This window comes from Erythrobacter ramosus, from assembly GCF_009828055.1.
In the GTDB taxonomy this organism is placed as follows: Bacteria; Pseudomonadota; Alphaproteobacteria; order Sphingomonadales; family Sphingomonadaceae; genus Erythrobacter; species Erythrobacter ramosus.
Map to the genome: position 1 here is coordinate 1,182,283 of NZ_WTYB01000002.1, position 112,750 is coordinate 1,295,032.

At 64.2% G+C, this 112,750-nt stretch carries 108 protein-coding genes, 1 other RNA gene and 2 pseudogenes (2 of these 111 running past the window's edge); 47 read left to right on the top strand and 64 right to left on the bottom strand.

The annotated features are described in order from the left end of the window. On the top strand, nt 1-552 hold the 3' portion of the coding sequence (locus GRI59_RS12320; protein WP_160761437.1) for an N-succinylarginine dihydrolase. The gene continues 699 nt to the left of window position 1, outside the view; 552 of the gene's 1,251 nt are visible here — the last part of the coding sequence; the start codon falls outside the window, past its left edge; the stop codon is at nt 550-552. Between the two features lie 92 nt (nt 553-644). Then, entirely contained in the window at nt 645-896 is a 252-nt protein-coding gene (locus GRI59_RS12325; RefSeq protein ID WP_160761438.1) for a hypothetical protein, read from the top strand. A 133-nt stretch (nt 897-1,029) separates the two neighbouring features. On the opposite strand, the gene ssrA is transcribed toward GRI59_RS12325, so the two are convergent. Next, nucleotides 1,030-1,384: a transfer-messenger RNA gene (gene ssrA / locus GRI59_RS12330) on the bottom strand. 136 nt (nt 1,385-1,520) lie between these two features. Beyond that, the gene (mscL, locus tag GRI59_RS12335; protein WP_160761439.1) at nt 1,521-1,943 is read right to left on the bottom strand and encodes a large conductance mechanosensitive channel protein MscL; all 423 of its coding nucleotides are present in this window, start codon (nt 1,941-1,943) and stop codon (nt 1,521-1,523) included. A 168-nt stretch (nt 1,944-2,111) separates the two neighbouring features. Between mscL and GRI59_RS12340 the strand changes: the two genes are divergently transcribed. From GRI59_RS12340 to GRI59_RS12360, 5 genes are all read left to right on the top strand, one after another. Next, nucleotides 2,112-2,714, top strand: coding sequence for a LemA family protein (locus tag GRI59_RS12340; protein WP_160761440.1), 603 nt, complete (start codon nt 2,112-2,114; stop codon nt 2,712-2,714). 5 nt (nt 2,715-2,719) lie between these two features. Beyond that, nucleotides 2,720-3,559, top strand: a complete 840-nt coding sequence (locus GRI59_RS12345) for a TPM domain-containing protein (RefSeq protein WP_419866802.1) — start codon at nt 2,720-2,722, stop codon at nt 3,557-3,559. A gap of 3 nt (nt 3,560-3,562) precedes the next feature. Beyond that, a complete protein-coding gene (locus tag GRI59_RS12350) occupies nt 3,563-4,237 on the top strand; it encodes a TPM domain-containing protein (RefSeq protein ID WP_160761441.1) in 675 nt (224 codons plus the stop codon). 152 nt (nt 4,238-4,389) lie between these two features. Continuing rightward, nucleotides 4,390-4,926: an NUDIX hydrolase gene (locus GRI59_RS12355; RefSeq protein ID WP_160761442.1), complete on the top strand. Its 537-nt coding sequence runs from the start codon at nt 4,390-4,392 to the stop codon at nt 4,924-4,926. 3 nt (nt 4,927-4,929) lie between these two features. Further along, nucleotides 4,930-5,712, top strand: a complete 783-nt coding sequence (locus GRI59_RS12360; protein WP_160761443.1) for an SDR family oxidoreductase — start codon at nt 4,930-4,932, stop codon at nt 5,710-5,712. 147 nt (nt 5,713-5,859) lie between these two features. Here the strand turns inward: GRI59_RS12360 and GRI59_RS12365 are convergent, their stop codons facing one another. From GRI59_RS12365 to GRI59_RS15650, 3 genes are read right to left on the bottom strand one after another with little or no spacing between them, the layout of a single operon-like run. Further along, nucleotides 5,860-6,075, bottom strand: coding sequence for a PspC domain-containing protein (locus GRI59_RS12365; protein WP_160761444.1), 216 nt, complete (start codon nt 6,073-6,075; stop codon nt 5,860-5,862). A gap of 33 nt (nt 6,076-6,108) precedes the next feature. Continuing rightward, nucleotides 6,109-6,222 (bottom strand): enoyl-CoA hydratase, encoded by a 114-nt coding sequence (locus tag GRI59_RS15645; RefSeq protein WP_202390956.1) that lies wholly within the window; start codon nt 6,220-6,222, stop codon nt 6,109-6,111. A gap of 40 nt (nt 6,223-6,262) precedes the next feature. Beyond that, on the bottom strand, nt 6,263-6,376 hold the full coding sequence (locus GRI59_RS15650; protein WP_202390957.1) for an enoyl-CoA hydratase: 114 nt from the start codon (nt 6,374-6,376) through the stop codon (nt 6,263-6,265). Nucleotides 6,377-6,616: 240 nt separating this feature from the next. Between GRI59_RS15650 and recF the strand changes: the two genes are divergently transcribed. Then, a complete protein-coding gene (recF, locus tag GRI59_RS12370) occupies nt 6,617-7,714 on the top strand; it encodes a DNA replication/repair protein RecF (RefSeq protein WP_160761445.1) in 1,098 nt (365 codons plus the stop codon). A 223-nt stretch (nt 7,715-7,937) separates the two neighbouring features. On the opposite strand, the gene GRI59_RS12375 is transcribed toward recF, so the two are convergent. After that, nucleotides 7,938-8,654, bottom strand: a complete 717-nt coding sequence (locus GRI59_RS12375) for an arylesterase (RefSeq protein ID WP_160761446.1) — start codon at nt 8,652-8,654, stop codon at nt 7,938-7,940. 59 nt (nt 8,655-8,713) lie between these two features. Between GRI59_RS12375 and GRI59_RS12380 the strand changes: the two genes are divergently transcribed. Then, on the top strand, nt 8,714-9,412 hold the full coding sequence (locus GRI59_RS12380; protein WP_160761447.1) for an ATP-binding cassette domain-containing protein: 699 nt from the start codon (nt 8,714-8,716) through the stop codon (nt 9,410-9,412). Continuing rightward, nucleotides 9,409-11,934, top strand: coding sequence for an ABC transporter permease (locus GRI59_RS12385; RefSeq protein WP_160761448.1), 2,526 nt, complete (start codon nt 9,409-9,411; stop codon nt 11,932-11,934). The genes GRI59_RS12380 and GRI59_RS12385 overlap by 4 nt, the downstream gene beginning before the upstream one ends. An 11-nt stretch (nt 11,935-11,945) precedes the next feature. Here the strand turns inward: GRI59_RS12385 and GRI59_RS12390 are convergent, their stop codons facing one another. From GRI59_RS12390 to GRI59_RS12400, 3 genes are all read right to left on the bottom strand, one after another. After that, complete coding sequence (locus tag GRI59_RS12390; protein ID WP_160761449.1) at nt 11,946-12,815, bottom strand: hypothetical protein; 870 nt, start codon at nt 12,813-12,815, stop codon at nt 11,946-11,948. A 105-nt stretch (nt 12,816-12,920) separates the two neighbouring features. Beyond that, a complete protein-coding gene (locus GRI59_RS12395) occupies nt 12,921-13,250 on the bottom strand; it encodes a DUF805 domain-containing protein (RefSeq protein ID WP_419866803.1) in 330 nt (109 codons plus the stop codon). A 192-nt stretch (nt 13,251-13,442) separates the two neighbouring features. Continuing rightward, nucleotides 13,443-16,166, bottom strand: a complete 2,724-nt coding sequence (locus tag GRI59_RS12400) for a TonB-dependent receptor (protein WP_160761450.1) — start codon at nt 16,164-16,166, stop codon at nt 13,443-13,445. A gap of 418 nt (nt 16,167-16,584) precedes the next feature. On the opposite strand from GRI59_RS12400, the gene typA reads away from it, so the two are divergent. Continuing rightward, nucleotides 16,585-18,420: a translational GTPase TypA gene (gene typA / locus GRI59_RS12405; RefSeq protein ID WP_160761451.1), complete on the top strand. Its 1,836-nt coding sequence runs from the start codon at nt 16,585-16,587 to the stop codon at nt 18,418-18,420. 98 nt (nt 18,421-18,518) lie between these two features. Here the strand turns inward: typA and GRI59_RS12410 are convergent, their stop codons facing one another. Beyond that, nucleotides 18,519-19,361, bottom strand: coding sequence for an outer membrane protein (locus GRI59_RS12410; protein WP_160761452.1), 843 nt, complete (start codon nt 19,359-19,361; stop codon nt 18,519-18,521). 266 nt (nt 19,362-19,627) lie between these two features. Between GRI59_RS12410 and putP the strand changes: the two genes are divergently transcribed. The 3 genes from putP to GRI59_RS12425 all read left to right on the top strand — a co-directional run bounded on the left by putP (nt 19,628) and on the right by GRI59_RS12425 (nt 22,313). Continuing rightward, nucleotides 19,628-21,097: a sodium/proline symporter PutP gene (gene putP, locus GRI59_RS12415; protein ID WP_160761453.1), complete on the top strand. Its 1,470-nt coding sequence runs from the start codon at nt 19,628-19,630 to the stop codon at nt 21,095-21,097. Then, nucleotides 21,094-21,480, top strand: a complete 387-nt coding sequence (locus GRI59_RS12420) for a VOC family protein (protein ID WP_160761454.1) — start codon at nt 21,094-21,096, stop codon at nt 21,478-21,480. The genes putP and GRI59_RS12420 overlap by 4 nt, the downstream gene beginning before the upstream one ends. A 104-nt stretch (nt 21,481-21,584) precedes the next feature. Further along, nucleotides 21,585-22,313, top strand: coding sequence for an extensin-like domain-containing protein (locus GRI59_RS12425; protein ID WP_160761455.1), 729 nt, complete (start codon nt 21,585-21,587; stop codon nt 22,311-22,313). Between the two features lie 140 nt (nt 22,314-22,453). On the opposite strand, the gene GRI59_RS12430 is transcribed toward GRI59_RS12425, so the two are convergent. From GRI59_RS12430 to GRI59_RS12460, 7 genes are all read right to left on the bottom strand, one after another. Then, nucleotides 22,454-23,074 carry a response regulator transcription factor gene (locus GRI59_RS12430; RefSeq protein WP_160761456.1) on the bottom strand — a complete coding sequence of 207 codons (621 nt, stop codon included), beginning with the start codon at nt 23,072-23,074 and terminating at the stop codon, nt 22,454-22,456. Between the two features lie 143 nt (nt 23,075-23,217). After that, nucleotides 23,218-23,964, bottom strand: a complete 747-nt coding sequence (locus GRI59_RS12435) for a proteasome-type protease (protein ID WP_160761457.1) — start codon at nt 23,962-23,964, stop codon at nt 23,218-23,220. A 102-nt stretch (nt 23,965-24,066) separates the two neighbouring features. Then, nucleotides 24,067-24,951, bottom strand: coding sequence for a transglutaminase family protein (locus GRI59_RS12440; protein WP_160761458.1), 885 nt, complete (start codon nt 24,949-24,951; stop codon nt 24,067-24,069). Beyond that, nucleotides 24,948-25,892, bottom strand: coding sequence for an alpha-E domain-containing protein (locus GRI59_RS12445; RefSeq protein ID WP_160761459.1), 945 nt, complete (start codon nt 25,890-25,892; stop codon nt 24,948-24,950). Before GRI59_RS12445 ends, GRI59_RS12440 begins: the two co-directional genes overlap by 4 nt. Nucleotides 25,893-25,908: 16 nt before the next feature. Then, nucleotides 25,909-27,339 carry a circularly permuted type 2 ATP-grasp protein gene (locus GRI59_RS12450; RefSeq protein WP_160761460.1) on the bottom strand — a complete coding sequence of 477 codons (1,431 nt, stop codon included), beginning with the start codon at nt 27,337-27,339 and terminating at the stop codon, nt 25,909-25,911. Nucleotides 27,340-27,454: 115 nt separating this feature from the next. After that, nucleotides 27,455-28,291: an esterase/lipase family protein gene (locus tag GRI59_RS12455; protein WP_160761461.1), complete on the bottom strand. Its 837-nt coding sequence runs from the start codon at nt 28,289-28,291 to the stop codon at nt 27,455-27,457. 71 nt (nt 28,292-28,362) lie between these two features. Next, entirely contained in the window at nt 28,363-28,896 is a 534-nt protein-coding gene (locus tag GRI59_RS12460) for a DUF3617 domain-containing protein (protein WP_160761462.1), read from the bottom strand. A gap of 122 nt (nt 28,897-29,018) precedes the next feature. Here GRI59_RS12460 and uvrB point away from each other — a divergent pair, with 122 nt between their 5' ends. From uvrB to GRI59_RS12485, 5 genes are all read left to right on the top strand, one after another. Then, nucleotides 29,019-31,214 carry an excinuclease ABC subunit UvrB gene (gene uvrB / locus GRI59_RS12465; RefSeq protein WP_160761463.1) on the top strand — a complete coding sequence of 732 codons (2,196 nt, stop codon included), beginning with the start codon at nt 29,019-29,021 and terminating at the stop codon, nt 31,212-31,214. Between the two features lie 157 nt (nt 31,215-31,371). Beyond that, nucleotides 31,372-31,653 carry a type II toxin-antitoxin system RelE/ParE family toxin gene (locus GRI59_RS12470; RefSeq protein ID WP_160761464.1) on the top strand — a complete coding sequence of 94 codons (282 nt, stop codon included), beginning with the start codon at nt 31,372-31,374 and terminating at the stop codon, nt 31,651-31,653. Further along, entirely contained in the window at nt 31,628-31,948 is a 321-nt protein-coding gene (locus GRI59_RS12475; protein WP_160761465.1) for a HigA family addiction module antitoxin, read from the top strand. Before GRI59_RS12470 ends, GRI59_RS12475 begins: the two co-directional genes overlap by 26 nt. 76 nt (nt 31,949-32,024) lie before the next feature. Then, nucleotides 32,025-33,530, top strand: coding sequence for a S10 family peptidase (locus tag GRI59_RS12480; RefSeq protein ID WP_160761466.1), 1,506 nt, complete (start codon nt 32,025-32,027; stop codon nt 33,528-33,530). Then, nucleotides 33,527-34,093, top strand: coding sequence for a hypothetical protein (locus GRI59_RS12485; protein ID WP_160761467.1), 567 nt, complete (start codon nt 33,527-33,529; stop codon nt 34,091-34,093). The genes GRI59_RS12480 and GRI59_RS12485 overlap by 4 nt, the downstream gene beginning before the upstream one ends. Here GRI59_RS12485 and GRI59_RS12490 read toward each other — a convergent pair. Continuing rightward, nucleotides 34,038-36,137, bottom strand: coding sequence for a thioredoxin family protein (locus GRI59_RS12490; RefSeq protein WP_160761468.1), 2,100 nt, complete (start codon nt 36,135-36,137; stop codon nt 34,038-34,040). The genes GRI59_RS12485 and GRI59_RS12490 overlap by 56 nt on opposite strands. 59 nt (nt 36,138-36,196) lie before the next feature. On the opposite strand from GRI59_RS12490, the gene GRI59_RS12495 reads away from it, so the two are divergent. Continuing rightward, a complete protein-coding gene (locus tag GRI59_RS12495) occupies nt 36,197-37,414 on the top strand; it encodes a UbiH/UbiF/VisC/COQ6 family ubiquinone biosynthesis hydroxylase (RefSeq protein ID WP_160761469.1) in 1,218 nt (405 codons plus the stop codon). 52 nt (nt 37,415-37,466) lie between these two features. Here the strand turns inward: GRI59_RS12495 and GRI59_RS12500 are convergent, their stop codons facing one another. From GRI59_RS12500 to hemC, 3 genes are read right to left on the bottom strand one after another with little or no spacing between them, the layout of a single operon-like run. Further along, on the bottom strand, nt 37,467-38,375 hold the full coding sequence (locus tag GRI59_RS12500) for a hypothetical protein (RefSeq protein ID WP_237440786.1): 909 nt from the start codon (nt 38,373-38,375) through the stop codon (nt 37,467-37,469). Between the two features lie 49 nt (nt 38,376-38,424). Next, nucleotides 38,425-39,141 carry a uroporphyrinogen-III synthase gene (locus GRI59_RS12505; RefSeq protein WP_160761470.1) on the bottom strand — a complete coding sequence of 239 codons (717 nt, stop codon included), beginning with the start codon at nt 39,139-39,141 and terminating at the stop codon, nt 38,425-38,427. Continuing rightward, a complete protein-coding gene (gene hemC / locus GRI59_RS12510; protein ID WP_160761471.1) occupies nt 39,138-40,079 on the bottom strand; it encodes a hydroxymethylbilane synthase in 942 nt (313 codons plus the stop codon). Before hemC ends, GRI59_RS12505 begins: the two co-directional genes overlap by 4 nt. A gap of 44 nt (nt 40,080-40,123) precedes the next feature. On the opposite strand from hemC, the gene tsaD reads away from it, so the two are divergent. The 10 genes from tsaD to GRI59_RS12560 all read left to right on the top strand — a co-directional run bounded on the left by tsaD (nt 40,124) and on the right by GRI59_RS12560 (nt 51,133). After that, nucleotides 40,124-41,221, top strand: coding sequence for a tRNA (adenosine(37)-N6)-threonylcarbamoyltransferase complex transferase subunit TsaD (gene tsaD, locus GRI59_RS12515; protein ID WP_160761472.1), 1,098 nt, complete (start codon nt 40,124-40,126; stop codon nt 41,219-41,221). Further along, nucleotides 41,218-42,219, top strand: a complete 1,002-nt coding sequence (locus GRI59_RS12520; protein WP_160761473.1) for an NAD(P)H-dependent glycerol-3-phosphate dehydrogenase — start codon at nt 41,218-41,220, stop codon at nt 42,217-42,219. The genes tsaD and GRI59_RS12520 overlap by 4 nt, the downstream gene beginning before the upstream one ends. After that, nucleotides 42,201-43,733 carry a lipopolysaccharide biosynthesis protein gene (locus tag GRI59_RS12525; RefSeq protein WP_160761474.1) on the top strand — a complete coding sequence of 511 codons (1,533 nt, stop codon included), beginning with the start codon at nt 42,201-42,203 and terminating at the stop codon, nt 43,731-43,733. The genes GRI59_RS12520 and GRI59_RS12525 overlap by 19 nt, the downstream gene beginning before the upstream one ends. Before the next feature lie 87 nt (nt 43,734-43,820). After that, entirely contained in the window at nt 43,821-45,494 is a 1,674-nt protein-coding gene (locus GRI59_RS12530) for a vWA domain-containing protein (RefSeq protein ID WP_160761657.1), read from the top strand. 82 nt (nt 45,495-45,576) lie between these two features. Beyond that, nucleotides 45,577-46,149, top strand: a complete 573-nt coding sequence (locus GRI59_RS12535) for a hypothetical protein (protein ID WP_160761475.1) — start codon at nt 45,577-45,579, stop codon at nt 46,147-46,149. 72 nt (nt 46,150-46,221) lie between these two features. Continuing rightward, complete coding sequence (locus tag GRI59_RS12540; RefSeq protein WP_183363593.1) at nt 46,222-46,578, top strand: response regulator; 357 nt, start codon at nt 46,222-46,224, stop codon at nt 46,576-46,578. A gap of 135 nt (nt 46,579-46,713) precedes the next feature. After that, nucleotides 46,714-47,889 carry an acyl-CoA dehydrogenase gene (locus tag GRI59_RS12545; protein ID WP_160761659.1) on the top strand — a complete coding sequence of 392 codons (1,176 nt, stop codon included), beginning with the start codon at nt 46,714-46,716 and terminating at the stop codon, nt 47,887-47,889. Then, nucleotides 47,889-48,536 (top strand): maleylacetoacetate isomerase, encoded by a 648-nt coding sequence (maiA, locus tag GRI59_RS12550; RefSeq protein WP_160761476.1) that lies wholly within the window; start codon nt 47,889-47,891, stop codon nt 48,534-48,536. The genes GRI59_RS12545 and maiA overlap by 1 nt, the downstream gene beginning before the upstream one ends. A 27-nt stretch (nt 48,537-48,563) precedes the next feature. Next, nucleotides 48,564-49,574 (top strand): fumarylacetoacetate hydrolase family protein, encoded by a 1,011-nt coding sequence (locus tag GRI59_RS12555; RefSeq protein WP_160761477.1) that lies wholly within the window; start codon nt 48,564-48,566, stop codon nt 49,572-49,574. Between the two features lie 107 nt (nt 49,575-49,681). Beyond that, the gene (locus GRI59_RS12560; protein ID WP_160761478.1) at nt 49,682-51,133 is read left to right on the top strand and encodes an NAD-dependent succinate-semialdehyde dehydrogenase; all 1,452 of its coding nucleotides are present in this window, start codon (nt 49,682-49,684) and stop codon (nt 51,131-51,133) included. 332 nt (nt 51,134-51,465) lie between these two features. On the opposite strand, the gene GRI59_RS12565 is transcribed toward GRI59_RS12560, so the two are convergent. The 11 genes from GRI59_RS12565 to GRI59_RS12605 all read right to left on the bottom strand — a co-directional run bounded on the left by GRI59_RS12565 (nt 51,466) and on the right by GRI59_RS12605 (nt 61,013). Beyond that, a complete protein-coding gene (locus GRI59_RS12565; RefSeq protein ID WP_160761479.1) occupies nt 51,466-52,632 on the bottom strand; it encodes an alpha-hydroxy-acid oxidizing protein in 1,167 nt (388 codons plus the stop codon). A 69-nt stretch (nt 52,633-52,701) separates the two neighbouring features. Further along, complete coding sequence (locus tag GRI59_RS12570; RefSeq protein WP_237440788.1) at nt 52,702-53,052, bottom strand: thiol-disulfide oxidoreductase DCC family protein; 351 nt, start codon at nt 53,050-53,052, stop codon at nt 52,702-52,704. After that, entirely contained in the window at nt 53,049-53,183 is a 135-nt protein-coding gene (locus tag GRI59_RS15835) for a DUF2474 domain-containing protein (protein ID WP_234031976.1), read from the bottom strand. Before GRI59_RS15835 ends, GRI59_RS12570 begins: the two co-directional genes overlap by 4 nt. Continuing rightward, complete coding sequence (gene cydB / locus GRI59_RS12575) at nt 53,183-54,178, bottom strand: cytochrome d ubiquinol oxidase subunit II (protein ID WP_160761481.1); 996 nt, start codon at nt 54,176-54,178, stop codon at nt 53,183-53,185. The genes GRI59_RS15835 and cydB overlap by 1 nt, the downstream gene beginning before the upstream one ends. Next, entirely contained in the window at nt 54,178-55,632 is a 1,455-nt protein-coding gene (locus GRI59_RS12580; protein ID WP_160761482.1) for a cytochrome ubiquinol oxidase subunit I, read from the bottom strand. The genes cydB and GRI59_RS12580 overlap by 1 nt, the downstream gene beginning before the upstream one ends. Before the next feature lie 137 nt (nt 55,633-55,769). Continuing rightward, entirely contained in the window at nt 55,770-57,527 is a 1,758-nt protein-coding gene (locus tag GRI59_RS12585) for a SulP family inorganic anion transporter (protein WP_160761483.1), read from the bottom strand. A gap of 4 nt (nt 57,528-57,531) precedes the next feature. Continuing rightward, the gene (locus GRI59_RS12590) at nt 57,532-58,758 is read right to left on the bottom strand and encodes an NAD(P)/FAD-dependent oxidoreductase (protein WP_183363591.1); all 1,227 of its coding nucleotides are present in this window, start codon (nt 58,756-58,758) and stop codon (nt 57,532-57,534) included. A gap of 26 nt (nt 58,759-58,784) precedes the next feature. Further along, entirely contained in the window at nt 58,785-59,204 is a 420-nt protein-coding gene (locus GRI59_RS15655) for a protein tyrosine phosphatase family protein (protein WP_183363590.1), read from the bottom strand. Further along, nucleotides 59,204-59,623, bottom strand: a complete 420-nt coding sequence (locus GRI59_RS12595) for a DUF6691 family protein (RefSeq protein WP_160761484.1) — start codon at nt 59,621-59,623, stop codon at nt 59,204-59,206. The genes GRI59_RS15655 and GRI59_RS12595 overlap by 1 nt, the downstream gene beginning before the upstream one ends. Beyond that, nucleotides 59,620-60,084, bottom strand: coding sequence for a YeeE/YedE family protein (locus tag GRI59_RS12600; RefSeq protein WP_160761485.1), 465 nt, complete (start codon nt 60,082-60,084; stop codon nt 59,620-59,622). The genes GRI59_RS12595 and GRI59_RS12600 overlap by 4 nt, the downstream gene beginning before the upstream one ends. Then, on the bottom strand, nt 60,081-61,013 hold the full coding sequence (locus GRI59_RS12605; RefSeq protein WP_160761486.1) for an MBL fold metallo-hydrolase: 933 nt from the start codon (nt 61,011-61,013) through the stop codon (nt 60,081-60,083). The genes GRI59_RS12600 and GRI59_RS12605 overlap by 4 nt, the downstream gene beginning before the upstream one ends. Before the next feature lie 74 nt (nt 61,014-61,087). Between GRI59_RS12605 and GRI59_RS12610 the strand changes: the two genes are divergently transcribed. Further along, on the top strand, nt 61,088-61,738 hold the full coding sequence (locus GRI59_RS12610; RefSeq protein WP_160761487.1) for a peroxiredoxin: 651 nt from the start codon (nt 61,088-61,090) through the stop codon (nt 61,736-61,738). Further along, entirely contained in the window at nt 61,738-62,085 is a 348-nt protein-coding gene (locus GRI59_RS12615) for an ArsR/SmtB family transcription factor (protein ID WP_160761488.1), read from the top strand. Before GRI59_RS12610 ends, GRI59_RS12615 begins: the two co-directional genes overlap by 1 nt. On the opposite strand, the gene GRI59_RS12620 is transcribed toward GRI59_RS12615, so the two are convergent. The 12 genes from GRI59_RS12620 to GRI59_RS12675 form a co-directional block, all read right to left on the bottom strand. After that, complete coding sequence (locus tag GRI59_RS12620) at nt 62,082-62,711, bottom strand: hypothetical protein (RefSeq protein ID WP_237440789.1); 630 nt, start codon at nt 62,709-62,711, stop codon at nt 62,082-62,084. The genes GRI59_RS12615 and GRI59_RS12620 overlap by 4 nt on opposite strands. Nucleotides 62,712-62,794: 83 nt before the next feature. Further along, on the bottom strand, nt 62,795-63,811 hold the full coding sequence (locus tag GRI59_RS12625; protein WP_160761489.1) for a sterol desaturase family protein: 1,017 nt from the start codon (nt 63,809-63,811) through the stop codon (nt 62,795-62,797). A gap of 130 nt (nt 63,812-63,941) precedes the next feature. After that, complete coding sequence (locus tag GRI59_RS12630) at nt 63,942-64,853, bottom strand: response regulator transcription factor (protein WP_160761490.1); 912 nt, start codon at nt 64,851-64,853, stop codon at nt 63,942-63,944. Continuing rightward, a complete protein-coding gene (locus GRI59_RS12635) occupies nt 64,843-66,339 on the bottom strand; it encodes an ATP-binding response regulator (protein WP_160761491.1) in 1,497 nt (498 codons plus the stop codon). The genes GRI59_RS12630 and GRI59_RS12635 overlap by 11 nt, the downstream gene beginning before the upstream one ends. Continuing rightward, nucleotides 66,326-68,092: an allophanate hydrolase gene (gene atzF, locus GRI59_RS12640; protein ID WP_160761492.1), complete on the bottom strand. Its 1,767-nt coding sequence runs from the start codon at nt 68,090-68,092 to the stop codon at nt 66,326-66,328. Before atzF ends, GRI59_RS12635 begins: the two co-directional genes overlap by 14 nt. Beyond that, nucleotides 68,089-71,673, bottom strand: a complete 3,585-nt coding sequence (gene uca / locus GRI59_RS12645; protein ID WP_160761493.1) for an urea carboxylase — start codon at nt 71,671-71,673, stop codon at nt 68,089-68,091. Before uca ends, atzF begins: the two co-directional genes overlap by 4 nt. After that, nucleotides 71,670-72,305, bottom strand: coding sequence for an urea amidolyase associated protein UAAP2 (locus GRI59_RS12650; RefSeq protein ID WP_160761494.1), 636 nt, complete (start codon nt 72,303-72,305; stop codon nt 71,670-71,672). The genes uca and GRI59_RS12650 overlap by 4 nt, the downstream gene beginning before the upstream one ends. Before the next feature lie 24 nt (nt 72,306-72,329). Further along, complete coding sequence (locus GRI59_RS12655) at nt 72,330-73,151, bottom strand: urea amidolyase associated protein UAAP1 (protein WP_160761495.1); 822 nt, start codon at nt 73,149-73,151, stop codon at nt 72,330-72,332. Beyond that, the gene (locus GRI59_RS12660; RefSeq protein WP_234031977.1) at nt 73,148-73,627 is read right to left on the bottom strand and encodes a CopG family ribbon-helix-helix protein; all 480 of its coding nucleotides are present in this window, start codon (nt 73,625-73,627) and stop codon (nt 73,148-73,150) included. The genes GRI59_RS12655 and GRI59_RS12660 overlap by 4 nt, the downstream gene beginning before the upstream one ends. A 12-nt stretch (nt 73,628-73,639) precedes the next feature. Continuing rightward, nucleotides 73,640-74,446 (bottom strand): ABC transporter ATP-binding protein, encoded by an 807-nt coding sequence (locus tag GRI59_RS12665; protein WP_160761662.1) that lies wholly within the window; start codon nt 74,444-74,446, stop codon nt 73,640-73,642. Further along, the gene (locus tag GRI59_RS12670; protein WP_160761496.1) at nt 74,443-75,258 is read right to left on the bottom strand and encodes an ABC transporter permease; all 816 of its coding nucleotides are present in this window, start codon (nt 75,256-75,258) and stop codon (nt 74,443-74,445) included. Before GRI59_RS12670 ends, GRI59_RS12665 begins: the two co-directional genes overlap by 4 nt. Before the next feature lie 4 nt (nt 75,259-75,262). Continuing rightward, nucleotides 75,263-76,348: a putative urea ABC transporter substrate-binding protein gene (locus tag GRI59_RS12675; protein ID WP_160761497.1), complete on the bottom strand. Its 1,086-nt coding sequence runs from the start codon at nt 76,346-76,348 to the stop codon at nt 75,263-75,265. Nucleotides 76,349-76,535: 187 nt separating this feature from the next. Between GRI59_RS12675 and GRI59_RS12680 the strand changes: the two genes are divergently transcribed. After that, nucleotides 76,536-77,519: a Vgb family protein gene (locus GRI59_RS12680; RefSeq protein ID WP_160761663.1), complete on the top strand. Its 984-nt coding sequence runs from the start codon at nt 76,536-76,538 to the stop codon at nt 77,517-77,519. 90 nt (nt 77,520-77,609) lie between these two features. Here the strand turns inward: GRI59_RS12680 and GRI59_RS12685 are convergent, their stop codons facing one another. Genes GRI59_RS12685 through GRI59_RS12700 form a run of 4 tightly spaced genes read right to left on the bottom strand, consistent with a single transcriptional unit; the run spans nt 77,610 to nt 81,767 of the window. After that, nucleotides 77,610-80,144, bottom strand: a complete 2,535-nt coding sequence (locus tag GRI59_RS12685; protein ID WP_160761498.1) for a TonB-dependent receptor — start codon at nt 80,142-80,144, stop codon at nt 77,610-77,612. Between the two features lie 38 nt (nt 80,145-80,182). Beyond that, complete coding sequence (locus tag GRI59_RS12690; protein WP_160761499.1) at nt 80,183-80,593, bottom strand: nuclear transport factor 2 family protein; 411 nt, start codon at nt 80,591-80,593, stop codon at nt 80,183-80,185. Continuing rightward, on the bottom strand, nt 80,593-81,024 hold the full coding sequence (locus tag GRI59_RS12695; RefSeq protein WP_160761500.1) for a nuclear transport factor 2 family protein: 432 nt from the start codon (nt 81,022-81,024) through the stop codon (nt 80,593-80,595). Before GRI59_RS12695 ends, GRI59_RS12690 begins: the two co-directional genes overlap by 1 nt. Next, the gene (locus GRI59_RS12700) at nt 81,024-81,767 is read right to left on the bottom strand and encodes an aspartate/glutamate racemase family protein (protein WP_160761501.1); all 744 of its coding nucleotides are present in this window, start codon (nt 81,765-81,767) and stop codon (nt 81,024-81,026) included. The genes GRI59_RS12695 and GRI59_RS12700 overlap by 1 nt, the downstream gene beginning before the upstream one ends. 197 nt (nt 81,768-81,964) lie before the next feature. Between GRI59_RS12700 and GRI59_RS12705 the strand changes: the two genes are divergently transcribed. The 8 genes from GRI59_RS12705 (at nt 81,965) to GRI59_RS12740 (ending at nt 92,117) form a co-directional block, all read left to right on the top strand. After that, entirely contained in the window at nt 81,965-82,648 is a 684-nt protein-coding gene (locus GRI59_RS12705) for an FCD domain-containing protein (protein WP_160761502.1), read from the top strand. A gap of 120 nt (nt 82,649-82,768) precedes the next feature. Then, nucleotides 82,769-83,677 carry a hydroxymethylglutaryl-CoA lyase gene (locus tag GRI59_RS12710; protein WP_160761503.1) on the top strand — a complete coding sequence of 303 codons (909 nt, stop codon included), beginning with the start codon at nt 82,769-82,771 and terminating at the stop codon, nt 83,675-83,677. Between the two features lie 16 nt (nt 83,678-83,693). Next, nucleotides 83,694-85,751, top strand: coding sequence for a hydantoinase/oxoprolinase family protein (locus GRI59_RS12715; protein WP_160761504.1), 2,058 nt, complete (start codon nt 83,694-83,696; stop codon nt 85,749-85,751). 4 nt (nt 85,752-85,755) lie between these two features. Then, nucleotides 85,756-87,654 (top strand): hydantoinase B/oxoprolinase family protein, encoded by a 1,899-nt coding sequence (locus tag GRI59_RS12720; protein ID WP_160761505.1) that lies wholly within the window; start codon nt 85,756-85,758, stop codon nt 87,652-87,654. After that, nucleotides 87,651-88,832 carry a CaiB/BaiF CoA transferase family protein gene (locus GRI59_RS12725; RefSeq protein ID WP_160761506.1) on the top strand — a complete coding sequence of 394 codons (1,182 nt, stop codon included), beginning with the start codon at nt 87,651-87,653 and terminating at the stop codon, nt 88,830-88,832. Before GRI59_RS12720 ends, GRI59_RS12725 begins: the two co-directional genes overlap by 4 nt. Then, nucleotides 88,832-89,467, top strand: coding sequence for an isochorismatase family protein (locus tag GRI59_RS12730; protein ID WP_160761507.1), 636 nt, complete (start codon nt 88,832-88,834; stop codon nt 89,465-89,467). Before GRI59_RS12725 ends, GRI59_RS12730 begins: the two co-directional genes overlap by 1 nt. A 101-nt stretch (nt 89,468-89,568) precedes the next feature. Beyond that, nucleotides 89,569-90,885, top strand: coding sequence for an amidohydrolase family protein (locus tag GRI59_RS12735; protein WP_202390958.1), 1,317 nt, complete (start codon nt 89,569-89,571; stop codon nt 90,883-90,885). Continuing rightward, nucleotides 90,885-92,117, top strand: coding sequence for an amidohydrolase family protein (locus GRI59_RS12740; protein ID WP_160761508.1), 1,233 nt, complete (start codon nt 90,885-90,887; stop codon nt 92,115-92,117). The genes GRI59_RS12735 and GRI59_RS12740 overlap by 1 nt, the downstream gene beginning before the upstream one ends. Nucleotides 92,118-92,135: 18 nt before the next feature. Here GRI59_RS12740 and GRI59_RS12745 read toward each other — a convergent pair whose 3' ends face one another. The 7 genes from GRI59_RS12745 to GRI59_RS12770 all read right to left on the bottom strand — a co-directional run bounded on the left by GRI59_RS12745 (nt 92,136) and on the right by GRI59_RS12770 (nt 97,411). Further along, complete coding sequence (locus GRI59_RS12745; RefSeq protein ID WP_160761509.1) at nt 92,136-92,591, bottom strand: (2Fe-2S)-binding protein; 456 nt, start codon at nt 92,589-92,591, stop codon at nt 92,136-92,138. 15 nt (nt 92,592-92,606) lie between these two features. After that, nucleotides 92,607-94,988, bottom strand: a complete 2,382-nt coding sequence (locus GRI59_RS12750) for a xanthine dehydrogenase family protein molybdopterin-binding subunit (protein ID WP_237440791.1) — start codon at nt 94,986-94,988, stop codon at nt 92,607-92,609. Nucleotides 94,989-95,001: 13 nt separating this feature from the next. Further along, on the bottom strand, nt 95,002-95,136 hold the full coding sequence (locus GRI59_RS15945; protein ID WP_272917021.1) for a hypothetical protein: 135 nt from the start codon (nt 95,134-95,136) through the stop codon (nt 95,002-95,004). Between the two features lie 28 nt (nt 95,137-95,164). After that, nucleotides 95,165-95,821 (bottom strand): SCO family protein, encoded by a 657-nt coding sequence (locus tag GRI59_RS12755; protein ID WP_237440792.1) that lies wholly within the window; start codon nt 95,819-95,821, stop codon nt 95,165-95,167. Beyond that, on the bottom strand, nt 95,814-96,335 hold the full coding sequence (locus tag GRI59_RS12760; protein ID WP_160761510.1) for a copper chaperone PCu(A)C: 522 nt from the start codon (nt 96,333-96,335) through the stop codon (nt 95,814-95,816). The genes GRI59_RS12755 and GRI59_RS12760 overlap by 8 nt, the downstream gene beginning before the upstream one ends. Before the next feature lie 191 nt (nt 96,336-96,526). Continuing rightward, on the bottom strand, nt 96,527-96,940 hold the full coding sequence (locus GRI59_RS12765) for a DUF2946 family protein (RefSeq protein ID WP_160761511.1): 414 nt from the start codon (nt 96,938-96,940) through the stop codon (nt 96,527-96,529). A 78-nt stretch (nt 96,941-97,018) separates the two neighbouring features. Then, nucleotides 97,019-97,411, bottom strand: a complete 393-nt coding sequence (locus tag GRI59_RS12770) for a MerC domain-containing protein (RefSeq protein WP_160761512.1) — start codon at nt 97,409-97,411, stop codon at nt 97,019-97,021. An 82-nt stretch (nt 97,412-97,493) separates the two neighbouring features. Between GRI59_RS12770 and GRI59_RS12775 the strand changes: the two are divergent. Then, nucleotides 97,494-98,747: pseudogene (locus GRI59_RS12775) on the top strand (GTP-binding protein). A 144-nt stretch (nt 98,748-98,891) separates the two neighbouring features. Then, nucleotides 98,892-99,578: a hypothetical protein gene (locus tag GRI59_RS12780; RefSeq protein ID WP_237440793.1), complete on the top strand. Its 687-nt coding sequence runs from the start codon at nt 98,892-98,894 to the stop codon at nt 99,576-99,578. A 225-nt stretch (nt 99,579-99,803) separates the two neighbouring features. Here the strand turns inward: GRI59_RS12780 and GRI59_RS12785 are convergent. Further along, nucleotides 99,804-100,690 (bottom strand): annotated as a pseudogene (locus GRI59_RS12785) (IS3 family transposase); the annotation flags it as partial. A 232-nt stretch (nt 100,691-100,922) separates the two neighbouring features. On the opposite strand from GRI59_RS12785, the gene GRI59_RS12790 reads away from it, so the two are divergent. Beyond that, nucleotides 100,923-101,222 (top strand): hypothetical protein, encoded by a 300-nt coding sequence (locus tag GRI59_RS12790; protein ID WP_237440794.1) that lies wholly within the window; start codon nt 100,923-100,925, stop codon nt 101,220-101,222. On the opposite strand, the gene GRI59_RS12795 is transcribed toward GRI59_RS12790, so the two are convergent. Then, entirely contained in the window at nt 101,219-101,707 is a 489-nt protein-coding gene (locus tag GRI59_RS12795) for an isoprenylcysteine carboxyl methyltransferase family protein (RefSeq protein ID WP_160761513.1), read from the bottom strand. The two genes, GRI59_RS12790 and GRI59_RS12795, sit on opposite strands and share 4 nt — an antisense overlap. Beyond that, a complete protein-coding gene (locus GRI59_RS12800) occupies nt 101,704-102,753 on the bottom strand; it encodes a type III polyketide synthase (RefSeq protein WP_183363634.1) in 1,050 nt (349 codons plus the stop codon). Before GRI59_RS12800 ends, GRI59_RS12795 begins: the two co-directional genes overlap by 4 nt. A gap of 219 nt (nt 102,754-102,972) precedes the next feature. On the opposite strand from GRI59_RS12800, the gene GRI59_RS12805 reads away from it, so the two are divergent. Next, nucleotides 102,973-104,487, top strand: coding sequence for a DHA2 family efflux MFS transporter permease subunit (locus GRI59_RS12805; RefSeq protein ID WP_244958078.1), 1,515 nt, complete (start codon nt 102,973-102,975; stop codon nt 104,485-104,487). Between the two features lie 267 nt (nt 104,488-104,754). Here GRI59_RS12805 and GRI59_RS12810 read toward each other — a convergent pair whose 3' ends face one another. Continuing rightward, entirely contained in the window at nt 104,755-105,066 is a 312-nt protein-coding gene (locus tag GRI59_RS12810) for a UrcA family protein (protein WP_160761516.1), read from the bottom strand. A gap of 200 nt (nt 105,067-105,266) precedes the next feature. Between GRI59_RS12810 and GRI59_RS12815 the strand changes: the two genes are divergently transcribed. After that, nucleotides 105,267-106,313 carry a helix-turn-helix domain-containing protein gene (locus GRI59_RS12815; RefSeq protein WP_160761517.1) on the top strand — a complete coding sequence of 349 codons (1,047 nt, stop codon included), beginning with the start codon at nt 105,267-105,269 and terminating at the stop codon, nt 106,311-106,313. Nucleotides 106,314-106,405: 92 nt separating this feature from the next. After that, entirely contained in the window at nt 106,406-107,224 is an 819-nt protein-coding gene (locus tag GRI59_RS12820; protein WP_160761518.1) for a sterol desaturase family protein, read from the top strand. A gap of 353 nt (nt 107,225-107,577) precedes the next feature. Here the strand turns inward: GRI59_RS12820 and GRI59_RS12825 are convergent, their stop codons facing one another. From GRI59_RS12825 to GRI59_RS12845, 5 genes are all read right to left on the bottom strand, one after another. Beyond that, nucleotides 107,578-109,494: a sensor histidine kinase gene (locus tag GRI59_RS12825; RefSeq protein ID WP_160761519.1), complete on the bottom strand. Its 1,917-nt coding sequence runs from the start codon at nt 109,492-109,494 to the stop codon at nt 107,578-107,580. 66 nt (nt 109,495-109,560) lie between these two features. Further along, complete coding sequence (locus GRI59_RS12830) at nt 109,561-110,679, bottom strand: DUF1176 domain-containing protein (protein WP_160761520.1); 1,119 nt, start codon at nt 110,677-110,679, stop codon at nt 109,561-109,563. Then, nucleotides 110,672-111,247, bottom strand: a complete 576-nt coding sequence (locus tag GRI59_RS12835; RefSeq protein ID WP_160761521.1) for a DUF3592 domain-containing protein — start codon at nt 111,245-111,247, stop codon at nt 110,672-110,674. The genes GRI59_RS12830 and GRI59_RS12835 overlap by 8 nt, the downstream gene beginning before the upstream one ends. Beyond that, nucleotides 111,244-111,855, bottom strand: coding sequence for a hypothetical protein (locus tag GRI59_RS12840; RefSeq protein ID WP_160761522.1), 612 nt, complete (start codon nt 111,853-111,855; stop codon nt 111,244-111,246). Before GRI59_RS12840 ends, GRI59_RS12835 begins: the two co-directional genes overlap by 4 nt. 26 nt (nt 111,856-111,881) lie before the next feature. Continuing rightward, nucleotides 111,882-112,750, bottom strand: partial view of a hypothetical protein gene (locus tag GRI59_RS12845; RefSeq protein ID WP_160761523.1) — the 3' portion only. The gene runs 181 nt beyond the window's last position; only the last 869 of its 1,050 coding nucleotides appear in the window; the start codon falls outside the window, past its right edge; its stop codon occupies nt 111,882-111,884.

Sequence of the window (112,750 nt, forward strand, 5' to 3'; positions counted from 1 at the left end):
GTCGCGGTTGCCAATAGCCGCGTGCTGTTCACCCATGACGAGGCCTTCGCCGACCAGCAAGGCGCATATGACGCGATCCGCGCCGCGTTCCCGGCGCTCGAAGTGGTCGAGGTGCCTACCAGCGCCGTCACCTTGCAGGAGGCGATCCGCACCTATCTGTTCAACGCTCAGCTGCTTACCCTGCCTGACGGCAGCATGGCGCTGATCGTGCCCGAGGAATGCCGCGAGAGCCCGAGCGTGTGGGGATGGGTCGAAACCATGCTCACCGGAAACGGCCCGATCCGCCACGTCATCCCCGTCGATGTGCGACAATCAATGGCGAACGGTGGCGGTCCGGCGTGCCTGCGCCTGCGCGTGGTGTGCGATCCGGCAACGGTCGATCCGCGCTTCCTGCTCGATGAAGCCAAGGCCGACTTGATCGAAAGCGTCATCGCCCGCACCTGGCCCGAACAGATCGACCCGTCCGATCTTGGGTCAGACAATCTGGCGGCCAGCGTGATTGCCGCACGGCTGGCCTTGCTGGATGCGCTCGATCTGGCACAGCTTGGTTAACGCATTTGGTGGGAAGGCGCTCCGAGCGTAAGGTTATCCCAACGTTAAAGCGACTCAGGCGCAGCCCGGTCGCAGAACAATCGGGAGACGCCATGCTGCGCAAGCTCGGAAGGCTGTTTGTGATCAAGAATCGCTTTGAGGCGTTTCTGATCATCTACGCGCTTGCGCTGGGCTCGAGCGCGCGGGGCATGGTCTATCTCCATGAATATCCCGGCTTTGGCGGCAAACTGCTGTTTCTGGCAACCACCGGCGCGGTGTTCCTCGCCGGCGCGAAGATCCTCGACTGCATCAAGCTGGAAAAGGAAGTGGCCGCGCTGCGCGGCGAGATCGCGCGCCCGGATTGAGGTGCGCCTTCAGGCTGGCTGTGCCCTTTCCTCCGCCTGATCACAAGCGAATGGCCGCTAAGCGAGAGCGGCGGCAGATTGGGTCTAAAGGATAAAGGTGGGGGTTTCTGTTGCTACGTACCCCCGGACGCCCGGTATCCGATTCTGTTGCCCGGTTCGGTCCAACCGCGCTTTTTAGCCTAGTAAAAGAAGGGCGTTAGCCCATCAATTACGCAGCGATTGCGAGTGCTTCGTTATCGTTGGCACTTATGGTTTTTGAGCCTTATGCGGGTTACTCAGCCCGGGCAAAAACTACGCTTTTCAACACACGTCGATCCTGGTTCGGCCCCATCAGGAGTTGTGGTCAGTCATTTCTGACCGCCGCTTCTGGTGGAGCCGCCGGGTACTGCCCCCGGGTCCGTTGCATCTATTGTACGCAGCCATTTATCGCCATATCCGGTCGAAACCGGCACGGCCGATATAGCGCGGCAATCCTGAATGTGAAGTGGATGAGCTTTTGTTTGTGCGCGCCCCTCCGGGCGCGCGTATCCTCGCTCACACGGCCTGAAGGCCGCGTCGCTGCGGGCGGGCGGTCGCCCTTGCGGCCCTCCAGGCCGACCGGAGACTGACCGACCGCCCCCGTTTTTACTTCCTTAGCGCGTCCCGAATCTCGGCCAGCAGCTCGATCTCAGTCGGGCCGGCGGGTGCGGCTTCCTCTTCCTTCTTCGCGAATTGCGCCGTCACTTTGCTCACGTAACGCACCATCAGGAAAATAATGAAGGCGAGGATCAGGAAGTTGATGATCACCGATACAAACGCGCCCAGCCCCAGCACATTTGCCCCGGCCTCGCGCGCCGCTGCGAGCGGCGTGCCCGGTGCAACCTCGCCCGACAGGACAAGGTAACGGTCGGAAAAGTCGATGTTACCAAAAATCGCGCCTACGATCGGCATGATGATTTCGTCGGTCAGCGACTTGACGATGGCCCCGAACGCCGCGCCAATGATGACCCCGACGGCGAGGTCGATGACATTGCCCTTGGCGATGAATGCCTTGAATTCCGACAGCATGGTGATCCCCTTTATGCTTGGCCTTTACCATGTTCTGGCACTCACATCTGCGCCTGCCAAGCCGCGCGCGCTGCCCGTCCACCGCTTGAACCAGCCAAGTGGTGTGCTATATCCACAATACAGGAACACGCTGCCGGGTCCGCCCGTGCGTTGAGGAGGGATCGACCTATGCAAATTTCCACCATGCTGCGCGGCGCTTTTGCAGCCGTGGCGGCGCTGAGCCTTGCCGCTTGCGGGATCAACTCAGTGCCGACCGCCGAGGAAGAGGCGAAGGCCAAGTGGGCCGATGTCGAAGCGCAGTTCCAGCGCCGCGCCAACCTCATCCCCAACCTTGCCGAAGTGACCAAGGGTGCGGGCGAGAACGAGCGCACGATCCTGACGCAGGTGACCGAAGCCCGCGCCAAGGCGACCAGCGTCAATATCACCGGCGATGATCTCAATGATCCCGCCAAGATGGAACAGTTCGCCGCCGCGCAAAGCCAGCTCGGCGCCGGGATCGGCCGCCTGCTTGCCAGCGTCGAGGCCTACCCGACCATCCAGTCGAACCAGAACTACCTTGCGCTGCAAAGCCAGCTTGAAGGCACCGAGAACCGCATCGCTGTCGCCATCCGCGACTATAACGAGGCGGTGCGCAAGTATAACACCACGATCCGCACCTTCCCGGATTCGATCGGCGCGAACATCATCCACGGCGCCGAACCGATGGTGCCTTACAAGGCCGTGACGGCGGGCGCTGAAGCCGCACCGCAGCTCGATATGACGAGTAACTGAGCGGCGTGATCCGGCTGCTTCTCATTCTGCTCGCGCTGGCGGGGACGCTGTTCGCGTCTCCGATTGCGGCGCAGCCGAAGCTTCCCGAACTCTCGGGCCGCGTGGTCGACAATGCCGACATTCTCAGCCCCGAAGTCGAAGCGCGGCTGACCGCCAAGCTTGAGGCGCTGGAAACGCAATCGCAGCGGCAGTTGGTTGTAACCACGATCCCTGATCTGCAAGGCTACGACATCTCCGACTACGGCTACCAGTTGGGCCGCGCCTGGGGCCTTGGCGACAAGGAGCGTAATGATGGCGCGCTGCTGATCGTCGCGCCGAATGATCGCAAGGTGCGGATCGAGGTCGGTTATGGCCTCGAAGGCTATCTCACCGACGCGTTGTCCTCGCTGATCATCCAGAACCAGATATTGCCCGCCTTTCGCGACGGCGATTTTCCCGGCGGGATCGAAGCGGGCACCGATGCGATCATCGCTCAGCTGCAATTGCCACCAGAGGAGGCCGCCAAGGTCGCCTCAGATGCCAGCACCGCGCGTGAAAGCGATGGCGGCTTTCCGATCGGCGTGCTGATCTGGCTCGCTTTCATGTTCTTCTTCTTCGTCCTCCCGATCCTCGCCGGGCGCGGGCGGCGGCGTAAGTACCGCTCCAAGGGTGACGGCCCGTGGGGCAGTCGCGGTCTCGGAGACACAGCGCGCGACGTTATCCTGTGGGAAGTCGGCAGTGCGATTGCGCGCGGCATGATCTCGGGTGGCGGCGGTCGTGGCGGCGGTGGCGGATTTGGTGGCGGCGGCGGTTTTTCAGGTGGCGGCGGCTCGTTCGGGGGCGGCGGCGCCTCGGGAGGATGGTAAGCTATGGCATATCTCGATGATGCCGGACGCCAGCTGGTCAGCGAAGCAGTCACGGCCGCCGAAAGCGCGACCTCGGGCGAAATCGTAACTGTGCTGGCCGATCGTTCGGACGGCTACACCGATGTCGCGCTGCTGTGGGCGGCAGGCGCGGCGTTCACGGCGATGAGCGTGTTCGCGGCCTTCCCCTTGCCCTTCCTGAATGCGTGGGATGCGGCCTTTGGCGGCTGGGGCCATGAATGGACCACCGGCGAACTCGCCAGCATGGTGATCGCGCTCGGCCTCATCAAATTCGTCGCGGTGATGCTGGTGCAGCAATGGGAGCCGCTGAAGTTTGTCCTGATCCCCGGCCCGCTCAAGACGATCCGGGTCCACAATCAGGCCGTGCGCCAGTTCAAGGTCGGGGCGGAACGTCGCACCACCGGGCGCACGGGGGTGATGATATACCTTTCGATGCGCGAACACCGCGCGGAAATCGTCGCGGATGAAACCATCGCGGCCAAGGTGCCCGCCGAAGTGTGGGGCGAAGCGATGGGCGATATGCTCGTCCACATCCGCAAAGGCCGCGTGGCCGAGGGGTTGGCCGTCGGCATCAGCGATGTCGGCCATGTCCTGGCCGAACATTTCCCGCGCGGCCATGACGACGAAAACGAGCTGCCGGACCGGCTGATCGAGGTTTGACCCAACCTGCCGCAATTCGCCCTTGACCCGCTCGCCCTGAGCCTGTCGAAGGGCCGCTCTTTCTTTCCGATCCAGCGCTGAAGAAGAACGATCCTTCGACAGGCTCAGGATGAACGGGGTTTTGCATTTTGGAAAAAGACCGCGACGCCGATATGCCTGAAGAGGTGATGTGGGAAGGGCGCTTCATCACCACCAAGAAGCGGGGCCGCTGGGAATATGTCGGGCGCGCGCGCGGCATCCGCGCCGCTGCGATCATCGCGCTGGACGAGGACGCCGATGGCACCCGCCACGTGATCCTTGTCAGTCAGTACCGCGTACCGCTCTCGCGCTTCAGCCTCGAAGTCCCCGCAGGCCTCGTCGGCGATGATGCGGGCGGCAAGGACGAAAGCGCCCTCACCGCTGCCGCGCGCGAGTTGGAAGAAGAAACCGGCTACCGCGCCGCCAACCTTGAGGTGCTGGGTGAGTTCTACTCCTCGCCCGGCATGGTCTCGGAATGCTTCACGCTGCTGAAAGCGACCGGCCTTGAACGCGTTGGCGAAGGGGGCGGTACCGAGGGCGAGAATATCACCGTCCACCGGGTTGCGCTGCGCGAGCTTTCGCGATTCGTGGCCGAGTGGCGGCGCGCAGGGCACGCGGTCGACGTGCGCATCGCGATGTTACTGACACCGGGATACTTGGGAGAGGATTGAGTTATGGTAGGCAGAGTTGCGGGCAAGATGGCCCTCGTCACGGGCGGCGCGCAGGGCCTAGGCCGCGCGCATTGCATCCGCTTGGCGCAGGAAGGCGCGCGGGTCCTGGCGACCGACATCAACGGCGCAGGCGCGCAGGAAACCGCCGCGATCATCAATGCCGAGATGGGCGAAGGCACTGCCTTCGGGATCGCGCACGACGTAACCGACCCCGCTCAATGGGAAGCCGCAGTCGATGCCGCGCGCGAACATCTCGGCGGGCTCAACGTGCTGGTCAACAACGCCGGGATCGGGGTGCCGGGCAATATCGAGGCCTGCGATTTCGGCGATTGGCAGCGCTGCTTCGACATCAACGTGAACTCGATCTTCCACGGCTGCCAGAAGGCCCTGCCGCTGATGCGCGAGCACGCACCTGGGTCGATCATCAACATCTCCTCGATCGCAGGGCTCATCGCGAGCGACACCATGCCTGCATACAACGCTTCGAAAGCGGCGGTGTGGATGCTGTCGAAGTCGATTGCGCTCCACTGCGCCAAGAAGGGCATGAATATCCGCTGCAATTCGGTCCACCCGACCTTTGTCGACACGCCAATCCTCGATGGCACCGCGAAGGCGGCATCACTCGACAAGGATGTGCTGCTGGAAAAGCTGGCGCGGCAGATCCCGCTGAAGTTCGTGGGCGAGCCCAATGATATCGCCAACGCAGTGCTCTATCTGGCGAGTGACGAAAGCCGCTTCATGACGGGGGCCGAGCTCAAACTGGATGGCGGCATCAGCGCGATGTAGCTGTTTGTTGTTTGCATGGTCGAACCGGAAAACCGGTTCCCACTTTTCCTGACCATGCAAAGAAGAAGGGGCCCAAAAGGCCCCTTCCCGGTTATTCCAATCAGGTGCAGCGGCCCGAAAACCGGGATCCGCTTTTCGTCGCTGCACTCAATCCGCGATCAGCGCGATCGCCAGGTAGATCAGGATGAAGCTGCCGAAGCCGAGCAGCGCGCCGGCAACGAAGCCGATCCGCACCAGCATGGTGTCAATCCCGAAGTAGTCAGCAATCCCGGCGCAGACGCCGAAGACCTTGGCGTTGGACTTGTCGAGGCGGAAGTTCGCGCGGGGCGGCTTGCCGCCGGAATTGCCCGTGATGTTGTTCATGTCAGTCAGTCTCCGTGAGAAAATGTTGCCGGCTCAGGCGATCATGCCGGGGCTAGCAGGAACGATAGCATAGGCGAAGCTGGCAACGGTCAGAACGACAGCGAAGGCAGCGGAAGCGAGGCGGGCGAGATTTTCAGAGCCGAACATGGTCTTGGGTCCTTTGGGTCGAGAGGTTGTGAGGCGAAGGTCAGGCGATCAGGGTCGGGCTGGCCGGAACGATGGCGTAGGCGAAGAACGCGGCCGACATGACGATCGAGAAAGCGGCGGCGAACAGGCGGTTCGAGGTTTCGGTGGCGAACATGTGAAGTCTCCTTTTGGTGTTTTCAGTGCTTTCCGGGACCATCCCGGGGATGCAAACAACACTGCATGGGGCGTGCCAAACTCGAAAAATGGCGGAATTCTGGGGTTTCGATGCTTACGCCCCGCAAACAGTTCGTTCAGCCAAGCGAAAGATTGGGAAAATCCACCAAGGGTTGGGATTGCCGATTTCAAGACGGCTGCTCTGGCCAAATCTGGCCCCTGTGCTAACCGCGAGTGCGCCATGGGCCTCAGCCGGATCACCCTCGAAAACTTCCGCAATCACGCCGCGACGACGCTTGGCGAGACGGCGCATTTCAATCTGCTCGTGGGTGAGAACGGCGCGGGGAAAACGAACCTGCTGGAGGCGCTATCGCTGCTCGGGCCGGGGCGCGGGCTGCGGCGTGCGAACCTTGGTGATCTGGCGCGGCGGGCGGTTCCGGGCGATCCTCCCCTCCCCTTTGCCATCGGAGCGAGCCTGACCGAGGCCGGCACAGTGTCGGCGCGGATCGGCACCTATACGGAAGACGGCCAACCCGGGCGGCGGATGGTGCGGGTCAACAGCGCGCCCGCCAGCGCGGCGAGCCTCGCCGAATGGCTGGCGATGAGCTGGCTCACTCCTGCAATGGACGGCCTCTTCACCGACAGCGCAGGCGCGCGGCGGCGGTTCATGGACCGCATGGCACTGGCCATCGCGCCCGATCATGCGCGGCGGGTCAATGCGCTCGAAACGGCACTGCGGGAACGCGGCAAGTTGCTGGAAGCGGGCGGTGATCCGCGCTGGATGGATGCGATCGAGGCGCAGGCGGCGGATCACGGCGCGGCGGTCGCGCGCACTCGGGCCGACCTTGTCTTGCGGTTGGCGGATGAACTTTCCGCCCTGCCCCCTGAACCTTTCGCCCGGCCCGCCCTCACTTACCTCCCCGGCGGCCCGCTGGACGAAACCGCTTTGCGCGCCGAACTCGCCCGCGCGCGCCCGCGTGATCGGGCGGCCGGGCGCGCGCTCACAGGGCCGCAGCGCGATGAATTGCAGGTCAAAATGGCCTCAACCAGTCAGCCTGCCGCCGCCTGTTCGACCGGCGAGCAGAAGGCCATGCTGATCGCCATTACGCTGGCCCACGGCATCCTCGCCGCCGCTGGCCGCCCCAGCGTGCTGCTGCTGGACGAGGTCGCCGCGCATCTCGATCCGGTGCGCCGGACCGAACTGTTCCGGAGGCTGCGGGAAGGCAAGGCGCAGGTCTGGATGACCGGCACCGAACTCGCCCCCTTCGATGCGATCCGCAAGGAAGCTGCGATCTGGAGGGTGTCTGGCGGGGGTGTGGAGCGCATCGTCCAAAGCTGACAAAGTTGACACCCTGTCAAGCACCAGATTTCATAAAAATCTCTTTAATATTAGTTATTTGCGCCGAGAAATCGAAGTTGACACTTTGCGCGGTGCGGGGGGGGCAGCCTCCCATTTCGGATGGGCGCATTCGACAATGGGAAAGAACGCCCCTGCGATAACGCGGCTGTGGCGAGTAGGAAAATGGCGACGCGCAAAGGGCTGCTTTGCTCCGCGCGCTACACTACTCCCCGCGAGGCAACGCGCCTTCCACCTCGTCGAGCGTCGAGGCCACCAGCCGCTCGATTCCATCGGCGGTCGGGTGAATCTTGTCGGCCTGGAACAGCGCAGGCTCGCGATAAATGTCCTCAAGCCAGAACGGGATCAGCGCCGCGCCATATTCCTTGGCGAGATCGCGGTAGATCGCATCGAACTGCGCCTGAAACTCCGGCCCGTAATTCGGCGGTGCCCGCATCCCCATGATCAGCACCGGCACCTTCTGCTCGCGCAGGATCGTCAGCATCTTGCCAAGGTTTGCCTTGGTCTCTTCCGGCGAGAGCCCGCGCAGTAGGTCATTCCCGCCCAGCTCCAGAATTAACAGCGCGGGCGGCGTCTCCTGCGCAGCCAGCGTAAACTCCAGCCGCTGCAACCCCGCTGCCGAGGTATCGCCTGAGACCCCCGCATTGATCACATCGGCGTCCATTCCCTTGGCCCGCAGCGCGTTCTCCAGCTTCTCGGGATAGGAATCGCGCGGGTCGAGGTTGTAGCCGGCAAACAGGCTGTCACCGAAGGCGATGATCTTCCGCTCCGGCCCCATCACCGGGATCGCCGGGAGCGCGGGCTGGCCGTCTTCGGCGATCTCGGCCGCAGGCGCGGCGTCCTCGGCCGCGTCCCCGCAGCCAGCGAGCGCAAGCGCCAAGGCACCAACGACGCTTATATTCGACCAACCGCGCTTGTGCATCCGCACACCATCCTTAGCTGTAGCTTGTTGCTATCCCCCACCTATGCCATCGGAACCGTGTGACAAGTCCCTCTCTCGCAATCAGCGCCCGCAATCTTACCCTCACCCTCGGCAGCAATGCTGCGCCGGTCACGATCCTGCGGGGTATAGACCTCGACATTGAACAGGGTCAGGTCGTGGCGCTGTTGGGGCCATCAGGTTCGGGCAAAAGCTCGCTGATGGCCGTGCTGTCCGGCCTCGAGCGCGCAAGCGGCGGCGCACTGACTGTGGCGGGTGCGGATTTCACCAATCTGACCGAGGATGGCCTTGCCGCGGCGCGCCGGGGCCGGATCGGAATTGTGCTGCAAGCCTTCCACCTGCTGCCGACCATGACCGCGGCCGAGAACGTCGCCACTCCGATGGAGCTGGCCGCCATGCCGGACGCCAGCCCGCGCGCGCTGGCGGAGCTGGAAGCGGTCGGCCTCGGCCACCGCACCGGGCATTACCCCACCCAGCTTTCGGGCGGCGAGCAACAGCGCGTGGCCATCGCCCGCGCTACCGCGCCCCGCCCCGATCTGATCTTCGCCGATGAACCGACCGGCAACCTCGACGCCGCGACGGGCGAGGAGATCATCAACCTCCTGTTCGCCCGCCGCGCCGAGACCGGAGCGACGCTGCTCATCATCACCCACGATGCCAGCCTTGCTGCGCGCTGCGAGCGGGTGCTGACCATGGCGGACGGCATGATCGTCTCGGATACGGCAGGCAGCAAGGCATGAGCCTGCCCATTGGCACGGCGTGGCGCATCGCACGCCGCGATCTCAATGCGCGCTTCAAGGGGCTGCGGCTGCTGCTGGTGTGCATCTTTCTCGGCACTGCTGCGCTGGCGGCAATCGGCACGCTGACCAATGCGATCGAGCGCGAGCTGGAGTCCAGCGGGCAAGAATTGCTCGGCGGCGACTTGGAAGTCGAGGTATGGCAGCGCGACCTGAGGCCCGATGAACGCACGGCGCTGGCGCAATATGGCACCATCTCCAGCGGCTACCGGATGCAGGCGATGGCCAGCACGCCCGACGCGGCGGCTCCGATTGAGCTGAAGGCAGTCGACGCCAAGTGGCCGATGTTCGGCACATTGCTTCTGACCGATGGCCGCACCGTCGGCGCGCCCAGTGGCACGGATGCGTGGATTGCGCAGACCGCGTTGGAACGGCTCGGGATCGCGGTGGGTGACAGTTTCAAGGTCGGCACCGTGAACTTGCGGGTCGCGGGTATCATTCAAGACGAGCCCGATCGCCTGTCCGAAGGCTTCCAGCTCGGTCCGACGATCATTGTGGCGCAGGATGTGCCCGCCAAGGCCGGACTGCTGCAGCCCGGTTCGCTCTACCAGAGCAAGCACCGGATCGCCTTTGCCAATGCCGCGCAGGGTCCGGATGTGGTCGAAGAGGCGCTGACCAAGCGCTTTCCCACCGCCGGGTTCGATATTCGCACCCGTGACCGCGCCTCGCCCGGCGCGGATCGGTTCGTACGGCAGATGAGTGATTTCCTGACGCTGGTGGGCCTTGCTGCGCTGGTGATCGCAGGCATCGGGATTGCGGGCGGCGTGTCATCCTATCTCGATCAGCGCCGCACCAGCATCGCGACGCTGAAGGTGCTGGGGGCGACCTCGGGCGATATCGTGCGCATCTATGCGATGCAGATCGGCGTGGCGGCACTGGCGGGGAGTATCGCGGGACTCGCGGCGGGCGTGCTGGTCACGCCGCTTCTGGCGGGCGCCTTGCAAGGGCTGCTGCCGGTCGAGAGCGGCTTCATCATCGCGCCGGGCGCACTGGCGCTGGCGGCGAGTTACGGGCTGCTGGTGGCCTTCGCCTTTGCGGCGGCACCCCTGCTGCGCGCGCGTACCTTCCCGGCGATGGCGCTGATGCGGTCGGGCATCGTGCCGCTGTCGCGGGACAAGCGCGCGCTTTTGGCGACCGCGCTGGGACTTGCCGCGATCTGCGCGCTGGCGCTGCTCACCACCGATCAGCCGATGCTGTCGGGCGGATTCCTGCTCGGCGCTGGCGGCGCTCTGGTGCTGTTGGCGGGGCTGGGCTGGGGCATCCAGACCCTGGCGCGCCACCTGCCGCGCCCGGCCAATCCGCTGCTCAGGAGCGCGCTCGCCAACATTCACCGCCCCGGCGCGCCGACGGGGGCGCTGGTGACGGCATTGGGCTTTGGCCTTGCGGCTTTCGTGCTGCTCGCCGCCGTGCAGAGCGCGATCGACGGCAATATCCAGCAGCGCGTTCCGCAAGCCGCGCCGGATTACTTCGTGCTCGACGTGCCGCCCGCCAAGGAGCCGCGCTTCTTCGAACTGATCCAGCAGGACTTCCCCAAGGCCGCGATCCGCACCGTGCCGACGATGCGCGGCGCGGTGCTGGCCTATGGGCCTAAGGCGACAATGATCCGCGTGGCCGACCTCAAAGAGATCCCCGAGGGCGCCTGGGCGCTGCGGGGTGAGCGCGGGTTGACCTATGCCGACACCCTGCCCGAGGGCAACCGCGTGATCGAAGGCCAATGGTGGAGCCCGTTCCACAAGGGTGAGCCGCTGGTCTCGGTCGATGCCGATTTCGCGAAGGCCGTGGACCTCAAGGTCGGCGATTACCTCACCATCGGCATCCTCGGCGTGGAGCGCACCGCACGGGTCGCCAATATCCGCGAGATCGACTGGGAGAGCATGGGCTTCAACTTCGCGCTGGTGTTCAGCCGCAACGCGATTTCGGATGCGCCGCATAATCTGTCGGCGACCATCGACTTGCCCGAAGGCGCGGAGACCGCGGCTCGTGGCAAGCTGCTGCGGGCGCTGGTGAAGGAGATGCCGTCAAGCTCGGTAATCGAGGTGGGCGGCATTCTGGTCGAGGCGCGCAAGCTGCTCGAACAGGTCAGCCTCGCGACGCTGGCGGCGGCAGCTGTCACGGTGCTGGCAGGTCTCGCCGTGCTGATGGGTGCGATTGCCGCAGCGCGGGCGGCGCGAACCTATGACACGGTGATGCTGCGCGTGCTGGGCGCGAGCCGGCGGCAGATCCTGTTGTTGCAGCTGGCCGAATATGGCCTGCTTGCCGGCGTGCTGGCGCTCGTGGCGTTGGCGCTCGGCGGCGGATTGGCGTGGGTGGTCATCACCCAGCTATTCGAGTTTGACTGGCTGCCCGATTGGGGCGAAGTGCTCGGCGTGCTCGGCCTCGGCGTGGCGCTGGTGCTCGGCTTCGCGCTTGCGGGATCACTACCGCTATTGCGGGCGAAACCGGCGCGGGCGCTAAGGGAATTGTAAGCGAGGGAGCTTTAGGCGAACACCTCTTCCAGCCGGTCCGATCCGCCGCCCGTTACTTCGGAATGGAGCGAGGCGGTGAAGGCCGAGGCGAACAGGGTGTAGGCGATCATCAGCGGAATGATCAGCAGCCCGCCGATGATCGCCAGCACAGTCCCCGCGCCGGAGCCGCCCTCGGCCGCGTCGGTAGCGGCAAACAGCAGCGCCACGGGAAGGCCCAAAGCCACCAGCGACACCACGACAAAGGCGATCAGCGCGAGCAGGATCGCAAGCACCTTGCCGCGCGTCACCGACCAGCTGCGCCGCAGCGCGGTGATCGGGTTGAACACCTGATCCACCGCAACCACCGGGATCAGCACGGCAAACCGGCACGCCAGATAGATGATCACGGGAAGGAACAGCACCGGCAGGAGCGCCGCTAGCACTCCGCCGCCCGAGCCACCTGCGGCGGCTGACCCTCCCACCAGCGCCAGTACTCCCAGCGCGAGGCCGAAGTATCCCAGCAGCATCAGCACCGCGAGCGCGAAGAAGGGCAGCGCGCTTCGGAAGCCACGCACCATTGCCCCGCCGAACGACGGCTCTTCCAGTGGCGAAGCGATCGTCACCATCGCCGCCTGCTGGGCGAGCAGGATCACGATATAGGCGGCGTAAAACACCACGATCACCGCGATCATCCCGATCCCGAGGCCGGTTAACGCAGCCGGATCATCCAAGCCCGCCGCAAACCCCGCCGCCCCGGCGAGCCCCATCACCATCACGCCCACAAACAGCGCGATGGCGGCGGCGAACTGGATGACCAGAAACACCAGCCACATCCCCAGCAGCAGCCAGAAGCGCTGCCGGAACATGGCAAAGCTGATCGAAAAAACGCGGCCGATGTCCATGATGCAAAGCCCCCTAGCGGGCTTGCTTGCGCCGCAGGGATAAACTGCAACGCTCAAGCGCTTGGAGCAAGGGCCAAAATCGACCCCGCTCCATCACGCCGTGGATCACTCGAACACATTCTCGCCATACGGGTCCTTCGGATCGGCCCCGAACCGGTTGTGCCCGCGCGTGCCTTCAAGGCACATGAAAATGAACAGGATAAGCCCGCCCAGATAGGGGATCAGGCCCAGCAGGATAAACCAGCCCGACTTGTCCTGATCGTGGAAGCGCCGCACCTGCACGGCAAGGCTGGGGATGAAGAAGACGAGTCCGAAAGCCCCGACCAGCAGCAGGAAGAGGATACTGCCACCCTCGCCGCCATCCGAAAGGTCACCCAGGACAAAGCCGACCGCCATCAGAGGAAACAACACGAGGAGCTGGAACAGCACGAACATCCAGTATTCCTTACGCCGTTAGCGGCCCGAAAAATCGGCATACCGCTTGAGCGGCATAAGCATCCATTCCATCTGTGATCCCCCTGTTGCTTGTGAAGCCCTTGCAAAGCATCACATTTGACTTCGGCATGCAAACGAAAAGGGCCCCGCACCAATGGTGCGAGGCCCATATTCACGCCGATGGCGTTTCGCTTAGAAGCGGAAGCGCACAAGGCCGCCGTAGGTGCGCGGCTGGCTCGGGTAGCCCGAAACCGTACCGGCCTGCGCCACGCCGTCGAACACCGTGATGATGTACTGATCGTCGAGCAGGTTGCGCGCCCATGCGCCGATTTCCAGCCCGTTTTCGAGCTTGAAGGTCATCGACGCGTTCACGAGGTTCGTTTCACGCTGGAAAATCCGGGTGTTGCGCAGAGCAGCGTTGAAGGTCGGCAGGCCGTTGTTGATCGCGACGTTGCTTTCGTGGGCGTAGTCGAGACGGGTGACCAGCGAATTGCCGCTGTCGCCGAACTCGAGCGTGTAGGTCGCCGAGGTGGCGATGCTCCACGCCGGAATACCGCCCGGACGCGCGCCCGTCAGATTGCCGACCGGGCTTTCATCGAAGCTGTTGAACTTCGGATCAAGGTGGGTCGCCGCGAAGGTGAACACCAGACCGTCGGTCGGGTTGATCGTGGCATCGACTTCAAAGCCCCGAACCGATTGTTCACCCGCATTGTTCAGCTGGAAGCCGGTGCCGGTGAACAGGAAGCTCTGGAAACCCTTGATGGTCTGGTCGAACAGCGCGAGGTTGAAGCCGAAGCCGTCCCACTGCGCCTTCATGCCGATTTCGTAGACTTGCGCCTTTTCCGGCCCGGCAAAGCGCGAACCGGTGCCGAGGTTGGCAACGCCCAGCCCGCCATTGGTGATCGGCGAGGCCGGAGCGGCAAAGCTCGAGCGGCCCGGACCGGGGATGTAGTCCCCAAACGCCGGACGGCTATCACGCGACAGGTTGATCGAGCTCGCCTTAAAGCCGGTGGCGTAGCTGGCGTAGAGGTTGACCTCGTTCGAGACCTCATAGGCAGCGCGCAGCAGGTAAGTGAACTGGTCATCCTGCGTGCGGCCGGGCTCGACCGCGTTGGGCAGGTTAAGGAACGGCGGCTGGAACTGGAACGGCGTCAGGCCGAGCAGCGGGTTGGTCGCCGGGTTGGTGGCCGCAGCGAGCAGCTGCTGCTGGACCGCACCGGGCAGAGCCTGGAACTGCGCGCGAGTGAAGACGTCGGGCAGGTTCGGGTTCGCGCGGGTCGCACCGGTGATGAAGGCATCGACCAGATTGATGTTCGCCAACTCGTCGAACGATTGCTGGGCGAGCGCGAAGTCCTTCTTGTCGTCGGTGTAGTTGAAGCCGGCGGTGAAGACGAGGCCGTCAGCCGGCTCGAAATCGACGGTGCCGAACACCGACCACGACTTGTTGTCCATCGCAAACTGCTCGGCGGTCAGCGGACCGGGCGAGAAGATCGAGTTCTGCGGGAGGCCAAGGCCCTGTTCCACACCGTTGAACACCAGCGGGTTGCCAGCCAGCAGGCTGAAGAACGCGCGGGTATCGGCGCCCGTGGTCAGACGGCTGTCCTGCGAGATCGATTCGTCGAAGTAGAACCCGCCGAGGAGGAAGTTGATCGGGCCATCGAAGTCCGATGCGATCCGCAATTCCTGCGTGAAGGTGTCAACCTTCTGATCGCGCGTTTCGGTGACCACGTCGGCGCTGGTGAAGTCGACATCCTGATCGAGGAAGTAGAACCCGCCGAGGAGGAAGTTGATCGGGCCATCGAAGTCCGATGCGATCCGCAATTCCTGCGTGAAGGTGTCAACCTTCTGATCGCGCGTTTCGGTGACCACGTCGGCGCTGGTGAAGTCGACATCCTGATCGAGGAAGTTCTTCAATTCGCGATAGGCGGTGATCGAGGTCACGGTCAGGTTGCCGACGTTCCAGTCAGCCTGGATCGAGCCGCCGTAGTTATCGACGGTGTTGCGCGGAACCTGGCTGAGGAAGGTGTTGTAGCTGAAGAAGTTGGTATCGAGCGCGCCGCCCACAGCGAACACCGCAGGGGCGCTGGGGCCGGCCACGAGGGTCGAGACCTGACAGCACACTTCGTCAATCCGGCCGTAGTCACCGATGATGCGGATCTTGAAATCCGTGCTCGGCTCGATCAGCAGCTGGCCGCGGGCCGACCAGCGGTTGCGATCCGAAAGCTCCTCATCGAGGTTGACGATCCGGGCATAGCCGTCACGCTTGTTGTAGCTACCGTCGAGCGAGAAGGCGATGTTATCGGTGATCGGGCCGGTCACTTCGCCGCGCACAACCATTGCGTTGTAGTTGCCATAGCTGGCTTCGACGACGCCGCCGAATTCGTACTCGGGCTCCTTGGTGACGACCGAGATCACGCCGGCCGACGCGTTCTTGCCGAACAGCGTCGATTGCGGACCGTTCAGCACTTCGATGCGGCTGACCATGTTAAGGTCGGACAGCGCGGCGGCCGAACGCGAACGGAACACGCCGTCGATGAAGACGCCGACCGAAGGCTCGATCCCGAAGTTGTTATCGCCGTTGCCGAAGCCGCGGATGATGAAGGTGGTGGCCGAAGCGCTCTGCAACTGGCTGACGCGCAGCGAAGGCGTGACGGTTTGCAGATCGAGCACGTCGCGAATTTGCGCATTCTCGAGCGTTTCGCCGCTGGTCACCGACACCGAGATCGGGGTTTCCTGCAGGGTCTGTTCGCGCTTGGACGCGGTAACGATGATGACGTTACTGCTCTCGGGCGCCTCGACTTCAGGGTCCTGCTCCTGAGCGAATGCCGTTCCCGGCATGGCCAGGGCAAAGGTGGCAGCGCCTGCAAGCAGGGTGAATCGATATGCGCCGGCAATGCCGGTGATGGTCGAACGCATGGAAGCTCCTCTCCAAAATATCCCGCGACCCCGGCGCCTCTGAAGGCACGCACGTTATTCGTGCGCTCTCTCCCGTGATCGTGTGACGGCAATGATAAGCCAGTGTTGCGTCAGCGACAAGCGGCCCACCCGCGCTTTTCCCTGCCAATCCGGGTTATTGTTGCGCCAGAGTCACACTGGAATCCCCTGTGCAACCACCTCAAATGCGCCCCGCGCTTGCCCCGAACGCATCCTTGCGCTAGGCGCCGCGGCGATGTTGCAACGCAGCACATGGATGCAACGGCGACGCTTGCCGTAGCGTCCAGAGCTGTCGCTAACCCGCCACAAACACTGCCTAACGCAGCGCCCCCGATCCGCGTTGCCCGTTTACCCTGCCCCGGATGCCTCGCATTCGGCCTTCACCGGAAGTTTTTTGCGCATGTCGTCCGCCCTTAGAAATATCGCGATTATCGCCCACGTTGACCACGGAAAGACCACCTTGGTTGACCAATTGTTCCGCCAGTCGGGCACCTTCCGCGAGAACCAGCGCGTTGAAGAACGCGCCATGGATTCGGGCGATCTCGAAAAGGAACGCGGGATCACCATTCTCGCCAAGTGCACCAGTGTCGAATGGCACGGCGCCAACGGCGACACCACCCGCATCAATATCGTCGACACCCCCGGCCACGCCGACTTCGGCGCCGAGGTGGAGCGCATCCTCTCGATGGTCGACGGCGTGATCCTGCTGGTCGACAGCGCGGAAGGCGCGATGCCGCAGACCAAGTTCGTGACCGGCAAGGCGCTCGCGCTCGGCCTGCGTCCGATCGTCGTCGTCAACAAGATCGACCGCCCCGATGGCCGCCCGCAGGAAGTGCTCGACGAAGTGTTCGATCTGTTCGTCAGCCTCGATGCCGCCGACGATCAGCTCGAATTCCCGGTGCTCTACGCCTCGGGCCGCGATGGCTATGCCAGCGAAGATCAGGATCGCCGCGAAGGCAGCCTGGCTCCGCTGTTCGAGAAGATCATCGAGCACGTCCGCGCGCCCGGCCTTGATCCCGACGCCAAATTCAGCTTTCTTGCAACGCTGCTCGACCGCGACAACTTCATGGGCCGCGTCATCACCGGCCGCGTCCAGTCGGGCACGATCCGCGTCAACGATCCGATCCACGCCATCGACATGGATGGCAAGGTCGTCGAAGTCGGCCGCGCCACCAAGCTGATGAGCTTTGACGGGCTTGAGCGCGTCCCCGTGGAATCGGCGCAAGCAGGCGACATCATCGCGCTCGCCGGTCTGGAAAAGGCGACCGTTGCCAACACAATTTGCGATCCCTCGGTGTCCGAACCGATCGCCGCCCAGCCGATCGACCCGCCGACGCTGGCGATGCGCTTCTCGGTCAATGATTCCCCCCTCGCCGGGCGTGAGGGCAGCAAGGTCACCACCCGCATTATCCGCGACCGCCTGCTGCGCGAGGCGGAGACCAACGTCGCCATCCGCGTCACCGAAAGCGAAGACAAGGACGCCTACGAAGTTGCCGGGCGCGGCGAATTGCAGCTGGGCGTGCTGATTGAAACGATGCGCCGCGAAGGGTTTGAGCTCGGCATCAGCCGCCCGCGCGTGCTGTTCCGCGAAGAAGGCGGCAAGCGCATGGAGCCTTACGAAACCGTCGTCATCGACGTGGATGACGAACACTCGGGCACGGTTGTCGAGAAGATGCAGCGCCGCAAGGCCGATCTCACCGAAATGCGCCCCTCGGGCCTCGGCAAGACCCGCATCACCTTCTCCGCCCCGTCGCGCGGGTTGATCGGCTACCACGGCGAATTCCTGTCCGACACGCGCGGCACCGGGATCATGAACCGCCTGTTCGAAAAGTACGACGCCTACAAGGGTCCGATCGAAGGCCGCATCAACGGCGTGTTGATCTCCAACGGCGATGGCGAGGCCAATGCCTATGCGCTCAACATGCTCGAAGAGCGCGGCGAACTGTTCGTGGGCCCGCAGATGAAAGTCTATCAGGGCATGATCATCGGCGAGAATGCCAAGCCGGACGATCTCGAAGTCAACCCGATGAAGGCCAAGCAACTGTCAAACGTCCGATCCAGCGGCAAGGATGAAGCGATCCGCCTCACCCCGCCGCGCCGGATGACGCTGGAACAGTCGATTGCCTATATCGATGATGATGAAATGGTCGAAGTGACCCCGCAGTCGATCCGCCTGCGCAAGGCCGAGCTTGACCCGAACGAGCGCAAGAAGATGCGCCGCAAGAAGGAAAGCTGAGGTCCGGCGGCCCTAGCCACCAAACCCAAACGCAAATGACCCCGCACGAGGATGGCCTCGCGCGGGGTCATTTTTTTCAGCCTAAGCCGAAGCGGCGACTAGAACCGCAGGTTCACCGTCGCGCGCAGAGCGTGGTAATCGAACTTGTCGTTCGACAGACGCATATCGGTGCCGCCCGATTCCAGCAGGAACGGGTTGGTCGCAGGCGCGGTGCCCGGGCCAACGGCGACGACATAATCGTCATCGTTGAAGCGCGAGTAGAGGTACTCGATCCCTAGCCCAAGGTTGCGCGTCAGCATCACTTCAGCGCCGCCGCCAGCCTGCCAGCCGAACTGCCAGTCACGCTCGTTGTCGGGCGTGAAAGAATTGGCGCCATTGCTGGTGCTGAACGAATGGTCGATGCGCGCATAACCCGCGCCGCCGGTGGCATAGAACAGGGCGCGCCCTTCGCCCGGCGCAATGCCGAGACGTGCACGCGCGGTGACGGCCCAATCCATCTCGCGCCCGAAGGTGTAGGATGCCGGGGTGGTGCTGAAGCCGGTGGTGAATTCCTCCACGCCCGGACGCGCGCCTTCTACCAGAATGCCTGCGACAAACGGACCGTCGCCGAGGTGGCGGTCATAGCCGAGGCGAACCGCATAGCCTTCGTTCTGGCGATTGCCGCGGCAGCCCGCAGCCGCCGCGCTCACCGGCGTACCGGCGCAGAAGCCGGGCGAGAAGGCGTTGGCACCCGCCGCCGTATTGACGTTGTCGTTGAAGGCACCGTCCTGATCAGTATCAAACACGACCGTATCGCTGCGACCATCTTCAACAGATTCAAGACCAATAGATCCGGAAATGTATGGGCCGTTAAAGTAGCGTTCGTCTTCCTGCGCAAAGGCAGAAGACGAAAGCATCAGTGCAGTTATACCAACTGCCGGGGTGAAGTAACGTAGCGACATTATTGAAAACTCCGAATTCGGAAATGAACTTTTTGCAACCTATTTCAATTGCCGGTGCTCTCTGTCGCAATTCCGATATTGTTTCTAACTCATGAGTTAGTTTTCGCACGATCCGGCTTACGGCCACGTCAGTTGGCCTGAGAGGTGTGCGTAAATTGCGATGAAATGGGCCGCCGGTCTTCGCGCCTGCTCGAAGACTGTCTCCAATGGGGAAACTTGGCCGGATGGGTGGCCATTGGCGGCGGTGCTTGTTAGGCCTGCGCGCCATGAACGCATTGACACTCGGCTCGCTCGCTGTCTATTTCGTCCTGATGCTCGGCATCGGGGTTTATGCCTGGCGCAAGACGGCCAAGGACAGTTCGGGCTATCTGCTTGCCGGGCGCAGCCTCACGCCCTCGGTCGCCGCCTTGAGCGCAGGGGCATCCGATATGTCTGGCTGGCTGCTGCTCGGCCTGCCGGGCGCGCTATTTGCAAGCGGGCTGGTGGAGGCGTGGATCGCCATCGGGCTAACGGTCGGCGCGGCCCTCAACTGGATCATTGTCGCCCCCCGCCTGCGCGAACAGACCGAGCGGCTGGGCGACGCGCTCACCATCCCGCAATTCCTCGCCAACCGCTTCCCTGACAGCGGGACCTTGCTGCGCGTCATCTCGGCGGTGATCATCGTCGGCTTCTTCACCGTCTACACTGCGAGCGGGATGGTCGGCGGAGGCAAGCTGTTCGCGACCGCGTTTGCCGGAGTGCTGCCGGATACGGGCCTCAGCGATTACATGCTCGGCATCTTCATCACCGCCGGGATCGTGCTGGTCTACACCATGATTGGCGGGTTCCTCGCCGTCAGCCTCACCGACTTCGTGCAAGGCATGATCATGATGGTGGCGCTGGTGGTGATGCCGCTGGTAATATTCTTCGGCACCGAAACCGCCGTGCAACTCTCCGCAGTGCCGCAAGAAGGGTTTCTCAGCCTCACCCAAGGCGCGACGGCCATCGGCATAATCAGCGCGGTCACCTGGGGCCTCGGTTATTTCGGACAGCCGCATATCATCGTGCGCTTCATGGCAATCGACAAGGTTGAGAACGTGCCGATTGCCGGATGGATTTGCATGATCTGGATGGTGATCTCGCTGGCGGGAGCCGTTGTTGTCGGGCTTTCTGGGCGCGCCTATGCTCAAGCCAACGGACTGGTGGTCGAGGATCCCGAAACGATCTTCATCGTCCTCGCTAACCTGCTGTTCCACCCTGCGGTGACCGGCTTCCTCTATGCCGCGCTGCTGGCCGCGATCATGAGCACGATTTCATCGCAGCTACTGGTGTCGTCCTCCTCACTGACCGAGGATTTCTACCGCCTGTTCCTGCGCCGCAATGCCTCCGAGGCTGAAGCGGTGAATATCGGGCGGCTGAGCGTGGCCCTAGTGGCGTCGGCCGGAATTGTGATTGCCGCCGATCCGGAGAGCCAAGTGCTCGGCCTCGTCTCCAACGCATGGGCGGGCTTTGGCGCCGCGTTCGGCCCGCTGATCTTGCTGGCGCTGACCTGGAACCGCATGACCGGCGCGGGCGCAGTCGCCGGGTTGGTGACGGGCGCAGGTGTGGTTGCGGCATGGATCGCGCTCGGCTGGAACAAGGCATTTCTCGGCGGCCCCGGCCTCTACGAAATCGTCCCGGGCTTTGCCGCGTCGCTGCTGGCGATCGTGGTGGTGAGCGGGATGACGCGCACCGGGCGCGAAGAAGTGAAAGCATGAGCGAAATGTCGCCCCGTGTCACCGGGCTCGGCGGGGTGTTCTATGTGGTGCGCAATCCGGAAGCTTCGCGCACATGGTATCGCGAGATGCTTGGGATCGACGGTCCCTACGGCCCGCAACTCGCCTGGGCGGGCGAGCCGAGGGTGAACCCCTATTCGCTCATCAGCCACTTCACCGACGACGCCTATATCAAGCCCGGCACCGGCGGCTTCATGATCAACCTGCGGGTCGATGATCTGGATGGGTTCATCGCGATGTTGCGCGCCAAGGGGGCAGACATCCTCGGCGAGGCGGACGAGGGCTATGGCAAGTTTGCCTGGCTGCTTGATCCCGACGGGGTGAAGATCGAATTGTGGGAGCAGGTCGAAGACACCTTGCCCTGACCCCGGGCGGCGGCCTGCGTCAAAGCCCATAGCCCGGTGCCAACCATCGCTTACCCGAGCCCGTTTCCGGCCTGTTAACCATTTCTGCGAGATAATCCTTAGCCATGAGAGCCAAGGGCAAGATTCGTGGATGGACGCTGGCGGCAGCCGCACTCGCACTGGCGGGGTGCGGCTCGCTGATCCCGGGTGGCAGCAGCGGCGCTGCACCGGGGAACGCCAGCCAGAGCGCACGCGCACCGGCCCGTCCGGCAGTCCCCGTCGCGTCCGCCCCGCAAAGCTATGCACCGCGCGCTGAGGATGCGAGCTGCCTCGCCGATCTCGGCGCGAGCGGGGCGCGGTTCGATCCTCTCCCCGATACCTATGCCGCACCGGGCTGCAACAAGCTCGGCACGGTGCAGCTGATGGCGCTGGCGGGAGACCGCGCGCCGCTCACCCTCAGCAACATGGGGCCGGTGCGGTGCAGCGTCGCCAAGGCGTTCGGCGATTGGGCCCGCTTCGGCGTGGACCGTGCCGCGCGCCAGCTGCTCGGCAGTCCGGTGGCAAAAATCGAGACGATGGGCAGCTACGCCTGCCGCAATGTCGCCGGGAGCGAGCGCCGCTCGGCCCATGCCCGCGCCGAGGCGATCGACGTCTCGGCCTTTGTGCTGGCAGACGGGCGCCGGATCGTGCTGAAGCGCGACTGGGACGGCGGCGATGCGGCCACACGCGAGTTCCTGCGGGTGGTGCACAAGAGCGCGTGCAAGCGCTTCGGCACGGTGCTCGGACCGGAGTATAATGCCGCGCACGAGGATCACTTCCACCTTGAGGGCGCCGGCGCGAAGTTCTGCCGCTGATGCACAAAAGTCTGGCGGCCCCGGCCTGCTGAACGATCAGCGCCGAGGCCGCTTTGGGAGAATCCTGCAATTGACCGCTGATACTTGCGGCATTCACTCTGCGAGCGGGCGAGGCAGAGCAATAGCCACCTGCCTTAGCCCTAGGCCCGCAGCTTCGGTTCCAGCCTCGCCTCCAATTTCAACCGCACCGCTTCAGCCGCATGGCGTGCGCCGAGTTTCATCATCATGTTCGCCCGGTGGATTTCGACCGTCCGCGGGCTGATGTCGAGTTCGCGGGCGATCACTTTGTTGCTGCTGCCTTCCGCCAGCCAATCGAGCACTTCGCGTTCCCGCGCCGAGAGGGTCGAGATCCGGTCACGCGCTTCGATCATGCGGCGGCGGGCGACGCCGAACTGTTCGGCCTCCTTCTCGATCCGCACCAGACAGCGGGTGAAGCGTTCGGGATCGAGCGGCAGGGCGAGGTAATCCAGCGCTCCGGCCTTAATCGCTTCGACGATCCGTCCGGGGCGCGGCTGGGCATCGACCGCGATCAGCGGCAACCAGATGCCGAGCCGACCCAACCGGTCGAGAGTGATGCCCACCCCGCCTTCTTCAGCCGTATCGCGGGCGATGATGATCCCTTCGCGCGGCGGGTGCACGGCGAGTTCGGACAGGTCGCCGTACACCTCGCAATGGTGGCCCAGCGCAAAGCCCACCCGGGCCAGTTCTGCGCGTTGGCGGCTGCAAGAATCGACGAAGTGGAGGGATGCTTTGCGTGTCATGCAATGATGTCTGCGCCAATCCCTTGCAGGATACACGCAGTAGCGCCGCCAATGCGGAGTCTTCAGCACGCAACTTAACTATTAATACTATGAATTATAACGGTTATTTATATCCGTATCGGAGGCAAATCAGGCAAAAGTGCCTAAGCATCATCGCTGAAGCGATAGGATGGGAGCGAGTGGAAGGCTGATCGCAGAGCATTTCCCCAACCTGAGGAAATTGTGTCGAAATATTCATCCTCGGCCGTCACGCGGTGTTCGTGGCTGGCGACAAAGCCGTCCTTCGCGATCACCAGCAGATCCAGCGGCAAGCCCACTGAAAGGTTCGCCTTAAGCGTCGAATCGAAGCTCACCATCAGCAGCTTGACCGCGTCTTCAAAGCTCATGCCCCGGTCATAGCCGCGGATCAGGATCGGGCGGCCATACTTGGTCTCGCCAATCTGGAAGAACGGCGTGTCCCAACTGGCTTCGATGAAATTGCCCTCGGGATAGATCATGAACAGGCGCGGCTGCATCCCGGCGATCTGGCCGGCAACGATCATGGTGGCGGTAAAGCGTCCCTTGCCGCTTTCGCCGTTGACCGCCTGCGCGCTTTCGATGGTGGTGCGCAGCAACCGGCCGATCTCGGTCGCGACTTGGAACATGGTCGGCCCTTTGAGCAGGGCATTGTCGCGCTCGGACGGGGCCTTGGTGCGTTCCTCAAGCTGGCTGATCACCGCCTGCGTGGTCGCAAGATTGCCCGCAGTCATCACCGCGATCATACGTTCGCCCGGCACGCTCCAATGGAACAGCTTGCGAAAGGTCGAGATGTTGTCGACGCCCGAATTGGTACGGGTGTCGCTCATCAGCACGAGGCCTTTCTCAAGCACCATGCCAACGCAATAGGTCATGCCGTCATTCTCCCCTGCCCCAGCCCTTTGGCCTGAGCCTTCTTGCTCCGCGCCCTAGCGCGTGGCACGCTTCTGCGCAAAGCCTGCGCCCCGGCTTTTCGGTTATTGCGTGGACTGACCTTGGCTCTGGCTTTGGCCTTGCCCTTGGCTTTGGGATTGCCCGGCCGAAGGTTTCGCCTCGACCGCCACGCCCACAGTCAGCACTTCATCGGCCGCCCCGCCAAAGCTGATGCCGGTGACAGGCGCGGCATCGCGGTAGTCGCTTCCCGTCGCCACGCGGACATAGCGCGGATCGGGCGAGATCCCGTTCGACACATCGAAGCCGACCCAGCCGAGCCCTTCGACATGGGCTTCGGCCCAGGCGTGGGTGGCTTCTTGCTGGATACGGTCGTCCATCATCAGGTAGCCGCTGACATAGCGCGCCGGGATGCCGTTCGCGCGGGCCGCGCCGATAAAGATATGCGCATGGTCCTGACACACGCCAAAACCATGGATCACCGCTTCTTCAGCAGTGGTGCCGGAATGCGTGCGCCCGGCTTCGTAGGTGATCCGGTCCCGGATCAGATCGGACAGGGAATGGAGAAATTCGAGCGGCGCCTTGTCCGCTGGCCCCTGCACCTCCCGCAGCAAGCCCCGCAGTTTGGCGCCCGCACGCGTCAACGGGGTCTGGCGCAGGAAGCTCCACAAGGGCAAGTGACCCGAATGGCGGCCGATCACCCCGGCATTATCCTCGGTCTCGACCACGCCTTCGCAAGTCACCGTCACCTCATGCGCGCCCGGCTCCAGCCCGATCAGGGTGACGTGGTTGAAATGCTGATCGTCATATTGCAGCTCAGCATGAGCGTTGTCGAAGGTCATGCGCCAGTCGATAATGCGCTGGCCCTGCGTTTCCTTGGGCGTCAGCCGCAGCCGTTGGAGCGCATGAACCACCGGCTGCGTGAAGGCATAATGGGTGGTGTGCCGGATCGAGAGAGTGAGCTTGCTCATGCGTGGAACCGGTAATCCTCAGCGATGGCCTGGCTGATGCTGGCGTTGCGGGACAGGAAATCGACGAGAAATTCGTGCAGCCCTTGCTCGAAAATCTGATCGACGCACAGGTGGCTGATGCGGGTGTCAGAATCCCGCATCAGAGCAACGGCGCGCCCCTCGACCCCGTGCATCCGCGCCAGCGCGCCGAGGCAATCGCGCAAGGCGTTGCGGCAGAAGGCAAGGCTGCGCGGGAAGCGATCATCCAGCACCACGAATTCAACGATCCCGCGCGCTTCGATCTGTCCGGCATTGAGCCAGCTATAGACCCGCGCCCCCGCGACCGAGCGCAGCACCTGTTCCCACTGCCCGGTATCCAGGCTCGACCCGACATAAGATAGCGAGGGCAGGAGCAGGAAGTACTTCATGTCGAGAATGCGCGCGGTCGAATCCGAGCGTTCGATGAAAGTGCCCGCGCGGCTGAAGTGATAGCCTTCGTCCCGCAGCATCGAACCGTCAAACGCGCCGTGAACCTGCGTGCCGGCGCGGCGGATCGCGGCCAGCACCTCGCCCACGCCTGCCTGCCCCACCGGGCGGGCGAGCAGCGCGTCAAGCTTCATCCAGTTCTCGTTGACCGCTTCCCACACGTCCGACGAGATATTGGTCCGCGCTGTCCGGGCGTTCGACCGGACCGCGCCGAACATCAGCCGGACATTGCCGGGGTTGGACGGCCCGCGCAGGACAAAGTTCCAGACCTGCATCCCGTCATAGCTTTCATGCAACGCCTCATAGGCCTTGCTCAGCCCGAGCGTCGCGATCACAGAACGCCATTCTGCTTCGGCCGTAGCCAGATCGCGGGTCAGCGCCATGCGCAGCGCCGCTTCGAGCAGGCGTGCGGTGTTTTCGGCCCGCTCAAGATAGCGGAACATCCAGAACAACCCGTTGGCGGTGCGGCCTAGCATGATGCGTCCCCCACCATCAGTCCTTCAACACCCAGGTGTCCTTGGTGCCCCCGCCTTGCGAGGAATTCACCACCAGCGAACCCTTCTTCAGCGCCACCCGCGTCAGCCCGCCGGGCGTGATGTCGATCCCCTCAGGCGAGACCAGCACGAAGGGCCTGAGATCGAGGTGCCGGGGTGCCAGACCCTTGGCGGTGTAGATCGGGCAGGTCGACAGCGCGAGCGTGGGCTGGGCGATGTAATTCTCCGGCCGGGCAACCAGCTTGGCGCGGAAAGCCTCGATCTCGCGCTTGGACGAGGTCGGCCCGATCAGCATCCCGTAGCCGCCCGATCCGTGCACTTCTTTGACCACCAGTTCGGCCAGATTGTCGAGCACGTAGCCAAGTGCGTCCTTGTCTGCGCAGCGCCAGGTCTGGACGTTCGGCAGCAAGGGCTTTTCGCCGGTGTAGAACTCCACGATTTCCGGCATGAAGCTGTAGATCGCCTTGTCATCGGCCACCCCGGTTCCGGGCGCATTGGCGATGGTGATTCCGCCCGCGCGGTACACATCCATGATCCCCGGCACGCCAAGCGCAGAATCGGGGTTGAAGGTCAGCGGATCCAGATACTCGTCATCGACCCGGCGATAGAGCACATCGATCGGCTGGTAGCCGCGCGTGGTGCGCATCTGCACCCGGCCGCCCACCACGCGCAGATCGCTGCCTTCGACCAGTTCGGCGCCCATCTGGTCGGCGAGGAAGGCGTGCTCGAAATAGGCGGAATTGTAGATCCCCGGCGTCAGCACCGCGACCGTCGGCTTGCCACCAGTGAACGCGGGCGGGACGCAGGCGGCCAAGCTGCGGGCGAGGCGGCGCGGGTAGTTCGACACGCTCTCCACTGCCACGCGGCTGAACAGATCGGGGAACATCCCCATCATCGTCTCGCGGTTTTCGAGCATGTAGGAGACGCCCGAAGGCGTGCGCGCATTGTCCTCCAGCACAAAGAACTCGTCTGGACCGGTGCGCACAAGGTCGATGCCAACAATGTGGGTATAGATGCCGCCCGGAGGGGTGAAGCCGACCATGTTGGCCAACCACGCGTCATTCGATCGCAGCAGGCGTTCGGGCAGGCGGCCCGCGCGGACGATTTCCTGCCGGTGGTACAGATCATAGAGGAACGAATTGAGCGCCCGCACCCGCTGTTCGATCCCGCGCGATAGCTTGCGCCACTCGCTCGCAGTGATGATCCGCGGCACCATGTCGAACGGGATCAGGCGTTCTTCCGCCGCATCCTCGCCATAGACGTTGAAGGTGATGCCAGTGCGGCGAAAGCTATCATCCGCCTCGCGGTTCTTGCGGCGCAGGAATTCGGGCGGCTGCTCGTTATACCAGCGACAATATTCGGCATAGGCTGGCCGGGTCCGGCCATCGCTATCGAACATCTCGTCGAAATTGCTGCTACTCGCGTCCATTGACCCCCGCACGCTTTCTCAGAGCTTTCTGCCCTTAGGTGCAGCGCACAATCTAACCAGCCTTTCACAAAAGGAAAGCGGCCATGTCAGTTTGCGCAAGATCGCTGAAAAAGCGTCAGATGCGGGTGGTTTCGAGCTCGCTGAGCAGTGTGGCGATCACTTGGGCATCATAGGTGAAACCCATGTGCGTGCAGCGCAGCGGGATCGCGCGGTCACGCTCTCCCGGACGGCCAGCCGCGCAGCGCGGGGCGATCACGCCGTCATTGGCGCTCCACAGCGCCACCGTTTCAACCGGCGGCTTGACCGCCAGCATGGCTTCGACCGGCGGGGCATCGACCGAATGGCCGGTGATGAACTGGTAGGCGCGCCACACATTATTGGCGCGCGGGCTTCCCGAAAAGGGCGAGCCCATCGTGACGACCTTGGCGACCGCCTGTGGTTGACGCTTGGCAATCTCACGCGCGTACAGGCCGCCAAGGCTCCAGCCGATCAGCACGACCGGGCGCCCGTGCCGTTCGTGCAGTTCAACCAAGCGCGCCTCGATCTGGTCGAAGCGGACGGGATCGGGACCCCAGTTGCGGCCTTGCCCCCAGCGCTTGACCACATGGCCCGCACTTTCGAGCTGCCGCGCCAGATAGCGCATCCGCAACGGACTGGCGCCAAAGCCGGGGATGATCATCGCCACCTGCGGATTGGCAGTGGCGACGGCAACAGGCTTACGCTTGGCACGGCGCAGCGGTTCGAGCAGCACATCAGCCTCGCCCAGCAAGCGCATCAGGCGCGGCTTGCCCGCTTCGAATTCCTCAGGACAGGCTTCCCGCGCGAGCGCGACCCGCCGGGCCATCGCCGACGCGGCATAGGCCTGCTTCGCCTGCGCGCCAGCAGCCGTCGCCGCTGCAACCAGCGGGGACGGCAGGCGGGAAAGCTCAGGGACGAAGCGCTGCGGTGTCATGTGACAGTTTAAAGAGCGAAACCGATTAATGTTCCCTGAAGTGTAACAATGGAAACGCGCATTAAGGCCCTTTATTTCGCGGGGCAGTCACCGATCCGCTCGTGCTTGACCTTAAAGCTCATCGTTCCCTCACCCATCCCTTCGAAGTTCATCTTGGTGCTGGCGTTGAATTCGGATGAGGTCGGGGTGGTGGTGCCGGTCATGGACATGCGCGCTTCGCCTTCAGGGGTCTTGCATACCATCACCGCGTCCAGCTTCCCACCGTCGAGGTTGAAGCTTTCGTAGGCGCACTCGCCATTCTGGCCCTTCTTGACCAATTCCTCGAAACCCTTGTCGACGTCTTCGGCCGTCAGGCAATCTTCGCTGGTGGTGGTCGCACCGGCACCATGACCTTTCATTTCGGCAGGCATTCCCGGAACGTCGATACCGGTCATGGTTATGGTCGCCTTGTAGAGCCCGGGCTGCGGCTTGATTCCTTCAGCCTCTGCCTTGTTCGCGACTTCCTTGGCGCTGATTTCGCCATCTCCGTCAGCGTCCGTCTTGCCGCCGGAACAACCGACAAGCAGAGCCGCACCGGCTGCGGCGAAAATGGTGATGCGCTTCATATTGTCGTCTCCTCCTGCGTTTCGCGTTGATAACCGATCTAGCAGCAAATCGCGGCACGAAAAGCGCGCCGGTGCCTGGAAGCCGCCTTGCACGTCCCTGCTTTGTTCCCCATAACGATAGCATGGCCCAACTCGTGATCCGCCGCGGACTGGACGAGCCCGAAACGGGCGCGGACTTTACCCCGCACCGCCCCCAACGTCCCGACAAGTCGATGGGCGGCATCCCGTTCAAGCTGGTGTCGGAGTACGAACCGGCGGGCGATCAGCCGACCGCAATTGCCGAACTCACCGAAAGCGCGCTGGCGGGCGAGAAGACGCAGGTGCTGCTCGGCGTCACCGGCAGCGGCAAGACCTTTACGATGGCTAAGGTGATCGAAACCTTGCAGCGCCCCGCGCTGATCCTTGCCCCCAACAAGATCCTCGCCGCGCAGCTCTATGGCGAATTCAAAAGCTTCTTCCCCGAGAACGCGGTCGAGTATTTCGTCTCCTACTACGACTACTACCAGCCCGAAGCTTACGTCCCGCGGTCCGACACCTACATCGAGAAGGAAAGCTCGGTGAACGAGGCAATCGACCGGATGCGCCACTCGGCGACCCGCGCGCTGCTGGAGCGCGACGACGTGATCATCGTCGCCTCAGTCTCGTGCCTCTACGGGATCGGCTCGGTCGAAACCTATTCGGCGATGATTTTCGACATCAAGCTGGGTGAGACGGTCGACCAGCGCGAATTGATCCGCAAGCTGGTTGCCCTGCAATACAAGCGCAACGATGCCAGCTTCACCCGCGGCAATTTCCGGGTGCGCGGCGACAGCCTTGAGATCTTCCCCTCGCACTACGAGGACATGGCCTGGCGTATCAGCTTCTTCGGTGACGAGATTGAGGAGATCGCCGAATTCGATCCCCTCACCGGCACCAAGGGCGCGAAGCTGGAAAAGGTGCGGGTCTATGCCAATTCGCACTACGTGACGCCCGGTCCGACGATGAAGCAGGCGGCGGCTGCGATCAAGTTCGAGCTGGAGGAACGCCTCAAAGAACTTGAAATCGAAGGCAAGCTGCTCGAACGCCAGCGGCTGGAACAGCGCACGCATTTTGACCTCGAAATGATCGCGGCAACGGGCAGCTGCGCGGGGATCGAGAACTATTCGCGCTTCCTCACCGGCCGCCTGCCGGGCGAACCGCCGCCGACCTTGTTCGAGTATCTGCCCGAAAACGCGCTGCTGTTCGTCGATGAAAGCCACCAGACCGTGCCGCAGATCGGCGCGATGGCGAAGGGGGACCACCGCCGCAAAGTGACGCTCGCCGAATATGGCTTCCGCTTGCCGAGTTGCATCGACAACCGCCCCTTGCGCTTCAACGAATGGGACGCAATGCGCCCGCAGACCTTCGCGGTCAGCGCCACGCCCGGTCATTGGGAAATGGACCAGACCGGCGGGGTCTTCGCCGAACAGGTGATCCGCCCCACCGGGTTGATCGATCCGCCGGTGGAAATCCGCCCGGTCGAAGATCAGGTGCAGGATTGCATCGTCGAATGCAAAGCCACCGCCGCCAAGGGCTACCGCACCTTGGTGACGACGCTGACCAAGCGGATGGCGGAAGACCTCACCGAATTCATGCATGAAGCGGGGGTGCGGGTGCGCTATATGCACTCGGACGTCGAGACGCTGGAGCGGATCGAACTGATCCGCGATTTGCGTTTGGGCGTCTATGACGTGCTGATCGGGATCAACCTGCTGCGCGAAGGCCTCGACATTCCCGAATGCGGGCTGGTGGCGATTTTGGACGCCGACAAGGAAGGCTTCCTTCGCAGCGAAACCTCGCTGATCCAGACGATCGGCCGCGCGGCGCGCAACGTTGATGGCCGCGTGATCCTCTATGCCGATCGCGTCACCGGCAGCATGGAGCGCGCGCTGGCGGAGACGGATCGCCGCCGATCAAGGCAGGAAGCCTTCAACGCGGAACATGGCATCACGCCGCAGACGATCAAGCGCAACATCCACGACATAGTCGCCCATTCGGCAGCGCAGGATAGCGTGTTGGTGGATACCGGCGATGCGGAGCGCAACAACCTCGTCGGCCACAACCTGCGAAGCTACATTGAGGATTTGGAGAAGCGGATGCGCAATGCGGCGGCCAACCTCGAATTCGAGGAAGCAGGCCGGTTGCGCGACGAGATCCGGCGGCTGGAAGCGGACGAGCTCGGTATTCCCGACAAGGACAAGCGCGCGCCGATCGTTGGGCGGAGCAATGAGGGTAAGCCCGGGACGCGGAAGACGCGCTATGGGAAGGTGCGTGCGAAGCGGATGGGTGGGAAGCCGTAGTTCTCCACAAGAGTTATACGTAGCCAGTAAATTGTACCGCGAGGCATGCTGCGGGTTAGAAGGCAGTCAACAGGAAGATTTCATTTTTTTAAAATCAAACTGTTGCACGAAAGAAATTTGCCTGATTACTGATTGGCTGCACTTAACCGAGGCAGCCATGATCCAGTCTTTTTCCTGCATTGAGACCGAACGCCTCTGGTCAGGCAGCCTTAGCCGCAAGCTGCCTGCGGACATTCAGCAGCGCGCGCTGGCGAAGCTCAACATGATCGACGCCGCCGACACTCTCGACGACCTAAAACTTCCGCCCAGCAACCGCTTGCACGAACTTAAAGGCGACCGCGCCGGTCAGCATTCCATTTCAATTAACATGAAATGGCGTATATGTTTCCGCTGGAGCAACGGAAACGCATACGATGTCGAAATCGTCGACTACCACTGACACATCGGACTGGCTGCACATCCCGCACGCGGGCGAAATGCTGGTTTCGGAGTTTATGGAGCCATTGAAGCTCGATACGCCTGCGTTGGCCCAAGCCATCGCGGTTGATCCCGTGCGCTTGCAAGCGATGATCGACGGCAAAACTCGCATAGACGGCGAACTCGACCTGCGCCTCTCGCGCTACTTCCGGATGTCAGAGGGGTTTTTCCTCAGGCTTCAGACAAGCGCTGAACTCCGCACTGCCAAGCGCGCGCTCAATGGAGAGTTGGAGCGTATCCAACCTCGCGCTGCCTGACATACGGAATTAAGTTTGGTGGCAAGGCTTGAGGGATGCTTGAACCCCGCTCGCAACCCTGCCAACCCCCACCCCCATGAACGCCCGATTCCTCGCCGCGCTGGCCGCTGCCAGCACCCTCGCCCTTACCGTCCCCACCGCTGCGCAGGACGCGCCCAAGCCCGACGCCGCCGCCAAGCCCGCGCCCGCTGCGCAGGTGCGCACGCGCGATCTTGCCGGCACCTTTGGCGGCCAACGCATCGCCTATCGTGCGACCATTGCCGACACGATTCTGTCGGACGAAGCGGGCAAGGCCGAGGCGGTGATTGTCACCACCTCCTATGTGAAAACCCCGGCTGATCCGACGCGCCCGGTGTTCTTCATCTACAATGGCGGGCCCGGCTCAGGCTCGGTGTGGTTGCAGATGGGTGCCTTCGGGCCGAAGCGCGTTGCGATCCCTTCAGACGCCAAAGACGATGGCGCGCCGCCTTATCCGCTGGTCGATAACCCGGAAAGCCTGCTCGATGTCGCCGATCTCGTGTTCATCGACCCGCCGGGCACGGGCTTCAGCCATCTGACGCAAGGGACCGATCCCAAGAAATACTACGGCCTGCGTCAGGATGGCCGCGCCGTTGCCACGGTGATCCGGCGCTGGATCAACGATAATGGCCGCTGGAACAGCCCCAAGTTCCTCGGCGGCGAAAGCTACGGCACCACCCGCACCGCGATGGTCGCAGACGAGCTGGAAGGCAGCACCTATAATGACGTCGGTCTCAACGGGTTGATCCTCGTTTCGACCATCCTCGATTTTGGGGCAGAAGACACGACGCCCGGCAACGAGATGGCCTATGTCGTCACCCTGCCCAACATGGCGACCACGGCCTTTTATCACGGTAAGGTCGAAGGCACTTCGGCTGCGGCGGTGGCTGAGGAAGCGCGCCGCTTTGCGATCGGGCCGTTTGCGACTGCGCTGCTCAAGGGGCAGGACCTGCCTGCCGAAGAACGCGCGAGCGTACGCAAAGAATTGTCGCGCCTCACCGGCCTGTCGGAGGAATATCTCGACCAAGCCAACCTGCGCGTTACTGACCAGCGCTTCTACAAGGAGCTGCTACGTGATCGCGGGCTGACCGTCGGCCGGCTCGATTCGCGCTACACGGGCCGCGATTACGACAATGCGGGCGAGACGCCGGACAATGATCCGAGCTTCTACGGGATCGATGCTGGCTACACCGCCGCGATCAACAGCTGGGCGCGCGAGACGCTGGGCTATCAGACTGACCGCGAATATCAGGCAATCGGTCGCGAACCGGGGCGCAACTGGGACTGGAGCCTCGACGGTTCGGGCCGTGCGGCCTATCTGAACGTCGCGCCGCTGATCGGGCAGGCGCTGCGGCAGAATTCGCAGCTGCGCCTGTTCAACGCGCAAGGGTTTTATGACTTCGCCACGCCGTTCTTCGGAGCGGAATATTCGCTGAAGCGCTACGGGATCCCGCAGGACCGCATCACGTGGAAATACTACGACGCCGGGCACATGATGTATATTCGCGACGAAGACCGCGCAAAGCTTTCGGCCGATATCCGCGCTTTCATCCGCGCGCGATGATCCGCAAGCTGGCTTTGTGCGCTGCGCTGGCGGGCGCAGGCGGATTGGCGGGTTGCAAGCCGCCGCCGACCGATTCTGCCGTGGCGCGCGTGTCCTTGTTGGCGCCGACTGCCGGGCCGTCCGCCCCGATGCCTTCGCCCGATACGACCGCTGCGGTCTGGGCAAGCACCGACAAGCCGCTGCGGCTGGTTTATGGCGTTCCCGGTCAGCCAGTGCTGCTCGCGCTCGAATGCCTCGACCCCGCCAAGCCCGAAGCGCGCCTCAGGATCACCCGCCATGCGCCAGCGGACGAGGGCGCCGCCGCGCTGCTGGCGCTGATCGGCAATGGCTGGATCGGCCGCTTCCCGGTCGATGCGACCACAATCGGTGGGCGCGTGCTTTGGCAGGGCGAGGTTCCCGCGCTGACCCGCGAATGGGATGCGCTGAAGCCGGAACGCGAGGCGACCGTCACGGTGCCGGGAGCGGGGTTGGTGCGGCTCAACCCCAGCCCGCTGCCGATGGCACTGGTCAGCGGATGCCGAGGGAAAACTGAGACGCCTGCTGCTCAAGCAATTCCGGGGTAAGCACCTGCGGTAACTGATCCGGGCCGGAGGCGCCCGGCGCGTACCACAGGTAAAGCGGCACGCCTGCTGCGCCTTGCTCGGTCAGGAATTGCGTGATCGCCTCGTCGCGCACCGTCCAGTCGCCCACCATCGGCACAACACCCGCTTTGACGAAGGCCTCGCGCACGCTCTCGCGCTCGATCGAGCTGGCTTCGTTGACCTTGCAGGTCACGCACCAGTCGGCGGTGAACCACAGGAACACTGGCTTGCCCGACGCGCGCGCCTTGGCCAGCGCATCGCGGCTGAAGGTCTGCGGGTTGTGGATGCTGGCCTTCGGCGCGCTCGCCTTGCTCTCATAGACCGAAGGCAGCGCGATCAGAGCAAAGGCGAGGAACGGCGCAGCGACGAGACCGAAGGCGGGCCAGGCCAGCTTGCCGCCGCGTTGCAGCTTGCCGGTCACGAACAGCCCGAGGAGCACGCCCACCACCAGCACCAGCGCGATGAGGCCAAAGGGCCGCCCACCCAGCTGCACCGTCAGCCACAGCAGCGCGAGGCCGGTCAGTCCCATCGGGATCGCCATGATCCGCCGAAACCGCTCCATCCACGCGCCGGGCTTGGGCAGCATCCGGCGAAGGGGTGGCACGAAGCCGAGCAGCAGGAACGGCAGCGCCAGCCCCAGCCCCAGCAGCGCGAACAACAGCAAGGCTTGCGGCACCGGCAGCAACAGCGCCGCTCCCAAAGCTGCCGCCATGAAGGGGCCGGTGCAGGGTGTCGCCACGAAAGCGGCGAGCAGACCGGTGGCGAACGCCCCCGCAGGCTCGCCGCCCAGACGCATCGACACCGAGGGCAGTTCGAACAGTCCGGCAAAGTTCGCCGTGATCGCCGCCGCCAGCACCAGCAAGGCGACGACCACGCCCGGCTCCTGCAACTGGAATGCCCAGCCGACCTGTTCGCCCGCCGCGCGCAAGGCCAGCAGCAGCGCGCCCAGCGCGACGCAGGCCAGCACCACGCCAGCGGTATAGGCGAGCCCCTCGGCCCGCGCCTTGGCCTCGCTCTCACCGGCACGGGCGAGCGCGATCGCCTTCAGGCTCAGGATCGGGAAGACGCAGGGCATGATGTTGAGCAGCAAACCACCCACCAGCGCGCCGAGAATCAGCGTCCACAGCGGCGGAACGGGTGCATTCTGCGCGCCGGCGATGACCTCACCGCCTACCGGTACGGTGCCGAGATCGGCTTCGAAGCGCACGCCGCTGCCCTCGCCAAAGGCAAGGATCCCCGCCAGCGCATCGGCCTTGCCGGTCCCGTATTCGTCGAGCGGGATTTCGGCGACCAGCACATCACCCACCCGGCGGAAGGTCTGCGGCGAAGAATAGGCTACCAGCCGGTCGTTGGCGATGAACACATGCGGATCGGTCAGGCCGACACTGGCGGGCAAGGGGATCGCGATGCGCAGGGTCTTGCCGGTGATCGCGAACTGCGCCTTGGCGTCGATCAGCGGGGCGACCGACGCACGCCACCGGGCAAAATCGCCCCCTGCTTGCACCGCCAACGCAGCCGCCTGCGGCACGCAGATTTCGTCGGTGCAGGCAAGATATTCGATTTCGCCTTCGACCTGTGTCCCGGCAAAGCTCTTCACGCTCGGCCCCGGCACCACCGGCACAAGCACGGTGTAGGGGCCTTCGTAGATATGGTTCATCAGCCCGCTGATCAGCAGCCGCTTGGGCACCGGATAGCGCGCCTCGCCCACTTCCCAGTCGGGCGGCAAGTTCAGCGACAGGCGCATCCCCTGCCCTGCATCGCCGGGGTTGGACCAATAGCCGTGCCATTCGCTCGCACTCGGCGTGAAGCGCAGCGCCAGCGTCCATTCCTTGCCCTCGGTCGGAGCGCCATCAGCGTAAAGCGCGACCGCGATTTTGTCGGACCCGATAATCGGCCCGCCGCGCGCGGGCTGCGGCGATGCTTCTTGCGCAAAGCCCGGCCCCGCCAGCATCAGACTTGCGGCCAGCGCAAGCACCCATGCAGCGAATTGTCGGATGATGGACGGGAAGAATCTTGCGTGCGGCACGGGCTACCCTCTAGGCTTCACCACCATACTTCGCAATCGGAGCGCGAGACGTGACAGCAATGACAGACAATACGCGCGATCTGGTGATCCTGGGCGGCGGGCTCGTCGGCATGACGCTGGCGCTGGCGGCGGCGAAGAAGGGGATGTCGAGCCACGTGATCGACCGCGCCGATCCCGCCGAACTGACCGCCGAAGGCTTCGATGACCGCGCCACCGCGATCTCGACCGCGAGCTGGCACCTGTTCGAGAATATCGGGATTGCCGAAGGGCTCGATCAATTCGCCTGCGATATTGCCGCGATTGCGGTGACCGATCAGAACAAGCCCGGACGGCTCGACTTTGTCCCCGGCGAAGGCGGCGGCACGCTGGGGCGGATGTTCCCCAATCGCCGCCTGCGCCTCGCGCTGTTTGAAGCCGCTGCCAAGGAACCGCTGATCAACTGGGTCGCCAAGGCCAATGTGACCGAGCGTCAGCGCAGCGAATATGGCGTCGCCGCCGTGCTGGCAGACGGGCAGAAGCTCAAAGGCCGGTTGATGATCGCTGCGGAGGGTCGCCAGTCGCCCACGCGCGATCAGGCGGGAATCTCCATCGCCAAGTGGGATTACAAGCACCGTGCGATCATCGCCGGGCTGACGCACGAGAAGCCGCACGGCAATGTGGCGTGGGAAATCTTCTACCCCGCTGGCCCGTTTGCGCTGCTGCCGCTCAATGACGATGCGGACGGCACGCACCGCTCCTCGCTGGTGTGGACCGTGTCCGAGGCGGACGGCGCTGGCGTGATGAAGCTGGGCGACCGGGCGTTCCTCGCCGAGGTCGAAAAACGGATGGGCGGCGTGCTGGGCAAGGTTAAGACCGTCGGCCACCGGTCAAGCTGGCCGCTGGGCTTCCATCACACCGCCAAGATCACCTCCGAACGCCTCGCCCTGATCGGCGATTCGGCGCATGGCATCCACCCGATTGCGGGTCAGGGGCTGAACCTCGGCCTGCGCGATGTCGGCGCGCTGGTCGAAGTGCTGGCCGATGGCGCGCGGCTGGGCCTCGATCCGGGCGATCCCGAACTGCTCAAGCGGTACGAGACATGGCGCGGGCTCGACAGTTTCATGGTGGCACTGGCGACCGATGGGTTGACGCGGTTGTTCGGCGTTCGGGGCAAGACCGCGTCTGCCGTGCGGCGCTTGGGGATGGCCGCGGTGCAGCGCACGCCGATGCTCAAGAGCTTCTTCATGGATGAAGCGCGCGGGGTTTCGGGGGATTTGCCGGAGATTCTCAGGGCGTAGTTTGTTTTGCGGCCACCTGCCGGTGGCGCAGCCCACCCGCGCGATCAAAGAATTAAGGCCTGATCAGCGGGCTCAGCTGCCGGACCGGATTGCCCGCCCCGTCGCGCAGACCACGCTGGTCGAGCACGGCGGCGGTTTCGATCACTTCCATCGCTTCCATCGCCTTGCGGTAGCGTTCGGCATCCGCGATCCATGCGTCGGCCTTGCTGGCGCCCGGCATTCCCTTCACTTCGTCAATCGCGGCGCGGTAGCGGCCTTGTTCCAAGGCCCAGCGCGCCCGATCCAACCGGCGCTGCGGCTGCGGCGAGGGTGTGCTTTCGCGGCGGAACACGAATAGTTGGCCGACCTCGCGCTGGAACGCGGCCCATGACGGCCCTTCGCTGCTATCGCGCAGCTGCGGCCCCAGCCCTTCAAGCCGCGCGACCAGACTGTCGAGCCGGATCGGATTGCGCGAGAATTCGATGATGGTGCTGACCGCATTGGGCCACTGGTCGCCGAACCGCAGGCGGAGCTGGTCGGAGAGGTAGCCAAGCTCCGCCCCACGTTCGACCGCGCGGCGGGCGGCGAAGGCGATCAGCAGGCTTTCGGCGCGGGCCGCATTGCCTGCGGCAGCTTGCGCTTGCAGATCGAGCTGGGTGAGGCGCTGTTCGGCGGCGGCGAGGCGTTGATCGAGCCCGCCCTGCTGTTCGGCCACCCGCTCGACCGCCTTTTCGGTTGCGGCCATCGGCGTCGGCTTGGCGGTAAGCGGCGTCTGGGCCGCAGGCCCGGCGCCTGCCCCCGCTTCGGCCACCAGGTCAGGACGCGGCGCTCCGGGGCGGCCGGGCTGGAGATTATACCACATCACCCAGCCCACCAGCGCTCCGCCCGCGATGAACGCGGCAAAGGCGGCAAGCATCAGCGCCCGGCCCGATGTGGGCTTGGGCGGAATGTCTAATGGCGATGATCCGGGCTCAGTTGCCATCGTGATCCGTTCTTTTGCGACCGTCAATTCCCACTCGCCAGCGTCGCTGTTACGACTGTCCCGCCGAGACGGGCGGAATGAAGCGCGGCTGGCCGCACAAGTCAAATGCCAATTGCAACACAGCGGCTTCATCCGGCTGCGGTGCGATGTGGACGGCGGCCCATCCCGCGCCAGCCGCAGTAGCGATCCGCGGGCCAAGCGCGGCAAGCGTAATGCGCGCGCGCGGCACGGCGAGCCGGTCGCATTCCTCGGCAAAATGGCGCGCCGTGGCGGCGGAATGGAGCAGCACCAGCGCGTTGCCCTCCGCCAGCAATGGCGTGACCGGATCAAGCGGCAGGGGGACGCTGCGATAGGCAATGACCTCGGCAAAGGTGACGCCTTCAGGCGGAGTGAGCGGCACGTGCTCCTCGCCCGCGATGCGCAGCAGGTGGCAGGGCGGAGCGATGGCATCGAGCACGCCTTGCAGCCCCCCGCTCCCGGTCATGGCGACCGTAAACTCGGCTGCGCGCGCGGCAGCGGCGGTGGCCTCACCCACGGCATAGACCGGCTTAGCGGTGAGGCGGGCGAGGTTCTCCCCGCCGTGCAGAATGGCATTGGCGCTGCCGATCAGCAGACCGTCAATGCCAGCCGGATCAGGGCAATCCCATGCGACGGCGCGGATTTCGGACAGCGCCAGGCCGGTGATCGCGAGACCAATGGCGCGGGCCTTGTCCAGCGTCCCGTCAAGCCCCGGCTGCGGGCGCAGCGCGAGCAGGTGGAAGCTCATCCGGCCTTGCGGAAATGCGCGGCAATCGCCGGCGTGGCGCGGGCGAGCAAGTCGGCAGCGAGCGCCTTGACCCCCGCGTGGTCACCGGGCGCAAAGCTGGCCGTGCCCTCGATCCGCTCGGCCCCGTCCGGGCTGAACAGCGCCGCGCGCATCACAAGCGCGCCATCGGCAGGCGCGCACAGGACCGCGACCGGCGAATGGCAGGTACCGCCGAGTTCGGCGAGCAAAGCGCGCTCTGCTTCGAGTTCGACGCGGGTCGCTGCATGGTCGATAGCGGCCAGTAGCGCAGTCGTTGTCGCATCATCGGCGCGGCATTCGATCGCGATCACCCCTTGGGCGGCGGCCGGAATCCATTCATCCTGTTCGAGCGGCACGCCGACCGCGCTCTGGCCCAGACGCTCCAATCCGGCGGCCGCAAGGAAGGTCACATCAGCTTCACCCGCCTGCAATTTCGCAAGCCGGGTTGCGACATTGCCGCGGAAGGTTACGACCTTGCAATCGGGGCGCAGGTTGAGCAGTTGCGCCGCGCGCCGGGGGGCGCTGGTGCCGACCACCGCGCCTTCGGGGATCGCCGCAATGCTCGCCGCGCCCACCAGGCAATCGCGCCGGTCCGCGCGCGGCAGGAAGGCGGGGAAATGGAACGCGTCGGGCCTGATCGTCTCGACATCCTTGGCTGAGTGGACCGAAAGGTCGATCCGGCCTTCGCCCAGCCACTGGTCCAATTCCTTGGTCCACAGCGCCTTGCCGCCGATTTCCGACAGGGGCCGGTCGAGCACCTTGTCGCCGCTGGCGAGCACAGGGACGAGTTCGACCGCGTCCTCGCTCCAGCCGTGGGCGGCACACAAGCGCGCCCGGGTCTCGACCGCTTGCGCCATGGCCAAGGGGGAATTGCGCGTTCCAAGTCGCAGGCGGGGAGCGGTTCGTTCAGTTTCAGTCATAGCTATGCTTGCTCTAGCCTTCACACAGTCTAGATGGAAGCCGGATGGGATCGGTCACGCACACCTCTGATACTTGCATCGTGCCCCCGCTGGTTTTGGGCATCGAATCCAGCTGCGATGAAACGGCCGTTGCGCTGGTGCGCGGCGACGGGACGATTGTCGCGCAGGCGATTGCCAGTCAGGAGGCCGAACACGCGCCCTATGGCGGGGTCGTTCCCGAAATCGCCGCCCGCGCCCATGCTGAGCGTCTCGCACCGATGATTGCGCGGGTGATGGGCGAAGCGGGCATTGGTCTTGAGGATGTCGACGCGATTGCCGCGACCGCCGGGCCGGGGCTGATCGGCGGCGTGATGGTCGGGCTGGTGAGTGCCAAGGCGCTGGCGATGGCTTCGGACAAGCCGCTGCTGGCGGTCAACCACCTCGAAGGCCATGCGCTTTCCCCCCGGCTGGCGGACGCGGGTCTTGCCTTCCCCTATCTACTGCTGCTGGTGTCGGGCGGACATTGCCAGATCCTAGCTGTCGAGGGCGTAGGGCAATATCGCCGCCTCGCCACCACCATCGACGATGCGCTGGGCGAGGCGTTTGATAAGACCGCCAAGATCCTCGGTCTGGGCTACCCCGGCGGGCCTGCGGTGGAGCGGCTGGCCTTGCAGGGTGATCCCAAAGCGGTGCCCTTGCCGCGCCCCTTGAAGGGTTCCCCGGAACCGCATTTCTCTTTTGCGGGCCTTAAAAGCGCAGTGCTGCGCGCTGTTGAAGGTGGCGCGCATTCGCCCGCCGATATCGCCGCGAGCTTCCAGCAAGCCGCAGTCGATTGCCTGATCGACCGGCTCGATCAGGCGTTGGAGCGAGCTGGCCCCTTCCCCGCGCTGGTCGTCGCTGGCGGGGTCGCCGCCAACCAGACAATCCGCGCCGCATTGGAAGCCTTCGCCGCCAAGCACGCCATGCGCTTCACCGCTCCGCCGCTGGCGCTGTGCACTGATAACGCGGCAATGATCGCTTGGGCCGGGTGCGAGCGGCTCGCGGCGGAAGGCTGGCAGCCAGGCGCGGCCTTCGCTGGTGACCCCCTCGATTTTCTTGCTCGCCCGCGCTGGCCGCTCGATCCCGCGGCGGAGACCGTGCGCGGCGCTGGAGTAAAGGCATGAGCAAGCCCGCAACTCTTGGTGTCATCGGCGCAGGAGCGTGGGGCACAGCGCTCGCTCAAATGCTGGCGAGCGATGGGCGCGACGTGCTGCTCTGGGCGTTCGAGGCTGAAGTGGTCGCCGCGATCAACACTGATCACCGCAATCCGCTCTACCTCCCCTCCGCCGCCCTTGCCCCGACCATCCGCGCAACCGGCGATCTGGCGGAGTTTGCCGCGATCGATACCGTGCTGGTGGTCACGCCCGCACAGGTGCTGGGACGGGTGCTGACAGGTCTCACCACAGCCCCGCGCGATTTGGTGTTGTGTTCCAAGGGCATCGAGGCCGGCACAGGGCGGATGATGTTCGACGTCGCCAGCGAGGCGGCTCCGGGCAGCGCCATCGCTGTTCTCTCTGGCCCGACCTTTGCGCACGAAGTCGCCGCCGGATTGCCGACTGCGGTGACCCTCGCCTGCAATGACGGCGTAGCGCAGTGGGAGCGGCTCGCTCCCGCCCTCGCCCGGCCCACCTTCCGGCCCTATTACTCGGACGATGTGGTCGGCGCGGAGATCGGCGGTGCGGTCAAGAATGTGCTCGCGATCGCCTGCGGAGTAGTGGATGGGCTCGGGCTCGGCCAGAACGCTCGCGCCGCACTGATCACGCGCGGCTTTGCCGAAATGGCGCGGTTTGGCGCTGCCTATGGCGCCACCTTCGACACCATTGCCGGTCTGTGCGGCCTCGGAGACCTGGTGCTGACCTGCTCGTCCACCTCCAGCCGCAATTTCTCGCTCGGCAAGGCATTGGGCGAAGGGATGAGCGCGGCAGAAGCGCTGGCGGACAAACGCACCGTGGCCGAGGGCGCACACACCGCGCCGGTGCTGGCGCAACTCGCAGCCGAACGCGGGATCGATATGCCGATCACCAAAGCTGTCGCCGATCTGCTCGCCGGAACCCCGGCGCGTGATGTGGTGCAGACGCTGCTCGTCCGCCCGCTCAAAGCCGAATGGGAAGCCGGTGCGTGACCACGGCGGCTGACGATCAGGACGACCTCGCCAAGCTGGCCAAGGGCGGGCGCACCAATACGCTGGGCTTCGCCATCCGGCTGATCGCGCGCATCCCCTTTCTCGTCATCGCCACACGCCTCTACGGAGCCGAGTCGCTGGGCCGGTTTGCCTCGGCAATGGTGGTGATCGAGATTGTCGCGCTGATCTGCTCGCTGGGCGAAAAACGCGGGCTGGCGCAGCGGTTGTCAGAAGGCGCGGGCGAGAACCGGGGGGCAGAAAGCAACCTCGTCTATGACGGGATCCTGCTGTCGCTGGCCTATTCCTGTGTCGCCGCGCTGCTGCTGGTCGCCTTCCCCGAGCCGATGTTTCCCAATGGCACCAACAGCCGATGGGATATCTGGCTGGTCGCGGCGATCCCTGCCTTTGCAGTCACCGAGATCCTGCTCGCCGCTCAGGCCTATCGTTTCGACATTGCCACCATGGTGCGCACCCGCGCGATTGTCGAACCGTGGACGATTTCCATTGGCGCGGGCGTGTTCTTCTTCATTCCGGCCACGCGCGATGGCGGTTTGGCGTTGGCCTATATCACCTCGATCTATGCCGGACTGCTGTCCGCCCTATGGCCGTTTTTGCGCGGCTATGGCCTGCCCAAAGGCTGGCGACCGGAGGCCCGCGCGCTGCTCGCCATGTCGTCCCGCGCCTTCCCGCTGGTCGGCGCCGATGCGATCGAGCGCGGCACGCGGCTGCTCGATATCTTCATTCTCGGCTTTTTCGCACCCCCGCAAGCGGTCGGCATCTATTACGCGGCGCAGCAGATCGCATCGCTGCCGCAGAAGCTCAAGACCAGTTTCGAGCCGATCCTCTCCCCGGTCATCACCAAGAACCTGCGCATCGGTAACATGGGCGCGATAGCAGCGCAGGTGCGGCAGGTCGGGTTCTGGATCATCGCGATTCAACTCGGCATCGCGCTGGTGCTGGGCATGCCCGGCGAGGCGGTGATGGGCCTGTGGGGGCCGGACTATGTCGCTGGCACGGCTGCGCTGGCGTTCCTGCTGGCGGCGGAGGTCGCCGCATCGATGGCGGTAGTCTCGGAAAGCGTGCTCGTTTACATCGCGAGGAAGCGCAATTTGGCGATCTCGGTGGGAGTGATTGCGCTCCAAGCCGTGCTCACCATCGCGCTGATCGAGGGGGCGGAGACCTATGGCCTTGGCAAGGGCTACGAGGCGGCCAGCGCTGCGGGCGCGCTGATGATCGCGCTGGCGGTGTCGAGCCTCATCAAGGCGCTGCTGCTGAAGCACCTGCTCAAAGCGCCCGTCAGCAATTGGCGCTGGGCGCTGGTCTATGCCGCCGCGCCTGCGGTGGTGGTGGGCTATGTCTTTACCTGGCTGCCCGAGTGGATGGAGCTGGTGTTCGGCGTGCCCGCGATCCTTGGCACCTATGCGCTGGTGATCTGGCGGCGCGGCTTTGACGACGGGGACAAGGTGCTGTTCCGCAAGCAAGTCGTCCCTAACCCTGAGACTGATCTGGCGTAAGACAATGCGGGGCCGCAACGCGTTCAGTCGCTATTCACGGCCTGGCCACGATTTCTTGAACCGCTGGAATAGCGGGGAGAAAAGGTGATGCGAGGGACACGGTTGGTCGCGGCGGTAGCGCTGTGCGCGGTGATGGCTGGCTGCGCGAAGAACGCGCCAGAACAGTTGGCCAAGGCCCCGCCGCCGCCCTCTGTGGTGGCACCTCCCCCGCCACCCCCTCCGCCGCCGCCACCGCCGCCGCCTGCTCCGGGCATGGTGTCGGATGCTCGGGCCGTGGTCGTTTCGGGATCGCGGGTGCGCACCGGCCCTGTCGCGCAGGAAGCCGCCTTCTACGCTCCGCCCGTGATGGTTGCGACCGATCCGGGGCGCGAGCAATATGACGGTAAGGAAGTCTCCCCCGTCAAGCTGACCGCAGCAGAGCCCGTCTCCACCTTCGCGGTCGATGTCGACACCGGGGCCTATGCCAATGCCCGCCGGTTCCTAACCCAAGGCATGATGCCGCCCAAGGACGCGGTGCGCACCGAGGAGATGATCAACTATTTCCGCTATGACTACGCCCGGCCCAACGATCGCAGCCAGCCATTCACCGTGACCACTGATGTGGCCAAGACCCCGTGGAACCCCGGCACTTATCTGATGCGCATCGGCCTGCGCGGTTACGATATCGACACCGCCGAACGCCCGCCTGCCAATCTGGTGTTCCTGATGGATGTCTCGGGCTCAATGAACTCCCCGGACAAGCTGCCCTTGGTCAAGACCGCGCTGGCCGGCCTTGCGGGAGAACTCGGGCAGAAAGATACGGTTTCGATCGTCGTTTATGCAGGCGCTGCGGGCATGGTGCTGGAACCCACGAGCGACACCGCCAAGATCCGCCGCGCGCTCGATAGCCTTGCCGCGGGCGGATCGACCGCAGGCGGCGCCGGGATCGAGCTTGCCTACCGCATCGCCGAGGACAATTTCATCAAGGGCGGCGTCAACCGCGTGATCCTGGCCACCGATGGCGATTTCAATGTCGGCGTTTCGGACACCAAGGCGCTGATCGAACTGATCGAAAAGAAGCGCGAAAGCGGCATCACACTGACCACGTTGGGCTTTGGCCAAGGCAACTACAACGAAGCGATGATGGAGCAGATCGCCAACAAGGGGAACGGCAACTACGCCTATATCGACACCGCGCTGGAAGCGAAAAAGGTGCTGGGCGAGGAGATGCAATCGACCCTGTTCACCATCGCCAAGGACGTGAAAATCCAGGTCGAATTCAACCCTGCCGTGATCGCGCAATACCGGCTTGTGGGCTACGAGAACCGGGCGCTGCGCGAAGAGGACTTCGACAATGATCTGGTCGATGCGGGCGAGATTGGCGCTGGTCATCAGGTGACTGCGATCTACGAAGTCGTCCCTGCCGGCGGCAAGGGCTGGATCGCGCCGCGCCGCTATGAGGATAGGCCTGACGCGGCGGCCACCGCCAAGCTGGCCGAGGCCGCCACCGTCAAGCTGCGCTACAAGCTTCCTGATGGCGATACCTCGAAGCTGATCGAACGGGTCGTGTCGGCCAATATGCTCACTTCGGCCACCGCACCCAAGGGCGACTTTGCCTTTGCCGCAGCGGTCGCGGCTTACGGTCAGGTCTTGCGCGGCGATGAAATGATGCTGGGCTTCGGCTTTGACGACATCGGCAGACTCGCAGGCAGTCAGGACAATTTCTGGCGGCAGGAGTTCCTGCAATTGAACCAGCTGGCAGCCAGCATGAAGGGCGGCTGATCGCAGGGGCTTGGGCGAAGCGGGACGAGGCTGCTAGAGCGCATCGCCGCAACGCCATGATTCGCTTGGGAGCAAAAGCGCCATGTCCCCTGACCTGATGAATTATCTGCCGCTAATCCTGCTCGGTCTGGTTGCGCTGGTGCTTGCCGTGTGGGCGCTCGCGCGCCTCAGCCGCAAGGCCCGCGTGATCGAGGACGAAAGCAGCACCCCGCTCGCCCGCGATGTGCTGGAAGAAGGCGCAGCCCCTGCGGCGCGCAATCAAGCGCTGATCGATGCACCGCGCGCAGTCGAGATCAATCAGGGCGCGATGTCGGCCGCTGCCAACAGTCAGGCGGTGGCAGCCGCACCGATGGACACCGACGCCGAGGCTGGCCCCTCCATCACCCCGACCGTCAGCCCGCCTTCCGCCGGCGCGCCTGATGATCTGACCCGCATTAAGGGCCTCGGCCCCAAATTGGCCGCGCTGCTGGGCGAACTCGGGGTTCGCAGCTACACCCAAATCGCCGCATGGCAGCCCGCAGATATCGAGCGGATCGACGCACAGCTTGGCCGTTTCTCCGGTCGGATTACGCGCGATCAATGGGTCGAACAGGCGCAATTGCTGGCTGCGGGAGACGAAAACGCATTTACGGCACAATTCGGCCGCAACGGATAATATTCCGCAAGGTTGACGTCCAATCCGTGTTACACTTCGATTTGTGGGAGTCGGAGAAGCGGGAGAGGGTCAATGGTTTTGCGGATTTTGGTGGCCGAAGACGAGTTCATTACTGGATTTGATCTGTGCGACACTTTCGAGGAAGCCGGATACGAAGTCGAAGGGCCGCACGCCGGAATTTCCTCGGCCATGCTGGCGTGCCAGAAGGAAAAGCCTGATCTGGCGATCCTCGATATCGAGCTGACCGATGGGCTGTCGTATGAGCTGGCGCAGAAGCTGCTCGATGACGATGTGCCGGTGATCCTGCACTCCGAACGGCATTCTGCCACGGAAGTCGCTGCCCGCTTTCCGGGCGCGACCACGCTGGCCAAGCCCTGCCCGCCAGCGATGCTGCTCGAAACCGTCAGCCGGGTCATTGCCCCGGTCTGACCGGCTGATGCCTCACTGCTGGCCCCGCCCCACTTGCCCCGGCCTACCAAGCCTGCAAAGGCTGGGAGAAACAAGATAAGCAGGAGCATGCCCGTGCACGGCACCACCAACACGCCTTCCCGGGCGGATTCGCGAATGGCCCCGTTCAACTGGGAAGACCCGTTCGACGTGGAAAGCCAGCTGACCGAGGAAGAGCGGATGATCCGCGATGCCGCGCACGGCTTTGCCCAAAGCGAGCTGCAACCGCGCGTGATCGATGCCTTCCGCGAGGAAGTGGACGCGCCCGAACTCTTCCCGCTGATGGGCGTCGCAGGCCTGCTGGGCGCAACTATCCCCGAAGAATTCGGCGGCGCGGGCGCAGGCTATGTCGCCTATGGCCTCATCGCGCGCGAGATCGAGCGGGTGGACTCTGGCTACCGCTCGATGGCGAGCGTGCAGTCCAGCCTCGTGATGCACCCCATCTACGCCTATGGATCAGACGAACAGCGCCGCAGATACCTCCCCGGCCTTGCCGCTGGCACGCTGATCGGCTGCTTCGGCCTGACCGAGCCTGATGCGGGTTCGGACCCGGCGGGGATGAAAACCTATGCGAAGAAGGACGGCGATGATTATGTCATCTCCGGTTCGAAGACCTGGATCAGCAACGCGCCCTTCGCTGATGTCTTCGTGGTCTGGGCCAAGTCCGAAGAACATGGCGGCGCCATTCGCGGCTTCGTGCTGGAAAAGGGCATGGCGGGGCTGTCAGCGCCCAAGATCAAGGGCAAGATTTCCTTGCGCGCCTCGACTACTGGCATGATCATGATGGACGCGGTGCGGGTGCCGTCCTCGGCGCTGCTGCCCAATGTCGAAGGGCTCAAGGGCCCGTTCGGCTGCCTCAACCGCGCGCGCTACGGCATCAGCTGGGGCGCGATGGGGGCGGCGGAGTTCTGCCTCCATGCCGCGCGCCAATATGGCCTGGACCGGCACCAGTTCGGGCGGCCGCTCGCCGCGACGCAGCTGTTCCAGAAGAAGCTCGCCTATATGATGACCGACATTGCGCTGGGCCTTCAGGCTTCGCTCCGCGTCGGCCGGTTGATCGACGAGGGCCGGTTCGCGCCCGACATGATCTCGATCGTGAAGCGCAACAATGTCGGCAAGGCCTTGGACATCGCCCGCGCCGCGCGCGACATGCATGGTGGCAACGGGATTTCCGAGGAGTATCAGGTCATCCGCCACATGGTGAACCTCGAAACGGTCAACACCTATGAAGGCACGCATGATGTCCACGCGCTGATCCTTGGCCGCGCGATCACGGGGATTGCGGCGTTCTGATGCGGCTGTTCGGCTACTTCCGCTCGTCGACCTCCTACCGCCTGCGCATTGCGCTCAATCTCAAGGGCCTCGCCTTCGAGAATGTGCCGGTCAATCTGGTGACAGCGGAAAACAAGGACGAAGCCTTCACCAGCCGCAACCCGTTCGGCTCGCTGCCGATGCTGGAGGCGGACGGGCGTGACCGGGCGCAGTCGATGGCGTTGCTCGAATGGCTGGACGAAGCCTATCCCGAACCGCGGTTCCTGCCCGCCGATATCGAAGCGCGCTACACGGTGCGCGAACTCGCCTACGGAATCGCGACCGAGATTCACGCGGTCAATAATCTGCCGGTGCTGAAGTACTTGAAAGACCCGCTCGGCCATTCGCAGGACGAGATCGACACTTGGTATCGCCATTGGCTGGCGCGCACGCTGAACCCGGTCGAAGCGCGCTTGGCGCAGCTTGGGCGCCAAGGGTTTGGGGGCGATTTCCTTCACGGTGACGCCCCCGGCCTGTTCGAGATCGTGCTGATCCCACAGCTCGCGAATGCACGGCGGTTCAACTACGACTTGTCGAACAGCCCACACATGACCCGCATCGAAGCTGCCTGCCTTGCCCTGCCCGCCTTTGCGGCAGCGCATCCCGACAAGCAAATCGACGCACCCTAGATTTTCCCGGACGGAGAGGAACGCCCAATGAAACTCGCAACCCTCGATAATGGCACGCGCGATGGCAAGCTGGTCGTGGTGTCGAAAGACCTGACCCGCTGCTCGGCAGCAGGTTATATCGCGCCGACCCTGCAAGCCGCGCTTGATGATTGGGAGCGGATCGCGCCAGAGCTTGAACTGCTCGCCCGCGATGTCGAGCATGAGACCGTGCCGTGCGAGCGCTTTCACGAGCGGCAGGCGCACTCGCCCTTGCCGCGCGCCTATCAGTGGGCCGATGGCAGCGCTTACATCAACCATGTCGAACTGGTGCGCCAAGCGCGCGGGGCCGAGGTTCCGGCCAGCTTCTACAGCGATCCGCTGATGTATCAGGGCGGCTCGGACGCGGTCCTGCGGCCTCGTCAGGACATCCCGCTGGGCGATCCGGCGTGGGGCTGCGACATGGAGGGCGAGATCGCCTGCATCACCGATGATGTGCCGATGGGCGTGTCGGTCGAAGACGCCGCCAGCCACATCAAGCTGCTGATGCTGGTGAACGATGTTTCGCTGCGGGGCCTGATCCCGGCGGAACTGGAGAAAGGCTTCGGCTTCTTCCAGTCCAAGCCCGCCAGCGCCTTCTCGCCTGTCGCCGTGACACCGGATGAACTCGGCGAGGCTTGGGCTGACTATCTGATCCACCTGCCGCTGATGGTCGATCTGAACGGAGCGCCCTTCGGCCGCGCCAATGCGGGCAAGGATGCGACCTTCAACCTCGCGCAGTTGGTCGCCCATGCGGCCAAGACCCGCAACCTCAGCGCCGGCACCGTCATCGGCACCGGCACGATCTCCAACAAGGGCGCTGACGGCGGCCCCGGCCAGCCGGTGGCCGAAGGCGGCGCGGGCTATTCCTGCATCGCGGAAATCCGCATGATCGAAACCATCCGCGACGGCGCTGCGAAGACGCCGTTCATGCAGGTCGGTGACAGCGTGCGGATCGAGATGCGTGACGCGCACAACCATTCAGTCTTCGGGGCGATCGAGCAGCACGTCGTGGCGGTCTAGACCTTGCCAGACCCCTGCTAGGCCCCATCTAGACCCCTCTAGCGCGCCGTCACCGCGATGTTTCGCGTTTAACATTTGTGCGCGCGCCTACCATCAGGAACTGACCGATGACCGATTACCCCACCCTCAAGATGTTCATCAACGGCGACTGGATCGAAGCCGGAGAGGCCGGCACGATGGATGTGGTCAACCCCGCGACCGGCGCGGTGATCGGTCAGTGCCCGAAGGCCTCGCCCGCCCAGCTTGATGCCGCGCTAAAGGCGGCGGATGATGCCTTTGCCGGGTGGAGCCGCACCTCGGGCGCGGAGCGTTACGCGATCCTGCGCCGCGCCGCCGACCTGTTGCGCGAACGCGCGCCTGCTATCGCCCGGGTCGTGACTGCCGAAATGGGCAAGCCCCGCGCGCAGGCCATTGGCGAGATCACATCGTCCTGTGATGTCGTCGATTTCCTGGGCGAAGAGGCCAAGCGGCGCGGCGGGCGCCTGATCCCGACGCGCGGCGCGGCGCTGATCGCGCAGATGGTGACGCATGAGCCGATTGGTCCCGCCGTCCTGCTCACCCCGTGGAATTTCCCGATCAACCTGCCGGTCAAAAAGATCGCGGGTGCGCTGGCGGCGGGCTGCACCGCGATCCTCAAGCCGGCGGAAAACACGCCGGGTTCGGCGCAATTGCTGGTCGAATGCTTTGTCGATGCGGGCGTGCCCAAGGGCGTGTTGAACCTCGTCCACGGCGATCCCGGCCCGGTGTCGGAACACCTCATCGCCTCGCCCGTCACGCGCAAAGTGAGCTTCACCGGATCGACCGCTGTCGGCAAACAGCTGGGTGCACTCGCGGCGACCCACATGAAGCGCTTCACCCCGGAATTGGGCGGCCATGCCCCGGTGATCGTCAGCAAGCACGCGGACCTGGACCGCGCGGTGGCGATGTGCGCCAGCACCAAGTTCCGCAACGCTGGACAGGTCTGCGTCTCGCCCACCCGGTTCCTGGTGGCACGCGAGATTTACGACCGCTTCGTCGCTGAATTTGCTGCCGTTGCAAGCAAGTTGAAGGTCGGCGATCCGGGCGCGGATGAAAGCGTCGACATGGGCCCGCTTGCTCACGGACGCCGGATCGCGGCAATGGAGCAGGTGGTCGCGGACGCTGGCGGCAATCGCGGCGAGGTGGTCACTGGCGGGTCGGTAATCGCAGGCAGCGGGTTCTTCTTCGAGCCGACCGTGATCGCCAATCCGTCGCCCGACAGTCGCTTCATGACCGAAGAACCCTTCGGCCCCATCGCCGGGATTGTTCCGTTCGATGCGATCGAAGACGCGGTCGGGATCGCAAACAGCCTGCGCTACGGCCTTGCCGCCTATGCCTTCTCGGGCGATCTGGACGAAGCGCATTACCTCGGCCGGGCCCTGCGCGCCGGGATGGTGGGGGTCAACCAGTTGATCGTATCCTCGCCCGAAACCCCGTTCGGCGGGATCGGCGACAGCGGCTTTGGATCTGAGGGCGGCGAGGAAGGCTACCTTGCTTTCACGGATACCAAGCTGGTGATGTTGGCAAAGTCAGGCGGTTAGCCGAGCGGGTTCTTCCACGCGATCCGCGAAAGCAACGACTTGCGCGGTTCCATCGGCTGGATACGACCATAGCGCGCACGGCGAGAGTGCTCGTCCTGCATGCAAACTGTGCGTCGCATCGGATCTGGTCGGCTCGACCAGAATGTCGGTTTTTCCATGTCTCGCGTCCCCGAATCGCGCGTTTTTATGTCGCTGTAGCTAACATAAAATCTGTGGATAAAACGAGTCTTTACGCGCTCCTACGCAAAGATTGCTAGGACGGTGTCAGGCTCCGTAAGCCGAAATTGCCCAAATCGGTTCCCGCGTTTCGCAAAATGCCCGGCCTGAACGGCCTATGACGTTATGCGGCGAACCCCGGCAGCGCGAACATCGGCGAGCGTCGGATAGCCGTTGACCGCCATCAGCAGGTCCGCCTCGGCCAGGATCGAGCGCAGCACCCAAGCGGCACCGTCAGCCCCGCCCAGCGCCAGCCCGTAAGTGTAGGGCCGCCCCACGCCCACTGCCCGCGCGCCCATCGCCAAAGCCTTGACGGCATCGGAGCCGGAACGGATTCCGCTGTCAAACAGTACCGGAGTGTCACCCGAGGCCTTCACCACATCCTCCAGCAGATCAATGGTGGCGATCCCGCCGTTGGCCTGCCGGCCACCGTGGTTCGAACAATAGACCGCGTCCGCCCCGCAATCGACCGCGCGCCGCGCGTCATCCGGGTGGCAGATGCCCTTCAACACGATCGGAAGCTTGGTCACCGACTTGAACCACGCCATGTCGTCCCACGTCAGCACCTGCCCAAATGTCGCTGCCCAAGTAAAGATCGCAGCGGCCGAGTCCTCCTCGGGGGCCTTGGCCAGCAGTGAGCGGAAGACGGGGTCGGTAAAGTAGTTCTGCAAGACCTTGCCGCGCAATTGCGGGAAGTTCGATGCGTTGAGATCGCGCGGACGCCAGCCCGTTACCCAGGTATCCAGCGTCACTACCAGCGCCTTGTAGCCCGCGGCTTCGGCGCGGCGGATCAGGCTGGTCGCCAGCTCCTTGTTCTTGGGCGTGTAGAGCTGGAACCACGCGGGCGTATCGCCGCAGGCCGCCTTCACATCTTCCAGCGGATCATTCGCCAGTGTCGAAGCGCAGAACGGTACCCCCGTCAGCGCTGAGGCGCGTGCGGCGGCCATGTCCCCATGGCGATCCTGCGTCGCCTCTCCGTTCAAGCCGATGGGTGCCATGAACAGCGGTGTTGGATAGGTGTGGCCGAACAGTTCGATGCTGAGATCGCGTACCGAGCAATCGACCATCATGCGCGGCACCATGCCCCAGTGGTGGAAGGCCGAGGCATTGCTGTTCTGCGTATGCTCATCACCGCAGCCGCCCGCGACGTAGTTGGTGAGACCCGGCCCCAGCGCTTCATGCGCTCGCTTTTCGAGGGTGGCGAAATCGACCGGCCAAGTGGGCAGGATGCCGCGCAAGCCGGCATTGTAGATCTCGTTCTGCATCGCGCCGAAATTGCTCATGGCGGCTAATCTCTCCCGTTTATTATGGGAACAGATCAGACGATCCGTGGGTGCAGGGCAAGCGGTTTTCTAGGCGAAGAAGCGTTGCAGGCGCGGGCGCATCTTGAGGAAGCGCAGGTAAGCGGCCTCCAGCACCCGCAGCACAGTGCGGTTCCGCGCCGCCAGCCCGAGCGGACGCAGCAACGGGATCGCGCGCCACATCGCCGCAAAGGCCGCCGCGCCGCTGTGCACCACGCCGTCCTCCTCTGCGTGGAAACGGGCGAGCAGTTGCGCGCGGTCGATAGGGCAGGACGGATCGGCGCCGCTTGCAACATCAACGAAAGTGATCGCCCCGCGCTGATCGAGCCGCCGCATCAGCGCGATTTCGCGCAGGCACAGCGGACAGGCACCGTCGAACCAGACTTTGACTGTGCCGCTCAAGGCGCGATCCAGAGGCGGATGACATAGGCCACCGCGCCGAGAACAGCGACACTCGCAGCCCATATGCCCGCCATCCACAGCAAGCGTTGCCAGAGGGGCTTCTCAGGTTCCAGTTCTGGCGGCGCAAGCATCAGTGATACCCCTCCGCACCAACCTTGCCGCGGAACACCCAATAGGCCCACACGGTATAGGCGATGATCAGCGGCAAGGTCAGCGCGACGCCGACCAGCATGAATTCCTGGCTACGCTCAGGCGCGGCGGCGTCCCAGATCGTGATCGAGGGTGGCACGACATTGGGCCAGATGGTGACACCCAGCCCGCTCATGCCCAGAAAGAACAGCGCAATCGCCAGCCAGAACGGCGCCGAATTGCCGGTCCCCCGGATCGTGCGGATCAGTGCGACTGCCACCAGTGCGGTCACAATCGGCACGGGCGCGACCCAGTACACTTCGGGCGCGGACAGCCAATGTGCGGCATATTCGGGGTTTAGCGTGATGTTGTAGAGGCTCACCGCGCCCATCAGCAGAATGGTCGCAATCGCGGCCCGGAAGGCGACATAGCGCGCATGGGCCTGCACCCCGCCGTCCAGCTTCCAGATCAGCCAGGTACTGCCGAGCAACGCATAGCCCGCCACTGTGCCGAGCCCGGTGAGGAAGGTGTAAGGCGTGAGCCAATCCCACCAGCTGCCGGCATAGGCCCGGCCGTCAACCTCGATCCCTTGCAGCAGCGCGCCAAGGATCATCCCCTGCGACATCGCCGCGACCAGCGAGCCACCGAAAAACGCCAAGTCCCAGAACTTCTCATGGGCAGGATCGCGCCAGCGATATTCGAACGCCACACCCCGGAACACGAGGCCGAGCAGCATCGCGATGATCAGCGGATAGGTCGCAGGCAAGATCACCGCATAGGCCAGCGGAAAGGCGGCAAACAGCCCGCCGCCGCCCAGCACCAGCCAGGTCTCGTTCCCATCCCACACCGGCGCGATCGAGTTCATCGCCCGGTTGCGGCCCTGCCCGACCCGGAAAGTCGGGAACAGGATGCCGATCCCGAGGTCGAAGCCGTCCATCACCACATAGGCGAAGACCGCAAAGGCGATGATGAAGGCCCAGATGACGGTGAGGTCCATCACACCGGCTCCTTTTCGGAAGGCGCTTCGGTTGGAAGAGGCTCTTCGCCGCCGGGGTTCTGGGTGGGGCCGGGGGTAATCCCGGCGGTACGGATCGGGCCGTCAATGTCGCCCTTGATGCCGCTCTCGCCCGCGTGCGGCGCCTTGCCCATCAGCTTGAGGATATACCACACGCCAATGCCGAAGACGGTGAAGTAGACGACCACGAACGCCAGCAGCGACGCCGCGACAGCAGGTGCGTCGAGGGGGCTGGCCGCATCGGCTGTCCGCAGCACGCCGTAGATCACATAGGGCTGGCGGCCGACTTCGGTGGTGATCCATCCGGCCAGCACGGCGGCAAAGCCCGAAGGTCCCATCAGGACAGCGGCGCGGTGCAGCCACGGCATGTCATAGAGCCGCCTGCGCGCCCGACCCCACAGGCTCCATAGCCCGATCCCGAGCATCGCAAAGCCGATGCCGACCATCACGCGGAAGCTCCAGAACACGGTGCCGACCGGCGGCTCCTGATCGTCGGGAATAGTGTCGAGGCCTGCCATCGGCGCGTTCAGGTCATGCTTCAGGATCAGCGAAGACAGGTCAGGGATTTCGATGGCATAGCGAACCGTCTTGGCTTCACTGTCGGGGATGCCGAACAGGATCAGCGGCGCGCCTTCGGGGTGGCTTTGGTAATGTCCCTCCATCGCCATAACCTTGGCAGGCTGATGTTCGAGCGTGTTGAGCCCATGCATATCGCCCGCGAAAATCTGCAACGGCGTGACAATCGCGGCCATCCACATCGCCATAGAGAACATTTTGCGCGCGTGGGGATTGGCCTTGTCCTTAAGCAGGTGCCACGCGCCGACTGCACCGACCACGAAGGCGGTCGTCAGGTAAGCAGCCATTACGGTGTGGACGAGGCGGTAAGGGAAGCTCGGGTTGAAGACGATGTCCCACCAACTGGAGCCGGGCAGGAACTGGCCATTCGCGCCAATCTCGTACCCCGTCGGGGTCTGCATCCAGCTATTGACGCTGAGGATCCAGAATGCCGACACGAACGTACCGAGCGCCACCATCAGCGTCGCAGCGAAGTGCAGCTTCTTACCGACCTTCTCCATGCCGAACAGCATGACGCCAAGGAAGCCTGCCTCAAGGAAGAAGGCGGTCAGCACCTCATATGCCATCAACGGCCCGATCACCGGCCCAGCCTTGTCAGAGAACACCGCCCAGTTGGTGCCGAACTGGTAGGACATCACGATGCCCGAGACGACGCCCATCGCAAAGGCAATCGCGAAGATCTTCAGCCAATACTTGAACAGGTCATGATAGACCGACTTGCCGGTCTTCAGCCACAGCCCTTCAAGCACCGCAAGGTAACTCGCCAGCCCGATCGAGAAGGCCGGGAAGAAGAAGTGGAAGCTGACGGTAAACGCGAACTGGATGCGCGCGAGCAGCAGGGCGTCGAGGTTCTCAAGCATGATCAGCAGCTAATCCCTTGGCGGCGCCGATCAATTGCTTTTGGCGCAACGAAGATACGGTTTGAGAGCAAAAGGGTTGCACCGCCGGGCGAATTGGGGGGAGCCCGGCGGTGCATAGGGGGACGCGGCGCCAGGGCTCAGATGAGGCCCCGCGCTTCGTCCGGAATCGGCGATGGGGGTTCCTCGCCGGTATCCAGTGCAAGATCGGCAAAGGCGGCGTCCTGAGAAAGGAACACACGGCCCGACAGGTCATCCAGAAAATGTGTGCGCTTGAGGCGGTCCATCACCGGGCCTTTGACTTCCGAAAGATGCAGCTTGATGCCGCCATCGGCGAGCCGGTGGTTGATCGCCTCTAGGCTCTCCAGCCCCGATGCGTCGATTGCGTTGACCGCGCTCGCCATCAGTACCACGTGCCGCAAGGCAGGCCGGTCAGCGACCTGTTCGAGCACATATTCCTCCAGCCAGCGGGCGTTGAGATAGGTCAGGCTCTCGTCGACGCGTATGGTCAGCAGGTGCGGCAGGGTGAGCACCTTGTGGCGTTCGACATTGCGGAAATGCTCAGTCCCCGGCACTCGCCCGACGATGGCAGCATGGGGCCGGCTTGCGCGCCAGAGATACAGCAGCAGGCCCACCGCCACCCCCGCGATCACCCCCAGTTCGACCCCGGATACCAAAGTGACAGCTATGGTCGCGGCATGGGCGGCAAAGTCGGCCTTGGAATAGGCCCAGAGCTGGCGCGGCGTCTTGAAATCGACGAGGCTCAAGACCGCAACGATGATGGTTGCCGCTAGCGTTGCGTTGGGCAGGTGGAACAGGAGCGGGGTCAGAAACAGGCTGGCAAGACCAATGCCCACCGCCGTGAATGCGCCCGCTGCCGGTGTCTGCGCGCCCGCATCGAAATTGACCACCGATCGCGCAAAGCCGCCCGTCACCGGATAGCCACCCGATAGCGCGCTGGCGATGTTACTCGCCCCCAGCCCGATCAGCTCCTGATCCGGCACGATCCGCTGGCGACGCTTAGCGGCGAGAGTCTGCGCGACCGAGACACTCTCGACAAAGCCGATCACCGAGATCAGCAGCGCGGGCACCCACAAGGCTTGCAGCAGCGCAAGGTCGGTCGAAGGCAGTGCGAAGGGCGGCAGGCCTTGCGGGATCGCGCCGACGACCGAGACACCCTGCGCCTCCAGCCCGAAGCCGATCACCGCGAGGATCGACAGCGCCACCGCCACCACCGGCCCGGCCTTGGCGGTCATGTCGGCAGCGCGCGGAGATAGGCCGAGGCGCTGGAGCGCAGGCTTCAGCCCCTTGCGCACCCAGAACAGGAACAGCGTCGCCGGGATGCCGATGGCGAGGGTCGCAAGGTTGCTGTCACCCAACGCGCTTGCCAGACCCGCCAGCATCTCCGGCCAAGTCTCCCCGCCCGCCTTCACGCCAAGAATATGCTTCAACTGGCTGGTGGCGATCAACACGCCGCTTGCCGAGATGAACCCGCTGATCACCGGATGCGACAACAGGTTCGCAAGGAACCCCAGCCGCAGCAGGCCCAGCACCACCAGCATCACGCCAGACAGCGCGGCGAGCGTCACCGCCGCTTCCCAATACTCCGCCGTCCCCGGCGCCGCGATTGCGCCGACCGCACTCGCCGTCATCAGCGAGACCACCGCGACCGGCCCCACGGCCAACGTCCGGCTCGTGCCGAACAGGGCATAGGCAAACAGCGGCAGGATCGAGGCATACAGCCCCACCACCGGCGGTAACCCTGCCAGCATCGCATAGGCAAGGCTCTGCGGGATCAGCATGATGGTGACGATCACCGCCGCCATCAGATCGCTGGTCAACGCAGGGCGATCATAGCTGCGCCCCCATTCGAGGATCGGGAAATAGCGTTGGAGCATGGCGTTATTGCGCGATCAGCCCGCCGGGGCCGGCGAGCCACTCGCGGCCTTTGAGCATCCCGTTCCAATACAGCCACGGCAGGAAGTCGGCCTTGAGCATCCATGACAGACGATTGGCCTTGGTCCCATCGACCAGCCAGGTCGGGAAACTGGGGGCCAACTTGCCGCCATAGGCGAATTCGGCGAGCACGATCTTGCCGCGCTCAACCGTCAGCGGGCATGAGCCGTAGCCATCGTATCCCGCCGTCGGCCCCTTGCCGTCCAACTGGCGCAGTGCATTGACCGCGACCACCGGCGCCTGCTTACGCGCGGCCGCAGCGGTCTTGGCGTTGGGCATCGAGCCTGCATCGCCAAGGCCGAAGACATTGGGATAGCGCACATGCTGGAGCGTGTGCTGATCGACATCGGTAAAGCCGCTCGGCGCGGCCAGCGGACTGTCGGCGAGGAATTGCGGAGCGACTTGCGGCGGGACGACATGCATCATGTCGTACGGCGCTGTGACTTCGCCCCCAGCCGTGGCGAAAGTTGCCTGCTGGCCGGGGCCATCGACCGCGATCAGATTGCTCCCGAGCTCCAGCCCAATCCCGTATTTCCCGACATATTCCATCAGCGCCGGGACATAGTCCGCCACGCCGAACAAGACCGCGCCTGCCGTGCGAAAATCAACATCGATGTTCCCCAATACCCCGGCCCGCCGCCAGTGATCGCAGGCAAGATACATTACCTTTTGCGGCGCGCCTGCGCATTTGATCGGCATCGGCGGCTGGGTGAAGATCGCCCGCCCGCCCTGCATCTGCTGCACCAGCTGCCAGGTATAGGGGGCCAGATCGCCGCGATAATTGGAGGTGACACCGTTCTGGCCGAGAGTCTCGGTCAGCCCGGCGATTTTCTCCCATGCCAGCCGGATGCCGGGGGCGACGATCAGCACCTCGTAAGCCACGGTGCTGCCATCCCCCAGCGTGACCTGATTGTTGTCAGGCTGGAAACTCGCTGCCGCCTCGCGGATCCAGGTGACGCCCTTGGGCATCACGGAGTGCATCGGGCGGGTAGTGGTTGCCACGTCGAACACGCCGCCGCCCACCATCGTCCAACCCGGCTGATAGGCGTGGGTTTCCGCCGGTTCCACAATTGCGATGTCGAGGCCGGGGCGGCGCTTAAGGATCGAGGCTGCCGTAGCGATCCCCGCCGCGCCGCCACCGATGACGACGACCATATGTGATGTAGCGCTCATGTCCGATCCCTCCCATGCGCGCGGGGTTACCCGCCCGCCTCCATCCGCCCGGCGAGCGCCGAGAGGTCGTATCCGGCCGCATGCGCCCGCGCGATCCGCTCCGCGGCAGTGAGGCCGTGGATGTTAGCGAGCGCGTCGAGCGTCGCGGCGCGGGTGCCGGTACGGCAATAGGCCAGCACCTTGCCCGGCGTGCCGCGCCGGATCGCAGCAAAGGCAGCGACCGCAGCGGGCGGAAACAAGCCGCCGGCAACCGGAATGTGATGAAAGGCAAGGCCCGCTTCCTGCGCGGCGCGGCGCATTTCATCGAGCGCAGGCTGGCCCGGCTCTTCGCCATCGGGACGGTTGCAGACCAAGGCGCTGAAGCCTTGCGCCGCCAACGCCGCAACATCATCGGGCAGCATCTGCGGGGCCACCGAAAGCGTCTCGTCGATTGTGCGAATGTCCATTATCCCTGTCCTTCCACAAGCCGCACCAGCAGCATTCCGCCAAGCATTGCGGTCACGAATATCGCGGCCGAGGCAGGCGCGATTGCCAGCGCGGCAAAGCTGGGTCCGGGGCAGAGCCCGGCAATGGCCCAGCCGATCCCGAACAGCGCCGATCCGCCGATCAGGCGCGGCGTTATGTCGCTCCGGTCAGGCAGCGCAAAGCCATCTCCGAAAAAGGGGCGCAGCATTTTGCGCTGCATGGTCCAGGCCAGCGCCATCACCAGCACAGCGCCGCCCATCACGAAGGCGAGCGTCGGATCCCAGTCTCCGAACAGATCCAGGAACCCACGCACCCGTGCCGGATCGGTCATTCCGCCGATGGTGAGGCCTGCGCCAAAAATCGTGCCCGAAGCGAGCGGGACCAGTGTTTCGCGCATCATGGCAACACCGCAATGCCGAGCGCGTTCATCGCGGCGACCGTGGCAAAGCCGGTCGCCATGAAGGTGGCGGTGGCGACCAGCGACCGCTGTGACAGGCGGCTCATGCCGCACACGCCATGCCCGCTGGTGCAGCCGCTCCCAATACGGGTGCCGACGCCAACGATCACGCCCGCCATGGCAAGCGTCACCGGATTGGCGAAGGCAGGCGTTGAAGCCGCAGTCAGGCTGGTCACGATCAGCGCTCCCAACGGCAGGCCGATGATGAAGGCCCATGCGCCGAGCCGCGGCTGCGACCCGCTGGCAAGCCCGAAGGCGCGCGCTGCAATGCCGGAGACCCCGGCGATCCGCCCCACCCCGAGCAACATCAGAGCGGCCGCCAGCCCGATCAGCACGCCGCCCGCCAACCCGGCAAGCGGCGCCGCGTCAGGAAACCCCGGCAGGCTCGAATCGAGCAGGGTCATACCGCGTTGACCGGGATCTTGAGGTAGGTGACGCCATTATCGTCCGGCGGTGGCATATGGCCGGCACGCATATTCACCTGCACCGACGGCAGGATCAGGCGCGGCATATCGAGCGTCGCATCACGCGCCTCGCGCATGGCAACGAATTCGTCCTCGGTGATCCCGTCATGCGCGTGGACATTGCCCTCGCGTTCAGCGGCAACGGTGGTCTCCCACACATACTCGCTGCGGCCCTTGGGCAGGTAGTCGTGACACATGAACAGCCGGGTAGCGGGAGGCAGCGAGAGAATGCGGCGCAGCGAGCGGAACAGCGTGCGCGCGTCCCCGCCGGGGAAGTCAGCGCGCGCCGTGCCGTAGTCGGGCATGAACATCGTATCGCCCACGAACACCGCCTCGCCCACGACATAAGCGATGCAGGCGGGCGTGTGGCCGGGGACATGCATCACCGTCACCGGCAGATTGCCGATGGTGAAGGTGTCGCCGTCCTTGAACAGCACATCGAACTGCGATCCGTCCCGCTCGAACTCGGTTCCGGCATTGAACAGTTTGCCAAACACAGTTTGAACGGTGGTAATGTCCGCACCAATCGCGATTTTGCCGCCAAGCTTTTCCTGAAGGTAGGGCGCTGCGGAGAAGTGATCGGCGTGGGCGTGCGTCTCCAGCAGCCACTTCACTTTCAGATTATGCGAAGTGACATGCGCAATTACCGCATCGGCCGACGCCGTGGCAGTGCGCCCGGAGTTAGGATCAAAGTCGAGCACCGAGTCGATCACCGCCGCCTCAAGCGTCACAGGATCGTAGACAACATAAGTGACAGTGAAGGTCGCCGGGTCGAAAAAGCTCGCGATTTCGCGGCGGAGTGCCGAGTCCTCAGCAGCCCTTAGCACCTGTTCGGTTGCGCTTTGAAGCACCGGATCAATCGCGTTCATCGCCAATCTCCAATTAATTTCATAAATCGTGTATATGTATTGCAATCACGGAGTCAAGTGCTATGATCCGACCCATGGACCAGACCACTTCCAGCCTCCCACCCTGCGCAGGCCTCAGGATCGGCGATTTCGCCCCCGATTTCGAAGCCCGCAGCACCGTCGGCCCGGTGCGGCTGTCCGCCCATCGCGGGCGTTGGCTGGTGTTGTTCTCGCACCCAGCGGACTTCACGCCCGTCTGCACTACCGAATTCGTCGCCCTCGCCCGCGAGGCGGCGGCGTTTGAGGCGCGGGACTGTGCGCTGATGGCGCTCTCGGTCGACAGCCTGTTTTCGCACTTCGCGTGGCTCAGGATGATCCGCGACCGCTTCGGGGTCGAGGTGCGCTTTCCCATCCTTGAAGACCCGACGCTTGTGATCGCCCGCGCTTTCGGCATGGTCGCGGCGCAGGATAGCGATAGCGCGGCGGTGCGCACCACCTTCTTCATCGACCCCAAGGGCATGATCCGGGCGATGACCTGCTATCCGGCGAACCTTGGCCGCTCGATCCCGGAAATGCTGCGCATCCTCGACGGGCTACAAGCGATCGACGCGAAGGGCGCGCTGGCGCCTGCCAACTGGCAGCCGGGCGAGCCGCTGCTCAAACCGCCGAGCCAAAACCTTGACGAAGTGTTCGATGCCGAGGACGCGACCAGTTGGTTCCTGCGCGATAAGCGGGGAGGCGACTGATGCCTGAAGATGATCTGATCGAAGCGCTCAAAGCGCTCGCCCACCCACTGCGTTGGCGGATCCTGACGACGCTGACGGGCGGCGAGCGCAATGTCGGTGAGCTGGAACAGGTGACCGGGATCGGCCAGCCGGGACTGTCGCAACAGCTCGGCGTGCTTCGTAAGGCCGGGCTGGTCGCCACGCGCAAGGATGCCAAGCTGGTGTTCTATTCGCTCGCGCCGGATGAACTTGGCGCGGTGACGGCGGCGATGGCGAAGGTCGCCCCGGCGAGCACCACCCCGATCAGCGAGCCCGCCGCACAGCGCACGCCGGCACCTGGCGTCGCCAATTTCGCCCGAATGTCCTAAACCGCAGCGGGCGGGTTTGCGAGCGCGGCGCGGAAGCGCCGCCGCACCAGCCACGGCTCCAGCCAGCGGCCGACAAGATAGATAAGTGCGAAGACACCGGCCATAAAGTAACCCTCATCAGGTGAATGACGGCCTTCGTCCTTTTTCTCGTCTTTCTTCTTCTTGTTCGGATCTTCAGGCGCAGGCGCGCCAAGGAATTGATCGACCGGGTTGAGCACCTTCACGGGCTTGGGCTTCTCGTCCTTCTTATCGGCCTTTTCGGACGCGTCGGCTCCGGCGCCTTCCCAGGCATTAATCGCCACCGCCATCTGGGCAAAGCCGAGGAACAGCAGCGGCGCGAGGAAGCAAAGCAGCAGCGCGTGGCTGAACAGGTCAAACCGCAGCACCGCACCAGCGCCGACCCGCTCGATCCGCAGTTGTCCGCGAGTGAAGGTGGCCAGCTTGTCCTGCGCGGCAGGGTTATGCTTCGAATAGGTCAGCGTTTCGCCCGCAGCGCTCACGGTCGTGCCCGGTGAGCGCAGCAGCGGATCGAGCCGAGCAAAGACCTCCTCCGGCGAAAGCAGAGGGTCGATCGGCACATCGCCGCGAACCCGCCAGATGTGGTCGATCAGCGGTAGACTCATCATCGGAAGTCCCGCCGGGCGTTCAGGTGAGGGGGCAGCGCCCCACGGCCCCACTGTTTCACTGGCAATACCCCCTGACGTTCCGCTCACTCGGCAGGTTCCAGCTGGGCTGATTGAAGCTGCGGGTTGGCCCCGCGTCCGGAGCGCTTGGCGAAAGCCTCCTTGGCGCTGCGCCAGCCTTCGCGGAACGGGAAGATCATTGTCTCGCCAATATGCATCCGGCGCCCGCCTTCCATGCCGAGCACCTCGGCCTCACCATCGACGCAGGTGCCGAAGATGCGATCCCAGATGATCCAGGTGCCCGAGTAATTGCTGCGGGTTGCCTCGTAATCCTGCGAGTGGTGGACGGAGTGATGCTCCACGGTGTTGAAGATGAACCGCCACCAGCGCGGGGTGTTGAAGCGAACGTTGATGTGTTGATAAACCGACACGGTCATCCCGATTGCCCCTGCCAACAGGAAGGCGCGCGGCAGGAAGTCGAACAAGCCGCCGATGCCGAGGCCGATCAGGAACAGCTCGATCGGGTTGCCGACCGCGCCCTTGTTGATGTTGAGCTGGGTGATGTAGTGGTGCGGCGCATGGGTCAGCCACAGCGGGTGCCAATTGTGCATCGCGCGGTGCATCCAGTACTGGCCGAAGTCGAAGATCATCGAGATCAGCAGCGCTTGCAGCAGCAGCGGCAGGCCCGTGAACCAGCTGAACTTCTCCCAATCGAACGCGCCTTGCACCGCTTTGATCATCACCCCATCGCCAATGTAGGCGTCAACCATGCCGAGGAAGGTCATGCCGAGCCCGACATAGAAGGCGTCGGTGGCGAATTCCTTCCACGTCAGTTGCCAGCTTTCGTAGCGCGGATTGACCCATTCGAGCGCCAGCAGCAGGATCATCCAGCCCAGCCGGATGGCAATCGCAGTCGATGCGACAGCGAGCCAGTTGGGGGCGTAGTACCAGAACAGGATCGCGGCAAAGAGCATCGCGGGCTGGAAATACGTGAACACGAACTGCTTGACCGGACCGCCCTGGACCCGGCCGATATTCTCCCAGCCGACAATCACCGGAGCGTCTGCCCCGATAATGCGCTTGCCCACCTGCACTCCGGCCATGACGAACTCCCCTTAAGCTGTCCGTTTCATTCCAAATACCCATGGCGTCCTCCCCCATTCGAGGAAGTGGCCAAATGACGTAGGTTTGCGCGGACCCGAGGAACGTGAAGCAATTTCAGTGAGAAAGCGATCAATCGGCAAGATATCGCACGGCAATGGCAGTGGCGGCGGCTCGGGTTTCGACCCCGAGTTTACGAAACACCTGTTCCAAGTGCTTGTTCACCGTGCGCGGGCTTATACCAAGAATTTCGCTGATCGTCTTGTTGGTTTTGCCGTAGCTCACCCACAACAGCACTTCCGCCTCGCGCCGGGTCAGGCCGTTATGTTTTTGCAGGTCGGCAATCTTACCATCTTCACGCACTTCGGTGACGCGGATCAGGGTTTCGCCCGGCCGTCCGGTTTCGACCAAAGCGAGATCAATCTCCAGCCCGCGCACATCGACGCGCGCGCTGGCGGGGGGCTGGACTGGGTCTGCGGCGATCAAGCCGAGGGCTGCGCCCATCAAGGCTTCGGGTAGCGCGCCGCGATCAGGGGTCCAGTCGGGATCGACCGCGATGAACAGGGCCTCGGCTTGGGGTGTACACCAGATCAGTCCCGCATCCTCGCTCAGCGCCGCCAGACTGCGCCCCGCTAGACCGAGCGCCAGCCGGGAGCGATAGGTCGTGCGGGCATTGGCGAGATGCACCTTCATTCGCGCCAGCAGTTCCTCGATCACCACGGGCTTGCGCACATAATCGACCCCGCCGGTGCCGAGCGCGGCGACCACGTGTTCGGGATCGTTGAGGCCGGTCATGAAGATCACCGGGATATGCGCGGTCGCCGGATTGCGCTTGATCGCCTGAGTGGTCTCGATCCCGCCGATGCCGGGCATGATCGCGTCCATCAGGATGAGGTCGGGCTGCACCTCTGACAGCAATTCGAGCGTTGCCTCGCCGCTGCGGGCGATCAGCACGGTCATATCCTCGGCTTCGAGCGTATCGACCAGGAACCGGAGCGATTCCGGGCTGTCGTCGACAACAAGGATGCAGTCCTTAGCGCGCATCGGCAGCCACCGCTTTGGCAAGGTCGGCCAGCGCCTTCAAGTCGAAGCTGTCGAGCACTCGCCGCATCCGTTCGGCCAGCGGCGCCGCTTCGGGAGCGAGTGCGGCGATGGCGTCGATCTCCGCTTCAATGGCGCGGACGTGGCCGATCCGCACCAACCGTTCGATCTCGGCGCAGTGGGCAGCGGCGCGAGACGCGATGGCTGGCGATAGGTGCGTCACGGCGGCTTCGGGCACGTCACGGGTGGGGCCACCGGCCCGCAGCCATTCGAGCCCCAGCTGAGCGGCAATCACATCAAGCAACACCGTGAATTCGAATGGCTTCATCAAAAACGTATCATTGGCTGGGCCGTCCGCTGGCGACATGGCGGAATGGGGCCCTTCACCCGAAAGCATCACAATCCGTAGGGCAGCGCCGTGGCGGCGGCGCAGTTTCGCCGCGATGTCCCAACCGGATTCGCGTCCCAGCATCACGTCGCACAGGACCAGATCGGGCTGCACCTGCGCGGCGAGCGCAAGGCCGGTCTCGCCGTCGCTGGCGGTGTGCACCTGAAAGCCCAGCGGTTCGAGCAGGCCGCGCACCATCGCCAGATGCGCCGTATCGTCATCTATCAGCACCACCCAGCGCTCACGCCCAAGGTAGCCGGTGACAACGCCCGGCTCCGGCGCCGGATCGGTCGGCGGGCTGAGCGGCTGCGACAGCATCAGCCGCACGATGAAGCGCGATCCTTCCCCCGGCGCGCTCTCGACCCGGATTTCGCCGCCCATGATGTGCACCAGCGCCTGCGTGATCGCGAGGCCGAGCCCGACACCGGGCCGCTCGCCCGCTGGCCCCGCCACCCGCTCGAACGGCGCGAAAATCCGCTCCGCATCCTCGGGCGCTATGCCGATGCCGGTGTCGATCACCGTGAAGGTCGCCAATTGGTTACGGTATTCGACCTTGAGCGTAACCGACCCGTGATCAGTGAACTTGATCGCGTTAGTCAGCAGATTAATTAGCACCTGCCGCAAGCGCTTGGGATCGGCATGGACGAATTCGGGCAAGCCCGGCGGATGGTCGAGCACCAGCGCGATGCCCTTCGCCTGCGCTTGCAGATCGAGCATGGCGATCAGTTGGGCGAGAAACTCGGGGAAGCGGATCGCCTCCCGGCTCAGCTTCAGTGCGCCGCCTTCGACCTGCGCGATGTCGAGCAGGCCTTCGACCAGATGCGACAGATGTTCGGCGCTGCGGCGGATCACCCGCGCGGCATTGAGGGCGTCCTTGCCGTCATTGCGCTCCAGCAGCTGGGCATAGCCATAGATCGCATTGAGCGGCGAGCGAATCTCGTGGCTGACGCTGGCGAGGAAGCGAGTCTTGGCCTCGTTGGCGGCTTCAGCGGCCTCCTTGGCGGCGCGCAGCTGCGCGAACGCGTCGTCGGCCGGCCCTGTTGCGCCGTCGCCTTTAAGCCAATTGGTGAGCCGCCCCGCCATCATATCATCGCGAGGCAATATAGGCGCGCCAGCCGCCCAGATGGGTGATGTCCTCGGCCCCGGTCAGCGCGCGCGGTTCGGCGACGAAGCCCTTCACGCTGCTGCCGTCGGCCAGCGTCACCGTGCCGATGGCGAGCGGGGGCGGCACTTCGGCAACGAAGCTACCGAAGCTGGCGAAGTCGAGCTCGTAGACTTCCAGCGCGATTTCCGCCCCGTCCTCGCTGTGCACCAGTGCGGGCTTGGGCGGGACGGAATCGGCCATCGCATAGAGCCGGTAATTGGGCGCGGTGGTAAAGGCACCTACGAAGGTCGCCCCGCGCGACGTCAGCTGCCAATGCAGCGGCATCCCTTCAAGATGTGCACCAACGACGGCGAGTTTGACGGTGTCCATGTGGTCTCCAAGATCGAGCGGTGGCGGAAGGGGAAGGTCGGCCGAAGCCAGATACGAACGCGCGAGGTCAATAAGTGCAAGATCGCTATGCGCAGGCCCGATCAGCGTGATCCCGAAGCCCGTGCCATTTTCGCGCGCACCGGCTGGCACCGCAAGCGCGGCCATGTCGAGCAGGTTCACGAAATTGGTATAGAGCCCGAGATTGCTGTTCAATGCGACCGGCGCTTCGAGCAGTTCGGCCACGCGGTAGGTCGTGCCGGTGGTGGGAAAGGCGAGCACATCGACCTCGCCCCACATGTTTTCGGCATGGCGCTGCAATTCAGCGAGGCGGTAGATGCCGTTCCACAACTCGGTCGCCAGCATGGCGCTGCCAGGCGCGATGACCTCGCGCACCACCGGGTCGATGGCGAGCGGATTGCTCTCGAGCAGCGGAGCGATGGCGGCGGTCCGTTCAGCCACCCACGGCCCGCCGTAGAGCAGGCGCGCGGCTTCGAGCAGCGGCGCGATGTCGATCTCGACGATCTCGCCCTGAGCCGCCAGCACGCCCAGCGCGCGGTCGTAGAGATATTCGGCTGCCACATCGCCGAAGAAGACTCGCTGGTCGCGGCGCGGCACACCGATCCGGCGACCGCTGATCGCGACGTCAGAGGGGGGGCGCGAGAAGGCATCCTCGGCATCAAATCCGGCGATCACGGCGTCGACTGCTTGCGCATTGTGCAGGGCATCGGTGAACACCGTGATGCAATCGAGCGTGCGGCAGGCTGGCACCAACCCGCGCGTGCTCCACCGGCCTTTGGTGGGCTTTAGCCCGATAAGGTGATTGAACGCTGCCGGCACCCGCCCCGATCCCGCCGTATCTGTGCCGAGCGCGAACGCCACCAGCCCCGCCGCCACGGCAATCGCCGAGCCGGAGCTTGATCCGCCGCTGACATAGTCACGGTTATAGGCGTTGCGCGGGATGCCGTAGGGGCTGCGCGTACCGACGAGGCCGGTGGCGAACTGATCGAGATTGGTCTTGCCGACACAGATCGCGCCCGCTGCCTCCAACCGTTCGATGGCGGTGGCGGAGCGTTCGGGCCGATAGGCAAAGGCGGGGCAGGCGGCGGTGGTCTCGAGCCCCGCAACTTCGATATTGTCCTTCGCGGCGAACGGCACGCCGGCCAGCGGCAAGTGCTCGCCCGCGGCAACCCGCGCGTCAATCGCGCGAGCGGCGGCGCGCAGGGCGGCTGGGTCGGCGCGGCTGATCCACACTTGCGGCTGGTGCGCATCATAGGCAGCGAGGCGGGCGAGCGTATCCTCGATCACGGCGAGCGCGCTGGCCTCGCCACTGGTGACGCTTGCCGCGATGGCGGTCGCGCTGAGGCGGGCAAAGGTGCTCATGACGCTTTCCTCAAGGCCAGCATCGGCGCGCCGGGTTGCAAGGCCTGATGCTCGGTGATGTAAAGCGCGGCTACCGTACCGCTGGCGGGGCTCTCGAAGGGGCATTCCATCTTCATCGCTTCGATCACCGCAATCACATCGCCTTCCGCCACCACATCGCCGGGGGCGACCAGCAGCTTCCACACGCTGCCGCCGAACGGGGCTTCGATAACGTCCGCGCCGTCCGGCACCTCGATTGCCGCCACATCGCCGCCGCCTGCCCCGCCCTCAAGCAGGTCGCTGACCCGGTCGAACTCGCCCGAGGCCTGCCACGCGGCGCGTTCGGCATCAAAGGCGGCTTGGCGGGTGGTCTCGAAAGCGGCGATGCTGGCGGCATTGTCGGCCAGGAACGCGCGGTAATCGGCGAGGCGGAAAGTGGTCTCCTCCACGCGGATCGACCGCCGCCCATGCGGGAAATCGCGGCGCCAATCGGTCAGTTCGTCGGCGGTGACAGGGAAGAACCGGATCTGGTCAAAGAACCGCAGCAGCCACGGCTTACCATCAACAAAGGCATCAGTCTGCCGGTGCGTGTTCCACACCTGAATGGTGCGCCCGAACAGCTGATAGCCGCCCGGCCCCTCCATCCCGTAGATGCACATATAGGCCCCGCCGATCCCGACCACATTGGGCGGGGTCCAGGTGCGCGCGGGGTTGTATTTGGTGGTGACGAGCCGGTGGCGCGGATCGACCGGCGTGGCGACCGGCGCGCCGAGATAGACATCGCCCAAGCCCAGCACGAGGTAGCTCGCATCGAAGATCAGATCTTCGACCGCCTGCGCATCGGGCAGGCCATTGATGCGGCGAATGAACTCGATATTGTCCGGGCACCACGGCGCATCATCGCGTACCGTGCCGATATACTTCGTTATGGTCTCCTCAATCGCGGGATCGCGCCAGCTCAGCGGCAGGTGGACGATGCGCGAGGGCGCTTCGAAATCATCGAGATCCCCCATCGCCTCCTCGGCCGCCATCAGCGCAGCGAGCGCGCGGGGCTGGTCCAGCGTGGTGCCGTCGAAGTGCAGTTGTAGCGAGCGAATGCCGGGCGTGATGTCGATCACCCCGGGCAGGTTCATCGCCTCCAGCGCCTGCATCAAGGCATGGATGCGGATGCGCAGCTCGATATCGAGCACGATGTCGCCGTATTCGACGAGGATGTTGCGGTCGCCCTGCTGGCGATAGGTGGTCTTGGGGCGCGCGCCCTGCCCTGCAATGGCGGCGAGGATCGGCGAAAGGTCGGCCATCGCGCGGGCGGGCGTCGGCGCGGTCGGCTGGTCCAGCGGCGCGGCGTTTGCCTCCATGGCGTCGGCAATCGTGACTGGCACGAAGCGGAGCCGGTCATCAGGGCTGAGCTGACCGATCTTCCACCGATCCGCCGCGATCACGGTGAAGGGGCAGACAAACCCACCGAGCGAAGGCCCATCTGGCCCGAGGATGATCGGCATGTCACCGGTAAAGTCCACTGCCCCGATGGCATAGGGGTTGTCGTGAATGTTCGACGGATGCAGCCCCGCCTCGCCCCCGTCCCGCCGCGCCCATTCGGGCTTGGGGCCGACAAGGCGCACCCCGGTGCGGTTGGAGTTGTAATGCACCTGCCATTCGGCTTGGAGGAAACGGGCGATGTCGTCCGGCGTGAAGAAATCGGGCGCGCCGTGGGGGCCGTAGAGCACCCGCAGCTCCCATGTCCGGGCAAGCTCCGGCAAAGCAGCCGCGATACCCTCGCCGGTCGCAGCGTCGCCCAGGTGCAGCACATCGCCCGCCACCAGCCCCCGCGCGGCATGGCCGCCGAACTGGCCGAGCGTGAAGGTTGCCGCACTGCCGAGATAGGGCACCACATCGAGCCCGCCCGCGAACAGGATATAGCCGCGCATCCCCCCGCCGCTCGCCCGGCCGAGCGTCAGCGTCTGCCCGGCAGCGATAGCGATCGGCACCCCGCGCGGGGCTGGCGCGCCGTCGAGCTTCGCGCCAAAATCCGCGCCGGTCAGGCAGATGGTCGCAGGCGCCTCGAACAGCAGGGTCGGCCCGCTGGCAGTGACCTCCAGCCCCGCTGTGCCTTCGGGGTTGCCGAGCATGAGATTGCCCAGCCGGAAACTGCGATCGTCCATCGGCCCCGACGGCGGGACGCCCACATCCCACAGACCGAGGCGGCCGGGGAAGTCCTGCACCGAAGTTGCCGTGCCGCCTGCAATTACCCGCACCGCGCGGCGAGCATAGCCGACCTGATCGAGCATCCGCGTGGAGACTTCTCCGCTGGTAAAGCCCTCATGCCGCACGACATCGCGCAGCCACCTGAGGTTAGTCTCAATCCCGTCCACGCGGCTGGCATCGAGCGCCGCTTGCATCGCCCCGATCGCGCTGTCGCGGGTCTCGGCATAGGTTATCAGCTTGGCGAGCATCGGATCGTAGAACGCGCTGACCTCACTCCCTGCCATGACCCAGGTCTCGGCGCGGATGTTGTCCGGGAAGGCGACGTTGACCAGCGTTCCAGTGGTCGGGCGGTAATCCATCGCCGGATCTTCGGCATAGAGCCGCACCTGTACCGCATGGCCTTGCGCGGTGGGCGCGGGGGCATCGAGAAAGGCGAAGTCGCCCGCTGCGCCCCGGATCATCCATTCGACCAGATCGATCCCCATCACCTCCTCGGTGACGCCGTGTTCGACCTGAAGCCGGGTGTTCATTTCGAGGAAGAAGAAGTCGTCGCGCTGCGCATCGTACAGGAACTCGACCGTGCCAGCCGACAGGTACCCCGCCGCCTCGCCCAACCGCACGGCGGCGGCGATCAATTCGGCGCGCTTGGCGTCCGACAGGCACGGCGCCGGTGCTTCTTCCACGACCTTCTGGTTGCGCCGTTGCAGCGAGCAGTCACGCTCACCCAGTGCCATCACCCGGCCCTGCCCGTCGCCGAAGATCTGCACTTCGATATGCCGCGCGCGGGCGACATAGCGCTCAAGGAAGACGCCCGCATCGCCGAAACTCGCTTCGCCCTGCCGGACGACGGCGGCAAAGCCCTCGCGCACCGCAGCCTCGCTCTCGCAAATGCGCATTCCGATCCCGCCGCCACCTGCCGTGGCCTTGAGGATCACCGGATAGCCGATCCGCTTGGCGGCTTCGGCGGCCTCGTCTTCGCCTGTCAGCAACCCGGTGCCGGGTGCCAGCGGCAGGCCATGCGCTTCGGCCAGCGCACGGGCCGAGTGCTTGAGGCCAAAGGTGCGGATGTTGTCGGGCGTCGGCCCAATGAAGGCGATCCCTGCCGCCGCGCAGCTTTCCGCAAACTCTGCGTTTTCGGCGAGGAAGCCGTAGCCCGGATGGATTGCCCCTGCGCCCGTCGCCTTGGCCGCTGCAAGAATGGCCGCGACATTGAGGTAGCTCTGCGCCGCTGGCCCCGGCCCGATGCACACCGCCTCGTCCGCCGCGCTGACATGGAGCGAGCCTGCGTCAGCCTCGGAATAGACCGCCACCGACTTTAGGCCCATCCGCTTGCACGTGCGGATGATTCGCGTCGCAATCGCGCCGCGGTTGGCGATGAGGACAGTGTCGAATGTCACGCGGTCACGATCATCCGTACCGGCGTCGGGTTGAAGCCGTTGCAGGGGTTGTTGATCTGCGGGCAGTTCGACACGACCACGATCACGTCCATCTCGGCGCGCAGGTCAACGGTGAGGCCCGGCGCGGAAATGCCGTCGACGATGCCAAGCGTGCCGTCTTCTTCCACCGGCACGTTCATGAAGAAGTTGATGTTGGAGACGATGTCCCGCTTGCCACGGCCCTCAATCAGGTTCGCTTCGAGGAAATTGTCGACGCAGGCATGCTGCGACTTGGTGTGATGGCCATAGCGCAGGGTATTGGATTCGCACGAACATGCCCCGCCGATGGTGTCGTGATACTCCACTGCGCTGTCCACGATGGTCATCAACGCGCGGCCTTCGTTAGAGAGGAGCACAGTTCCGGTGCGCAGGAACAGGTTGCCCTGCGCTGCGACGGTGTCCTGCGCCGAGTAACGCTCGGCATCATCGGCGGCGGCATAGATCAGGAAATCGACCGCCTGATTGCCTTCCAGATCGACGATCCGCAGCACTTCGCCCGCCGCCACATGGTGCAACCATGGCGCGCGGGCGGGCACGATCTCGTCGTGAATGATGGTGCCGGTAAGGCCGGAGAGGGCCGGGTCGCTGGTCATGGTTTGCCTTGCTTTTTTCGCGGGTTATCGGCGGTAGTAGTCCTCGGTATTGAGGAAGGCGCGCTGTCCTTCTGGCGTGGCGTTGCGCACGGAGTCTTGTTCAGCCGTGATCGCGCCGCGCCATGCAGTGACGCGCAGCGGCGTGCTGTGCCAGCCATCGCGCGGGTCCATCACATGGGGGCAATTCGCGATGACAATGATGACGTCCATCTCCGCGCGGATCAGCACTTCGCGCGCCGCTGCAAAGGGACCGATGATCGGCGTGATCATGCCGTCAGTCTCGATCCGGGTGCCCTTGAACAGGTTCACGCAAGGGTGGACATCGCGCCGCGTCAGCCCGTGCTTGGCCGCGCCGAGGATCAGCCGGTCGCGCCCATTGGGGTAGACACCGGAATTGCGGCCCTCACCATATTTCCTCAGGTTGCTGGCGGCATTTGAGACGCCGCAGAAAGTGTCATGCGTGCCAGCGTCGTCTTCAAGGATGCTCATCAGCACCCTACCCATGTCACTGAGCAGCAACTTGCCCGCGCCGAGATAGGCGTTCCACTGCACCTTGACGGTATCAGCGACGTTCAGCCGCTCAGTCGGCATTTCGGCGTTGAAGATGTTGAGGCTCGCGCAGGCATCGCCCGCCTTGTCGATCAACCGCAGCCGGGTGCCGCGCGCGATCCGGCGGGAGGTATAGCCGCTCGGCGCGATGGTTTCTTCCCAGAGCAGGTCATCACCTGCCACGCCATCGGGCAAGTCGCTTGCGACGGGTGGCAAGGTCGGCATGGCTTCGACCTGCGTGCCGCCTTGCGCGCGAGCGTGGTCACGCGCCGCCTTGGGATCGGCAGTTCCGCTCATTCCGCTGCCTCCTGCCGCGCTGGCGGAAAGTCCTGTTCATGCAGCGGCGGCAGCAGCGCGGTGGTGGTGACGAGCTGCAATTGCTGCACGCCCCGGATCGCGCGCAAGGCATCGCACAGCTGCTTCAGCCGCACCGCCGGGCCCTGCACCAGCAGCACTTCGAGCGACTGGTCTTCTTCAAGGAACACGTGCTGCGAGGAAATCACCTCCTTGAGGTAATCCACCTGCGTTTCAGCCAGTTGCTGGCGAACCCTGCCACCGCCTCCAGCGTAGACGATGGTGACAGTCCCCGCGAGCGTCTCGTCCGGCCGGGTCAGCGCCTCATGCTCGGCCAGCGCGTGGCGGATCAATTCGGCGATCAGCTGCGAGCGCGAGGGCAGTCCGCGTTCCTCGACCATCATGTCGAGCTGGCGGAACAGTTCCGCCGGCAGGCTCATGCTAAGGCGCGCGAGGCGGGAGGGTTCGGGGCTGCTCATCCGGCGATCATTTCAATTATTACCAACTGTGTCAATCGTAATACCGATGGCCTCGGCTTGTTCATCCGCCCCTGCGTCCGCGTGTACTTGCTGTGCTTTGCGGGTCAGTTCGAGGTCATAGATGACCGCCGCCCCATAGCGCTGCGGAGCGTGCGGATCGTGGCGGCGCTTGTCGAGCGTCAGCACCCGTGTCCCGAGCGAAAAGGCCTCTTTGATATCGTGGGTGACCATGATGATCGTCAGCCCATGCTCGCGCCACAGCCGGGTGATGAGCGCGTGCATATCCTTGCGGATGCCGGGATCAAGCGCGCCGAAGGGCTCGTCCAGCAGCAGGATGCGGGGCCGCTTGATCAGGGCTTGAGCGATGGCGAGGCGCTGCTGCATCCCGCCCGACATCTGCGCCGGATAGAGGTGGCGGCTATCGGCTAGCCCGACCGATTCCAGCATCGCCTCGGCCTCCGCCACCGCAGCCCGCCGGGCGCCGCCGAACAGGCGGGCGGTGAAAGGCGAGGCGGAGAACTCCAGCCCCAGCAAGGTGTTACCCAGCACCGTTAAATGCGGGAAGACCGAGTAGCGCTGGAACACCACCCCGCGATCCGGCCCGCATTCGGCCGGCAGCGGTGCGCCGTCCAAGGTGATCGTCCCGCGCGTCGGCTTCTCCTGCCCCAGCACTACCCGCAGCAGGCTGCTCTTGCCCGCACCTGATGGCCCGATGATCGAGACGAAGGATCCCTCCGCAATATCGAGCGAAATCCGTTCGAGCACGACCTTCTCGCCATACTCAACCCATAGGTTCTTGAGGCTCAGCAACGCCATCAGTGCGCAGCCCCATGCGCCCAGCCAAACAGGCGGCGGCTGCCGCGCGACAGGACGAAATCCATCACCACGGCGAGGATCGCGATCCATGCGACATAGGGCAGGATCACGTCCATCGCGAGGTAGCGGCGGACGAGGAAGATGCGGTAGCCCAGCCCTACGTCAGCCGCGATTGCTTCGGCGGAGATCAGGAACACCCACGCCGGGCCGAGCGACAGGCGCAGCGCCTCGATCAGGCGCGGCATCGCTTGGGGCAAAGCCACCCGCAGCATCACCCCCCACGAATTTGCGCCCAAAGTCAGAGCCTTGATCACCTGTTCGCGCGGCAGAGCGGCGATGTGTCCGGCCACGTCGCGGATCATGAACGGGGCCACACCGATCACAATCAGCGCCACTTTGGCCGTCTCGCCCAATCCGAACACGATGAACAATATCGGCAACAGAGCGATGGGCGGGATCACGGCAATCGCGGTGACAAGCGGGCCCAACGTAGCTCTCACCGGGGGCAATGACCCGACAACCAGGCCGACAAGCAGGGTCGATGCCGTAGCAATGCCGAGGCCAAGCCCCAACCGCGTAAGGCTGGCAAGCGTATCGGCCCAGAACAGATATTGGCCGGACAGCGGATCAGCTTCGAAGATCAGCGCCGCCATCGCTGCGGCCATTGCTCCGGGCAGCGGCAGGATCTTGTCCGCCACGTTATCGGAATGACGCGCGGCAGCGGCGACGATGTACGCAAAGGCCAGCACCACCAGCGGCAGCGCGCCCAGCAGGATCGCCCGGCCTCGCCCGGGCTGGGCTGTCACCCAGCGCATCGGCCTAGAGCTTCCCGTCGGCGGCGAGCTGCATATAGGTCGGATCGAAGCGCAAGGTGATCGCGGCCTTGTCACCCAAGGTTGTGCCGCCCGGGAACTCCATACCGACCGCATCGGCCGAGCGGGCGCCCTGCCCGAACAAGCCTTGGGCAAAGCTGAAATCGCGCACGCGGGTCATGGTGGTGACCAGATCGGGCGAGGCCATCGCCATCAGCGCGGCCTTGGGGTCGGCGTAAAGGAAGGTGGTGGCGAGCTGGCCTTCGAATTCCTCAGGCGTCGTCCCCGCCAGCTTCGCCATCGCAGCGCGGGCGGCGGCGCCCTCGGCATCCTGCCGGGCCATCAGCGACATTGTCTCGTACCAGATCCCCGCCAACGCCTTGCCGAGATTGGGGTTCGCCTTCAGCACCGCCGTATCGACTACCATCAGGTCGAGGATCTCGCCCGGAATATCGGCAGAGGTGAACACGGCCTTGGTGCCTGCGACACCCTTCATGGTGGTCACCTGCGGGTTCCACGCCACCGCTGCGGTCACGTCCGGCGAGGCAAAGGCGGCGGCGATATCGGCATCGGAGGTATTAACCGTCTTAACGTCGGTCAGCTTCATGCCTGACGTCTCGAGCGCGCGGGCGAGCAGGTAGTGCGAGACCGACAGCTCGGCCAGATACACCTGCCGCCCCTTGATCCCCGCCACGCCGTCCGCGCCTTTCAGCAGAACCGCATCATTGCCGTTGGAATAATCGCCAAGGATAATCGCCGAGGTGTCCTTGCCGCCCGCCGCCGGGATCGTCAGCGCGTCCATGTTGGCGACAGTCACGCCGTCGAGCTTGCCAGCGGTGTATTGGTTCACGCTCTCGATATAGTCGTTGACCTGCACGAACTTGATTTTGACACCGTACTTGTCTTCCCACTTCTTCACGATCCCGGCCTGCTGGGCATAGGGCCAGGGCATCCACCCGGCATAGATCGACCAGCCGATATTGAAGTCGGTGCGGGGCGCGGATGCGTCCTCCTCGCTGCCCGAACAGGCCGTCACCGCAAGGGCGAGGGCGATAAGCAGGAAGCGGGCCGCGCGGCGGGCCAAGTGGCGCATGATTCGTCCCCTATGTTGCGGGTGCGAACATCCCCTCGTTTGCTGCGTTTGTCTATGGGGAATTATTACGATTGATTGCAAAAGTAATATGCGCAAGGTTGCGTCAGTCTGGCAGGTATTGTGCCCTTGCGGCGCTCCTCTCCTTCCCCTGCCATGCGTGGAGGCTCAGAGACCCATGACACCCATGATGCGCAATTCCGTTGCTCGCCCGCTTGCTCTTGCCCTTGCCGCCAGCCTTGCTGTCGCGGCGTGTGCGGCGGAGGATAGCGAACCGCCCACGGAAATGGTCGGCCCCGCGCCCGACCTCACCGAAACCGCGCTGAAAGTGCCGGGCTTCGCCGATTTCCTCGCGGTGGATGGCGATACGGTGTGGGTCACAAATGACGGACGGGTCGAACAATGGTCGCCTGCGGGTAAGCTAGCCAGCACCCCTGTGCCCCGCCCCTGCGGCACAATGGCGATTGCGGCGGGCTCGCTGTGGGTCGCCAATTGCGAGGATGGTGAGCTGTGGCGCATCAATTTGAAGACCGCCGCGGTTGAAGCCAAGATCGCCACCGGCCTCGCCAATCCCAAGGGCGAAACCAATGTGATCGCGGGCGCAGGCTCTGTCTGGGTGCCGAGTGATCCGGAAGGCAAGCTGGCGCGGATCGACCCTGCCACCAATGCGATTGTCGCGACAGTCACCGTCACGCCCGAGACTTGGTATCTCGCCTATGGCTTCGATGCGGTCTGGGCGGTGTCGAGCGAAGGCAAGGTGCTGGAGCGGGTCGATCCGGCCACGAACGCAGTCACTGGATCAGCCGCGCTGGGCGATACGCCCGGCTTCCTCGCAGCGGGTGAAGGCGCAGTGTGGGTGCAGGAACAGGGCGACGGCACCGTCGCCAAGGTCGATCCGGCCAGCCTCACAATCGCTGGCCGCACCAAGGTAGGCGATAACCTCAAATGGGGTGATATCGATGCCAATGGCGGCGCGGTGTGGCTGCGCACCACGGATGATCAGACGATGGTGGTGATCGATCCGGTCACGCTCAAGATCCGCGCGCGGATGGGCAATGCAGTGGGTAGCGGTGCACTGCGCTGGACACCCAAGGGCGTGTGGACATCGGCCCACGACAACCAGACCCTGTCGTGGTGGAGCGCGCCTGCGCCTGCCGCCACGCCCACTCCCTGACATTCGGGCAAAAAGAAGCGCGCGGGGCGGGTCGCAGAACCCCGCGCGCTTCCCCCTCCAATTCCGTTTCGCCTGTGACGGCGGACCGGATCAGAACTTGTAGCCGAACTCCACCCCGAAGCGCTGACGTGCGCCCGGCGAGATGAACGATCCGCCAAACTCGACCGCGGTGATGACCTCGTTCAGATACTTCTCGTTGAACAGGTTTTCGGCATAGGCGGTCAACGACCAGCTATCGCCTTCTACCCCAACGCGCAGGTCCATCACTCCAAAGGTGTCGCGCTGCGAGATCGAATAGTCGGCATCGCCCACAAAGGCCGGCAGCGCCAGCGCCGAACCCGGCAGCAAGCCGCTGAACAGCGTCGGGTTGGGATCATCCTGCAACGTGTGGAACCACGTCGGCCCGGTGATGCGGTAATCCGCGCGGGTCACAAAGTTGACACTGTCGGTAACCGGCAGATCAAGCTGGGTGCCCACGTTGATTGTGTAGTCGGCAGTATAGGGCGACTTGTTGCCCACAGTTACTGGGCGCGAGGCGTTTTCCCGGATTTCGCTTTCGGTCACGTTGCCCGAACCGAACACTGTCCAGCCATCAAGGATTTCCGCCGACAGGTTAAGCTCGGCGCCGTACAGTTCGACCTCATCGATGTTCGAGACCACGCGCAACAGGCCGAAGCCGCCGACGAAGAACTCGAAGAACTGCATGTCTTCGACCTTGGTGTAGTAGCCCGCCAGATCAAAGGTCACCGCGCCGTCCAGCAAGGTGCCCTTCATGCCCGCTTCGAACGCGCTGGAGACTTCCTTGCGGTACTGATCGTCAATCAGCACGTTGGTGCCGATGAAATCGTTGAACGCCGAGTCGACGATCGCGGCCGAGCCCTGGTTGTTGAAACCGCCCGATTTGAAGCCGATCCCCCAGTTGCCGTAGAGGTTGATGTCGTCGGTCAATTCATACCGCAGCGAAATCTTGGGCTGGAACTGCTTGAAGGTTTCAGACTTCGGCGCGATAGGCTGAACCACGCCGCCTGAAACGGTCTGGCCGGGATTGATCGGTCCGCCCGCGATCGGATCGAACACCGCCGGAACGAGGCTCGACACCTGACGGTCCTCGATGTCGTAACGGCCCGCAAAGCTGACATTGAAGCGATCAGACACATCGGCATCGATGGACGCGAACGCCGCATAGACATCGGTCTTGAACGCATCGTGGTAAAGCTGGGTGGTCGGGTTGTCCGAACCCGGTGCGTTATACAGCTCGCGGATGATGCCGCGACCAAGGTCCGCCCCAAGGCTCACGCCAACCTCCCGGTCGATGTGGAGGTAATAGGCGCCGACCTGCCAGTTGATGGCGCCGTCCCCGTTCGAGGCCAAGCGGATTTCGCCGCTGATGTCTTCCTGCTTGCGCACCTGGAACTGGGTGCCGTCGCAGGTGGTCGGGCTGTAAGGGCCGAAGGTCGATCCAGTGGCGGGATTGAAGATAAACGGGATTGGGCTGGCGCCGATGAAGGTCGGCGGGTTGAGCGGGAAGCCGGTAAGCGCCGTTGTCGATGCCGCGCAGGCATTGGCCGCCGCCACCGAAGCCGGGGTCGCGCCGGGGAAGGTGAAGCGGGCAAAGTCAGCCGAAGTGCTGTCCGCCGTCAACGACTGGTCGACATCGCTGTAGAGCACCCAAGCGGTCAGCGTGGTGCTTTCAAACTCATGCTCGACCTTGGCCGAGGTTTCGAAGGTCACCTGATCATTGGTCGGGCGGATGTTCGAATAGAAGCCGAAGGGATGCTCGTTCACGTCTTCAAAGAACGCCGGGTTTACCGCCGCAAAGTTGGGCAGGTGGAAGCTGGCGTTGAAGTTGATCGAAGCGCCGCGCAGGTCAGCATAGCGCGCCTTCACATCGAGCTCGGTATTCGGCCCCAGCTCGGCGACGAAGCGCCCGTCGATGCCGAACACTTCCTGATCGTCGATCGTCTTGGAATTGCCGAGGAAGCTGTTGCGGAAGAAGCCATCGGTGGTCGAATAATTGGCCGACAGCACCAGCCCAGCCGTATCGCCGATCGGGGTCGAGATGTAGCCATTGGCAAGATAGGTGTTGTCCTGCGCCGCGCGCACCAACATCCCGCCTTCGAGCGCGTCGCCGGGCTTCAGCGTTTGCAGCACAATCGCGCCCGCCGCAGCGTTCCGGCCATAGAGCGCGCCTTGCGGGCCCTTCAGGATTTCGACCTGACGCAAGGTGCCCTGGTTCTGGTTCAATTGCGCGGTGTTGGTCTTGAGGATCCCATCGACCACCAGCGCGACCGAGCTTTCCGCGTCGCGCGCGCCGTTGATGCCGCGAATGTTGATCTGGGTGTCGCCCGCTTCGGCCGTGCCGGTGACGATGGTGACGCCCGGCGTCAGCTGGATGAAGTCATCCGCGCGCTGCACCCCGGTCTTGGCGAGCGTTTCCGCGCCGAACACGGTGACCGCGGCGGGCACGTCCTGAAGCGATTCCGACTGGCGGCGAGCGGTGACGATGATCCCGCCTTCTTCCTCGGCAGCAGGTTCAGAGGCGGGGGCGTCCTGCGCCAGAGCGGGCGAGGACAGGGCAATGGCGCCGAGCGCCGCGCCAGAAGCAAGAACCAAACGGACATTCATGGGACGGCTCTCCTGAAGAGGATTGAGAGGTTAGGCGATCAAACGAGGACGTTGGCCCCGCTCATGTAGACATAGACTTCCTGAAACTTCGGGCCTTCTGGGCCGGGACGAAGCCGCCAGAAATTGGTGTTTTCCAGCAGCGTCACCTGCCCGGCTGCATCATGCAGTTCTGCGGTGAAGCTGGCTGTGATGCGGCCATTGGCCTCGTCCACGGTGCAGGTAAAATCGCGGTGGATGATAGTTTCGTAAGCGCCGAAGAAATCTTCGAACATCCGGCGGATTTCGGCCTTGCCGGCATGGCGCGTAAAGGCGGTCTGGACGCAGAACAGCGCCGTGTCATGGAAGCAGGCCAGTGCGCCTTCCATGTCCTTGGCATCGACACGGGCGAAATATTTGTTGAGCGCGAAGTCGATCAGCTCGGCGCGCGACAGGGTGGGTTCGTACTGCATCAGACGTCCCCTTCCTTCAGCAGGTTGTCACCCGACATGTAGACATAGACCCGGTGGAACAACCGGTCCTTGAGGTAGAAGCGGTTGCAGTTTTCATACCGCAATTCCTCGCCCCCATTGGGGGTGATCAGTACCGTGAACTGCGAGCAGATGGCGTTCGTGTCCGGGTCGGCGGTGTGGACGAAATTGCCGTGCCAGATGCTTTCAAAATCGGCGAACAGCTTCACGAACATCGCCCGAATCGCCTCGCGCCCCTGATGCACGGTGTTGCTGGTCACTTCGGTCAGCACCGCGTCCGGCGTGAAGCAATCGAGCACCTTGTCCATGTGCTTGTTATCGACCCCATCAAAATACCGCTTGGTGACGATATCGACATAGACCGGATAGGGCAGCGCGGTCTGGCCCGACCCGCCCTCTTGCCATTCACTCATCAGTACCAGCCCTTTCGGATATCGGCGTGTTTGGGCACTTCGGGTGCGGGGAAGGCCTTCTTCGAATGGGTCAGTCCCAGCTCGATCAGCGTCTCCAATTGCTTGTAAGCGACCTGTCCGGGGTTGATCACCGGCACCGGCAGTTCGCTTTGAAGATAGGTGGCCGATTGGTGCATCGTGGTGGAGCCCAGCACGATCACATCCGCGCCGTCCTCATCAATCGCGCGCATCGCCTCAGCCTTGAGCTTGGCGAAGACGACCTCTTCCTTGCCTTCGAGCAGTTCGGTCACGTCAGGCCGCGTGTCGATCGAGCGGACGCTGGCGCAGCGATGCTCCCAGCCGTGCTGGTTCAGCACCTTCTCGTAGAGCGGGAACCACTGCGGCCACATGGTGAGAACCGAAAACTTCTTGCCCAGCATCATCGCGGCAGCAAAGCTCGCCTCGCCGGGGCCGACGACGGGGATATTGAGGGCCGAGCGCAGCGGCCACAGCCCGGAATCGCTGACCGTATCGATCAGCACCCCGGCATAGCCTTCGTCCTCAGCCGTCACGCCTGCCTGAAACACCGTCCAGTCCATCAGCAGCGTATCGTGATAGGAATCGCCCAGCGCCGCGCCCCAGCGCACCGCTTCAAATGTGGGCGCGAAGCCCGGGCGCACGAAATCGGCCGGAAGCTGCTGCGCGCGATTCGCGACGCCTGCTTCGTCCATTGCGATCGGTACGATGACCTTGATACGCTGCACGGCATTCCCCGATTGCCCGAAGCGCGCTGGTTATTGTATACAAAACGTCCCCGTCAAGCATTTTACGCAAATGTTGCGCAGAGCGGCTGCCAGGTGTGTTTTTGTCACCTCACAGGCTTGCAGGCCCGGGCGCTTCGCCGCACAAGGACGCGCATGGACGCAGCCCTCTTCTCTTCCGCCCTGCGGATCGTACGCTCGTGAGCCGCGCATCCGAACGCGCCTACTCGGCGATCCGCGCGCATCTTCTCAGCGGGTCGGTGGCGGCTGGCGAACAGCTCACTGAAGACCAGCTCGCGCAGATCACCGGGGTCAGCCGCACGCCGGTGCGCGAGGCGGTGCGGCGGCTTGAGGACGAGTTGCTGCTGGTCCGCTCTGACACCAAGCGATTGTTCGTCGCCGACTGGAGCCGCGACGACATCGAGGAGATGTTCGTGCTGCGCCAGATGCTCGAATGCCACGCCGCCGAACGTGCGGCCAAGCGTCTTTCCCGCGAGCAGATCGCCGCGCTCGAGGCACTCAACAGCGAACTGACCGCGGCCGTTGAACAGAGCCCTCCCGATGTGGTGCGCTTTCTCGAGGCGAACCGCGCGTTCCACGAAGCGATCATCGATGCCGCCCATTCGCCGCGGCTGGGGCAGATGCTGGCAAAGCTGGTCGAGGCACCGGTGGTGCTGCGTACCGCGCGCACCTATTCGCAAAGCGACCTGCGCCAATCCGCGCGCGATCATGATGAACTGGTCGCCGCCTTTGCCGCACGCGATGGCGACTGGGCGCGCGCTGTGATGGGCAGTCACCTGCGCCGCGCGTTCCACACCTTTGCCAAGACGGTCGGTCCGAGAGCCGATGACGCGGCCAATGATCAGGACAGTAGAGAGGCGTAACAACGCTGCCGTGGGGTTGCGGTTCCTGCATCATTTGCTACGCCAAGCATGATTGCAATTGTATACAAACTGGGTAATTCACCCCCACCGGTCCTTCGCAGCAGCAACAGGCGATTCACGATGTCATTCGGCACAATCGAACTGGTCGAGGTCGGCCCGCGCGACGGCTTGCAGAACGAGCCCGACATCATCTCGACCGAAGTGAAGCTCGACCTCATCAGCCGCATGATCGGCTACGGCGCACGGCGGCTTGAAGTCGCTAGCTTCGTCCACCCGCAGCGCGTCCCGCAAATGGCGGACGCCGAGGCTGTGATCGCTGGCCTGCCCGACCGGAGCGACTGCACCTACATCGGCCTCGTCCTCAACAAGCGCGGCGTGATGCGCGCGCTGGCCACCCGCGAGAATGGCGCGCGCGGCGTCGATCAGGTTGGCTGCGTGATCGTCGCCAGCGACACTTTCGGTCAGAAGAATCAGGGCCAGACGATTGCGGAAGGCCTCGCCGAAACCCGTGATATGCTGCGCTTCGCCCGCGCCGAGGGAATGCGCGCGCAGGTCACGATCAGCGCCGCCTTTGGCTGCCCGTTCGAGGGCGAGGTGAAGCATGAAACGGTGCTCGCCATTGCCGAGGAGCTGGCGATTGAGAACCCCGAAGAAATCGCCCTCGCCGACACCATCGGCGTCGGCACGCCGTGGGAAGCGGGCGAATTGTTCGGCAAGCTGGGTGAGACGCTCGGCGGAAAAATCCCGATGCGCGCGCATTTCCACAATACGCGCGGCACCGGCATCGCCAATGCGTGGGAGGCGTACAAGGCGGGCGTGCGCACCTTCGACGCCTCGCTCGGCGGCCTCGGTGGCTGCCCCTTCGCCCCGCGCGCGACCGGGAACATCGCGACGGAGGACCTCATTTACATGATGGCGCGTTCCGGCGTGGACACGGGCATCGATCTCGCAGCCGCGATTGCGGCGAACAAGTGGTTTGCGGATGTGCTGGGGCGCGAATTGCCCTCGGCCGTTGCGCGCGCAGCATAGAGCATAAGGACACAGCATGACTTACAGGTTGGGCGTTGATGTGGGCGGGACGTTTACCGACCTCCTGCTGTTCGACGAGGCGAGCGGCGCGTTCTGGCGGCATAAGACGCCGTCGACCCCGCATGATTCCTCCGAAGGCATCCTGACGGGTGTGAAGGCGATCATGGCTCAGGCGGGCATTACTGCCGAGGACATCACCTACTTCCTCCATGGCACTACAGTTGCCACCAATGCCGTGCTGGAGGGCAAGGGCGCGCGGGTCGGCCTCGTCACCACGCAGGGCTACCGCGACATCATGCAGATCGCGCGCAGCTTTGTGCCCGGGGGACTCGCCGCGTGGATCGTGTGGCCCAAGCCGCAGCCGCTCGCGCGGTTGGAGCACACGGTCGAAGTGCCGGGGCGGATGGACGCACAGGGCCGCGAAGTCGCTCCGCTGGATGAAGACGCGGTGCGGGCGGCTTTGCGTAAGCTGAAGGGTGATGGTATCGAGGCGCTGACCGTCTCGCTGATGAACGCCTACTTGAACGGCGCTCACGAAGCCCGGATCGGCCAGATTGCTGCCGAAGAACTGCCGGGCCTCCCCGTCTCGCTGAGCAACGAAGTCCTGCCCGAAATGCAGGAATACGAACGTACCCTCTCCACCGTCGCCAACGCTGCGGTGCGTCCGGTGGTGAGCAAATATGTCTCGAACCTGCGCGACCGCTTGGCGACCGAGGGCTTCAAGGGCCGGTTGTCGCTGTTGCGCTCGGACGGCGGGTTGATGTCGAGCCAGAAGGCCGAGGAGCATCCAGTCAACATCCTCATGTCAGGCCCAGCAGGCGGCGTGACTGGCGCGCTTTGGGTGGCGAAGAATGCGGGCTTCGAGAATATCCTCACTCTCGACGTCGGCGGCACCTCCACCGACGTGGCGCTGATCCAAGGCCTCGAACCACGCCGCCAGCGCACCACCGAGGTCGGGCACTTGTCGGTCCGCGCATCGGCGCTGGACGTAAAGACCGTTGGGGCGGGCGGCGGCTCAATTGCCCACGTGCCGCAATTGACCGGCGCGTTGCGGGTCGGCCCTGAAAGCGCGGGCGCGGTACCGGGGCCGGTGGCCTATAACAAGGGTGGCACGCTGCCCACGGTGACTGATGCCAACGTGGTGCTGGGCTACCTCCCCGAAGACCTGCTCGGCGGCAGCTTCAAGCTAGATCGCGAAGGCGCGAAGGTCGCAGTGCAGACCATTGCCGATGCGCTGGGCGTCACGCTGATGGAGGCCGCGCGCGGGATCATCGATATCGTCAATGAGAACATGTTCGGCGCGCTGCGCATGATTTCGGTGCAGCAGGGCTACGACCCGCGCGAATTTGCGCTGATGGGCTTTGGCGGCGCGGGACCGCTGCACGTCAATGCGGTCGCCCGCCTGATGGGCAGCTGGCCCGCGATCTCGCCCGTTTCCCCGGGCGTGCTCTGCGCACTGGGCGATGCGACCACGCGGATGCGCACCGAAACCGCGCGCAGTTTCTCGCGGCTGGCCAAGGATACCAGCATCGCTGACCTCGTTGCGGTGCTGGATGAAATGGCCGCGCAGACCCGCAGCGAATTGCTGGCTGACGGCATCCCCGAAGATCAGATCAACTCGCTGTTCGAAATCGACGTGCGCTATGCGGGCCAAGCCTTCGAAGTGCCGCTGACGATCACGCAGGACATTCTCGAAGCGGACGGGATCGAAGGCATCCTCGCGCGCTTTGACGAGGAGCACTTGCGGCTCTTCACCTTCAACATGGATACGCCGCACGAGATCGTGAACCTGCGTGCGGTCGCCCAGGGGCAGGCCCCCGCCCTCCCCGCCACCGAGCTGCCCAAGGGTGACGGCAACCCCGCCGCCGCGAAGATCCGCGACCACACGGTGTGGATTGACGGGGCGGAACGCGCGGCGGTGATCTACGACCGCGCGAAGCTGCGGCAGGGCGATGTCATCTCCGGCCCGGCGATCATCACCGAAATGGATTCGACCACGTTGGTCGAACATGATTGCACCGCGCGCGTTGACGCCGTGGGCAACATCCTCATCACTCTCAAGGCGAAGGGCTAAGACCATGCCGGCTCGCATCATCGAACCCAACACCACGCCGTTCCAGAAAATCGCCATCGACCCGGTGACGCTCGACATCATCGAGAACGCGCTGCGCAACGCCCGCATCGAAATGGACGCAACGCTGGTGCGCACCGCCATGTCCCCCGGCATCCGCGAACAGGGGGACGCCTTCCCGCTGATCTCCGATCCCGCCGGCAAGATGATCGTCGGCCAGTTCGGCAGCTTCATCGACGGCTTCCTCAAGCAGTTTGACGGCACGATCGAGGACGGGGACATGATCTTCCTGTCCGATCCCTATTCCTGCGGCGGCGCGGTCAGTCACTCCAACGACTGGCTTGTGCTGCTCCCGGTGTTCAAGGACGGGCGCCTGCTCGCCTACACCGCGATGTTCGGCCACCAGAGCGACATCGGCGGATCAGTCCCCGGCTCGATGCCGATCGGCGCGTCCTCGATCTTCGAGGAAGGCGTGCGCATTCCGCCCGTGAAGATCTGGAAGAAGGGCGAATACAACGAAGACCTGATGAAGCTGGTCATGCACCAGACCCGCAAGCCGGACTGGTGCCAGGCCGACCTCAACGCCCTGATCGCTTCGTGCCGGGTCGCCGCGCGCCGTGTGGTCGAAATGGCCGACCGCTTCGGGGATGACGTTTACGTCTCGGCCACGCAGGAGCTCTTGGCCCGCAACCACCGTGCGATGAAAGCGCTGCTGGCGATGGCGGTCGCCGAGGAGCCGGTGAGCTTCGAGGATTACATCTGCGACGACGGCAAGGGCTATGGCCCCTACAAGATCCGCTGCACCATGTGGCGCGATGGCGACCGCGTGATCCTCGATTTCCAGGGCACCGACCCGCAGTCCGCCGCCTCGATCAACTTTTTCCTCAATGAAAACATGTTCAAGATGTTCTTCGGCATCTACATGATCATGGTCTTCGATCCGCAGATCCTGTTCAACGACGGGTTCTACGATCTGATCGAGGTGCGCATTCCGGAAGGCTCGCTCTTGAAGCCGCACTTCCCCGCCGCGCTTTCGGGCCGCACGCATGCGCTGGGCCGCATCTTCGACATTCTGGGCGGCTTGCTCGGGCAGAAAACGCCGGAGTTCTTGAACGCCGCCGGGTTCTCCTCCTCGCCGCACCTGTTCTATTCGGGCTGGGATAGCCGCGAGGACGGGACGCGCGATTGGTTCCAGCTGTTCCAGATCGGCTTTGGGGGCATTCCGGGCCGACCGCTGGGTGACGGGCCGGACGGGCACTCGCTATGGCCGGGGTTCACCAATGTGCCGAACGAGTTCCTCGAACGCTACTTCCCGCTGCGGATCGAACGCTACGCCACCGCGCCCGATAGCGGCGGGGCGGGCCTCCATCGCGGCGGCAACGGCATTCACATGACCTACCGTTTCCTCGCTGATGGCGAGATCGCAATCCATGACGACCGCTGGTTCGTGCCGCCGTGGGGCGTCAATGGCGGCCATCCGGGAGCGCGGGCGAAGAAGGTGCTGGAGCGCGCCGACGGCAGCCAAGAAATCGTCGGCAACAAGGTCGAGAGCGTAGCGGTGAAGGCCGGCGATCTGCTGCACTTCATCACCTGGGGGGGCGGCGGCTGGGGCGACCCGCTGGCGCGTGGCCCTGAGCTCGTCGGCCTCGAAATCCGGCAGGGCCTCGTTACGGCTCAAGGCGCCCGCGACTATGGCGTTGTCGCCGATGCTGCGGGCACGGTGGACACCGCCGCCACCCAAGCCTTGCGCGCGGAAATGTCAGCGTCGCGTGGGGAGCTGCCGCTGTTCGACTACGGCCCGGGCATCGACGCCCTGCGTGCCAATTGCGAGGCCGAGACGGGCCTCCCCGCCCCCGTCCAGCCGGTCTGGAACTCCCATCCCGGTATGCGCGAGGCGGCAGAATGAGCGCGCTTCAAGGGATCAAAGTCGTCGAGATGGGCCAGCTCCTCGCCGGCCCGTTCTGTGGCCAGTTGCTCGGCGACATGGGTGCCGACGTCGTCAAGATCGAGCCGCCGGGCGCGGGCGATCCGATGCGCAGCTGGGGTCAGGGCGACGAGAAGGTGCAGTGGGAGGTGATCGCCCGCAACAAGCGCTCGGTCACCTGCAACCTGCGCGTGCCCGAAGGACAGGCGCTCGCCAAGCGGCTGATCGCCGAGGCCGATGTGCTGATCGAGAACTTCAAGCCCGGCACGCTGGAACGCTGGGGCCTCTCGCCGGCAGAACTCCACGCGGTTAACCCCGGCCTGATCATCGCCCGCATGTCGGGCTACGGGCAGGACGGGCCGTACAGCGACCGCGCAGGCTTCGGCGGGATCGGCGAGGCGATGGGTGGATGGCGCTACATCGTCGGCGAACCTGACCGTCCGCCCAGCCGCATGGGCATCTCGATCGGCGACACTCTGTGCGCCACCTATGGCGCGATGGGTGTGCTCGCCGCGCTGCACCACCGCGAGAAGACGGGCGAGGGGCAGGTGGTCGATTCCGCGCTGTACGAGGCAGTGTTGCAGGTGATGGAGGGCCTCGTGCCCGAGTACGACCGCAACGGCGTGATCCGCGAACGCTCCGGCTCGGTGCTGAAGGGCATCGCCCCGTCGAACGTCTATTCCTGCAAGGACGGCAGCTACATGATCGGCGCCAATGGCGATGCGATCTTCGCGCGGCTGTGTCAGGCGATGGGTCGGCCGGAGCTGTCGAGTGACCCGCGCTATGCCACGCATATCCCGCGCGGGATCCATCAGGACGAGTTGGACGCGCTGATCAACGACTGGACGGGCACGCTCACAGTCGACGAAGTCGATGCGCTGATGATCGAATATTCGATTCCCGCAGGCCGGGTCTACCGCGCGCCCGATATGCTCGCCGACCCGCATTTTCAGGCGCGCGAGGCGATCATTGAGGTCGAGACGCAGAACCGCGGGCGGATCAAGATGCAGAACGCCTTCCCGAAGCTCTCCAAGACCCCTTCGACCATTCGCCGCCCTGCGCCTGCCGCGCCAGGTCAGGACAATGCCGAGGTCTTCGCTGAGCGGCTGGGTCTGGATGCCGCCGAGCTCACGCGGCTGGCGGAAGCGGGGATCATCTGATGGGCGGCCCCTCGGCATCCGACAATTACGCCGGGGTGTACGAGGGGCGGCTCCAGCCGGGGTCGCGCCCGGCGCTGCTGATCGTCGATGTGGTGGTCGCCTACCTCACCGAGGGTTCGGCGCTGTTCATGGAGACTGCCGCTGCCGCGAAAGATGCGAACCGGCGCTTGGCCCTAGCGGCGCGCGCGGCGGGGGTGCCGGTGGTGTTCACCAACGTCCAGTACAAGCCTGACGGCTCGGATGGCGGTGTGTTCTATCGCAAGGCGCCTGTGCTGAAAGCCTTCGTGGAAGGATCGCCGCTCGGGGCCTTTCCCGACGACCTCACCCCCCAACCGGGCGATAGGGTGTTCACCAAGCAATATCCCAGCGCCTTCTTCGGCACCGACCTTGCCAATGCCCTGCACGCCGATGGCATCGATACGCTGCTGATCACGGGTTACTCCACCTCCGGCTGCGTCCGGGCAAGCGCGCTCGATGCGATGCAATACGGCTTTGTCCCGCTGGTGGTGCGCGAGGCTTGCGCCGACCGCCACCCCGCCCCGCACGAAGCCAACCTGTTCGACCTCCAGGCCAAATATGCGGAGGTCATATCCGAGGCCGAAGCGCTTGCGGTGATTGCGGCACACCCTGCTTGATCGCAACCCGCGACACCGGCAACCCGCACTTTTTGGCTTGTGCGCGGCGGGCTGGGCCTGCAAGTAATGCGCCGGCGGGCATCAACAGGGAGAAGCGCCTCGTGGCATTTGCAAAGTCGAGGCGATGGGCAATCGCCGGTCTGACGGGAACCGCCCTCACCGGCATCGCTCTGACAGCAAGCCCAGTGGCAGCACAGGAACGCCCGGTCGCCTTCACCGGCGCGCGCATCCTCACCATGGCGGGCGAGCCAATCGAAAACGGCACGATCGTGATCAAGGACGGCAAGATCGTCGCGGTCGGGGCCAATGTCGCGATTCCGGCTGATGCAAAGCGCCGCGCGGTTGATGGCCGGGTGATCATGCCCGGCATCGTCGACACCCATTCGCATATCGGTCAGGTCGCAGGCGCGGACGGTTCCGGTCCAATCCAGCCCGAAGTCCGCGCGATGGATTCGATCAACCCGTTCTCCACCTCAATCGACAAGGCCCGCGCGGGAGGGGTCACCACCGCCAACATCATGCCCGGATCGGGCCACCTGATGAGCGGGCAGACCTTCTACATGAAGCTGCGCAAGGGCCGTACCGTTGAGGACATCGCGTTCGCAATGAAGGGCGCAGCCGCGCTCGGCGGCATGAAGATGGCAAATGGCACCAACCCGATGGGCGGGAGCGGCTTTCCGGGAACCCGCGCCAAGTCCGCCTCGCTGGTGCGCGAGCAGCTGACCGAAGCCAAGGCCTATTGCGACGGCGACCGCAAGAAGCGCGATCTTGGCAAGGAAGCGCTGTGCGAGGTGCTTTCGGGCGAGCGGTTGGTGCATTTCCACACGCACCGCGCCGATGACATCATGACCGTGCTGCGGCTCAAGCAGGAATTCGGCTTCAGCGTGCTGATCCAGCACGGCACCGAAACGTGGAAGGTCGCTGAGGAACTGGCCAAGGCCGGCGTGCCGGTATCGAACATCACGCTGGATGCACCGGGCGGCAAGCTGGAGACGGTCGATCTCAGGATGGACAATGCCGCCATCCTCGAACGCGCGGGCGTGCTGGTGTCGATCCATTCGGACGACGCCATCGTGGATTCGCGCATGATGCTGCGCGAGGCCGCGCTGGCGGTGCGCGGGGGGATGAGCCGCGATGGCGCCTTGCGCGCGCTGACGATCAACGGGGCCAAGCAGATGCGGCTCGATGCCCGCGTGGGCTCGCTTGAAGTCGGCAAGGATGCCGATTTCCTCGTGCTCGATGGCGATCCGCTGTCGACATACACCCACGTGCTCGAAACCTGGGTGGAGGGCGACAAGCTGTTTGATCGCAGCCTGCCTGAGGATTTGTTGATGGCGACGGGAGGCTTTGGCGCGGGCAGCCCGATGGAAGCCTCGCACCACCACTGGGAAATTGCCGAAGCGGAAGGGCACAACTGATGCGTATCGCCGGATATTGCCTTGCCGCCGCCAGTGCACTCGCGCTCGGCACTGCTGCCTACGCGCAGGACATCGCCATTAGGGGCGGCGAGGTTCACACCATGGCAGGCCCCGCCATCACGGACGGGGTGGTGGTGATTGACGACGGAAAGATCGTCGCCGTCGGCCCCGCCGCCAGCACACCGATCCCCGAAGGCTTCACTGTGATCGAGGCCAAGGTCGTCACCCCCGGTCTTGTCGATGCGCGCACTGTGGTCGGGCTGGCGGGCTATCTCAATCAGGAGCACGATCAGGATCAGCTGGACGAAAGCGCCCCTGTGCAGCCGCAGTTGCGCGCGATTGACGCCTATAATCCCGGCGAGGCGCTGGTGGCATGGCTGCGCGGCTTTGGGGTCACCACGATCCACACCGGTCACGGCCCCGGCGCGCTGGTTTCGGGCCAGACGATGATCGCCAAGACGGTCGGCAACACTGCCGATGCTGCCGTGATCGTGCCCCGCGCGATGGTCGCCGCCAATCTCGGGCCGGGCGCGCTGGCCGAGGGCGGCAAGGCCCCGGGCACCCGTGCCAAGCAGATCGCGATGCTGCGTCAGGCGCTGCTCGCCGCGAAGGAAGGCGACGCGCCCAAGCCTGCGAAGAAGGGCGAAGAAAAGTCCGGCCCTGACAAGCCGCTCAGCCTTGAGGTGCAGGTGATGCGCGATGTGCTCGCCCGCAAGCTGCCGCTGCTGATCACCGCCCACCGCGCGCAGGACATCATGAGCGCACTGCGGCTGCGTCAGGAGTTCGGCATTGATGTCGTGCTCGACGGAGCGGCTGAGGCCTATCTGCTGACGAACGAGATCAAGGCGGCCGGGGTCAAGGTCATCCTTCACCCGCCGATGGCGCGGCAATATGGCGAGTTCGAAAACGCCAGCTTCACCACCGGCGCGGCGCTACGCGCGGCGGGCATCCCGTTCGCCTATCAGTCGGGTTACGAAGGCTATGTTCCCAAGACCCGCGTGATCCTGTTCGAAGCCGGTGTCGCGGCGGCAAACGGGTTGGCGTGGAATGACGCGCTGGCGAGCATCACCATCGATGCGGCGCGGGTTATCGGGCTGGAAAAGCGGGTCGGCTCATTGGAAGTCGGTAAGGACGGCGATGTCGCGCTGTTTGACGGCGATCCCTTCGAATACGCCTCGCACACGGTGGGCGTGGTGATCGACGGCAAGGTCGTCAGCACCGCCACGCAGTGACGGGCTGACGCGCGGCGATCAGCCCAGCGCCGCGGCTTCCTTGATGGCGCGGCGGATGCTCATATAGGTGGCACAGCGGCACAGGTTGCCGCTCATCGCTTCGTCGATGGCCGCGTCGTCGGGCGTGGGATTGTCCCGCAGCAGCGCAGTCGCGGCCATGATCTGACCCGATTGGCAATAGCCGCACTGAGGGACGTCATTGGCGACCCACACCTGACGAATGGCATCGGCGGCAGCGCCTTCAACGCCCTCGATCGTGGTGATCTCCGCCCCTTCGAGCGAATCATGCGGCGTCACGCAGGAGCGGGTCGGCGCGCCGTCGACATGGACAGTGCAGGCGCCGCACTGCGCGACCCCGCAGCCGAATTTCGTGCCCGTCATGCCAAGATGATCGCGCAGCACCCACAGCAAAGGCGTGCCCGGAGCAGCATCGACGCTTGCGGATTTCCCGTTGATTTTGAGGGTAATGGCCATGTTCGGCTCCTGATCCTAAACGGTCTTTGTCGCGGGCAGTTTGAGCTTGTCGCCTTCAGCCCCGATCAACGGTAGCGTACGCAGCCGGTGGCCGGTCGCAGCGAAGATCGCATTGGCGAGCGCGGGGGCGGCGGGCGGCGTCGCCGGTTCCCCCACCCCGCCCGGCGGCGCGTCCGAGGCGATGATCTCCACCTTGAATTCGCGCGGGGCCTCTCCCATCCGCATCAATCGCCAGCTCGGGAAATTGTCCTGCACGACCGCCCCGTCCTTGGCCGTGATCGCGCCGTAGAGCGCGTTCGACAGCCCGTAGATCGTCCCGCCCTCCATCTGCGCGCGCACGTGGCGCGGGTTGATCACGGTTCCGGCATCGACCGCCAGCCACACGCCCGGAATGCGGAGCGTGCCATCCTTGCCGACCGCCACTTCGATCACCGTGGCGATGTAGGAGAGAAACGAGCGGTGCACGGCGATGCCCAAGCCGCGTCCGGCGGGTAGCTTGCGGCCCCAATCAGCCATCGCCGAGGCCTTCTCCACGACATTGCGCAGCCGTGCGGTGTCGATCGGATATTCCGCCAGTTCGGCCCCGTAATTGCCGTAAGTCGCGCCTTCCGATTCAGGGTCGATCATGCGCGGCGGGCCGATCAGTTCGAGCAGATAATCCTTCTGGTCACGCCCCGCCGCATGGGCGAGTTCGGCGGCAAAGCTCTGCACCGCAAAGGCGTGGTAGATGTTCGCAACCGAGCGGAGCCAGCCGATCCGCATATGACCCTTGGCATCGCCCGATTCGACCCGCAGATTGGGCGCGGCGAAGGGCACATCGGTTGCGCCCATGCTCATCTCGCCATCGCTCGGCTCGGCCAACGTGTTATCGAAGGTCGAGCTGATCGGCGGAAACACCGTGCGATGCAGCCACGCGGTGCATTTGCCGTCCTGATCGAGCCCGGCCTCGCAATACTGCGCACTGACCGAGTGATAGTAGCCGTGGCGGATGTCGTCCTCGCGCGTCCAGGTGACCTTGACCGGCTTGCCGACTTCCCGGGCGATCAGCGCTGCCTCGATTACGAAATCGGGCTTGGACTTGCGCCCGAAAGCACCGCCGAGCCAGGTTGGAGTGACCTTGATGTTCTCCTTGGGAATCCCCAGCGCCTCGGCGAGCGTGTCGCGCGTGTTCTGCGGGTCTTGCACGCAGGCCCAGCATTCGAGCCGGTCGCCATCCCATTCCGCCGTCGCGCTGGGCGGTTCCATTGGTGACTGGTTGAGATGCGGAGCGTAATATTCCGCCGTCACCCGCTTGGATGCCGCAGCAAGCGCCGCACCGACATTCCCGCGCGACCGGCGCACCTTGCCGCTGCGCCGTGCGGTGGCCTGCAATTGTTTGGCGAAGGCTTCGGAATCGTAACCCGCATTGGGGCCGTCCTGCCACGCGATTTCCAGCGCGCGCCGACCCTCGATCGCGGCCCATGTGTCGCGCGCGACCACGGCCACGCCGCCCAATGGCTGGAACAGCGCGGGCGGCTTGGCATCGGGCAGACGCATGGTGCTGAGCACGCCGGCGATCGCCAGCGCCTTGGTATCGTCAACGCTGCCGACCCGGCCGAACAGCTGCGGCGGGCGGGCGACCACGGCATAGACCATCCCGGGTCGCTTGACGTCGATCCCGAAGGTACTGTCGCCCTTGACGATGCGCGGCACGGTCAGCGAGGGGATTTCCTCGCGGATGTAACGCCATTCCTTGGGGGTCTTGAGCTTGATGTCAGCTTCAGCCGGAATCGCGAGCCGCCCGGCCAGTTCGGCCAGATTGCCGTAGGACAGGGTCTCGTCGTTCTTCGTATTGCTGACCAGCCCGCCCTTGGCCGAGCACTGGTCCTGCGGCAGCTTCCAGTAGAGCGCGGCGGCGGCGACCAGCATATGCCGCATCGCCGCGCCAGCAACGCGCAGCCGGTGGAAATTGAACCGGACCGAGCGCGAACCATCGGTGTTCTGATCGCCGTAGCGTTCATGCCCTTCGGCCTGAACGATGGCGACCTTGTCCCAGTCTGCCTCGAGTTCATCGGCGACGATCTGGGCCATCGCCGTCCAGGTCTGCTGCCCCATCTCCGAACGGTGGCAGGTGATCTTGACCGCCCCGTCCTTGTCGATCGCGATCCACAGCGAAGGGGTGGCATCCCCGCCCTTCACCCCGGTGAGCGGGCTGGCGCCGGGGTCCGGCAGCTTGAACGCATCCGCATCAATGACCGGCTCGACATAGCTTGAACAGCCCGCCAGCGTCACGCCAAGGACGAATAGCCCCGCCCCGCCCACAAACCCTCGGCGGCTGAGATTGACATAGGGGCTTGGCCCATCGCCCGTCCCGTCCACCTTTGGTGCAGGAATGATCCCGAGATCGCGCATCAGCATCGGCTTTTCCCCTTCAGCCGGATCGTCGGCTCATGTCCGACGAAGCGATCTTGGGCGAGGTCGGGCGATGTGGCAAGCCGCCTTGCGCAATGGCGGGCGTGGCGAGCGAAGTTGCTGCATGCAGCGCGGCGAAGGAGACTTGGTTCATTGCCCTTCTGTCCTTGAATCGAGCGTGCTCAGCCCACCAGCCGCTTGAGCTTGGCGAGAGCATTGGGGCCCGTTTCGTCATAAGCGATGATCGACTGGAGCTTGCCCGATGCATCCATCAGGTACACGCTGGCGGTGTGGTCGATGGTATAGTCGCCGCCCTTGGTCGGCACCTTCTGGTAGAAGGCGCGGTACGCCTTCACGGCGCTGTCGACCTCGGCATCGGTGCCGGTCAGCCCGAGGATCGGGGTGCCGAACAACTCGACATAGCGGCCGATATCCCCCGGGCTGTCATAGCCAGGATCGACCGAAACGAAGACGATCCGGAACTTGTCGCCGTCCGGCCCCAATTGCTTGCGCAGCTGCGCCATGCGCGACAACGTCGTCGGGCACACGTCGGGACAACGGGTGAAGCCGAAGAAGATTGCAAAGGGTTTGCCCTTCAGGGTCTGGTCAGTGACGCGTGACCCGTCCGGCGCAGTGAGAGCAAACGGCCCGCCGATGCTCGCCGAATAGACGCTTTCGCTCTCTGGCGGCGTCGCACGATTGGGGGCGAACATCGCCACCAGCCCGACCCCGATCACCAGCGCCACCAGCAGCCACAGCATCAGCCGCAATGTCTTCAGCCCATCAGCGCGGGCGGGGGCCGAGGGTTCGTCCTCGCGTTCACGAAAGGGATCAGCCATGCTTGCCGTGCTCCCCTTCGCCATGCTCCATACCGGGAGCCATTGCCCCGGCGGGCTTGACTTCAAGTTCGGTCACGACCGAGCCCGCGCCTTCGAAGGTCAGCGTCAGCGGCACGGTCTCGCCTGCCTTGAGCGGCTGCTTCAGATCCATGAGCATGATGTGGAAACTGCCCGGCTTGAGCGTCACTTCGCCGCCTGCGGGCACGTCCAGCCCGTCTTCCAGCTGGCGCATCCGCATCACCCCGCCGTCCATGCTCATAGTGTGGATCTCGACCCATCCGGCGACCGGCGTGCTGCCGCCAGTGATGCGGTCGGCGGCGGTGCCAGTGTTGGCGATTGTCATGAAGGCACCGCCTGCGTTCTGGCCCACAGCGGTCTCACGCGACCACGGCTCGGATACCGCGATGATGCTGGCGGCGGTCTCAGTGGCGGCGGGGGTTTCGGCAGCGGGATTACAGGCGGAAATGACAATCGTGCTCGCTAACAGGGCAGCGGCAAAGAGCGGGCGGGTCATGCTGAAATCTCCTCGGGTGATGGATTGTGGCGCGCGCTATTCTGGCGCGGCGCGGCAAAAGCGGCGGGTTAATCCGCCAGTGGTTGCCCGCTGGGGCAGTCCATTATTGCAAACATGGGAATGATACTCCGACAGCCCGGCGCGTCTCTAAGCGACGCGCGGCGGGCCTACCGATACACAGGGGTACAGTGTCAGGTGGTCGCCGGAGGGCCGCGCAGTTGCGGGCGCAGGAAGGGAATGTCGCGCAGCGGGAGCGCGGGTAGCGGGGCAATCCCGATCAGCAGGATAAAGGCCAGCGCGGTGGCCAGCAGAACCGGGTCTGCCCCGCCAAGCGCGAAATGGCCGAGGCCGGAGAATGCGCAAACCTGCCCCTTGTCTGCCATGTCGGAATGATCGCCGTCCGTGGCTTGTTTGCCCCCAATGGCGATCTGCATCTGCTTGGGAGTGCCACTGGCATCCGAGCAGATCGTCACAGTCAGGAACCGGTCGCCGCTGGCCGCCAGCATGAACCCGGAAGGCACCGCGGCCTTTATCGCCAGCGCAAAAGCCAGCAGCACCAGCGTCAGCCGGGCATGGTCACGGAACAGGGTGCGCAGGCGGTTCATGCCCGAGTGCCCATAACGGCGGAGGTGCGCGATGTCATTATGTCTTGGCCCGCAGTGGTGGCGGCGGCCGCCACTGCGTCAATGCCGGTGCATACGGCGCAGCCGCGCCCAATGCGCCGCCAACAGCAGCGCTGCTCCGGTGACCGTCAGCGCCTGCTCACCCACCTCGCTGCCGATGAACAACCCCCCGATCAGCGCGGCGAAAGCCGCCAGCACCAGTCCAATTTGCCAGCGTCCTGAGCTTGCGCGCAGCAGCACCGGGCCGCTCACCAGCAGCACCGGCAGGATCAGCGCGGCGTGGAGCCACTCGTTCTCGCGCAGCCCCTCGGGCAAGGCGGCGAGCATCACCACCGGCACGCTCGCCAGCAGCCACGGCAGCGCAATGCAATGCACCAGGCACAGCGCCGACAAGCCCATGCCAAAGCGGTGCCACGGCGCCTCGCTGCACGTTAGTGGTGGTGAACTAGCCATGCCTCATTCCTATTGAGTTATGTTACAACATCACTTAATGCGCGAGCACGTCATTACAAGCCGCAGCCCACAGGATTTCCGCATGACCGCCTCCGCATCCGCTCAGTTCAGCGCCGACCCCCGCCTGCCCGTCACCGTGCTGTCCGGCTTCCTGGGCGCGGGCAAGACGACGCTGCTCAACCACATCCTCGCCAACCGCGAGGGCAAGCGCGTGGCGGTGATCGTCAATGATATGAGCGAGGTCAACATCGACGCCGATCTGGTGCGCGGGGGCGAGGCGGCGCTGTCCCGCGCGGAAGAAACGCTGGTCGAAATGACTAATGGCTGCATCTGCTGCACCCTGCGCGACGATCTGCTGAAGGAAGTGCGCAAGCTCGCCGGGGAGGGCCGCTTCGATTACCTCGTGATCGAGAGCACCGGCATTTCCGAACCCCTGCCCGTGGCGGCCACCTTCTCGTTCCGCGACGAATATGACGAGTGCCTCGGCGATGTCGCCCGGCTTGATACGATGGTGACAGTAGTCGACGCGCTCAATCTTCTGGCCGACTATTCGAGCACCGATCTGCTCTCGGCACGCGGCGAGACGGCCGGTGAAGGCGATGATCGCAGCCTTGTCAGCCTGCTGGTCGAACAGATCGAATTCGCTGACGTGGTGATCGTCAACAAGGCAACTGCCGTGCCGCCCGAACAGCTCGCCATGGTTAAGCAGGTGGTCGCCTCCTTGAACGCAGATGCGCGCATCATCACGGCGGATTTCGGTACGGTCGCGCTCGATACCATTCTCGATACCGGGCTGTATGACGAGGAGCGTTCAGAACAGCACCCCCTGTGGATGAAAGAGCTTTATGACTACGCCAGCCACCGGCCCGAGAGCGAAGAATATGGCGTCGAAAGCTTCGTATACCGCGCGCGCCGCCCGTTCCATCCGGCGATGTTCTACCGCTTCCTGACCGGCGATGTGCTCGACACAGTGATCCGCGCCAAGGGCCATTTCTGGCTTGCCACCCGCAGCGATTTCCTCGGCGAGCTGGCGATTGCCGGGCACCAGAAAAGCGTCAGTCGCATGGGCCGCTAGTGGGCCGCCGTGCCCAAGAACCGTTGGCCGGACGATGGCAGTTTCGAAGAATTCGTGATCCGCCACTGGGATCCGGTCTGGGGCGACCGGCGGCAGGAACTGGTGTTCATCGGCATCGGACTGGACAGGGCGGCAATTACCGAGGCGCTCGATGCTTGCCTCGTGCCGACGGACGCCTTCACGCCCGATCAGTGGGAAAACCTCAACGATCCTTTCCCCGCATGGGGCGAGGCGCAGACCACGCTCGAACCGGCGGAATGACGGTAGCGGCGGCACCTTCGCCGATCCGAATCTTGTTGCCCGCTATGTGGATGCGCGGGAGCGCTTCGTTCCCGGTCACCAGGACATCCTGCGCCTGATGGAGCAAGCTCGACAATGGCGGGCACATCACACAATGTCCGCCGCATGACGTCTTCGTTCCCGCATCAGCCTCCAACGTGGCCACTTCTGGCATGGCTGACAGCAGGCTTGGCCGGGGTTGCGGCACCAGCGCTCGCCATGCTGCTGTTGCACAATGCACCCGCCACTGCGCCGATCGTTCAGGTCACCGGACCGATCCTCGCGGTCGGCCTGATGGGAGCCGGCATGATCTCAGCGGCCATCGCCGGGAGGCTGTGGATCGGTATCGCGCTGGCGCTGCTGACGGCGACTGGTCTCATCTGGCTCGCCCACGCGCTGGGCATGCCGCGGTTGGAGCAACCCGTAGCAACGGGGTTGGCCGTCATCATCGCCAGCAGCAGCTTCGCCGCACGCGGCACCCTGTTTGCCCGCAGCGCAGCCGACAAGGGCTGGTGGATCGCCGTCGCCGTGGTCGCAGGAGAGGCCGCGGTCGTCGTAACCGCCGCAGCGATGCCGGGGGCCCTACCCGGTTGGCTGCTGGCCTTGTTACCGGCTCAATGGGCCAGCATGGCAATCCAGTCAGCGCTCACCAGCCCCGGCGCACCGGCAGCAATTGCGGCCCTGTTCGCCCTCGGCGGGACGGCAGCAGCGACGTTACTGGTAGCCCACTTATGGCCAAGGCGCTGGCCTTACCTGATCATGTTTACGACCTGGCTCGGCTTCTCGGCGCTGGTCTGGCGCCAGATCGGGTAGTCGCAAGCTCGCATCGGAAGTAGCCCAAAACACTGCTTTGATGACAAAATGCTTGGCATAGTCAGCTGCCCAATGGAACCTCGCATGGCCCGTGCCCTCAACATGACCGGCCCTCACTGAGTGGTCCGTGTTGATTGTTAGTGCAAGATTACCTCCTGCGCCATGGCTGGCCGCAGGTGGAGCGAAGCGGAACCGGAGGGCAGCCATGGCAGTGTCGCCGTTTCCGGGGCTGCCGGGCGTGATGTAAAGTGTCTTCACACCGATCCTAGCCAGCCACTGCTGCACGGCGTTGGCGATAAATTCCGGGCCATTGTCCGAGCGTATACGCGCTGGTGGCCCGCGCGTGACGAACAGTTCAGCCAGCGCTGCAAGCACATCCTCGCTCCGAAGCCACCGCCCCACCGGCAAGGCCAGGCATTCTCTGCTGGCTTCATCGATGATCGACAGGATACGGAACTTGCGACCATCGTGGGTCCGATCCTCAACAAAGTCATAGGACCACACGTGTCCCGGATACTCAGGCCGAAGACGGATGCATGATCCGTCATTGAGCCAGAACCTTCCCCGCTTCGGTTGCTTTTGCGGCACCTTGAGGCCTTCACGCCGCCAGATCCGTTCCACCCTCTTGCGGTTCACATGTCAGCCTGCCTCGCGCAGCAAGGCCGTCACCCGGCGATAGCCGTAGCGACCATATTGTCTGGCCAAGGCGATGATGTCCTCGGTCAGCGAGGCTTCGTCATCTGCCCCACGCGGCGTCTTGCGCTGTGTCGATCGATGTTTCCCGAGAACGCGACACACCCGCCGCTCAGACACCGGCATCATGCTCTTGATGTGATCGATACAGCGCCTGCGGCGCGCGGGGCTCAGAAGTTTCCCCGTGCGGCCTCCTGCAGGATCAGCTTGTCGAGCGTTAGATCCGACACTGCCCGGCGCAAACGGGCGTTCTCCTTCTCCAACTCCTTCATGCGCCGGGCCTGATCCATCTTCAGACCACCATATTCCTTGCGCCAGCGGTAGTAGCTCTGCTCGGTGACGCCAATCCGGCGGCAAGCATCAGCAACGGTTCCTCCCTGCGCCAGCACGATCTCCGCTTCACGCAGCTTGCCGATGATCTCTTACGGCTTGTGATTCCTCGCCATTCCATTCCTCCTTCGTGGCCAATTCTAAAATAGAAATTGGGCCACTCAGAAGGGGGCAGATCAGCGCAGGAGATCGAATGACGGCAAGCTTCGGTTTAGGCTGATCGCCCTTTTTGCGTGCCTTGACCTCAATATTCACTGATGGTTCAAGCCGATCACCGCAATTGCCCCGCACGATGTCAGAGCATAAAAGGAAATCCGGAGTATGAAGCGGCGTGGAACTGACGGTATCGCTCTTTTCATCGGAGCAATTGCGGCGTCGATTGCCATGACCAGCCCAGCCTTTGCAGCGCCCGATCCGGGCAAGAAGGCCTGTGTGCAAGAAGCGCGCAAACTTTGCCCCGCCGAGATGAAATCGCTGAGCCGCAAGAAGGTTGAAGCGTGCATGATCCGGAACATCGAGAAGACATCCCCAACATGCAAATCGGCGATGCTCAAGATCAAGGCCGAGCGCGAAGCCTTGGCCCGGCGTCAGACGCGGGGTCAGACCGCGACGTCAAATTAAGCGGGGGAATAGGCCGCATTCTCCGCCCGGATGCGCACCCACAGCATCGCCGCATTGAGCACGGAATACAGCGCCGCCACCCAAACCAATCCGAACATCAGCGGCACGACCGCGATCTCGCAGATCACGACGAAGTAGTTCGGGTGACGCATGATGCGAAATGGTCCGCTCGAGATCGGCGCTTCGTCTTTGGGAACGATGATCCGCGTCGTCCAGCGCCGTCCCAGCGTCGCCAGCACCCAAACGCGCATGGCCTGCAGCACCGCGAAAACTGCGAGCAAAGCCATGTTCACCGGAGCGCCGCCGACCATGGCCCATAAGACAGCCAGCCACGAGGCGTGCATCAGCACCATGACCGGGTAATGTGATCGCCCGAATTCGACCGCGCCGCGCGCCAGCAGCGCCTTGGTGTTGCTCTGCGCAATGATCAGTTCGGAAATCCGCTGAAGCGTGATGAAGATCATGATGGCATAGGGCAGCGTCATGCTGGGCTCCGCAAGGTGACCGTGCTGGCCGTGAAACCGGGGCCGAGCGCGGCCATGACAGACAGTGGCGCAAGCCCGCTTTGGCGCACCCGGTCGAGCACAAACAGAGCAGTCGGCGCAGACATGTTGCCGTGCATTCGCAGAATCTCGCGTTCATCATTTAGGCTGCCCTGCGGCAAGGCGAGCGCGGCCTCGATCGCGTCGACGACTTTTGCGCCGCCGGGATGGCAGATGAAGCGGTCCACTTCGCCGATCTGCAAGCCCTGGGGGGTCAGCATCTCTTCGACCGCCCCGCGAAATTCCTTCCGGGCGAAAGCGGGAATGGCGCGGTTGAGAACGACGCCCAATCCGGCGGGCTCCATCTGCCACCCCATGATGTCGAGTGTGTCGGCCCAGGTCTTTTCGGCGCTGCCGGAAATCTGCGTGAACCCTTCGTTGCCGGGCCGGACAACGCAGGCCGCCGCACCGTCACCGAAGAGCGCGGTTGAGACGATGTCCGCCTTGCCGACATTCTCGGTCCTCAGGGCCAGACTGCAAAGTTCCACCGTAACAAACAGGACCGTGGCGCCGTGGCCAACCCGCGCGAGTTTCGCGGCGAGGCCCAGTCCCGAGACACCCCCGGCACAGCCAAGTCCGAACACCGGAACTCTCGACACATCGCTGCGGAACCCCATCCGGCTCATCGCTCGGGCTTCGAGGCTCGGTGTGGCAATGCCGGTGGAGGATACGGTGACGATGACGTCAACCTCGTCGGCTGCGATCCCTGCTTCGGCCAGCGCCTTCTCCGCCGCTTCGACAAACAGGTCGAGCGCCACCTCAAGGTAGACTTCGGTGCGCTCGACGATGCTGCGCGGCTGCATATACCAGGCAACCGGTCGGGCCAGCTGGCGAAATTCGATCCCGGCATTGCCGTAGATCGAGCGAAGCCTGCCGAAATCTTCAAAGGCGCTGCCGAGCAGCTGTTCGGCAACCTGCGCACCTGTCGTTTGATCAAGGATATTCAGAGGGGTCGCCGTAGCGAGCGAGTGGATGCTTACCGGAATCATCAAGGGAGCCTCATATGAGCCGATTCACCGGCAATCTCATTCTGGTTTTTCGCGGGAACGGCACGACAAGAGCGTGGTTCTGCTAAGCCTTACGACGCCGGTCCAAAAGCGGATGCTAGTTTCCTTTAGTCAGGACCGGGGTCTTCGGCTACCGATCATCCGATGAATGGCAACGAAATACCCGAGGCAAGTCTTAGGACCTGGGCCGGTTTTATATTCATGTGCATCGGCATGTTCATGGCGATCCTCGACATCCAGATCGTCGCAACATCTCTGCCCACAATCCAGAGCGCGCTGGACATCGGCGCGGACCAGATGATCTGGATCCAAACCGCCTATCTCACCGCAGAAATCGTGGCGATCCCGCTGACCGGTTTCCTGACCGCAAGGTTGGGCATGCGCTGGCTGTTCGTGTCTGCGGTTGCGGTGTTCACCATTGCCTCAGTCGGCTGTTCTGAAAGCCAGACCTTCGCCTCGCTGATCGCGTGGCGGATCGTTCAGGGCTTTGCGGGGGGCACTTTGATCCCGGCCGTTTTTTCCGCGGTGTTCCTGCTGTTTCCGCAGCGTTCGCAGGGAATTGCTACCACCATCGCCGGGGTTGCCGCGGTCTTCGCGCCGACGGTTGGCCCGATCGTGGGGGGCTGGATCACCGAGACATACTCGTGGCACTGGCTGTTCCGGATCAACGTCTTGCCTGGCATTCTGGCGGCGGTCGGGGCGGCGGTTACGCTGCGCGGTGCGGCCAGCAACATGCGCTCCGTCCGGACGGTTGATGCGGCCGCGCTGACCCTTCTGGCGGTAGGGCTGACCGCGCTTCAGATCGGCCTGAAGGATGCGCCCACCGATGGCTGGCTTGCCCCTAACGTGGCCGCGCTGCTGCTGGGCTTTATGGTGTGTGCGGTATTGTTCGTCTGGCGCACTGCCCGGTCGGGAGGCCCCTTGGTCGAACTGCGGTGCTTCAAGGATCGCAACTTTGCCATCGGCTGCGCGCTGAGCTTCATTCTTGGCGTGGGGCTGTTCGGTTCGACCTATCTGATGCCGTTCTTCCTCGGCCTGGTGCGCGAACATGATGCGCTGCGCATTGGCGAGATCATGCTGGTCACCGGCATCGCCCAGCTTATCGCCGCGCCCGTCGCAGTCTATCTCGAACAGCGCGTCGGCGCGCGATCGCTCACCGTGTTCGGCTTCGTCCTGTTTGCAGCGGGCCTGCTGATGAGCACCAACCAGACCGCGCAGACCGATTTTGCCGAAATGCTCCTGCCGCAGGTCTTGCGGGGCGTTGCGACCATGTTCTGCCTGCTGCCCCCGACGCGGATGGCCCTGGGCCGCCTGTCGCCCGAATTGGTGGCGGACGGCAGCGGCCTGTTCAACCTCATGCGCAATCTCGGCGGGGCCATCGGCCTTGCCCTCATCGACACAACGATCTTCAGCCGCGCCGCGACCTACGGGGCGAGGATCGTCGAGGAATTGAAGGCCGGGAACATCGAAACGGCGGTCAGGATCGGCATCCCCCGCGATGCTTTCCTCGAACAGCTTGGCATACCGCCCGACGAATTCACCCAGGAGATGATCCGTCCGCTGGTGGAAAGACAAGCCTTGGTCGAGGCCATCAACGATGCATGGCTGTTGATCGGGGTACTGACAGCCCTCGCGGTGATACTCGTCTTTTTTGTTCGCCGCATGCCGACCCAGAATACGGGCGATATCGATGGTGATGGCGTTCCATCCCGATAGGACCGATAGCGCTGGAAATATCGATCTTCTGAAACAGGAGCTGTCATTTAGGCTCCAAAATTTGTTCGGCCGCTTCCGACCCAGATCCGGTCGTTCACGTCCGCCAAACTGAACGACTGTTACGCCCGGAAGCCGCCATGCCCCTTTCGGGATCGCGCATTGACCGTGCTAATGACCGATAACGGGTGGAAAGGCGGATAGCGGCTATTCTGCCGCAACCGCAGCATGTCTCAAGCAACGCGTCCCTGTCCAATCAGATTTTCAGCGTTAGCCACCCCTATCCGGTGTCGGATCGCTTGCGGCAGTCAAGGTCTTCACCGCGGCATCGGCGTTTGTCTGCGTTTCCCGAATACACCTGCGCTCTCTGCGGATGTTCTGCGGCAGGTGTTCCAACGCTTGGGCTTTGCACATCGCCCTGGCGGCGCGCTGAATTCGCAGCGCGAGAATGCGCTGCCCCTTGTCCGATCCAAAATCTAGGTCGCCGGCTTCGACTGCGATGCTTTGCGGAACAGGGGCAGCGGTTGTGACGGCCGGAACCGCCAAAGTGGCAAACCCGAGCAGGATATGAATGAGCTTCATGATCGTTTCCTTCAACATGGCACCGCTCACCAATTTGAGCGGCGATGCATCGGAGGTGGCCGCGCGGCGCCCTTGACGCTTCCCGGTTTCGAAATCGGGCTGGTCATTTTCGGATCGCACAAGGCTGATGGATTCCGAACAGACTGGGCGATTCCGGAATCGGCTTGCCGCTCCTGCAGGGCTCTGGCAGCCAGATGCCCATGACAGCTTTCGAACAGGTCGATCAGATGGCGCGCGGCGGGTCGATCGCTTTGCTGGCCTTGTGGAGCTGGATCTTGATCCGCGACCATTGGCGCGATGTCCCAGCGCGCCTCGCTGTGGCGATGAACGCGGCGATCTGCAGCTATCTGCTCGTGACCGCGGGCTGGTATGGAGAGCGGAACATTGTGGGCCTTGCCTTCGCGCTGGGTGCGGGAACGACGCCGGGGCTGTTCTGGCTGTTCTCTAAGGCCTGGTTCAACGATGAAAAGCAGGTCGCCCCGATCAGCGCGTTGCTGGTTGGCCTGTCGGTAGTCAATACATTGGTGGTGCAGCTGACATTCCCCACTGGCGGAATCGCCAACACGATTTCTGCCGTGTTGTTCAGGGTCTCAATGCTGGGTTTTGCGGCCGCGGCGCTGTGGGAAGTCTGGCGCAGCCGAGAGGGCGATCTGGTCGAACGGCGGCGGCGGATCCGGCCCTTACTCGTGTGCGTTGTGGCGATCTATGTCATTGTGATCGCCATTGTCGAGATGGGCTCCTCCCGCGGCCTGCCCCGCGGTTCTTTGCAGCAGGTGGTCGCCAGCGGCTCTTTGTTCGGTGTTTTCGGCTTTTGCGCAGTGCTGCTGCGTATGCGGCAGGCCGACATGTTCGGCGCGGCAGAGGTCTCGGGCACGCCGGCGAAACCTCCACCGAACCCGGGCGATGATCCGCTGTCCACCCGCTTGCTGCAGTTCATGGCGGATCATCTGCCGCACCGCGATGAGACCTTGTCGATCGCCAAGCTTGCCGCGCTGCTGGGCGAGCAGGAATACCGCCTGCGCCGCACGATCAACCGCCAGCTGGGCCACCGCAATTTTGCTGCCTTCCTCAATGGCTATCGGCTTGCCGAAGTGAAGGCGGCGCTGGCCGATCCTGCGCAAAAGGACGTGCCGATCATCACCATCGCGCTCGATGCCGGTTTCGGCTCACTCGGTCCGTTCAACCGCGCCTTTCGTGAGGCCGAGGGCATGACCCCAAGTGAATTTCGCGCCCGCGCCGCTGGCTGATTTCGAAATCGGCTAGCCGATATTGGAGATAGACGCGCAGAGAAGTGCAGAGAGCGCCAGATGGCGGCCATCACCGAACGAAAGATGAGATCATGCCCACCGGAATTCCCCCGCTTGATATCCTGCTCACCAAGGGGCATTTTATATTCGCGTTCGATTTCGGGCGCTATCTGGCCGCCGCCTCGGTCACCTTTGCGGTGGTCTGGTTGCTACGGCGAACGGCGATGAGGGCGCGCAAGATCCAGGCGCGGGAGGCCACGGCTGCCGACATGCGCCGCGAATTTCTACAGTCGCTGCAATCAGCGCTCGTCTATGTGGTTGGTGCCTGTTTCCTGATTTGGGGGCGCGAGGTCGGGCTGCTTCATTCGGTGTTCGGCGAGGGCTTTGGCCTTGGTATTGATCTGCTAATCCTGGCCGGGATCATCATCGCGCATGACGCCTATTTCTACTGGTCGCACCGGTTCATGCATCATCCCCGGCTGTTCAAGCACTTCCACCGCGCACATCACCGCTCGATCACGCCGACGCCCTGGGCCGCCTACAGTTTCGCGATCCCCGAGGCGGCGGTGATGTTCATGTTTGTGCCCCTCTGGCAATTTTTCGTGCCGACACCGGGTTGGGTGATGTTCACTTGGCTGAACTTCCAGATCATCCGCAACGCTATGGGTCATGCCGGTTTCGAAGTCTTCCCGCGCTGGTGGCTGGATTCGCCGCTCACCCGCTGGATCAACACGACTGTGCACCATGACCTGCACCATAATGGCGGCTTCACCACCAATTACGGCCTCTATTTCACTTGGTGGGACAAGTGGATGGGCACCGAACACGCGAAATACCACGAGAAATTTCTCGAGGTGACGGGGCGCACGCAGCAAATTGAAGCGCAGGCCGTCGGCAAAGTGACAGCCTGACCGCGCCGATCCTTACGCAACTGGGTGATGGACGCAGGTTGGTGGAACAACCGCTAAGGGGTCGCTTGCTGAATGTCGGGTTTTGGGAAACAAACCTCGAATAGCCGCCATTCTCGACTTGAGAAGGGCAGTGACTGCTGCCTACCAGACCCGGTCGTTCCCGATCAGAGGGATGAACGTCCGCTGCCCCCGAAAGTTGCCGTGCGGCTCTCGGGACCCTCGCTCGACCCCGCTTGTGACCGCAAATTGGTGGTTAGCCGCCTCAAGAATGACCGTTGCAGAATATGTTCTCTACCGCTCTCTGCGAGCGGGTCGAAAACGACAATTACTTCAAGCCAAAGGATTCGGCCAAGTCAGTTTGCGTCGTCGGTATCGATCACAGGCACTTCTAGCGTGAGGCGTGTGCCTTCCGGCCCGCTATGAATGGCGAGCGCCCCGCCAAGGTTGCGTGCGCGGGTCTCCATGCTGGTAAGCCCGCGTCCCCGGCGATAGCCTTCAGGGAGGCCAGTGCCGTTGTCGCGGATGGTGATGCGGATCGGGCCTTCCACCGGAGACGCGCTCTCCACCGCGATCCGCTGCGCGCCCGAATGGCGCAGCGCGTTGGTCACCGCCTCCTGCAAGATCCGCAGCACTTGCAAGGTCGGGCGCGGGCCGAGGTCAATGGTCTCGTCCACCTCCGCCACGAAATCGAGCGCAATACCCGCCGCCTCGATCTGGCCGCGCACTCGGTGTTCGAACGATCGCAGGGTTTCGGCAAGCCCCTCTTCGGCCGAATCCATCGAATCGACGATCAGTCGCAGATCGGCGATACTCGCCTGCAAGCCCTGCTCGACCTCGACCGGGCTGGCCCCGCCGCTCCGCACCTGCATCATCAGCCCGAGCAGCTGCCCGCCGATCCCGTCATGCATGTCGCGCACGATGCGCTGCCGTTCGACCAGCATGACCTCGCGCTGGAGCATCTGCTTTTGCGCATCATAGCTGCGTTCCAGCTTGGCGGTCTGTTCGACCAGTTCCGCGGCGAGGATCGCGTTGGATTGCACCACGGTATGCCGCGCCTCGCTCGCCTGCCGGGCCAGTGACAGGATCATCGACAGGCCCAGCGGCACCCCGACGATTGGCGACCAGGGCAGCGTCAGCGGCAACGACCGGTCGAACAGCGAATGCAGCTCGAAGATGCTCCCCAGCCGGTCGAGGATGAAGAACGAGAAGCTGACGATCAGCACCAGCCGCTCGAACCACCAGGCCCAGCCGCCGCGTGCTGCCGCAATCGCGAGCAGGATCGAGGCAAGGGCGCACATGGCGCTGACGAACCAGAAGGAGGCTTGGAGCGTGGAGCCAACCAGCCGGGGCGCACTGGCCGGATCGAAATGCGCCCAGAGCATCGGCAACGCCAACAGCAGCGGCAGCACCAGCCACGCCCAACGCAGCACGCGTGGGGGTAGCACCCTCACCGCGCCGTCGCTCTGGGCATAATGCATCGCCGACAGCCCGATCCCTGCGCTGCTGACCAGATACAGCCATATGGTAATGGCAAAAGGCCAGCTTGGCGGGATGTAGGATAGCACCGCCGTTGACGCCGCGCTCAGCCCCAAGAGCAGCATGATCGCGTTGATCCGGGGGCGGTCTTCGCGCGGCCAGATGACCACCGCGCACAACAGCACCGTGAACAGCTGGATCGCGATGCCGGCCAGCGGGAGATCGAGCAGCATGAAGGTGCGCCAGCGGTGGGCGCCCGCCAGAGCATCAGCATCGCCAATGGCAAAGGTCGGGAAATCATTGACCGTGCCGGTGCTGCGCACGTCCAGCTCAAGCGTGTTGGCACCCTTCCGCAGCGCGGCAGGGGGCAGCGGCACGAAATGCGGGCCGACATTGAGGCTGCCTTGCTGGCGCGAGACGGTGACATCGGGCTGGGCGATCATGCCGTTCAGCCGGATTTCGGCGACATCGTCCCGCAGCGACATGTAAAAGCCTAGCGGTGCGTGCGGATCGGTCACATCGAAGGGGATGACAAAACGGGCATAGGCCGCGCCCGGCACCAGCGGAGCGTAATAGCCCTGCTGTTTCTGGCGCTGCGCAGTGAAGGTCTCGCCCGGAGCAATCACCCGGCGGTCTTCGTCCAACGCCTTGAGGGTGATGGCGCTGCGCTGATCAATCTCGGCAGGACGGGCGATCCGCTCCGCAAAATCGACCATTGGCCAGAACAACATCTGCGAAAACAGCAGGAATAGCCCGGCAAGCAGCGCTGTGCGCAGTCTTGGCGACAGGTTCATGCAGCCCCTCCTGATAGGCCGCAAGGCAGCCCTTGTCCAAAATGCTGTCCCCCACAGCACAGCATGTCAATCCGGCACCGCCCGGTAGGTTTGCAACCATTGATGCAGTGGTATCCCGTAACAGGACGGCATCTCAACCGCGTCAATCATCTCGAATTCGTAGCCCGTCCACGCCCAGCGCCGCCGCCAGCCGCACTTGCCATCGGAATAGGCGGTGATCATGCCGCTCGCCGGATCGAAATCGCTGTTGGGAAGGATCGGCAATTCGGCCGGGCGGCCCTGTTCGGGGCGCGGCAGCATGAAGGGCGCAAAGCCCCGCCCAGGTGTCTCGATCAGCCACAACCGGCGCGGCGCGTAGGGATTGCCCGAGCAGCCGACGGCGAGCAGGAATTGGCCGGTCGAAAGCCGATAGCGGGCGCGCAAGGGATCACGTGCGACGAGATCCGCCTCGGGGCACAATTGGGCGCGGGCGGCAAGAACGCCGGCCGCGATCCCGGTCGGCATTTCGAGCGCGGTTTCCTCGCCTCGCACCACAGTAATGCGCGGCAGCGAAGGTTCGGGCGGAACGGTACGCGTTGGCCTTGGCCCCTTGGCGAAGATCGCCGTCACCGTGCCGCGGCGCTGCTGCACCTCGTCGATGTAACGCATCGCAGCGGCCAGCCCGCTAGTGGAGATGATCCCATGCATCGCTCCGTCGGCAAAGCGGGTAGCGGCGCGGCTGCTGGTGACGCTTTCCGCCATGAAGGCCGCGACATCGCCCGGGGCAAGCTCATAGCGCCCCGGCTCGATCTGGACGAGGCGATAGGCGCGCCCCGTGCAGTCGCCATCGCATTCGGTATAGACATGCAGGCTGGCGGGGCCGGGGCCTTTGCCCGCCTCACCCCAAACCGTGGTGTCGATAAACACCCGCGGGCGCGCGTCAGGCCCTGCCCGGCGCTTCACCCAAAGCTTGGGCATCGCGTAATCGCCCGGATCATTCGCTTCGATGCGCGCGACATATTCGCGCGACACGCTCAGCGCGGTGCAATTGCGGGCGTTGTCGCAGGCGACCGACCAATCGGAGAACTCGCTTACCTCGGGCGCGGTCCATTGGCCGGGCGACGAATCCTCCGCGCTCACCCCGCCGCCGATGTCGGCAAGCGCAGCGATGGCGCAGGCAAGGGCACGGCTCAGGGCGCTAAGCACGGCCCGCCATGCGCTGCCGCCAGCCACGCCGGATCAGCCACGCGCCAGCCAGCATCATCGCCGCAATCGCGGCATAATACTTGGCGAAATAGGCCGCCGACGTCTCGGCCTCCACGGTAGAGACCAGCTTCATCTTGCCCGGATCACCCGGCAGGAAGGTGACCGTCTGGCGGGACCCGACCGGGCTGGCCGCCTGTTCGGGCTGCGAGACCTCGAAAGTCGTCGTCGTCAGTGCAGGAAAGCGCGAGTGGGCAAGTCCCGCCCCCCTGGCCCATTCGGCATAGGGCGTGCGCGCCATTACATCAAAGCGCACTTCGAGAAGGTAGGAGGTGGTCGAACGGTCCCGCCCCTTGCGGCTTGTGCTGCTGTTCTCGCGGCTGTCATGGGCGACGACTTCCCCCTCGGCGACCACGCCATTGACCTTGAGCAGGGCGTGCTCGTCCGCTTCGGTGTGGATGATTACCAGCACGAAGGGCGCGATCAGGCACAGCGCCAGACCGATCATCAGCGTCAGTTCGCCTGGCTTGCCACGGTTTCGCGCCGGGAGCGTGTAGGCCGCGCCGTTCATGCGCTTGCACCCGGGACGGGGAGCGGCATCACCTGCGCCGCCCCGCGCAGCGCCGAGGCACGGCTGATCCGCCAGCCGATCACGGCAAACACCAGCATCGCTGCCAGCGACATGACGATGCCGGGGTAATAGCTGGCAGGGTCGAAATCGCGGATGCCCTCGATCAGTTCAGGCCCGTCCCCGCTGTAGGGTGTGTCGACCACCACAAAGCTGTCACCCACCTTGGTCGTCTCGAAGGCGGCGTTCGACACCCAGATGACTTCGCTGAACTCCGAATCCGTCATCGGATTGCCCGTCGCCGGCGGGGCGGAGGGAATGTCGGCCTGCCCGGTATAATCGGCATATTTAAGGCCGGACTTGGGGTTGAACCGCACCGTCAGCACCTGGATGTCGGTGGTGCGCGAGCGGCCCTTGCGGGTAGTGGTGGCCAACGTATCGCGCTCCATCCCGATCACCACAGCGCGGGACACCGTGCCTTCGGCGCGGTAGCGGTCGATGAAGGACTGGTCCTCCTGCATCCGCATGAAAAACACGAAGGCGATGATCAGCGCGAGCGCAGCGCAGCATTTGAAGACGAGGCCGATCCACGGCCGGGCATTGGCATTCATATGACGTCCCCCCTGTCAGATGGTGGTCAGGGAACCCCTACCCTGTTGGCCGGAAGGGGCGCATTCCCTCCATCTGAGGGGGGTGCTTCGGCGTAGCGCCAGCTGGTCGGGGACCAGACCTTGGGCCAGTAATCATAGGGCACCGCACGGCACCGGGTGTAGCGGCGGTGAAGGATCATCTCGAAGGCCTTTCCCGAAAAGCCAAACTTGACCCATTGGCCACAATCGATCCGATCCATGCGGGGGAGTTGCAGCGCCAGCAGCGAATCTACGCCGAACCCGGCATAATCATGGCGGCGGATTTCTCCGGCCGTGTCGCGCAGTTCGAAGTGGATCGGCTCGGCGCCGTCGGAGTGCATGAAGATGTGGTTGCCTTCGGGACATTCGGCGATCCACAGCCTGTGTTGCGGGCCGATGCTATAAACGAAGGGCCGGTTGGGCAGCGCGCGGTTGGCGCAGGCGTGCTCGACTGTGTCGGGCACCGCACCCAACTCGGCAGTCTCGGCGCGTAGCACGGTGTAATGGTATTCCTTGAGCCACTCCGCACGCTCGGCATCGGTCAGGCGCGGGCGGACGGGGTGTTGCAGACGGTCCATCCGGCGCATCAGCCGGTCCAGATTGCCGCGCGGGATCCGGGCGATCACCCGCTCCCCGTTGTGCACCGCTGCCCCCGGCCAACGGCGCAGCGCGGCAATGATGGCGGCAGCGCCCTCGGGCGAGGCGCGGTAGGCTCCGTCGGCTTCGCGCTCACCAAAACCGAGCGGCAAGGCCACTTCGCGCCGCAGCCGTCCGCGCGGGATCAGCCGCCAGTGATCCTCCGGAGGCGGCACGGCGAGTGCGCCCGTCGAATCGAGGAACGCCATGCGCAGAAGCGGTCGGGCATCGTGAGCAACCC

Coding starts and splice junctions, on each gene's coding strand:
- GRI59_RS12325 (WP_160761438.1), top strand. CDS start 645: ATGCTGCGCAAGCTCGGAAGGCTGTTTGTGATCAAGAATCGCTTTGAG.
- mscL (WP_160761439.1), bottom strand. CDS start 1,943: ATGCTGTCGGAATTCAAGGCATTCATCGCCAAGGGCAATGTCATCGAC.
- GRI59_RS12340 (WP_160761440.1), top strand. CDS start 2,112: ATGCAAATTTCCACCATGCTGCGCGGCGCTTTTGCAGCCGTGGCGGCG.
- GRI59_RS12350 (WP_160761441.1), top strand. CDS start 3,563: ATGGCATATCTCGATGATGCCGGACGCCAGCTGGTCAGCGAAGCAGTC.
- GRI59_RS12355 (WP_160761442.1), top strand. CDS start 4,390: ATGCCTGAAGAGGTGATGTGGGAAGGGCGCTTCATCACCACCAAGAAG.
- GRI59_RS12360 (WP_160761443.1), top strand. CDS start 4,930: ATGGTAGGCAGAGTTGCGGGCAAGATGGCCCTCGTCACGGGCGGCGCG.
- GRI59_RS12365 (WP_160761444.1), bottom strand. CDS start 6,075: ATGAACAACATCACGGGCAATTCCGGCGGCAAGCCGCCCCGCGCGAAC.
- GRI59_RS15645 (WP_202390956.1), bottom strand. CDS start 6,222: ATGTTCGGCTCTGAAAATCTCGCCCGCCTCGCTTCCGCTGCCTTCGCT.
- GRI59_RS15650 (WP_202390957.1), bottom strand. CDS start 6,376: ATGTTCGCCACCGAAACCTCGAACCGCCTGTTCGCCGCCGCTTTCTCG.
- recF (WP_160761445.1), top strand. CDS start 6,617: ATGGGCCTCAGCCGGATCACCCTCGAAAACTTCCGCAATCACGCCGCG.
- GRI59_RS12375 (WP_160761446.1), bottom strand. CDS start 8,654: ATGCACAAGCGCGGTTGGTCGAATATAAGCGTCGTTGGTGCCTTGGCG.
- GRI59_RS12385 (WP_160761448.1), top strand. CDS start 9,409: ATGAGCCTGCCCATTGGCACGGCGTGGCGCATCGCACGCCGCGATCTC.
- GRI59_RS12390 (WP_160761449.1), bottom strand. CDS start 12,815: ATGGACATCGGCCGCGTTTTTTCGATCAGCTTTGCCATGTTCCGGCAG.
- GRI59_RS12395 (WP_419866803.1), bottom strand. CDS start 13,250: ATGTTCGTGCTGTTCCAGCTCCTCGTGTTGTTTCCTCTGATGGCGGTC.
- GRI59_RS12400 (WP_160761450.1), bottom strand. CDS start 16,166: ATGCGTTCGACCATCACCGGCATTGCCGGCGCATATCGATTCACCCTG.
- typA (WP_160761451.1), top strand. CDS start 16,585: ATGTCGTCCGCCCTTAGAAATATCGCGATTATCGCCCACGTTGACCAC.
- GRI59_RS12410 (WP_160761452.1), bottom strand. CDS start 19,361: ATGTCGCTACGTTACTTCACCCCGGCAGTTGGTATAACTGCACTGATG.
- putP (WP_160761453.1), top strand. CDS start 19,628: ATGAACGCATTGACACTCGGCTCGCTCGCTGTCTATTTCGTCCTGATG.
- GRI59_RS12420 (WP_160761454.1), top strand. CDS start 21,094: ATGAGCGAAATGTCGCCCCGTGTCACCGGGCTCGGCGGGGTGTTCTAT.
- GRI59_RS12425 (WP_160761455.1), top strand. CDS start 21,585: ATGAGAGCCAAGGGCAAGATTCGTGGATGGACGCTGGCGGCAGCCGCA.
- GRI59_RS12430 (WP_160761456.1), bottom strand. CDS start 23,074: ATGACACGCAAAGCATCCCTCCACTTCGTCGATTCTTGCAGCCGCCAA.
- GRI59_RS12435 (WP_160761457.1), bottom strand. CDS start 23,964: ATGACCTATTGCGTTGGCATGGTGCTTGAGAAAGGCCTCGTGCTGATG.
- GRI59_RS12440 (WP_160761458.1), bottom strand. CDS start 24,951: ATGAGCAAGCTCACTCTCTCGATCCGGCACACCACCCATTATGCCTTC.
- GRI59_RS12445 (WP_160761459.1), bottom strand. CDS start 25,892: ATGCTAGGCCGCACCGCCAACGGGTTGTTCTGGATGTTCCGCTATCTT.
- GRI59_RS12450 (WP_160761460.1), bottom strand. CDS start 27,339: ATGGACGCGAGTAGCAGCAATTTCGACGAGATGTTCGATAGCGATGGC.
- GRI59_RS12455 (WP_160761461.1), bottom strand. CDS start 28,291: ATGACACCGCAGCGCTTCGTCCCTGAGCTTTCCCGCCTGCCGTCCCCG.
- GRI59_RS12460 (WP_160761462.1), bottom strand. CDS start 28,896: ATGAAGCGCATCACCATTTTCGCCGCAGCCGGTGCGGCTCTGCTTGTC.
- uvrB (WP_160761463.1), top strand. CDS start 29,019: ATGGCCCAACTCGTGATCCGCCGCGGACTGGACGAGCCCGAAACGGGC.
- GRI59_RS12470 (WP_160761464.1), top strand. CDS start 31,372: ATGATCCAGTCTTTTTCCTGCATTGAGACCGAACGCCTCTGGTCAGGC.
- GRI59_RS12475 (WP_160761465.1), top strand. CDS start 31,628: ATGTCGAAATCGTCGACTACCACTGACACATCGGACTGGCTGCACATC.
- GRI59_RS12480 (WP_160761466.1), top strand. CDS start 32,025: ATGAACGCCCGATTCCTCGCCGCGCTGGCCGCTGCCAGCACCCTCGCC.
- GRI59_RS12485 (WP_160761467.1), top strand. CDS start 33,527: ATGATCCGCAAGCTGGCTTTGTGCGCTGCGCTGGCGGGCGCAGGCGGA.
- GRI59_RS12495 (WP_160761469.1), top strand. CDS start 36,197: ATGACAGACAATACGCGCGATCTGGTGATCCTGGGCGGCGGGCTCGTC.
- GRI59_RS12500 (WP_237440786.1), bottom strand. CDS start 38,375: ATGGCAACTGAGCCCGGATCATCGCCATTAGACATTCCGCCCAAGCCC.
- GRI59_RS12505 (WP_160761470.1), bottom strand. CDS start 39,141: ATGAGCTTCCACCTGCTCGCGCTGCGCCCGCAGCCGGGGCTTGACGGG.
- hemC (WP_160761471.1), bottom strand. CDS start 40,079: ATGACTGAAACTGAACGAACCGCTCCCCGCCTGCGACTTGGAACGCGC.
- tsaD (WP_160761472.1), top strand. CDS start 40,124: ATGGGATCGGTCACGCACACCTCTGATACTTGCATCGTGCCCCCGCTG.
- GRI59_RS12520 (WP_160761473.1), top strand. CDS start 41,218: ATGAGCAAGCCCGCAACTCTTGGTGTCATCGGCGCAGGAGCGTGGGGC.
- GRI59_RS12525 (WP_160761474.1), top strand. CDS start 42,201: ATGGGAAGCCGGTGCGTGACCACGGCGGCTGACGATCAGGACGACCTC.
- GRI59_RS12530 (WP_160761657.1), top strand. CDS start 43,821: ATGCGAGGGACACGGTTGGTCGCGGCGGTAGCGCTGTGCGCGGTGATG.
- GRI59_RS12535 (WP_160761475.1), top strand. CDS start 45,577: ATGTCCCCTGACCTGATGAATTATCTGCCGCTAATCCTGCTCGGTCTG.
- GRI59_RS12540 (WP_183363593.1), top strand. CDS start 46,222: ATGGTTTTGCGGATTTTGGTGGCCGAAGACGAGTTCATTACTGGATTT.
- GRI59_RS12545 (WP_160761659.1), top strand. CDS start 46,714: ATGGCCCCGTTCAACTGGGAAGACCCGTTCGACGTGGAAAGCCAGCTG.
- maiA (WP_160761476.1), top strand. CDS start 47,889: ATGCGGCTGTTCGGCTACTTCCGCTCGTCGACCTCCTACCGCCTGCGC.
- GRI59_RS12555 (WP_160761477.1), top strand. CDS start 48,564: ATGAAACTCGCAACCCTCGATAATGGCACGCGCGATGGCAAGCTGGTC.
- GRI59_RS12560 (WP_160761478.1), top strand. CDS start 49,682: ATGACCGATTACCCCACCCTCAAGATGTTCATCAACGGCGACTGGATC.
- GRI59_RS12565 (WP_160761479.1), bottom strand. CDS start 52,632: ATGAGCAATTTCGGCGCGATGCAGAACGAGATCTACAATGCCGGCTTG.
- GRI59_RS15835 (WP_234031976.1), bottom strand. CDS start 53,183: ATGCTTGCGCCGCCAGAACTGGAACCTGAGAAGCCCCTCTGGCAACGC.
- cydB (WP_160761481.1), bottom strand. CDS start 54,178: ATGGACCTCACCGTCATCTGGGCCTTCATCATCGCCTTTGCGGTCTTC.
- GRI59_RS12580 (WP_160761482.1), bottom strand. CDS start 55,632: ATGCTTGAGAACCTCGACGCCCTGCTGCTCGCGCGCATCCAGTTCGCG.
- GRI59_RS12585 (WP_160761483.1), bottom strand. CDS start 57,527: ATGCTCCAACGCTATTTCCCGATCCTCGAATGGGGGCGCAGCTATGAT.
- GRI59_RS12590 (WP_183363591.1), bottom strand. CDS start 58,758: ATGAGCGCTACATCACATATGGTCGTCGTCATCGGTGGCGGCGCGGCG.
- GRI59_RS15655 (WP_183363590.1), bottom strand. CDS start 59,204: ATGGACATTCGCACAATCGACGAGACGCTTTCGGTGGCCCCGCAGATG.
- GRI59_RS12595 (WP_160761484.1), bottom strand. CDS start 59,623: ATGATGCGCGAAACACTGGTCCCGCTCGCTTCGGGCACGATTTTTGGC.
- GRI59_RS12600 (WP_160761485.1), bottom strand. CDS start 60,084: ATGACCCTGCTCGATTCGAGCCTGCCGGGGTTTCCTGACGCGGCGCCG.
- GRI59_RS12605 (WP_160761486.1), bottom strand. CDS start 61,013: ATGAACGCGATTGATCCGGTGCTTCAAAGCGCAACCGAACAGGTGCTA.
- GRI59_RS12610 (WP_160761487.1), top strand. CDS start 61,088: ATGGACCAGACCACTTCCAGCCTCCCACCCTGCGCAGGCCTCAGGATC.
- GRI59_RS12615 (WP_160761488.1), top strand. CDS start 61,738: ATGCCTGAAGATGATCTGATCGAAGCGCTCAAAGCGCTCGCCCACCCA.
- GRI59_RS12620 (WP_237440789.1), bottom strand. CDS start 62,711: ATGATGAGTCTACCGCTGATCGACCACATCTGGCGGGTTCGCGGCGAT.
- GRI59_RS12625 (WP_160761489.1), bottom strand. CDS start 63,811: ATGGCCGGAGTGCAGGTGGGCAAGCGCATTATCGGGGCAGACGCTCCG.
- GRI59_RS12630 (WP_160761490.1), bottom strand. CDS start 64,853: ATGCGCGCTAAGGACTGCATCCTTGTTGTCGACGACAGCCCGGAATCG.
- atzF (WP_160761492.1), bottom strand. CDS start 68,092: ATGAGCACCTTTGCCCGCCTCAGCGCGACCGCCATCGCGGCAAGCGTC.
- GRI59_RS12650 (WP_160761494.1), bottom strand. CDS start 72,305: ATGACCAGCGACCCGGCCCTCTCCGGCCTTACCGGCACCATCATTCAC.
- GRI59_RS12655 (WP_160761495.1), bottom strand. CDS start 73,151: ATGAGCGGAACTGCCGATCCCAAGGCGGCGCGTGACCACGCTCGCGCG.
- GRI59_RS12660 (WP_234031977.1), bottom strand. CDS start 73,627: ATGAGCAGCCCCGAACCCTCCCGCCTCGCGCGCCTTAGCATGAGCCTG.
- GRI59_RS12670 (WP_160761496.1), bottom strand. CDS start 75,258: ATGCGCTGGGTGACAGCCCAGCCCGGGCGAGGCCGGGCGATCCTGCTG.
- GRI59_RS12675 (WP_160761497.1), bottom strand. CDS start 76,348: ATGCGCCACTTGGCCCGCCGCGCGGCCCGCTTCCTGCTTATCGCCCTC.
- GRI59_RS12680 (WP_160761663.1), top strand. CDS start 76,536: ATGCGCAATTCCGTTGCTCGCCCGCTTGCTCTTGCCCTTGCCGCCAGC.
- GRI59_RS12685 (WP_160761498.1), bottom strand. CDS start 80,144: ATGAATGTCCGTTTGGTTCTTGCTTCTGGCGCGGCGCTCGGCGCCATT.
- GRI59_RS12690 (WP_160761499.1), bottom strand. CDS start 80,593: ATGCAGTACGAACCCACCCTGTCGCGCGCCGAGCTGATCGACTTCGCG.
- GRI59_RS12695 (WP_160761500.1), bottom strand. CDS start 81,024: ATGAGTGAATGGCAAGAGGGCGGGTCGGGCCAGACCGCGCTGCCCTAT.
- GRI59_RS12710 (WP_160761503.1), top strand. CDS start 82,769: ATGTCATTCGGCACAATCGAACTGGTCGAGGTCGGCCCGCGCGACGGC.
- GRI59_RS12715 (WP_160761504.1), top strand. CDS start 83,694: ATGACTTACAGGTTGGGCGTTGATGTGGGCGGGACGTTTACCGACCTC.
- GRI59_RS12720 (WP_160761505.1), top strand. CDS start 85,756: ATGCCGGCTCGCATCATCGAACCCAACACCACGCCGTTCCAGAAAATC.
- GRI59_RS12725 (WP_160761506.1), top strand. CDS start 87,651: ATGAGCGCGCTTCAAGGGATCAAAGTCGTCGAGATGGGCCAGCTCCTC.
- GRI59_RS12730 (WP_160761507.1), top strand. CDS start 88,832: ATGGGCGGCCCCTCGGCATCCGACAATTACGCCGGGGTGTACGAGGGG.
- GRI59_RS12740 (WP_160761508.1), top strand. CDS start 90,885: ATGCGTATCGCCGGATATTGCCTTGCCGCCGCCAGTGCACTCGCGCTC.
- GRI59_RS12745 (WP_160761509.1), bottom strand. CDS start 92,591: ATGGCCATTACCCTCAAAATCAACGGGAAATCCGCAAGCGTCGATGCT.
- GRI59_RS12750 (WP_237440791.1), bottom strand. CDS start 94,988: ATGCTGATGCGCGATCTCGGGATCATTCCTGCACCAAAGGTGGACGGG.
- GRI59_RS15945 (WP_272917021.1), bottom strand. CDS start 95,136: ATGAACCAAGTCTCCTTCGCCGCGCTGCATGCAGCAACTTCGCTCGCC.
- GRI59_RS12755 (WP_237440792.1), bottom strand. CDS start 95,821: ATGGCTGATCCCTTTCGTGAACGCGAGGACGAACCCTCGGCCCCCGCC.
- GRI59_RS12760 (WP_160761510.1), bottom strand. CDS start 96,335: ATGACCCGCCCGCTCTTTGCCGCTGCCCTGTTAGCGAGCACGATTGTC.
- GRI59_RS12765 (WP_160761511.1), bottom strand. CDS start 96,940: ATGAACCGCCTGCGCACCCTGTTCCGTGACCATGCCCGGCTGACGCTG.
- GRI59_RS12770 (WP_160761512.1), bottom strand. CDS start 97,411: ATGGCTAGTTCACCACCACTAACGTGCAGCGAGGCGCCGTGGCACCGC.
- GRI59_RS12780 (WP_237440793.1), top strand. CDS start 98,892: ATGACGTCTTCGTTCCCGCATCAGCCTCCAACGTGGCCACTTCTGGCA.
- GRI59_RS12790 (WP_237440794.1), top strand. CDS start 100,923: ATGAAGCGGCGTGGAACTGACGGTATCGCTCTTTTCATCGGAGCAATT.
- GRI59_RS12795 (WP_160761513.1), bottom strand. CDS start 101,707: ATGACGCTGCCCTATGCCATCATGATCTTCATCACGCTTCAGCGGATT.
- GRI59_RS12800 (WP_183363634.1), bottom strand. CDS start 102,753: ATGATTCCGGTAAGCATCCACTCGCTCGCTACGGCGACCCCTCTGAAT.
- GRI59_RS12805 (WP_244958078.1), top strand. CDS start 102,973: ATGTGCATCGGCATGTTCATGGCGATCCTCGACATCCAGATCGTCGCA.
- GRI59_RS12810 (WP_160761516.1), bottom strand. CDS start 105,066: ATGAAGCTCATTCATATCCTGCTCGGGTTTGCCACTTTGGCGGTTCCG.
- GRI59_RS12815 (WP_160761517.1), top strand. CDS start 105,267: ATGACAGCTTTCGAACAGGTCGATCAGATGGCGCGCGGCGGGTCGATC.
- GRI59_RS12820 (WP_160761518.1), top strand. CDS start 106,406: ATGCCCACCGGAATTCCCCCGCTTGATATCCTGCTCACCAAGGGGCAT.
- GRI59_RS12825 (WP_160761519.1), bottom strand. CDS start 109,494: ATGAACCTGTCGCCAAGACTGCGCACAGCGCTGCTTGCCGGGCTATTC.
- GRI59_RS12835 (WP_160761521.1), bottom strand. CDS start 111,247: ATGAACGGCGCGGCCTACACGCTCCCGGCGCGAAACCGTGGCAAGCCA.
- GRI59_RS12840 (WP_160761522.1), bottom strand. CDS start 111,855: ATGAATGCCAATGCCCGGCCGTGGATCGGCCTCGTCTTCAAATGCTGC.